We start from the raw sequence: 91,873 nt of genomic DNA on the forward strand, positions 1-91,873 counted from the left end.
AGCCCATAGCCCATAGCCCATAGCCCATAGCCCATAGCCCATAGCCCATAGCCCATAGCCCATAGCCCATAGCCCATTTTCCCTACTATTTTTCTTTTTCAAAAAAAATCTAATTTTCTTTGAACCATTTCATTTTGAGCCAGTCATATATAGTGACATTCACATTAAAGACGCGGTACTTAGATTATTTATCTATTTGATACGCTGCTTTAATTTATGATGCCACTGCTGCTAAACTCCTAATTGTGTATATAGAGCTTTTGCCCACTGAATATCAGTGGGCTTTTTTTTGCCAATCAAAAATAATTTTAAATTTTTTTGAACTAATCGAAAACTCGCCAGTCATATATTACATGATTCAGATTAAAGACGAGGTTCATAAGCAGGTTCTTAATTGCTTTATGACTTAACAGGATGCTCCTGCCCTTCTTTAATTTGTGATGCCACTGCTGCTAACTCCTAATTGTGTATATAGAGCTTTCGCCCACTGAATATCAGTGGGCTTTTTTTATTTTTAAACATGAGCTTAAACCCAAGTTATCTCAAGCTGCCCATTCGGAGCCAACAGCATTCATCACTCAGGGTTATTGTTCAGTAAGTCGGCATGCCGAAGCGTTAACGATAGCCAATTGCATGTTTTCGACGCATCAATGATCTTGCTGTTACGTTCAACAGATTCGACAAATTCTGGCAACGGCAAACCTGCTATATCCGCCATCTGCCGATAGTAGACTTCCCGGCTTGGATGATCCGGCGCTGCTAAGTGCAGCACCTGCTGAGAAGGCCAGTGCTCTATTAACTGCTCAATAGCAGCAATACAGTCTGTTTGATGAATAAGGTTTACCTTATCTTTACCGTGCTCAATCCCTTTGCGACCCGACAAGAATCGAACGGGATGCCTATTTGGGCCAATGAGACCGGACAATCGCAGGATCACTGCCTCACTTCCCCACTCGGCAAGTAGATAACGCTCTAGCTCAAAATGAGCTTGCGCTGACCGAGTGTCTGGCCTTGGCACGGTAAACTCATCAACAACCCCTTGGCACGCACCATAAACCGCGGTAGTACTTATGAATACGATTCGACGACAGCCGACCTGTTTCGCGGTTGCTGAAAGCAGCTTTACTTTAGCCACCAGATCATCCGCAGCACCTTCATATCGACCAGGAGGCACATTGATAACCAGCAAATCGGTATCTAAGAACTGCTTCAGTTCCACAGTCAGCGTCTCAGGCTGAGCTAATGTGTCTGGCAGCGAAAGCGTCACGCCATGGATACCGTGTTCAGCCAACTTACCGGCTTGTTCGGATGACTGCTTGCTGCCCCATGTTTCTATACCTCGTTGCGCAAGATGCCTGGCCAAAGGCAAACCGAGCCAACCGCAACCACATATACTGACCTTGTCGATTTTTCCCTGTTTCATTCCCTTTCACCTCTTACCAATCATCTGAAAGTCATTTTCACATGGCTGCTCAAAACTTCATCTCGATTTATTTCAACCTGTAAATTAATTCCCGCGCACTGAAAATTAGCTACAGAAAAACACGAAATCAGCCTTTCAAACCGTAATTTTGATTAAAAATCTTTTCAGTTCTGAAAGAAAAAATTCGATCCCTGTCAAACTATAATAAAAAGAGAAAGCGATATTCATGGATTTACTAGGAGCAGATCCATGAAAAGTAGTATAGTTTCATCAAAATGGCTTTAAGCACTTTATACGATAAGTAAGCCAGTAACGAAATTCAGTAACGAGCGGTAACCGCCATGAATACCCTAGAGAAAATTCAAAAGAATCTTGATAACTTCAGTAAGTCAGAACGTAAAGTTGCTGAAGTTATCCTAGCATCGCCACAAACAGCCATTCATTCGAGCATTGCAACTCTGGCTAAGATGGCGGATGTGAGTGAACCTACTGTTAACCGCTTCTGTCGTCGCTTGGATACAAAAGGTTTCCCAGATTTTAAACTGCACCTTGCCCAGAGCCTAGCTAACGGTACGCCTTATGTGAACCGCAACGTCGAAGAAGATGACGGCCCTGATGCTTACACCTCTAAAATCTTTGAATCTACCATGGCATGCTTGGACGTAGCGAAAAACAGCCTCGACCCAATGCAGGTGAATCGTTCCGTTGACCTTTTGACCCAAGCTAAGAAAATCTCTTTCTTTGGCCTGGGCGCATCGGCCTCTGTCGCTCACGATGCACAAAATAAATTCTTCCGCTTCAACATTCCAATTGTCTGCTTCGATGACATCGTGATGCAGCGCATGAGTGTGATCAATTGTAGCGACGGTGACGTTGTCGTAATGATCTCACACACAGGTCGCACCAAGAGCTTGGTTGAGGTCGCACGCATGGCCCGTGAAAATGGTGCCACTGTTATCGGCATTACAGCCAAAGACTCACCGCTAGATCGAGAGTGTTCGATCTCCATCTGCTTGGATGTCCCGGAAGATACCGATGTCTACATGCCGATGGCAAGCCGTGTGGTACAGATGACCGTCATCGATGTACTGGCGACAGGCTTCACGCTTCGCCGTGGTGCCGGTTTTCGCGAAAACCTAAAGCGAGTAAAAGAGTCACTGAAAGACTCTCGCTTTACTAAAGAAGGCATTATTTAAGCTTCTTTATACATTGCACCAAGGTTTGATTGATAAGGCATGGCTTCGGGGCCGTGCCTTTTCTTTTCCCTACTCGATTAGCCACTCTAAAGCCCTATCCATCATCTACACTTACCCCAACCAAAAGCAAAGTTCCGCCATTACGAGCAACGTTGCCCATTAAAATTCTGCAATTTTTCTACCGTATGATGAAAAACATGCATGACTAGTCCTACAATATGTTTTTTTCTTACAGTTTGTTGATAAAGAACAGCTTCTTTCTACCGATATGTGTAGTAAAATTTCACGCAATTCAATGAAGCAGATTTCCACAAGCAATCGTTTCATTGGTAACCAATGATACAGATGGAGTTTCCGATGTCTGAAAGGCTAAGACGTACTAAAATCGTTACTACTTTGGGTCCTGCAACCGACCGCGATAACAATCTAGAAAAGATTATCGCAGCGGGTGCTAATGTTGTGCGAATGAACTTCTCCCACGGCAGCCCAGAGGATCACATCCAACGCACCAAGACTGTACGTGAAATCGCCGCAAAACTAGGTAAGCACGTTGCTATCCTAGGCGATCTCCAAGGCCCGAAAATCCGTGTGTCAACTTTCAAAGACGGCAAGATTCAATTGGCGATCGGCGACAAGTTCACCCTAGACAGCGACCTAGCAAAAGGTGAAGGCGATCAGCAAGCTGTTGGTCTTGACTACAAAGAGCTACCTAAAGACGTTGAGACAGGCGACATCCTACTGCTTGACGATGGCCGTGTTCAGCTACAAGTGACTTCTGTTGAAGGCAACAAGGTTCACACCGAAGTGACCGTTGGCGGTCCACTGTCAAACAACAAAGGCATCAACAAGAAAGGCGGTGGCCTTTCTGCTGAAGCCCTAACAGACAAAGATAAAGCAGACATCATCACAGCAGCACAAATGGGTGTTGATTACCTGGCGGTATCTTTCCCACGCAACGGCGAAGACATGAAATATGCACGCCGCCTTGCGATGGAAGCAGGCCTTGAAGCCAAGCTAGTTGCTAAAGTCGAGCGTGCAGAAGCGGTAGCGACTACTGAAGCAATGGATGACATCATCATGGCTTCTGATGCGGTAATGGTTGCTCGTGGTGACCTAGGTGTTGAAATCGGTGACCCAGAGCTAGTGGGCGTTCAGAAGAAACTGATCCGCCGTGCTCGCAGCCTGAACCGCACCGTGATCACGGCTACCCAGATGATGGAAACCATGATCACCAGCCCAATGCCGACGCGTGCTGAAGTGATGGACGTCGCAAACGCCGTACTTGATGGTACTGATGCGGTTATGCTTTCGGCAGAAACAGCAGCCGGTAGCTACCCGGTAGAAACAGTAACAGCGATGGCTGGCGTTTGTATGGGTGCAGAAAAAGAGCCAAGCATCAACGTATCTAACCACCGCCTAGCACGTACTTTCGAGTCAGCGGAAGAAACTATTGCCATGTCGACCATGTATGCTGCCAACCACATGGAAGGTGTCAAAGCGATGATCGCGATGACAGAGTCTGGCCGTACGCCACTGATGATGTCTCGTATTTCATCTGGCAAGCCAATTTTCGCTATGTCTCGCAACGAAAACACGCTAAACCGCGCTGCACTATTCCGTGGTGTTACTCCGGTTTACTTCGATCGCGACAGCGATGCAGGTCTAGAAGCAGCAAAACACGCTGTTGAAAACCTGAAAGAAAAAGGTTTCCTTTCTGTTGGCGACCTAGTGATCGTTACCCAAGGTGACGTGATGGATACTGTTGGTAGCACCAACAACATGCGTATCCTGACTGTAGAGTAATCTATAGCCTGAATACAAAAAGCGTGATGGTGTCAGCCATCACGCTTTTTTTTGTCTTTTTTATATTTGCCACGCTACGGGTACGCTTTATCTACCCTTACTCCATTATCGAAATAGAGTATTCTGACCTTGTCTTTAGGTTGGAACAGCATGGTGGAATCCACATCTTGGATCACATCGATCAGGGTGCCGTCTTCGGCCTTGATCAATAGCTCCACCAAACGGTATTGAACAATCCGCTGCGTCGGCTGGCGCTTATGCGCAATACCCGCACCGGCAACCGCGCCCACCGCCGTGGCGACCTCACGCCCGGTACCGTCACCAAACTGATTCCCAATCAAGCCGCCAATCACGCCTCCCAACAGGGTTTCCCAACCATTTCGCTGCGATTCTATGACTTCTTGGTGGGTGATATAGCGAACACTGTCCACGGCACCGAATACCACTTGTTTCACCGGTCGCGCCTGATTTCTATTGTACGGTGCCGCAGAAAGTGCCAGGGGTAGAACTAACAATAACACTAACCATTTTCTCATCATGTATAATCCTCTTTCCCGGCAACCTGTGCACTTGGGCAAATGCTTTATTCCCAAGCAAAATAAGCTACATTTAGTGTAATTATGGCAATTTATCTTCCGGAGCTTGATCCGGTCAATACTGATTTCCCAGCCCCTGAAACCGCATTAGCAGACCCAAATGGCTTGCTCGCCTTTGGTGGTGACTTGCGACCAGAACGCCTGGTCAGCGCATACCGTCAAGGGATATTCCCGTGGTTTTCAGAAGGTGAGCCCCTACTCTGGTGGAGCCCTGCCCCAAGAGCGGTATTCCTGCCCGATCAATTCCAACCGAGTAAAAGCTTAAGAAAATTCTACCGAAAATCTGGCTACCAAGTCACATTGAATCAAGCTTGCCACGATATTATCGAACTTTGTGCCAGCACCCGTAAAGCAGAAGAAACCTGGATCACCCCTGAAATGATCCAGGCCTATCAACACCTGCATGATCTCGGCTACTGCCATTCGGTGGAAGTATGGCAGCAAGGTAAACTCGTTGGCGGACTATATGGGATCAGTGTCGGCGGCGTGTTCTGTGGCGAGTCGATGTTCTCGCTGGCAGACAATGCTTCCAAGATTGCCCTCTGGCTATTTTGCGAGCATTTCAGTTCTCATGGCGGCCAACTGATTGATTGCCAAATTATGAATGATCACCTTGCCTCCCTCGGCGCAGCCGAGATGGAGAGAGCGCTGTTCACACATTTCCTCCACCAGCAAAGAGATGCCATACTTTGTGATGCGTGTTACCAGAGTCAGGAGTTAACTTTCACACCGTCATGAGCAGTTTAAACAAGCTTCCTTTACGTATTGGTTTGACACCTGAATCGTCGTGCAGCTATCTCCCAGGGCAAAGCGAGCAGCTCGGTGTCGTGATGGACCACCACTGGTTGTCACCGGCTGGCTACAGTGTGTTGTTGGCCTCGGGCTACCGTCGCAGTGGCAGTGCCGTCTACAAACCCATGTGTCAGCAGTGCAGCGCATGCGTACCGCTGAGGGTGGACTGCCCTGCTTTTCGACCATCGAAAAGCCAGAAGCGCCAACTCAACCAGATGGCCAAGTTACGCTGGGAGTTCAAAACGGAGCTGGATCCAGGTTGGTATCCGTTATACGAGCGTTACATCACCCAGCGCCATTCTGATGGCAGTATGTATCCACCGAACAAGGCCCAGTTCTTCGAGTTCTGTACCGCGCCATGGATGGATACCCTTTTCCTTCATGTTTATGAGGAAGAAAGGCTTATCGCTATTGCCATCACCGATGTTTTCGATGATGCCATGAGCGCGGTATACAGCTTCTTTGACCCGGACAGCTCGCTCTCGCTCGGTACGCTGTGTGTGCTCTATCAGATCCAGTATTGCCAACATTCAGGACGGCGTTGGCTCTACCCCGGCTACCAAATCGACCAATGCAAAGCGATGAACTATAAGGTTCGCTTCAAGCCCTACGAAAAACTGACGGCGCATGGATGGCAACATTTTGATGAAAACTAAGCTGCATTTTTCACCGCTGCCTGAGGTAAATACGATAAAATACGTATTAATGCATCAGAGTAGCTGACAAAGCACATTCGCAGATGTAAAATTGCGGCCTAAACTTTACACTCAAACAGTTTCAAGGCATTATCCAGCCCGATCAGAAGAATGGCTGGTAGCCTAAGAGGATTCAATGGCAAAAGAAGACGTAATTGAAATGCAAGGTACTGTGCTAGACACACTACCTAACACTATGTTCCGCGTAGAGCTTGAGAACGGTCACGTTGTTACCGCTCACATTTCTGGCAAAATGCGTAAAAACTACATCCGTATTCTTACTGGTGACAAGGTAACTGTGGAACTGACTCCATACGACCTAACCAAAGGCCGCATCGTCTTCCGCGCCCGTTAATCTTTTACCAAGATTGCAGAATACAAATAAAACCCGGCCTCTCGCCGGGTTTTATTTTTTCTAACGTTAAGAAACCTTGCAATGCCCTCCTTCCCTTTTTGATAAATACTCCTCATCGTCATCGCAAATTTATTTTATTTGCCACCCCCCCCGTTCGGTTGTTTAATCCCCCTGCACCCAAAGGCCAAAAGCGAGTGAGGTGTATGCGAGGGACACGCCCTCACCTTCTTCTGTCATACCGTGAAATCTGTCTGCAGCACGGCCGTTTAGGAATGACAATGAAACCAATCGCAATGCATGATATGCAACTAGAAATCAACCTATTGCACATGTGCGACATCGCAGCCACTATCCACCCGAAAGACCGACCGCTTAGCACGTCGCCACACCTTGAGCGCCGTAAGAAACGCATGTCGCAAAGACGGGCCCAACGAACGCTCGCTGGCTGCGTCTAACCCACTTTGGTTCACCTAGGATGTTGACGGGGCCTATTGCATTCCCATCGCTCCGCACATCTATCTGATGAGTATTAACTAACCTGGTGCTTACAGTCTTAAGGCTGGGCCTTGCCACAGCTGTCGATTGACTGTCAGTACCCAATCACTGCCCGAGGAAAAAGTAATGAGTGATTGGACGACTAAAAATGCGCGTGACGTTTACAACATCCCATATTGGGGACAAGGCTATTTTGATATCAACCCTCAGGGTGAAGTCGTGGCTAGGCCAAACAGCCAAGATCCGTTAAATACCATAGCCCTGTCACAGTTGGCGGATCAGTTAATTGCCAAAGGTGCATCTTTACCGGTTTTGGTTCGTTTTCCTGATATTCTCCACCACCGAGTCGATACCTTGTGCACTGTCTTTAACCAGGCTATCGACCACTACCAATACCAAGGTGAATATCTGGCGGTTTACCCAATCAAGGTGAACCAACAAGAGGCTGTTGTCAGCGAGATCCTGGCCAGCCAATATGCCAAACAACAGCGTCAATTGGGTTTGGAAGCCGGTAGCAAACCTGAGTTGATGGCTGTGCTAGCATTGGCACAGCAAGCAAGCTCGGTGATCGTCTGCAACGGCTACAAAGACAGGGAATACATCCGTCTTGCCCTGATCGGTGAAAAGCTCGGCCACGATGTCTATATCGTGTTGGAAAAACTCTCCGAGCTTAAAACCGTCATGCAAGAAGCTATCGAACTGGGGGTTCGCCCTCGTCTAGGTTTGCGTGCTCGCCTTGCATCCCAAGGTAAAGGAAAGTGGCAAGCCAGCGGTGGCGAGAAGTCCAAATTTGGCCTGTCTGCATCTCAGGTGCTGTCTGTTGTTGAGAAGCTGCGTGACAACGATATGCTCGACTGCCTGCAGTTGCTTCACTTCCACCTTGGCTCGCAGATCGCCAATATCCGCGATGTCCGTAGCGGTGTCGGAGAAGCTGGCCGGGTATATGCCGAACTGAAGAAATTGGGCGCTGGTATCACTACCGTCGATGTCGGTGGCGGTTTGGCTGTTGATTATGAAGGCACCCGCAGCCAGAGCAGCTGTTCCATGAACTACAGCCTGCGCGAGTACGCCAACAATGTGGTCTATACCCTGGGTGATATCTGCAAGGAGTATGATATTCCAATGCCGAGAATTATCTCGGAGTCGGGCCGTAACCTGACCGCGCACCATGCAGTGCTGATCACAGATGTAATTGGTGTAGAACGGTATAAACAAGAATCGGTAAACCCGCCAGAGGTATCTGCCCCGCAGATCCTGCACAATATGTGGCACTCATGGAAGGAGCTGATGACGCTAACCGATTCTCGCTCGCTAATTGAGATTTACCATGACAACCAAAGCGATCTGGCTGAAGTACACACTCAATTTGCCATGGGTATACTGAGCTTTACAGAGCGCGCTTGGGCCGAACAAATCAGCCTGCGGCTATGCTACGAGCTAGAGAAAATGCTGTCGGCGAAAAACCGCGCCCATCGTCCATTGCTGGACGAACTTCATGAGCGCTTGGCTGATAAGTTCTTTGTTAACTTCTCGCTGTTCCAGTCGTTGCCAGATGCCTGGGGGATCGACCAAGTCTTCCCTATATTGCCGCTAAGCAACCTGGACAAGGAGCCGGAGCGACGTGCAGTAATTTTGGATATTACCTGTGACTCAGACGGTGCTATCGAGCAATACGTCGAGGGACAAGGGATCGAGACAACGCTGGCAGTTCCTGCCTGGAGTGATGAATCACCGTATCGCATGGGGTTCTTCCTAGTGGGTGCCTACCAGGAGATCTTGGGGGATTTGCACAACTTGTTTGGTGATACCGATACCGCGATTGTCCGTGCTATGCCGGAAGGCGGCTACGAGATCGAGCGAGTAGACCATGGCGACAGCGTTAAAGATGTCCTGCGCAGTGTCCGCCTTGATTCTGCCAGCTTCCTGGCCCAGTACGAGCAAATGGTCAAGCAACACTTACCTGTTCACGAGCACAGCGCGATCTTGAGCGAGCTCGAAGAAGGGCTTAATGGCTATACCTACTTGGAAGATGTCCAGAGCCAGCGTTAAGGCGTAACAACGCAAATAACAGAACGAGGCCACCAGCATACTGGTGGCCCTTCAACAGTTTTAGATTTCGACAGCTTTAGGAGCCGATTATGGCAACCCTTGCAACTCACCCAGATTATTCGCTAACGGCAAATGCCTTTGGTTTTTTGCGTCAGCCGTTAGAATTTGCACCGCACACCACCGATGCCGATGTCATCATCACCGGTGTCCCGTTCGATATGGCCACAACTGGCCGCTCAGGCAGCCGCATGGGTCCGAATGCAATCCGTCAGGTATCGACCCACCTTGCTTGGGAAGGCAAACGCTGGCCCTGGTCGTTTAAGCTTAAAGACAAGCTGACCATTGCTGACTGCGGTGACCTAGTCTTTGATAGCGGTGATGCTGCGCAAATGTGTGAGCGCTTGGAAAACCATGCGACATCCCTGCTTGAAGCAGGCAAGACGTTGCTGACCTTCGGCGGTGACCACTTTGTCACCCTGCCGCTGCTGCGGGCACATGCAAAGAAATTTGGCAAGATGGCGCTGATCCATTTCGATGCCCATACCGATACCTATGACATGGGTAGTCAGTTTGATCACGGTACCATGTTCTACCATGCACCTAACGAGGGCTTGATTGATCCACTGCACTCAATCCAGATCGGAATACGTACCGATCATGACAACAAGCTAGGCTTCAATGTCCTGGATGCAGGAACAGCCAACGATTGGTCGGTTGAAAAAATTGTCGAAAAGATTAAACACACCGTCGGTGATATGCCTGTGTATCTGACCTTCGACATCGATTGCTTGGATCCAGCGTTCGCACCGGGTACCGGCACACCGGTATGTGGCGGCCTGACATCGGACAAAGCGCTGAAAATCATCCGTGGCTTACAAGGCATCAATCTTGTGGGTATGGACGTGGTAGAAGTGGCCCCGGCTTATGATCACGCTGATATGACCGCTTTGGCCGCGGCGACCATTGCAACTGACTTGCTGCATTTGTACGCGAGTCGGAAGTAGAGCGGGTCCTGGGTCCTGGGTCCTGGGTCCTGGGTCCTGGGTCCTGGGTCCTGGGTCCTGGGTCCTGGGTCCTGGGTCCTGCAGGCAGTATTTGCAATAATGTCAATCACTTCAAGCTTTTGATTTTGACTTTGCTTTTCCAAGGTCCGAGGACCTGCTTTTCCTAGGGCCACTTTAACTATCGCCTCTAGCCCCATAACGAAAAGAACCGCCCGGAGGCGGTTCTTATTTATTAGCAGGATTGTTGCGATTAGTGCGCTGGTTCCAAGTCACTGCTGAACTGGAAGTCCAGTTCATCGTTGACGATATCAACACGCACCGAACCGCCGTTCACCAAGCTACCGAACAGCAGCTCGTTGGCCATTGGTTTTTTCAGGTTGTCCTGAATAACTCGGGCCATCGGACGGGCACCCATCGCCTTGTCATAACCTTTATTGGCCAGCCACTCACGGGCTTTCGACGATACTTCCATTGATACACCACGGGCATCCAGTTGTGCCTGCAGCTCGACAATGAACTTGTCGACCACCTGAGAAATAACATCTTTCTCAAGATGGTTGAACCAGATGATACCGTCAAGACGGTTACGGAATTCAGGCGTGAATACACGCTTGATTTCACCCATTGCATCGTGGCTGTGATCCTGCTGGATCAAACCGATCGACTTGCGGACCGTCTCGGTAACACCGGCGTTAGTGGTCATCACCAATATCACATTACGGAAATCAGCCTTGCGACCATTGTTGTCGGTAAGCGTACCGTTATCCATCACCTGCAGCAGCAAGTTAAAGACATCTGGGTGAGCTTTTTCGATTTCATCAAGCAGTACCACTGCGTGTGGATGCTTGATAACCGCATCGGTCAACAGACCACCCTGATCGTAACCAACATAACCTGGAGGCGCACCGATTAGGCGACTCACTGTATGACGCTCCATGTACTCAGACATATCAAAGCGAAGCAGCTCGATGCCCAATGTGCGTGCAAGCTGTACCGTTACCTCTGTTTTACCTACACCAGTAGGACCGGCAAACAAGAATGAACCCACAGGTTTGTTCTCGGCACCCAAACCAGCACGGCTAAGCTTGATCGCCTCGGTTAGCACATCGATAGCCGGATCCTGACCGAAGACTAGCATCTTCAGCTTGTTATCCAGTTTTTGCAGTACATCGCGATCACTTGAAGAAACCGACTTCTCAGGGATACGCGCCATCTTGGCGATCATTGCCTCGATATCGCTGACATTAACAGTCTTCTTACGACGGCTCGCTGGCGCCAAGCGACAACGCGCACCGGCTTCATCGATAACATCAATCGCTTTATCCGGCAGATGGCGTTCATTGATGTATTTCGCTGACAGCTCAACCGCAGCACGGATAGCCTTGTTGGTAAAGCGAACCTCGTGGTGCGCTTCGTACTTCGGCTTCAGCCCCATCAAAATCTTGGTGGTGTCATCCAGTGAAGGCTCGATAATATCGATTTTCTGGAAACGACGAGATAGCGCACGCTCTTTCTCAAAGATGTTGCTGTATTCCTGGTATGTCGTCGACCCCATGCAACGAAGCTTACCGTTACTGAGCAGCGGCTTGATAAGGTTAGCCGCATCGACCTGTCCACCAGAGGCGGCACCCGCACCGATAATGGTGTGGATTTCATCAATAAACAGGATGGCTTGGTCTTCTTTCTCTAGCTGCTTCAGAATTGCTTTGAAGCGTTTCTCGAAATCACCACGGTACTTGGTACCAGCCAGCAGTGAACCAATATCCAGTGAGTAAATCACACAGTCTTTGATCACATCTGGCACTTGGCCTTCAACAATGCGCCATGCCAAACCTTCCGCAATCGCGGTTTTACCCACACCGGCCTCACCGACCAATAGTGGATTGTTCTTACGGCGACGACACAGCACCTGTACCGTTCGTTCAAGTTCAGTATCACGGCCAATTAATGGATCGACCCCACCCGCACGGGCAAGCTGGTTGAGGTTGGTAGCAAAGTTTTCCAGTTTATCTTCAGAACTCTGCTCCGCACGTGGTTCTTCGCCACCCACATCAGGACCGTTGATATCGTCGTTGTCGCTATCTTTAACCGTGCCATGAGAAATGAAATTAACCACATCCAAACGGCTGATATCGCTCTTCTTAAGCAAATAAGCCGCATGCGATTCCTGCTCGCTAAAGATAGCAACCAGCACATTAGCCCCGGTCACTTCGCTGCGACCGGAAGACTGCACGTGGAATACAGCGCGCTGTAATACACGCTGGAAGCTGAGTGTAGGCTGAGTTTCCCTGCTTTCATCATCCACTGGGATCAGTGGGGTCGTTTGTTCAATAAACGAATCAAGCTCTTTGCGCAGCGTATCCAGATTAGCTCGGCAGGCCACCAAGGCCTCTTGTGCCGCTGGATTCTCCAATAATGCCAACAGCAGATGTTCTACCGTCATAAACTCATGACGTTTCTCTCTCGCCCGCGCAAAGGCAGCATTCAAGCTCGCTTCAAGTTCTTTGTTTAGCATAAGGCACCTCCCCTAAATACCACTCAATTATGGCGTGCCGGAAAAAGACTATGCCTTTTCCATCGTACACAGTAGCGGATGTTCATGCTCCCTCGCATACATCATCACCTGGGCCACCTTGGTCTCGGCTACCTCGGCGGTGAAGGTTCCGCACACCGCTTTCCCCTCGTAATGCACAGTTAGCATCAACTGTGTTGATTTCTCCAGATCCATGGAGAAGAACTTCTGTAACACTTCTATCACAAAATCCATCGGTGTGTAATCATCATTGTTCAAAATTACTTTGTACATCGATGGCGGTTTGGTCTGGACTTCCTCTTCTTCCAATACATCGGAGTCGGGAATAATCCACTCGTATAACTTACTCATAACCTTAACTTACCAGTACGATAGGAATAGTCTACCAAGAAACAATGAGTTATCTCTTCTCCTTGCTTACAAGGCGTGTCCGACCACCGTTTTCCTACCCCTATATTCAGACTAATGCACACATTGTATTCCAGCAAATAAGAGATGACTATGACTAAGCCGACAATCCGGACGAATTACCGCCGTTTCCGGTCAAAGTGGGAGATACCGCCAAAATGCGACAGATTGCATAAAATACGTGCCAGAAAAGCAATTACATGCAGAAAGATGTTAAAAATTTAACACGGCACCACATTTTAATAAAATGTTATATTACCAGCTTGACTGCCTAAGTCTTTTTACTAAAGTGTAACTTGTAGTAGATATTAACTGCATCAAATTAGCATTAGTATGCAGGTCGTGATACAAAGGACATAGCAAACTAATGCAAAATGGAACTTGAATGCACAGAAGGAAGTAAGCATGGCAACAGGTACAGTTAAATGGTTTAATAACGCTAAGGGATTTGGTTTTATCTGCCCTGAAACAGGCGAAGGCGATATTTTCGCCCATTATTCGACTATTCAGATGGATGGTTACCGTACACTCAAAGCTGGTCAGCAGGTCAGTTACACGGTTGAGACTGGGCCAAAAGGGTTCCATGCCAAGGAAATCATTCCCGTTGAAGGTGAGGCTGTAAAATAGCAGATTCGACCTTAACGTTTCTTTCTGAAGACGAGCCAATGCTCGTCTTTTTTATTTCATGTTGCTTTCTCCAATAAGCTTCGCTCGATAAGCGCTCTCTTTAAGACAACAAGAAAGTGAATAAGTCATGCATAACCACCTCCCCACCAACGCCAACAAATTTTAACAACAGAGTTACAATGGTAAATATTTAGCATCGTGAGTGGTATATTTGAAGCACAAAAAAAGCCCAGCACGAGCTGGGCTTTTTTTGCATTTCATCGCAATGATGATACAGAATTACATCTGCTCAATCATGTCGTCCGCAAACTCTGAACACTTACGCAGTGTTGCACCTTCCATTTGGCGCTCGAAATCGTAAGTCACGGTCTTGTTGCTGATAGCCGCTTCCATTGAACTGATAATTAGATCAGCCGCTTCAGTCCAACCTAGGTGGCGAAGCATCATTTCTGCAGACAGGATCAACGAGCCTGGGTTAACTTTATCTTGGCCAGCGTACTTAGGCGCTGTACCGTGTGTTGCTTCGAACAATGCAACACCATCGCCGATGTTCGCACCCGGTGCAATACCGATACCACCAACCTGTGCAGCCAGTGCATCAGACACATAGTCGCCGTTTAGGTTCATGGTTGCAATCACATCGTACTCTGCTGGGCGCAGAAGGATTTGCTGCAGGAACGCATCTGCAATGCTGTCCTTGATGATGATTTCTTTACCCGTATTCGGGTTCTTCAGTGTCATCCATGGGCCGCCGTCAAGCAGCTCAGCACCGAACTCCTGTGCCGCCACTTCGTAACCCCAATCTTTGAAGGCACCTTCGGTGAACTTCATGATGTTACCTTTGTGAACCAGGGTTAGCGAGTCACGGTCATTATCGATAGTGTACTGAATCGCTGCGCGGACTAGGCGCTTAGTGCCTTCTTCGGAAACCGGCTTGATTCCGACACCACACTGCTGTGGGAAGCGGATCTTGGTTGCGCCCATTTCTTCTTGCAGGAACTTGATGACTTTATCTGCTTCCTCAGTGCCAGCCTTGAACTCAACACCCGCATAGATATCTTCCGAGTTCTCGCGGTAGATAACCATGTCAGTCAGCTCAGGTTGCTTAAGTGGGCTTGGTACGCCATCGAAGTAGCGAACAGGGCGGGCACAGATATATAGGTCTAGCTCTTGGCGAAGCGCAACGTTCAATGAACGGATACCGCCACCTACAGGAGTCGTCAGAGGACCTTTGATTGCAACTTTGTAGTCGCGGATAAAATCAAGGGTTTCTTGCGGTAGCCAAGCATCTTCACCATATACTTGCGTTGATTTCTCACCGGTGTAGATTTCCATCCAGGCAATCTTACGGTCACCGCCATAGGCTTTATCAACAGCGGCATCAACGACTTTGATCATCGCAGGGCTTACGTCAACCCCGATACCATCACCTTCAATGTAAGGAATGACAGGGTTGTTAGGAACGACCAGTTTACCTTCAGAATCCAGAGTGATTTTCTGACCTTCAGCTGGTACAACTACTTTACTATCCATTTAAATCTCCTAGCGTCCATTTGTTATCTTTTTGTAAGATGCGCGCAAATCATACTTGAAATTTTATCGATACGCCACTCATTGTATTTTTCGCGTATAATAGGCGTGTCAATTTACTTTTCCCTTGTACAACTCGCTATTTATGAAGCCAAACACCTCTGCACGTCAACCCAAACGTGCCAATAATGAGCGCCGACCATCAAGAATACGAAATAAACCGAGGCGTCCCCGTGGCCCGACAAAAATCATATTATTTAACAAACCTTATAACGTTCTGACCCAATTCACCGGGGAACCGGGGGATAAAACGCTGTCTGATTTCGTCCCGGTAAAAGACATATATCCAGCCGGTCGACTGGATAAAGACAGTGAAGGATTGTTGGTGCTGACCAATGATGGCGTCCTGCAAGCACGCCTGACCCAACCAAAATCCAAGCAACCGAAAACATACTGGGTCCAGGTTGAAGGAGCGCCTAGCGATGAAGAGCTGGAACAGCTACGTCGCGGCGTTACCCTCAAGGACGGTCCGACCCTGCCTGCGGGTGTTGAAATAATCGACAGCCCTAATGTCTGGGAGCGAACCCCGCCGATTCGCGAGCGGAAAAATATTCCGACCACTTGGCTGGCCATCACCTTGAAAGAAGGGCGCAACCGCCAAGTCCGCCGTATGACCGCCCATATCGGCTACCCTACCCTGCGCCTTATCCGCTACAAGATGGCTGATTGGACCGTCAGTGATCTGGCTCCGGGGGAATGGAAGGAAGTCAAACTCGACGCTTCTTAACTCACTTGCCAGCAGTTTTCTACTGCTGGCAAAGCCTTTACATTTTCCTGCTGGCTTTTTACGAATTTAACATTAAAAACACTACACTTTTGCCTCGCCCTCATCTATCATTGCCACCAGAAAGCAAACGTTTGCGCAAATGAAAAAATGACGTTGGTAAAATTATTAAAGTGTGATTCCGCTCTCGCTCTGTTTCGGCCTGATGGTTTCTGTTAGAATCGCGCCCTTAACTTTTATTAACGACTGAAGAGTAAAATGTCAGATAACAGCCAGAAAAAAGTCATTGTCGGCATGTCCGGCGGTGTAGATTCCTCGGTATCCGCGTACCTTCTTCTTCAACAGGGCTACCAAGTTGAAGGCCTGTTTATGAAAAACTGGGAAGAAGACGACAACGATGAGTACTGCTCAGCAGCCGAAGATCTCGCTGACGCACAAGCTGTATGTGACAAACTGGGTATCCACCTGCACACCATCAACTTTGCGGCAGAATACTGGGACAACGTGTTCGAGTACTTCCTAGCTGAGTACAAAGCAGGCCGTACACCAAACCCAGACATTCTTTGTAACAAAGAAATTAAATTCAAAGCGTTTTTGGACTTCGCCGACGAAGTGTTGGAAGCCGATTATATTGCCATGGGCCACTACACCCGTCGCAGCTTCCCTACCGCTGAAGGCGAACTACCGCAAATGCTGCGCGGTGTTGATAACAACAAAGATCAGAGTTACTTCCTGTACACATTGAGCCACGAGCAGATTGCTCGCAGCCTATTCCCTGTGGGTGAGCTAGAGAAGCCCGAAGTACGCCGCATTGCGGAAGAGCAAGGCCTGATCACTGCGAAGAAAAAAGATTCTACCGGTATCTGCTTTATCGGTGAGCGTAAGTTCACGGAATTTTTGAGCAAATACCTGCCGGCACAGCCAGGTAAGATTGAAACCGCCGATGAAGGAAAAGTCATCGGTGAACACCAAGGTCTGATGTACCACACCCTAGGCCAACGTAAGGGCCTACATATTGGTGGCCAGAAAGGTGGCAACGGTAATGAAGAGCCTTGGTTCGTCGTTGATAAAGATGTAGAGCGTAACGTGCTGATTGTTGGCCAGGGTAAAGACCACCCACGCTTGAAGTCAGACGGCTTGGTGGCAGCTCAGCTACACTGGGTTGACCGCCAACCAATTCGCGAACCGTTCAAGTGCACGGTTAAAACACGCTACCGCCAGCAAGATATCCCTTGTACCGTTATCCCGGTTGATGACGAAACCATCAAGGTTATCTTCGACGAGCCGCAAATTGCGGTAACGCCGGGCCAGTCCGCTGTTTTCTACAGCGGTGAAGTATGTCTAGGCGGCGGTATTATTGAAAAGCGTATCTAAGGGAGTTGACGCACGTGGCAAACACTGTTTATGACCGTACTATTGCCTTTGCGGGTATTTGTCAGGCCGTAAAGCTAGTTCAAAAGATTGCCCGAGATGGCCATTGCGACCATGACGCGCTGGAAGCCAGCCTGAACAGCATCATGGCGACCAACCCGTCTAACACCATTGAGATCTTTGGCAACGAAGCCAATCTGAAAATGGGTCTCGAAGCACTGGCAGCAGAAATCGACAATACGCCATCAGGCAATGAGATCACTCGCTACCTAGTCAGTGTCATGGCATTGGAGCGTAAACTGGCTAGCCGCCGCGACAGCATGGCGCAACTGGGTGACCGTATCAGTACGGCCCAGCGCCAGACGGATCATTTCGAGCTACTGGAAGACCAAATGATCAGTAATTTGGCTAGCATTTACCTGGATATCATTAGCCCATTGGGCCCACGTATCCAGGTGACAGGTACACCGGCTCAGCTTCAACAACAAAGTGTGCAGCACAAAGTGCGTGCTCTACTTCTCGCCGCGATTCGCTCCGCGGTGTTATGGCGCCAGGTCGGTGGTAAACGTCGCCATTTGATCTTCGGACGCAAACAGATGGTCGAACAGGCGAAAATCCTGCTAGCCCGCTGCTAACAATATATTTCGTGCCAGCGTTGCTGGCACTTTTTTACCCCCTTACCAAACCTTGGCAAGGGTGAACGTTACACCTTGTTTAAACCTTAATTGATTCAGGAGAGAGCAACATGGAACTGTCAGCATTGACTGCTGTTTCCCCAGTAGATGGCCGCTACGGAAGTAAAACGATTGCACTACGCAGCATTTTCAGTGAATTTGGTCTGCTAAAGTACCGTACAATCGTTGAAATCCGCTGGCTACAGAAACTAGCCGCTACTGATGCTATCGTGGAAGTTCCTGCGTTCAGCGCTGAAGCCAATGCCTTCCTAGACCGCATTGCTGCAGAGTTCAGCGAAGAAGACGCAATGCGCATCAAGACCATTGAGCGCACGACTAACCACGATGTAAAAGCTGTTGAATACTTCCTGAAAGAAAAAGTCGCTGAAGTACCAGAGCTACACGCGGTGAACGAGTTCATTCACTTCGCATGTACATCTGAAGATATCAACAACACTTCTCACGCTTTGATGCTACACGAAGCGCGCGAGCAAGTGATCCTGCCTGAAATCCGCAACGTTATCGATGCGATCAAAGGCCTTGCCAACGAATACCGTGAAGTGCCACTTCTTTCTCGTACTCACGGCCAGCCAGCTTCTCCATCGACCATGGGTAAAGAAATGGCTAACGTTGCATACCGTATGGAACGTCAGTACAAGCAGATCGCTAACGTTGAAATCCTTGCGAAAATCAACGGCGCGGTAGGTAACTACAACGCTCACCTATCTGCTTACCCTGAAGTTGACTGGCACCAGTTCAGCGAAGAGTTCATCACTGAATCTCTTGGCGTAACTTGGAACCCATACACTACTCAGATCGAACCGCACGATTACATCGCTGAGCTATTCGATGCTATCGCTCGCTTCAACACCATTCTTCTCGACTTCGATCGTGACGTTTGGGGCTACATCGCTCTGGGTCACTTCAAGCAGAAGACTATCGCGGGTGAAATCGGCTCTTCAACAATGCCGCACAAAGTTAACCCAATCGACTTTGAAAACTCTGAAGGTAACCTTGGCCTAGCGAACGCTATCTTCGGCCACCTAGCACAGAAACTCCCGGTTTCTCGCTGGCAGCGAGACCTGACTGACTCAACAGTTCTGCGTAACCTAGGTGTAGGTTGTGGCTATGCAATCATTGCATACACTTCAACCCTAAAAGGTATCAGCAAGCTAGAAGTTAACCAGGCGGCTCTTGAAGCTGAACTCGACAAAAACTGGGAAGTACTGGCTGAGCCTGTGCAGACTGTTATGCGTCGCTACGGTATCGAGAAGCCATACGAGAAGCTAAAAGAGCTTACTCGTGGTAAGCGTGTTGACGGTGAAGGCATGCGTAACTTCATCGATGGTCTGGAACTGCCAGAGCACGAGAAAGCACGTCTAAAAGAAATGACTCCAGCGAACTACATCGGTGACGCAGTTAAACTCACTGACAAGCTGTAATCGCAAGGTCATACACTTTATATATCAAGGTCAGCATCATGCTGGCCTTTTTGTTGTTATGAAACCTAGCCCGCTCGGCTGCCATTCGGAATAGAGGTTTCAGGCACAGCTAGGCAAGGTGTTAACTTATCCGCATAGCCAATATCAAACAGCATCCCCTGAGAAATCTCTCCGGCCATTTTTTGCTCTGGCAAATTCACCACGAACAAGGCTTGTTTTCCTTCAATCTCAAAGGGGTCTGCACGCTCTTGCTTTATCCCCGCCAGGATAGTGCGCACATGATCGCCAAAATCTACCGTCAGCTTCATCAGCTTCCTCGACTTTTCAACATCCGCCAAAGCAGTAATCGTACCCACTCGGATATCCAATTTTTCAAAGTCATCAAACGTGATTAAATCTTTAATAGGTGCAGGTTTCATCTTAATGCTCGTATCAACAATTTAGCTGTAAAAGACTGAATTTTATAACCTATCACTTTGCGAGTCCGTAAACGAAGACCCACCTCTCGAAAATGAGTCACTCTGTTTTAACTCAAATCCCCGACAGCACCACAGAGTTATGCTCATATACCCAAGCTACCTCAAGATGCAAGTTCAGCGAGAGTTTATAAGCTTATAGACAAGGCATTGTTTTGAAGTTCTAGTGGTTCTAAATCAAGAAACAATAACGCGGTATATGAGCTTAGAAGACTCGCCCTTCGGGAGGGTGTCAGCGCATTCACTCCTTCGTTGAAGCTTTTTGAAAGGGAATGCCATTCCTGCAAACCTTCGCCTTGTATTAAATGCGCTGACAACCCTCTGAATCCTGCAACTTGAGATAACTTGGGTATAATATCTACATCATTGTCAGCATGAAAAGCAAAGCTATGTACCAACTCACTTTTTCGTTCGAAGCGTTTTTGGCCGAGTTCTGGCAAAAGAAACCAACCATCATCAAACAAGGATTCAAAGACTTTTCCGATCCCATCAGCCCTGACGAGTTGGCTGGGCTTGCCATGGAAGAAGATGTCGATTCTCGCTACATTGCTAAGCATGGTGACGACTGGGAGGTAAAACATGGCCCCCTCTCCTTTGATAACGTCCCAGAAGATAACTGGTCTTTTGTGGTTCAGGCGGCCAACCACTGGCATGAAGGGGCAGCGCGCTTAGTGACACCTTTTCGCCAATTACCTAACTGGTTATTCGATGATCTGATGGTCAGCTATTCAGCACCTGGCGGCGGTGTCGGCGCACATATCGATCAATACGATGTGTTCATTGTTCAGGGATCGGGCAAACGCCGATGGCGAGTCGGGCCAAAGCAAGGCAACTATGAAGAAGAGTTTGGCCATCCAGCACTTCGGCAGATCAAAAGCTTCGAACCTATCATTGATGAAATACTCGAACCCGGTGACATCCTATACATTCCACCGGGCTTCCCACACGACGGCATAGCTATCGAGACGTCGATGAGCTTTTCCATCGGCTTCCGCTCCCCTAAAAAGCAAGAGCTGCTAAGCAGTTTTGCTGATTTTGTCATTGCCAACGAGGTCGGCGATGTTCACTACCACAATCCGGACTTGCCCGCCCGCAACACACCTGGGGCTATTCTGGCCAGTGAGTTCGCTGACATGGAAGCCATGATGCGCAGCCTGCTCGACCACCCTGAGATGATGAAACAGTGGATGGGTGAACACCTCAGTCATAGCCGTCACGAGCTCGATATCATTGCCGCCGAGCCGCCATGGCAAGCTGCCGAGGTCTACCAGTTCCTCGAAAGCGGTGAAGTGCTCAAACGATTAGGAGGTCTGCGTGCTTTCTATTATCCAGAACAACCCAACATTCTCTTTATCAACGGAGAGAGCTATGAGCTACCTGAAGAATGCGGCACTGCGGCGAGCTACCTGTGCGATGCCGAAGCTATCAGCCAGGGCATGCTGGGCAAGCTCATGGACCACCCGGCATTTATCGCCTTGCTGACCCAGCTGGTCAATTACGGATACTGGTATCCCGTTGAGTAAAGGCATTTTATAAAAAAACACCGAGCGTTTGCTCGGTGTTTTGATGGAATGCATTATAGGGTTAGACTCAGACTTTGAACTGGCCCGCTAACGACTGCTGATGCTTAGATAGCTCCGCCAACCGCTCGCCAATGCCTGCAGACTTCTCTGCTTGCTCAAGAATATTTTCACTCAAACCACGGATATTGGAAACATTTCGGTTTACTTCAGCCGATACCGCTTGCTGCTCTTGCGCTGCATGCATGATTTGCTCATTCATCGATTGGATGGATGCCACCGCTTCAGTGATCTGGCCCAAGCTCACAACGGCCTCACCAACTTGAGATGAGGTCTCACCCGCCAACTGGTTACCTTCTTCAATCGCAACAACCACATCACGTGTACCTTGTTGCAGTACTTCAATCACAGTACGGATCTGTCCAACCGAATCATGCGTCCGGCTGGCTAGTTGACGAACCTCATCGGCAACAACGGCAAAACCCCGCCCCTGCTCGCCGGCACGGGCAGCTTCGATCGCAGCATTCAAGGCTAGCAAGTTGGTCTGCTCTGAAATACCTTCAATCACCTGCAGGATCTGATTGATATCTTCACTGTTAGTTTCAAGCTCCTTGGCAACCGGTACGGCATTTTCCATCCTCACCACCAGATTATCCATTGACGTTGCAGATTGCTTGATCACATGATGGCCATCGCGCACTGCGCTATCAGCCTGACCGGCGGCCACAACAGCGGTTTCGGTGTAACCCACCACTTGCTCTGCTGTTTGGGCCAACTCTTCCGACGCGGTTGCGACCATATCCACTTCTCGGAACTGTGCCTGGCTGCCGTCCCGGGTATGGTTGGCAACCTCTGCCGCTTGCATAGATGTCGCCCCCACATCATTCACCGCCACCACGACATCCCCGATAGTGGCTTGGAGCTTATCTAAAAAGCGGTTGAACCAAAGGGCAAGCTGGCCGACTTCATCATTTTGCGCAACATGCAAACGTTGGGTTAAGTCTCCTTCACCGGTTGCGATATCTTCCAACCGCTCAGCAACACGGCGGATCGGGGCAACCAAACGTGAGGAGGCAAGCACAACCACCAGCAAACCAGCGACAGCCACAGCCAAACTGACAATCGATTGTACCCACGCCGACTGATCACGCTGTTGCGAAATATCTGCGTCCAAGACGATTGCCTCTGCCAATACCCGCTCCACCGGCAACTGGATAATAACCCCCCAGCTCATCTGCCCAAGCTGTACAGGCGTGTAGGCATATAGCCACTGCTGATCATCCGTCCAAAGAATTTGCTCTTCGCTTCCTTGCAACCATAGGGTTAGATCCGCAGGCAACCCGTCGGTTTGATTAAAGAGTTGACCGACTCGACCCTGTGACTGATCCCAAGCAACAATGGTACCGTTCTGGCTGATCAAACTGACATTACCCGCACTGTCGAACAATGCTTGGTCTACAGATTGAATTAATGATTGTAATGGAGATAGCTGAATATCAATCCCCATCACCCCAATGACTTCACCGTCAATATCCAGCGGGACAGTGATGGTACTGACAACCGGGGCTTGCTCGCCAAAACCTGCCAACAAAGGATTAGACACACACATCCTTGATTGATTATTGATGCACTGCACCCACACATTCTGGCTAGCGAGTAGTTGTTGCTCTGAGTAGATAAACTGTTCAGCTTCACCGGACGGTGATTTCGCCCAATATGGTGCAAAGCGCCCGTTTTCATTGGCACCCACGTAATCTGCCCCAGCGTAATTACGATCTTCACCGTCGAGAGCATCAGGGTTGAATACCACAAAGGCGCCATGAATATTCTCGAACTCATTCACAGTACGGCGCAATAACTCGCTGATCGAGCCACGTAATTCCGAGCTATTGGTGTAATTCTCTTCCGCATTGAATTTTAGGAACAACACACTTTGGGCCAGCATTTCGGCACGGTGAGTTGCCTCATCAAGATACAGCTGAACTGTGGTGCTTTGCTTTTCTGCTTGGGCCTGAACGACCAGTTGAGACTTTTCCCGGAGAGTGGAGTAAACCTGCTCGCTAACGAGTTGTTGACTTTGAGAGGCGAAATAAAATGACAGGCCTGTTAATACTATTACTGTCGCCAGTAAGGCTAGCCCGGCCATCAGGGCTATTTTCCATTTGACGGATAATGACCGCATACAACAATCCTTGTTACTACTACATCATTTCGATAACGAGCGTCATCTCAATTGCGCCCAGCCTTGGGCTCAATCGCTATATTGTGACATGTAGGTTACACAATCATCAATAGCATAATTAATTAAATTTATTGGATTTTTCACCATTTTATAAACAAAAAAGGCGCGGTTTTCACACCGCGCCCAAAGCCTGTCACAGGCTTGAATTATTGAACGTTCAGGCAAGAAACCGCATGAACATCATCGCCGTTAAGGGCTGGTTTTTTATTGGCACACTCGGCCGTTGCAACCGGACAACGTGTTCGGAACACACAGCCTGAAGGCGGGTTCATCGGTGAAGGCAAATCCCCTTCCAGCAACTCTATATGCTTGGTACGTTCAAGGTCCGGATCCGGAATAGGCACTGCCGACATCAGGGCTTTGGTGTACGGGTGCTTTGGCTCGCTGAATAGTGCATCAGCCTCGCCCATCTCAACCGCATTACCCAAATACATCACCAGCACTCGGTCTGAAATGTGTTTTACCACCGACAAGTCGTGGGCAATGAAGATCAGGCTCAGGCCCATTTCTTTTTGTAGCGATTTAAGCAAGTTAACGACCTGTGCCTGGATCGATACGTCCAACGCTGATACCGGCTCGTCACAAATAATCAGCTTAGGCTTTAGGATCAAGGCACGGGCTATCCCGATACGTTGACACTGGCCGCCCGAAAATTCGTGCGGGTATCGGTTGATCACGTTAGGCAGCAAGCCGACTTTCGCCATCATGGTCTTTACCTGCTGTTTTACATCCTCGGCCGAAAGCTCTGGGAAGTAGGCTTTCAAAGGCTCAGCGATAATTTCACCGACTGTCATACGTGGGTTCAACGATGCCAGCGGATCCTGGAAAATCATCTGGATATCTTTGCGCTTTTCGCGCATCTCTTTATGATCCAGTTTGGTCAGATCCTGACCCAACCAAACCACATTGCCGTCCGTTGCCTCAACCAAGCCGATAACCGCACGGGCGAAGGTTGATTTACCACAACCAGATTCGCCAACCACACCCAGCGTTTCACCTTCGTAGAGACGGATATCAACACCATCAACCGCTTTCAGGCTCAGAGGTTTGGTCCACGGCCACGCTGACTTCTGAGCAATACTGAAGTGAACCTTCAAATCATGAATATCAAGTAATACTTTCTTTTGAGCTTCCATTACCACGTCCCCACATCAGAAAAACACGCGCGTAAGCGACCTTCAGTAAATGCCTTCAATTGAGGCGCTTCTTGCGAACAACGGCTGGATACACGGTGGCATCGTTCCTGGTATGGACAGCCGACAGGCAAACTCAGTAAGTTAGGTGGGTTACCCGGGATCGTTGGCAGCTCTTCGCCCTCGGTATCAAGGCGCGGAATGGCTTTCAACAAACCTTCTGTGTATGGGTGCGATGGCTTGTAGAAGATCTCATCAATCTTGCCGTATTCCATAGTACGGCCAGCGTACATTACCAATACTTTGTCACAGCTACCGGCAACGACACCCAGATCGTGGGTGATCATAATGATCGCTGTATTGAAATCCGTTTTCAGCTCGTTCAACAACTCCATGATCTGCGCCTGTACCGTAACATCCAACGCTGTTGTCGGTTCATCGGCAATCAGTAGTTTCGGACGACACAGTAGTGCCATGGCAATCATTACACGCTGTCGCATACCACCCGAAAATTCGTGCGGGTACATGGTAATACGCTTGCGTGCTTCAGGGATTTTCACCGCTTCCAGCATACGCACACTTTCTTCGAATGCTTCAGCCTTGCCCATCCCCTTGTGCAGCATCAGTACTTCCATCAGCTGATCGCTGACTTTCATGTAAGGGTTCAGTGACGTCATCGGATCCTGGAAAATCATTGCGATTTGTTCCGCACGGATCCGGTTAAGTTCTTTTTCTGGCAGGTTTAGAATTTCACGGCCTTCAAATTTCGCACTGCCGCCAATCATGCCGTTTTTAGCCAGTAGGCCCATAATGGAGAATACTGTCTGGCTCTTACCTGAGCCGGATTCCCCAACGATACCCAGAGTTTCACCCTGGTTGAGCGAAAAGTTTAGATCGTTTACCGCGGTGACAATGCCGTCTTGAGTTTTAAATTCTACGCGTAGATCTTTGACATCTAATAAGCTCATAGTACTTCCTTATAATCTATCTACCCTTGATCTACCGCCAGCTTCGGTGGCAGTAAATCTAGGCCTTCTTGTTATCTGTCTTTTGGATCCAGTGCGTCACGCAAACCGTCACCCACATAGTTAAAGCAGAACAGCGTAACCACCATGAATGCCGCTGGGAACATCAGCTGCCAAATGGCCACTTCCATCGTTTGTGAGCCTTCCTGCAGCAATGCGCCCCAGCTGGTCATTGGCTCCTGAACACCCAAGCCTAGGAAACTTAGGAATGACTCTGTCAGGATCATCGATGGCACTAACAAGGTTGAATAAACCGCTACGATACCCAATACATTCGGTACAATATGGCGGGTAATGATGCGCCACTGGCTCACGCCAGATACACGTGCCGCTTCGATAAACTCCTTGCTGCGCAATGATAAGGTTTGACCACGTACAATACGCGCCATATCCAGCCATGAAATCGCACCAATCGCCACGAAGATCAGCATGATGTTTCGACCGAAGAAAGTAACCAGCACGATCACGAAGAACATGAACGGGATCGAGTACAGGATTTCCAAAATACGCATCATCACGCGGTCGGTACGGCCACCAATAAAGCCAGAGGTTGCCCCGTAAAGCGTACCGATCAAGACCGCGACCAATGCCCCCATGATACCTACCATCAGGGAGATACGGCCACCGATCAGCGTACGGGTGAACAGGTCTCGACCTAGGCTATCAGTACCAAAGAAGTGGCCTTCAGCGCCAAAGCTCGGCGCGGCGTGCAATGCATACCAGTCGGTATCATCGAAGGCATAGTTACTGAACATTGGGCCAAAGATAACCGCCAAGGTGATCAAGCAAAGGATCGTCAAGCTCACCATAGCCGCTTTGTTTCGCATAAAGCGGATACGGGCATCCTGCCACAAACTACGGCCTTCAATTTCCAATTGCTCGGAAAAGTTCTCAACCGCTTCTACGTTTTCTTTTTTAGTCAGCATCATCGGTTGGGCTCCTTAGTAACGGATTTTCGGATCAATGTACGCCAGAACGATGTCGACAATGGCGTTGAAGATAATGGTCAAAGAACCAATCAGGATAGTGATACCCAATACTAGAGAGTAGTCACGGTTAAAGGCGGCGTTAACGAACAGCTTACCGATACCCGGCAGGCCAAAAATAGTTTCGATAACTACCGAACCCGTGATGATACCGACGAAAGCCGGGCCCATGTAGGATACAACAGGCAGCAAAGCAGGCTTCAGGGCGTGCTTGATAATAATATAGCCGTAGCTCAAACCCTTGGCACGCGCGGTACGGATGAAGTTACTGTTTAGCGTTTCAATCATGCTACCGCGGGTGATACGGGCAAACGTTGCCACATATAGCAGTGACATACCCATCATTGGCAGCAGCATGAATTTCAGGCCGCCATCGTTCCAGCCACCAGCAGGTAGCCAGCCCAGGTTAATCGAGAAGATGTAGATCAGTACCGGGGCGAGAATAAACGACGGCATCACCACCCCGGCCATGGCCGTCGACATTATGCAGTAATCTATCCAACTATTCTGCTTCAAGGCGGCAATGGTGCCGACGGTGACCCCCATCACCAATGCAAAAATAAAGGCAAAGAAACCGATTTTCGCCGAAACAGGCAGGGCTTTAGACACCAGCTCATTTACGGTGAAATCTTTATATTTGAAAGAAGGACCAAAATCACCTTGTACAATGTTGCCAAGGTACGTGGTGTATTGCTCGAATACAGGCTTATCTAGGCCATACTTGGCTTCGATGTTCGCCATCACTTCCGGAGGAAGCGGACGCTCGCTGGAAAATGGGTTGCCTGGTGCAAAGCGCATCAGGAAAAAGGAAATTGTGATTAGCACCAACAGGGTTGGGATTGCTTCAAAAATCCGTTTTGCGATGAATTTAATCATAAACTCCACCGTTCTATTTAGTCTGTGACAGTCAAAAATTCACTGGCGTGAAAAACCAGAAAGGGCACTGCTCCCGTCCTGAGAGCAGCGCTTATTATCATGCTTCTTGCTGGTTATTAGTCAGCAATGATGTACATATCTTTGGTGAAAAGCTTGTCTTCTGCATTGTTCGCAGGGTAGCCACCCACTTTCGGGTTAACCAGACGCGCTTTCACGTATTGGTAGATAGGAGCAATTGGCATATCTTCCGCTAGCTGTTTTTCAGCCTGGATGTATAGCTCTTCACGCTCAGCATCTGAAGTAGACTCCAGTGCTTTCGCCATGATTGCATCGTATGCCTTGCTGTTGTAACGAGGGTCGTTAGAACTGTTGTTGCTCTGCATTAGCGACAGGAAGCTTGATGCTTCGTTGTAGTCACCACACCAGCCTGCACGGGTTACATCGAAGTTACCCTGACGACGCGTGTCTAGGTAAGTCTTCCACTCCTGGTTTTCCAGGTTTGCGGTTACGTTCAGGTTCTTCTTCCACATAGAAGCAATCGCTACTGCAATCTTCTTGTGGTTTTCAGAGGTGTTGTACAGCAGGGTAAAGTTCAGCGGGTTACCCGGGCCAAAGCCGGCTTCTTCCAGTAGCTCTTTCGCTTTCGCGTTACGCTCTTTCTGCGTCATCTGACCGTACTCAGGCGTTACTGGGTTGAAGTTTGCAGTGATTTCTGGCGTTAGGAAGTAGCCTGACTTCTGGCCTTGGCCAAGCAGTGCTTTGGTCACTACGTCACGGTCGATAGCGTAAGATAGCGCTTTACGAACACGCACATCGTCAAACGGTGCTTTTTGGTTGTTGAAACCGTAGTAGTAAGAACACAGGTTACCAGAAATTGATACAGAATCAGCGTGCTGCTTCTCAAGACGGCGGAAGTGCTCGTTCGGCAGTTCGTTGGTAATGTCAATTTCACCCGCTAGGAAGCGGTTCATTTCAGCAACTTGGTTTTCGATTGGCAGGAACGTAACCTTGTTGATAACAGTATTGTCGTTATCCCAGTAGTTCTCGTTACGTGTTAGCACGATGCGCTCGTTCACTACCCAGTTGTCTAGGGTGTAAGCACCGTTACCAACGAAGTTCTCTGGCTTAGTCCAGTTGTCACCGAACTTCTCTACAACCTTACGGTTAACAGGCTTAACGGTTGTGTGGCCCATCATCTTAACGAAGTATGGTACTGCCTGCTCTAGCTCGACAACTAGCGTGTAGTCATCTTTTGCAGCTACGCCAAGCGTTTCTTTGTCAGCTTTACCCGCGATGATTTCATCGGCGTTCTTCATGGTCGTCATTTCTAGGTACCATGAGTACGGAGACGCCGTTGCTGGGTCGACAGCACGCTTGAAGCTGTACACAAAGTCGTGTGCAGTCACAGGATCGCCGTTAGACCATTTTGCATCTTTACGCAGGTGGAATGTGAATGTGCGGTTGTCGGTAGTTTCCCAAGACTCTGCAACACCTGGAACAGTGTTACCGTTCTCGTCTTGGTTCACTAGGCCTTCTAGGAGGTCACGGATAACGTGCGACTCTGGCACACCTTCCGTTTTGTGTGGGTCAAGGGAGGCAACTTCAGTGCCGTTACCACGAACTAGTTCTTGCTTAGCCGCAAGTTTTACCCCTTCCGGTACGTCAGCAGCAATAGTGGAGAAAGAAGTGGCTGCTACGGCCATACCTGCACCCAGAAGAATCGCCTGGGTAATTTTATTCTTATACATGCATTAGCTCCAATACATCATTAAATACGTCCTTGCGTTCTCCAGCCGGTGCCATCTCACAATATTTGTATCGTCAATCCTAAACAATACAAAGCAAACCGAAGAATTGGTCAAAACATTATCAGGCATTGAAGTAATTTGCCACATTTTGATTACAAAAACCGACATAATTCTTAATAAGCAATATGCCGCCAGCACAACCAACTAGTCGACATAATTGTTGCAGCCAGATCTATCACAAAACCCAACATCCAGAGAAAAATCCGCCAAATAAGCCAAAAAAAAGTAAAAATTGAATAAATAATTGTAAGATTGAATAAATATACAGCAGAAATATCTTTTATTTTTTACACTTACTCAATATGTCAATAACAAAGATGTAAAAACATGACTTTAAGCCATAAAAAAGCGCCTCTCGGCGCTTATTATTTGTTCTCGCTATCCATGTTGATGTTGGGGGGGACTTCGTTTATTGATTGTTCTTTGCCCTCAACCATAGTGTTATGTTCGTTACTTATCGCTTCGTCGAATAAACCGTCATGATTGATATCTTCTAACATCTGTTTGATTCGGCGATTAGACATTCTTTTATGCTTCATGGAACCCTCCGCTGTTAACCACAGCACTGTTGACCCATAAGTTAAAATGCTTACTGTGCCTCGAGATGGTTTACCGCTGGCAGGCTGATATCACTCTGGCACAAAATTAACTATGGCACAGGATCCTCAATTCTGCCCGGAGTACCACACCAAGCTCGTGTTTATAATAACCAAACCATATATAAAACAAGGTTTATAGATTAAGTTCTCACATCACTGAACTTTTCAACTTTGATACGTTTCTCTCACCTCTTATTAACGCTACTATCATTTTGTAGGTTAAGCCTTTGGTTTAGCCAACGTTCCGTTCCCGTTCCGTTATCCTTGAGAGTAAAGAAAATATGAGACCAGCTGGTTGTTTTTCACGTCCAAGTCCTTCCCGCGTCCGCCACGGCTACGTACCAAAATCACGCAAGCCTAAAGCAGAATAAGCGTATCACTTTGATAGGCAAATCCCCAAAGCCCCTCGGTGAGGGGCTTTCTTTTAGCCCTTCGTTAGCACCTATCCCCCATCAGCTATCATTTATCACCACATGTTAAAAACTTGAGGTATTCATCGTGTTATGAAATGATCCCGGCAGATCAAGGAAGGATCGCAGATAAAGCATTTTACGCCTCAGGGAAGAAATCATGGATATCAACAAGCCAACTGACGCATATACCATTTCCCAGCTCGCCGAGGAGTTTTCGGTGACCCTTCGCAGCATTCGGTTCTATGAGGATCAGGGCTTGCTCACCCCAAAGCGGCAGGGTAAGTCGAGGATCTTTTCTCGACATGACAGAGCAAGGCTCATTCTTATTTTGCGAGGTAAGCGCCTAGGCTTCAGCCTGCAAGAGATACACGAACTGTTCAAGCTCTATGACTCCGGCGCTCAGAGCCACTCTCAAGTACAGCACATGCTGCAAACCATCCAACTACGCCAGCAGAAACTCAAGCAACAGCAAGCCGATATCAATTTATTGATGATGGAGCTCAATGCCGCCGAACGTAAATGCTACCAGCACCTAAAGAAGTTTGATTAGCCCCCCTCCTTTATATACCTTGTAGATATTTCTTATGACCATTCACTTTCTCAGGCACAAAAAAGGCCCGGCGCATGGCCGGGCAAAAATAAATAAGACAATGAACGTTTAGGGTGATTACCAGTAAACGCGGGCACCAACTGCAAATCGGCTCTCACCATCAACATCTTTAGTTACGCCAACAAAACTATCGCTTGCCTTGTTGGTGTAACCCAGCGTTTGGCCATCAGCGTAGCCATACTCAACATAGATTCGTGACCAGCTGTTGAAGTGGTAGTCAGTACCGATGTAGAAGTTTTTACCGTCACCATCGATATCTAGCTGGTCAGAGTTCTGCTCTACATATTCAAAACCAGTATAGGCAGTTGCATTGTCAGCCCAGCTGTAAGTAGCTGCAATGCTGTATGCATCTTCTTTGATTTCTTCGTTACCGCCTTTGTTTTCGATGGTCGAATTATAGTAAGTAAAACCAACTAGTGCAGGACCAAAAGCATATTCAACCGTACCTTCGAAATAGGTATTCTCGAGATCAGCCGTTACATCATCGGTCTTAGTAAATTCAGGAACAGATGGGTTTGGTGTAGTTTCTACAGTACCAATTTTGAATGTTTTATCGCGGTTTACACCACCACCAAGGTGGAAGTTAAAACTGCCAACACTAGATGCAAGATATAGCTCTGACAGTTCTTGGTTAGTATCATCTTCAGGTAAACCATAGTTTGCGGACAGAATGAAACTTTCACCCTCATACACATACTTAATCAACGAGTCATGACGAGCGCCGGAAAGTGTCGCATGACGAAGGCCAGAGCCACCAAAGAAGTAAGAGTAATCTGCGCCCCAAATTTCATCTGAGATTACCCACTGGCGACCAAAAGATAGCTTACCAAAATCTGTGTCTACGCCAGCGAAGTGCAGGCGGTTTTTCATGGCGTAATCTTCAGACGCTGTGTTGTAGTTCAGACCGAACTCAACTTTACCGAAAATATCGACCGAATCTGTGACGGCGTACTGTGCCTGTACACCTGCACGTGAAGAGCCCGCATTCAGAGTGACATCCGTATCCTCTAACTTTTTCACTTCAGTACGAAGGTGGCCATAGAAGTCGACGAATGCTTCGTCGGTTTTCAGGATTTCTACGGCTGATGCGGAATGAGCGAAAAGTACTGCTGGGATTGCTACTGCTAGAAGTGTTTTTTTCATTTTTACTTACCTGTAATAATTTTTTTAATCTTGCTGACTCGTCCTGAGCCGAAATGAAACATATCAACAACAAAAAAATTCATCAATAGAGCAAAAAACTGACATAAAAAAACATCACAGCACTTTTCACCACCTAAAAAAACATAAAGCAAAAACATAAAAAACCATAAAAAGCACCAAATAACCCATTATTATTCAGAAAACACCACAATTAATTAAGCTTTTATTCAGCTAGCAACTAGTCTAAATATCAAACTTATCAATAACAAAATGGAATAAGAAGTTTATAAAATAAAAAATTTGATATAAGAAACCCAATCGATCGGTTGCTTTTTGAGCGATTGCTGATACATCCCGTTAACAAGTAGAACGAATTTATCGGGCAACAGCTGTTCTGCAGGATAAGAAACTAGATTAATAAAAAAGGGGAGCAGCTTGTTAACTGCTCCCCTTTTTCCAATTAATAGGGTGAATAATGCAAGGCCATACTAGTGAAGCGGTATATGAATCATCCAAATATCATGTTGATCTTGGTGATATGCACCTTGCTCAATTATCTTATTCAAATACGCCAATCTATGGTGGCCTTCCAGCAGATTGTAAGGTGCCCTCAGCGACTTACCATTGACCATCGGAATGTCACGTTCATATTTCAAAACGATAGGTGCTTGGGGCCAAGTCCCCTTCTCTTGCATTTGTTGTACGAGCCAACTGCGCTGAAAAATCGGATTGGTCATACGGCGCGATAATTTATCGACCACCTCTTGATGAGGCGTTCTGATCTGTGACTGAATTTGCTCACTGGTCCAGGACTGAAGCTCGAACCGCATTGACTGAAAATCCAGCCAGCCCCAGTTACATACAACCCCTTTCCAGTGCCTATACAGCCACTGTTTCAATACATCGTCAGGAAAGTTAGGCAAAACCTGACTGGCTTTCGGCTGCCACTCTTCCCAAGATTCACAATGGCGGCCGCCAAAACCATCTGGTTCAAGTTCGTAGAGTAGTCGATCGCTCCTGATCATAAGCATACTCCTTCTGTTACCTGCAAAACCATAACCATTCACTTTAAATGGTTATTTATACCCTTAATTTCAAAGTAGCATAGAGACTGGTGAAAAAATAGCTGAATAACAAAGAAAGATTATGCGCGCGAGAGGCGTGAGGCGTGAGGCGTGAGGCGTGAGGCGTGAGGCGTGAGGCGTGAGGCGTGGTAATATTGGCACCTGGTTGATACAGGTGCCAGAATACTTATTTATTTTTGCTGCCAGCGATCGGCTGCAGAGGTATCGGTTTCACGAGCGTCGACCCAGCGAGACTCGTCTGGTGTTTGCTCTTTCTTCCAGAACGGTGCACGGGTTTTCAGGTAGTCCATAATGAACTCACAGGCTTCGAACGCTGCGCCACGGTGGGCACTGGTTACGCCAACGAAGACAATCTGATCACCAAGCGCTAAATCACCCACACGGTGGATCACTCGTGTTTTCAGCAAAGGCCAACGCTCGCGCGCTTGCACGACGATCTCTTCCAGAGACTTTTCGGTCATTCCCGGGTAATGCTCCAGCGACAAGCCAGTGACCGCATCGCCTTGGTTAAAATCACGGACCTTACCGACAAACGTCACCACCGCTCCGGCATCAGCGCCCTGAGAAAGTTGGGCGTATTCTTCTGCAACCGAGAAGTCTTCGAACTGAACAGAAATCATCCTTAGCCTCCTGTTACAGGCGGGAAGAAGGCGACTTCATCACCGTCTTTGATTTCACTCTCAAGCGAGCTTATCGTTTGGTTGATCGCCACCAGCAGTTTGCCTTGCTCCAATGCTAGTTGCCATTTATCGCCTTTTTCAGCAAGGTGCTGGCGCAACGATTCAGCAGTCGCAAAGTCTGCCGCCACTTCAAGGCGGTCTACGCCAACGAGCTCTTTGACCTGAGCGAAGAATAATACGTTAATCATGATTCCACCTTAAAATGCCCAGATTTGCCGCCAGTTTTTTCCAGCAAACGCACCTGTCCAATCACCATGTCTTTCTGGACAGCCTTACACATGTCATAAATGGTCAGTGCAGCCACTGAAGCCGCTGTAAGCGCTTCCATTTCAACACCCGTTTTACCGGCTAGCTTACAGCATGACTCAATACGTACCATGTTTTCGGTTTCAATCGCTTCCAGCTGCACTTCAACTTTGGATAGCAGCAGCGGATGGCAAAGCGGGATCAAGTCCCACGTTTTTTTAGCGGCTTGGATGCCTGCAATACGCGCGGTGGCAAACACATCGCCTTTGTGATGCTGACCTGATACGATCAGCTGAAGAGTTTCAGGCGCCATATGCACAAAAGCTTCAGCGCGTGCTTCTCGAACCGTGTCATTTTTTGCCGACACGTCAACCATGTTCGCTTCACCAGAAGCATTGATATGGGTAAATTGGTTCATCCGTCCGTCCCAAAACAGAAAAAGAAAATGTGAAAAGGTGGCGTTTAACCACCGATAGAGGCTAGGTTTGGTGTCATGCCCGTAATTCCTTCATCGAGGAAATGGCTCACCGCTTTTTCAGCCAAGCCACCTTGAATACGGGCAATGAGCTCGTCACGCTGTTCATCCTGCTGAAGCAGGTCGCGTAAATCCACACCGTGATCGCCGAACAAGCAGAGATGCAGTTTACCCAGAGCAGAAACTCGCAGGCGGTTGCAACTCTTACAGAAATCTTTCTCATAAGGCATGATCAAGCCAATTTCACCCAGGTAGTCAGGATGACAGAAGACTTGTGCTGGACCGTCATTATTGCTTTTCAGCTTCAGTACCCAACCGTTGGCAATGAGATAGTTTCGAATACTGACACCCGATACATGGTGATTATTGAACAGTTCGTCCATTTCACCGGTCTGCATCAGTTCGATAAAGCGCAGCTGTATTGGTCGCGTCTTGATCCAGTTAAGGAACTGCGGCAACTGCTGGGAATTGAGATCTTTGAGCAAGACCGTATTGACCTTCACCTGCTCAAAGCCTGCGTCAAATGCCGCATCGATCCCTTCCATGACCTGGTTGAACATGTTTTCACCCGTGATTTGGTAGAACATTTTAGGGTCAAGGCTATCAACACTCACGTTGATATGGGTAAGCCCGGCTTCACGCCATTCGTGAACATGCTTGGCCATACGATAACCATTTGTCGTTGTAGCGATTTTTCGGATACCGGGTTGCTCGGCAACGGTACGGATGATATCGGTAAAATCACGGCGTAGGCTTGGCTCACCGCCAGTAATGCGCACTTTTGACGTGCCACACTCGGCAAACGCGCCTGTTACACGCTGGATTTCATCAAGCGTCAGGAAGGATGGCTTCTTCTTTTGTTGAGGATGGTAGCCATCGGGTAGGCAATAGGTACATTTAAAATTACAGACGTCTGTAACCGACAAACGCAAGTAATAGAACTTGCGCTGATAATTATCTTCAAATTGTTTCGCCACGGAACACCTTTCCAAGTACGGGAGGCCGATGCATTTCTTTGTCGACCCTGGTGACAAGCTGTCACTGGCTTCAGTCACTTATCCCTTTGCAAAAAGGAACTTAGTGAAAAAAGCTCGGAGCATGGCAATTGTACAGCACAGGATAAAACCAAAATGCGCACAACAGCGTATTACTAATAAAAATATCAGAGGAATTGCAATACAGGCAAACCTCACAGGTTTTTCGTGCTGCATTCTACCTTTCAGCCGATTTCACGACAATACTACTAAAGGGAATACCCGTAAATTTTCTTACTAAAAGTGAGGATATTATGTCCAATATTATTGAATCTGCGACAGTCGATGATATTGCCCTCTACTTACAACGCGAAGAAGGGCTCGATATGGCTAACGCCCGGGAGCAAGCCAAGCTTGTTATTAACAGTTTTATAGATATGCAGGAGAAAGGATTGATCAAAGGCTGGTATTTTGATGAGCAAAGCCACTTGGAGTTGCTACCCAGTGATAGCGCCATGAAAATCATTGCGAATCAAAAATAATTCGCAAAATGCAAATTGCGAACTGGTACTTTTTTGCATTTTACAACGACAAATAGAGTCAAACGCGCTGAAAACTGATTTTATGCGGTATGTAATGTTGGTATTCCATTTGCAATGTCTATTTCATCAGACAACTAGTAACCGGATTAGACTATGAAAACTTACATACCGCTACTATTCCAAAAACGCCACGTCTTACCCGGTGGACGCATTCCTCTTCGCATCGCTCCGGGGCCACAAATGGCAGCATTCAAAGCCGCAATGCGTGAAGGCAACAGTTTTGGTGTTTGTATGTTTGACCAAGACGAGCACGGCCATCACTTCTTTCAAATCGGCACCCGTGTCACGGTTGAAGACTTCGACGTTTCACCTAGCAACGGGTGTTTGATTGTTACCGTTGCTGGGCACGAGAATTTTACTATCGATCATATGGAAGAAACTGATGACGGTTTTTTCTGCGGTGACTGCCAGTACATCCCGCCTTGGCCAGAAACAGAAGTTCGTCAAGATCAACAGATTTTGGCTGAGAAGCTCAAACAAATGTTCAACAAACATCCCGAGCTCGGCGATCTTCATCAGAAAAAGCAATTTGATAATTTGAGCTGGCTTTGTCAGCGCTGGCTGGAGTTACTGCCTGTCCCGGCCAGTGAAAAGCAAATGTTGTTAAGCGCACCTAGTTGTTCAGACACTTATGATTATCTGATTAGCATCATGCAAAAACCGCATTAAACCGTTTTCCTATCACCTGCTCTAATGCTGTACTTGCTTCAACTGCCGTACTAACCATTAGCCCTCAACATGTTGAGGGCGTTTTTTATTCTTTCTACGCCCACAATACGTGATGGATATATCACACCGACGACTTATTTTGTCATCAACCCAGTTAACGCGATACACTGCGAATAATCCACTTAGTTCACACTTTTTAGCCAACGATGACACACACTACAGTAAAAAATATTACAGAAGCCAAAATTGTCGCCATTGGTGGCGGTCATGGCCTAGGCCGTATGCTCTCGGCTCTCTCTGAATATGGCGAGAATGTAACCGGTATTGTCACCACGACTGACAACGGTGGTTCAACAGGTCGTATTCGAGCCTGCCAAGGTGGGATTGCCTGGGGGGATACTCGAAACTGTATTAACCAGCTCATTACTGAACCGTCTGTCGGTTCGATGATCTTTGAATACCGTTTCCGAGGTAATGGTGAATTGAACGGTCATAACCTGGGCAACCTGATGCTAAAAGCGCTGGATAACCTTTCGGTAAGGCCTCTGGAAGCGATCAATTTGATCCGCGATATGCTAAAGGTGAGACCCCATATAATACCTATGACCGAGCACCCTGCAGATCTGTCAGCCATGACAACAGGTGGAGAGGTAATTTGCGGTGAGACCAGCGTCGATGAGTTAGCCGACATCCCACAGCGCCTATATATCGAGCCTGCGGTACCGGCCACAAAAGAAGCCGTTGTTGCCATTCAGCAAGCAGATATCATTCTGTTAGGGCCAGGAAGCTTCCTAACTAGTGTAATGCCGCCTTTGTTGCTTAAAGAAATTGAACAGGCTTTGAAGAAGAGCCAAGCGAGAATCGTCTTTGTGACCAACTTAGACAAAGAGCATGGACCTGCAGGAATGATGAGCTTACCGCAAATGCTCAACTGGTGTGAGCGTTCAATGGGTGGGCGCCAGATAGATACTGTGCTGACTGACAAAAAACGCGAGGAGCTGGATGAAAAATACAACCAGCATATTACCTCACTCGCATCTAACAACCATCAATGGCGTCACGACCGAGAAAAATTAAAACAAGCTATTCACGGGATTATCATGACTCGCTAGACGCTTGTATTGAACCGCCATGCCTTCAACCATCTGTCTGAATTCAGGCAGGTGGTCAACAATCCAGTCATCTTGCCCTTGCTTGACACGCGACTCACACTCTTGGGCCATATCAGCAAGATCATCGGCGCCAAAACTGGCTGCGCTGCTCTTTATAGCGTGACTGATCTCTCTGACCTGCTTAATTGAAGGCTGCTCGGAAAGCTGGCGCTGGTACTGTTCCAATTCATCGCTAAATACATTGAGGAGTAATGTCAATGTTTCCTCGCCGACTTCATCTGCCATGCGTTTGATGGTTTCAGCATTAATTGTCATTGCCATGTATTTCTCTCCCTACAACTAACCTTGCGCTTCCTGCCAGGTCTGTAATTTTCGGTAAATTGTTGACGGGCTAACTTCCAACAAACCCGCAGCTCGTGGAATATTGCCATCACAAGCATCGATAGCAGCTTGGATTGCGCGCTTCTCAACAATCCACAGCGGTTCAACCTGCGATTTATCTATTATTGGTGATGTGCTTGGCTGTAGCAGGGGGGACTCCCCAGTCGTATTTCCAGCAGCAACAGGTTGAGGTGATGCAATTTTAACGCCAGCTTGGTTTATTGGAGGTGGAACCATTTCCAAGGTGACTTCTTCACCAGAATTTAACACAACGATATTGCGAATAACGTTCTGTAGTTCACGAACATTACCTTGCCAGTGATACTGTTCGAACAAAGTTCTGACTTCCGGTGAAAAACGAGTGAAATCTTTACCCTCCTCCACGGACATCAGCGCCAACAGGGCATGGGCTATCTCCATCACATCACCGCCACGTTCTCGCAGTGGTGGCAAGGTCACAGGGATAACATGCAGTCGATAATACAGGTCTTCACGAAACCGTCCTTCTTGAACTTCAAGCCATGGGTTGCGGTTGGTAGCACAGACAAAACGGACATCCACGGTACTGGTTTTTGAAGAGCCCACCTTCTGGTAGGTACCCGTTTGGATAAATCGAAGCAATTTGCTTTGCAAATCCAAATCCATTTCACACAACTCATCAAGGAATAACGTACCATTGTTGGCCAACTCAACCGCTCCATGGCGTTCTGTGGATGCGCCGGTAAAGGCCCCTTTCACATGACCAAATAGTTCACTTTCGATCAGCTCTTTTGGAATTGCGGCACAGTTAAGGGCAACAAAAGGTTTGTCGTTTCGAGGGCTTGCGGCATGAACGGCCTCTGCGCACACTTCTTTACCCGTCCCGCTTTCCCCAGTGATAAATACCGTTGCTTTACTGGATGCTGCCGATTCAATTACCCGGTAGACCGCCTGCATTGGCAAGCTGTTACCAATAAAACCTTGATACTGAGCACCGGACTGTTTGGATGTTGGCTGAGATGTTTCCCCCTTGGCCTTCCTGTCTTCATCCTTCAAGGCATTATTGACAGTGACACGCAGGCGGTCAGCCTCACAAGGTTTAATCAAGAAGTCCTTGGCACCATAGCGCATTGCCTCAACAGCCACATCGATGGATCCATGGGCTGTCATGATCACGACAGGGATGTTGGGGTTATCTCCCTTAACCACTTCCAACACTTGCATGCCTTCCATGTCAGGCAAGCGCAAGTCGAGCAAGATGAGATCGGGAGTGACCTCTTTGACGAATTCCAGCGCTTCAGTCCCCGTACCGACAATGGTCACGGATACACCCAGTGGGTTGAGGTATGACTTATATAACGCTGCGACTGAGGCCGTATCTTCAACCATCAGAATACGGCGTTGGTTTGTTCTGCTTTCCATTGCCCCTCCAAGTCCCATCAATCTTTACTAATTGTAAACAAAAGAAAAAATATAATGTGACTTTTTCTAAGTAATCGCTCAAATATAGCCAAGCTTCGTGATGTTAGCATTATGAATCGCATATTGGTTTGCAAATTGCAAACAAGTCCCTGCACAACGTCCACAAAGAAATACTATAGGTGGCTAATTTTGCTGTTAACCCCCTAAAAAAGTGCAACTAATGAGGACTAAAAAAAGTTGGCACGCATACTGCTTTGTATAATCTGACTCTTCCTGAGAGTCAACCTAGCCAACTGACGTTGTTTGTGGAATTATTTCACTAAAACAATGACGCCAACCGAAACAATTATCGGTTGGCTTTTTTTTGCCTGCAATTTACCTGTTCACCAGCTAGTGCTAACTCAATCAACTATTGGCAATAAATTGCTCTCGCAATGTGTGAATTTTATCCCTAAGCTCCGCTGCTTTTTCGAATTCCAAGTTCTGGGCAGCATCGTACATCTCTTTTTCAAGCTTCAGGATTTCAGTCTCAAGCTCCTGAGGCGACATCGTGGTATACGTCGCTTTCTTCTCTGCCACTTTATGAAGCTGTGCTGCTCGGTTGGCTTTATTACCTTTACCCGGCGCACCCAGCTCCATAATATCCGAGACTTTGGTCTCGAGCGCTTTAGGCACTATGCCATTCTTTTCGTTGTGGGCTATCTGCTTGTCACGGCGGCGATTGGTTTCATTCATCGCCCGCTCCATTGAACCTGTGATCCTATCTGCATATAGGATCGCCCTACCTTCCAAATTTCGAGCAGCACGGCCTATGGTCTGGATCAGCGAACGTTCTGAGCGCAAGAAGCCTTCTTTATCCGCATCTAGGATCGCCACCAACGAGACTTCTGGCATATCCAAGCCCTCACGCAACAAGTTGATCCCGACCAGTACGTCGAATTCCCCCAACCGCAGATCGCGAATGATCTCAACCCTCTCAACCGTATCGACATCGGAATGCAGGTAACGCACTCTCACGCCATGTTCGGTTAAATATTCAGTAAGATCCTCCGCCATTCGCTTGGTCAGGGTCGTTACCAACACTCTTTCTTGCTTAGCCTCACGGATCCTGATCTCCGAGAGTAGATCATCCACCTGAGTCGCAACGGGACGAACTTCTATTTGCGGATCCAACAAGCCTGTCGGCCTTACTACCTGTTCTGCAATATCCCCACCAGATTTCTCGATCTCATACTTGCCGGGCGTTGCCGAGATATACAGTGTTTGCGGTGCCAAAGCCTCAAACTCTTCAAACTTGAGCGGCCTGTTATCCAATGCAGAAGGAAGGCGGAAACCATATTCCACCAAGTTTTCCTTCCGCGAGCGATCCCCACGATACATAGCACCAATTTGTGAAACGGTAACATGGGACTCATCAATGATCAGCAAACCATCTGGTGGCAAATAGTCAAACAAGGTTGGTGGCGGCTCGCCTTCGGCTCGGCCACTGAGGTAGCGGGAGTAGTTTTCGATCCCCGAGCAAAAGCCCAGCTCCATCATCATCTCGATATCGAACTGGGTCCGTTGGCTGATCCTCTGTTCTTCAACCAGCTTGTTGTTTTCCAGCAGCTGTTTCTTGCGCACTTCAAGCTCGTCTTTGATGCCATCTATGGCTTCAAGCACCCGCTCTCTTGGGGTTACGTAGTGGGTTTTAGGGTAAATAGTGCACCGGGGCAAATCACGCTGCAGGATAGCGCCTGTCAGCGGATCAAACATGCTGATGCAATCTACCTCATCATCAAACAGCTCGATCCTGACTGCCTCTTTTTCAGATTCGGCCGGGAAGATATCTATCACCTCTCCCCTTACCCGGAAATTACCGCGCTCGAAGGCTACATCATTGCGGGTATATTGCAGTTCGGCCAAACGACGCAACACATCACGTTGATCCAAAATATCGCCGCGACGCACATGCAACATCATCTTGAGATAAGAATCAGGATCACCCAGACCATAGATCGCCGATACCGACGCCACAATGACCACATCTCGGCGCTCCATCAAAGCCTTAGTCGCAGAGAGTCGCATCTGCTCGATGTGAGCATTCACTGACGCATCTTTTTCGATGAAAGTATCCGTCGTGGGTACATACGCTTCAGGCTGATAGTAATCGTAATAGGAGACAAAATACTCGACCGCGTTATCCGGAAAGAACTCTTTCATTTCACCGTATAGCTGTGCAGCCAACGTCTTGTTCGGCGCCAGGATCAGGGTTGGCCTGTCCGCCTCGGCAATGACATTAGCCACGGTGAACGTTTTACCGGTTCCTGTCGCGCCCAATAGCGTCTGATGAGCAAGCCCGGAATCCAAACCTTCAAGTAACTGATTGATAGCCGTTGGCTGGTCACCGGAAGGAGAATAGCGAGAAGAAAGTTTGAACGTCTTACTTGAAGGTTTTTCCATAATATAAAACCGTACTGGCTGGATGATCAGTATTGCTGACCATTTTCCTACGACTGAAAGTTATGTCAATAACCCTCACTGGAAATCACAAACAGGAATGCCCTTTATCATAATAATAAATCTTGACCACTGCTGACTAGCCGCGTATTATCACCGCCCACGCAGCAATTCTATGTTGTTTACCTTTCGGTCAGCCTGACCTTATATCACCTTCTTCAAAATATGCTTTTGAGGAAACTTTCCACAACTTATCCAAGATTTGATTTATATCAATTCACAGCATGATTGCGTCTAAAACAGTTCTAAAGTAATCACTCTATCTTTATCTCCCAGCACATTTTTCTCCACTAACATCCCCCCTATTACAGTAGTTTATTGCATATCCGATCATGGTCACATTTTGACCGCAACGGCATAGAGATGAACGAGAACCCTAGTTTCCAAACATCCATCAACATAGTTATCCACAGTTTCCGTGGATAAGTGAGCTAAACCCTTGTGCTGTCTGGGCTGGCGGAAATCAAGCATTTTTTCAGTCGTAAATTAGCTCTTGAAGGAATTTTCTGCGTTCTAAAACCCGAATGGTCACAAAACAACCAGCGGATACAGAAAATGAAATTTCAATCTGCAATACCTTACATTCCTGCCTAGATATACTGGCTAAAATATCAATCAAGAACATGGATAAAGCCACCAACTGAGTGGGTACATAATTGTTAATGACAGATTAAGTTGCATTAACTTTGCAGCAATGAATGGTGAAAAGGTCGCCGAAGAAGAAAAACCCTGCTCTTGGGGAGTTGTTATAGGTGCAACAAAGGAAGATAATATAAGGATCTTTTGCAAATAGTATTACGGCGGTATGACTGAATACCTACTCCTCCTCGTAGGTACAGTGTTGGTCAACAACTTTGTACTGGTTAAATTTTTAGGACTTTGTCCCTTCATGGGGGTTTCCAAAAAACTGGAAACAGCCATTGGGATGGGGCTTGCGACCACCTTTGTGCTTACACTGGCGTCAGTGTGTGCTTACTTAGTCGAAACCTATATTCTTGTGCCTCTGGGCATCCAATACCTCAGAACGCTAAGTTTTATCTTGGTCATTGCGGTAGTTGTACAGTTCACTGAGATGGTGGTACACAAAACAAGCCCGACCCTATACCGCTTGCTGGGTATCTTCCTGCCTCTGATCACTTCAAACTGTGCGGTGCTAGGTGTGGCTCTACTCAACATCAACGAGCGCCACGACTTCATTGAATCGGTCATTTATGGTTTCGGTGCCGCTGCTGGTTTCTCTTTGGTTCTCATTCTCTTCGCTTCCATGCGAGAGCGTATTGCTGCTGCAGATGTACCCGCTCCATTTAAAGGCGCATCCATTGCGATGATCACCGCAGGTCTAATGTCACTTGCCTTCATGGGCTTTACTGGATTGGTGAAACTGTAACATGAGTGGATTAATCATTGCTGTGATTGCCATTGCAGCTCTAGCCGCAATTTTCGGCTTGATTTTGGGCTTTGCATCGATCCGTTTTAAGGTCGAAGCCGATCCTATCGTCGAGCAGATTGACGCTATCTTGCCCCAAACCCAGTGTGGCCAATGTGGTTACCCGGGCTGTCGCCCCTATGCAGAAGCCATCGCTAACGGCGATGACATCAACAAATGCCCTCCGGGTGGCCAGCAGGCTATCGAAAAGCTTGCCGATTTAATGGGTGTAGAGGTTCAGGAATCAGCCCATGATGCAGAAAAAAGCATCAAGAAGGTCGCCTTTATCCATGAAGATATGTGTATCGGCTGTACCAAATGTATTCAGGCTTGCCCTGTTGACGCGATTGTTGGAGGCACGAAAGCCCTGCATACCGTCATCAAGGACGAGTGTACCGGTTGTGACCTCTGCGTGGCACCTTGCCCAACCGACTGTATTGAAATGATCCCGGTAGAAACAACGCCTGAGAGCTGGCAGTGGGACTTAAACCAAATCCCAGTCGTCAATATCCCAGCCGATAACAATGAAAGCACGGTGAAGTAACATGCTGTCTATTATTGAACAAATCAAACAAGGCCAGCTGTGGGACTTCCCGGGTGGTATCCACCCTGCCGAGAATAAGACCCTGTCGAACCGAACTGAGATCACCCATGCAGGGATCCCCGACGAATTGGTGCTTCCGCTCAAGCAGCATATCGGTACCAAAGGTGAGATATTGGTCACTGTTGGCGATAAAGTGCTAAAAGGCCAACCACTGACCAAAAGTGACATGAGCATGTGTGTGCCGGTTCACGCACCGACCTCAGGGACTGTCACAGCCATTGAACAACGAACCACAGCCCACCCTTCAGGCTTGAGCGACCTCAGTATTGTTATCAAAAGTGACGGCGAAGATCAGTGGGGCTCCCAACACAAGATTGCTGATTACGAATCGCTTGAACCAGCTGAGCTAATCGATGCGATCCGCCTAAGCGGTATTGCCGGTCTTGGTGGTGCGGGCTTCCCAACGGGCCGTAAGCTACAAGGTAGCCTGGGCTTGGCCGATATCCTGATCATCAACGCCGCTGAGTGTGAGCCTTACATTACTGCCGACGATCGCCTGATGCAGGACTATGCCGAGGAAGTGATCGAAGGGATCAGGATCCTACGCCATATCGTCAAACCGAAACTCACCCTGATCGGTATTGAAGACAACAAGCCTGAGGCCATCAAGGCATTGGAAAAATGTGTGTCTGCGGAAGATAACATTATCATTCGCGTAATACCGACCAAATACCCTTCAGGTAGCTCCAAGCAATTGGTAAAAATCCTGACAGGCCGTGAAGTACCGAGCCAATCCCGCTCTTCTGCTGTTGGTGTTGTGGTTCAGAATGTCGGTACCGCCTTTGCGGTCAAGCGCGCCATTATTGATGGTGAACCGCTGATTGAACGTGTCGTGACACTAACGGGCGAAGCTTTCAAGCAGCGTGGCAACGTATTTGCCCGCTTAGGAACCCCTATTTCCTATCTGCTGGATAGCTACGGTTACAAGCCTGACCGCAAATACCCGCGCGTGATTATCGGTGGCTCATTGATGGGGTTCACCCTGCCACACGCCAATGTGCCGATCACCAAGATAACCAACTGTATCCTGACGCCAAAACGCCGTGAGTTGCCGCTGTATACCCATGAAATGGCGTGTATCCGTTGTAGTGCCTGTGCCGACGCCTGCCCAAGCTCGCTACTGCCGCAACAATTACAGTGGTATGCCAAGGACAAAGACTACGACAAATGTGAAGAGTACAACCTGTTCGACTGTATCGAATGTGGTGCCTGTGCCTATGTTTGCCCGAGCGAAATCCCGCTGGTTAACTACTACCGCAAGGCTAAAGCCGAAATTTGGGCTAACCAGCAAGAAGCGGCAAATGCCGAGCGTGCTAAACAGCGCTTTGAAGCTAAACAAGCCCGCTTCGAGCGCGATAAAGCCGCACGGGAAAACCGCTTCAAGAAAGCGGCAGAAGACCGTCGCAAAGATATGGCAGCGAAAGGCGGTGATGATGCCGTTGCTGCAGCCATTGCCCGCGTCAAAGCAAAACAAGCTGCTGCGACATCAGAAACCGCTGACAAAAAGCCAGCGGTTGCCGCTGCTATTGCCCGTGCTAAAGCCAAGCAAGCAGAGGCGGCCAATGCAGATAACACAGCACCTAAGATCACCAGCGCAGTGCCTGATAACAGTGAAATGGCAAAACTGCGTGAAGAGCGCAAGCGCCAAGCCCGAGAGCGCAAGGCTGCGAAGTTAGCAGAAGAAGCTGAACAAGCGAGCCCAGCATCAGAGCAAAGCACCGACAGCAAGAAAGATGCGGTTGCCGCTGCGATTGCCCGCGCCAAGGCACGCAAGGCAGCTCAGCAAGCTGATGCACAGCCGGAATCAACGAAAGAGCAACCAGCCAACGCTGAGTCCGATCCGAAGAAAGCTGCGGTTGCTGCCGCTATAGCTCGCGCCAAAGCACGTAAAGCCGCACAAGAATCAGGCGGTGAACCTGAGCAACCAGCAGAAACAACACAAGCTGACGCAGATCCGAAGAAAGCCGCTGTAGCTGCTGCCGTAGCTCGAGCTAAAGCGCGAAAGGCTGCCCAGCAAGCACAAGCTGAAGCATCAGTGCAGGAAACTAAGCCAGATCAAGCAGACGAAGCTGAAGTCGATCCAAAGAAAGCCGCTGTGGCTGCTGCCGTCGCTCGTGCCAAAGCTCGTAAAGCTGCTCAGCAAGCGCAGGCTGAAACACCAGCTGTAGAAACTGAACCAGAGCAAGCAGACGAAGCTGAAGTTGATCCGAAGAAAGCTGCTATAGCTGCTGCCGTCGCTCGTGCCAAAGCTCGTAAAGCTGCTCAGCAGGCGCAGGCTGAAACACCAGCTGTAGAAACTGAACCAGAGCAAGCAGACGAAGCTGAAGTCGATCCGAAGAAAGCCGCTGTGGCTGCTGCCGTCGCTCGTGCCAAAGCTCGTAAAGCTGCTCAGCAAGCGCAGGCCGAAGCGTCAGTGCAAGAAGCTATTTCAGAGCAGCCAGCCGACGCTGAAATTGATCCGAAGAAAGCCGCTGTCGCAGCAGCTGTTGCCCGCGCTAAGGCACGTAAAGCTGCGAAAGAAGCACAAGAAAAAAATGAGGAAAACTAACTGTGGCTTTTAATATTGCTAGCTCACCCCATGCCCACAGTCGCCGAAGCACCAGTAGCTTGATGCGTACTGTTATCCTTTGTACAACATTGGGCGTTGCCGCCCAATGGTACTTCTTTGGTTGGGGCGTATTGCTCCAAATCGCATTGGCCGCATCCTTGTGTGTTGCTACAGAAGCCGTGATACTGAAGCTGCGTCAGCGTCCTTTGATACCATACCTTCGTGATAACAGCGCACTGCTAACAGGTGTGTTGATTGGCCTCTCTATTCCACCTCTAGCACCTTGGTGGATCAGTGTTATCGGTTGCCTATTTGCAATTGTTATTGCTAAACACCTGTATGGTGGATTGGGACAAAACCTGTTCAATCCAGCCATGGTGGCCTATGTGGTTCTGCTGATCTCATTCCCGCTGCAGATGACAACTTGGCTACCACCGCAGTCATTGGCGGCTGAGCCAGTCAGCTTGATTGATAGTGTGACTGCTATCCTGACAGGCTTCACTCCTGATGGATTCAGCGTCCACCAGCTTCGTATGTCGGTCGATGGTGTAACAATGGCCACGCCGCTCGATACGCTGAAAACATCACTGACCACAGGTCATACCGCAACTGAGATCCTATCAGGCCCAGTTTTTGGCCTGATTGGCGGAATCGGCTGGGAGTGGGTTAACCTCGGCTTTTTGCTTGGTGGTTTGATCATGCTGAAGATGCGCGTGATCCAGTGGCACATCCCAGCGGGCATGCTAGGTTCACTGTTTGTCATCAGCACTATCGCGTTTATGATCAGCCCGGACAACACGGCTTCGCCGCTGTTCCACCTGTTCTCCGGTGCAACCATGCTCGGAGCCTTCTTCATTGCGACCGATCCCGTATCAGCCTCGACCACAGTTAAAGGCCGCTTGATCTTCGGTGCATTGATCGGTGTGCTGGTCTTTTTGATCCGTACCTTCGGTGGTTTCCCGGACGGTGTTGCCTTCAGCGTACTGCTTGCCAACATGTGTGTACCGCTGATTGACTACTACACCCGACCACGCACGTTCGGCCACTAAGGAAGCAACCATGATCAATGCAATGAAAAAAAATGGTGGCATCTTGGCTATTTTTGCCATTCTAGCCACCAGCCTAGTCTCGGTAACCAACATGCTGACGGCTGGACGAATCGAGCAACAACAGCAACAAGAACTATTGAAGGTACTCAATCAAGTTATCCCAGCTGAAAGCCATGATAATGAGTTATATAAGAGCTGTACCTTGATCACGAGCGAACAATACTTGGGTACCAACAGCCCGATGCCTGCCTATATCGCCGAGAAAGAAGGCCAGAAAGTGGGGATGGCTATCGAAGCCATTGCTCCTGATGGCTATAGCGGTGCCATTCAGCTGATCGTCGGTCTAGATCTTGAAGGCACAGTAACTGGTGTTCGTATCTTGAGCCATAACGAAACTCCGGGGCTAGGTGACAAGATTGAAACCCGTATCAGTGACTGGATTTACAGCTTTACCGGCAAGCGCATAGACGGGGATAAAGATACCCGCTGGGCGGTACGCAAAGATGGCGGAGAGTTCGACCAATTTACTGGTGCCACGATTACCCCACGTGCCGTCGTGGGCGCAGTGAAAAACGTATCGCTGTATTATCAGGCAAACCAGCAACGCCTATTCGAACAGCCACTGAACTGTCAGGGTGAGTCAAGATGATAAATAAAGAACTGATGAAAAATGGCTTGTGGAACAACAACCCGGCAATTGTTCAATTGCTCGGGCTGTGTCCGCTGCTTGCCGTTTCTGCAACGGTGACCAATGCCCTTGGCCTTGGTTTGGCAACCACCGCCGTATTAGTTGGCTCGAACCTGATTGTTTCGCTGGTCAGGCAGTGGGTACCGTCGGAGATCCGTATTCCGGTTTTCGTGATGATCATTGCCTCCCTGGTAACTTGCGTACAATTGCTGATGAATGCCTTCACTTATGGCCTATATCAGTCTCTGGGTATCTTTATCCCGTTGATCGTTACCAACTGTATCATCATCGGCCGTGCCGAAGCCTTTGCTTCTAAAAATGATCCTGTCCCAGCCCTACTAGACGGATTGTGGATGGGTATGGGCATGACAGCAGCCTTAGTCGTGCTTGGCGCGATGCGAGAAATTCTGGGCAACGGGACACTGTTTGACGGTGCTGACCGCCTACTCGGAGACTGGGCAGCCTCACTGCGTATTGAAATCTTCAGCTTCGACAGCAGCTTCCTGCTGGCAATCTTGCCTCCGGGTGCCTTTATCGGTGTTGGCTTTATGATTGCCCTGAAAAATGCTATTGATAGTAAACGTGAACAGAAAGCCGCCAAGTCGCAGGACAAGCCTGCCATTGAGCGAGCCCGTGTCACGACCACCAATTAAGACAATGATCGAAACTGCTGGTGAGGGATCGCCAGCAGAACATAAAATTATAATGACACCTACTCATACATCACCAAACGACCACCTCCTGCTTGGTGTTGTTGAGTAGACAACGCCGGAAGTTAGTATGAATAATCAAAAACGCGTCCAGATCCTGGAACGTTTACGTGCGGAGAACCCCCATCCCGAAACCGAGCTAAACTGGAGTTCGCCCTTCGAACTGTTAATCGCTGTACTGCTCTCAGCGCAGGCCACCGATGTCAGTGTCAACAAAGCCACAGATAAGCTCTACCCTGTGGCCAATACACCTCAAGCCATGTTTGATCTCGGTGTGGACGGCGTCAAGGAGTACATCAAAACCATCGGCCTGTTCAATTCGAAAGCCGAGAACGTCATTAAAACCTGTAAGATCCTGCTTGAGAAACACGGCGGCGAAGTCCCTGAAAGCCGTGAAGCACTAGAAGCATTGCCAGGAGTTGGCCGCAAAACCGCGAATGTGGTTCTCAACACCGCTTTTGGTTGGCCTACTATTGCCGTCGATACCCATATCTTCCGCGTCTCGAACCGCACCAAATTTGCGATGGGGAAAAATGTCGATCAGGTGGAAGAGAAACTGCTCAAGGTTGTCCCTAAAGAGTTCAAGGTCGATGTCCACCACTGGCTGATCCTACATGGACGCTATACCTGTGTGGCTCGCAAGCCACGCTGCGGAAGCTGCATTATCGAAGATTTGTGTGAGTACAAAGAAAAGACTGAGGTATAAACGACCTCACGAGTAACACAACCTATCTAAGCGATCATCATTATAAAAGAGACGCCCAATTGGCGTCTCTTTTCAGTTCTGTTGATTAACTTCAGACAGCATCAAGGCTATATCAAGCACTTAAAATGTTGAGCTATTCAACTTTACCGAAGTACTCCGTGACGGTCGCAACATAGCTCTCGTTGTCACTGGTTGGGTCATTGTACTCGATTGAGTAATACGGCATGATGCTGTCTTTGAGCTTCTCTGCAATCTGCATTTCCAGATTTTCCACACTCACCGTGCTCGTTACCTCATAGGTTTCGGCACGATTGAGGCCCATCTCTTCGGCTTGCTCGGCAGTGATCAGCTCCGCTTTCACCTCGGAAGCCAGCTCACTTTTAATTTCCGTCACATCACTATCCACAACAACATCATTGGACGCAAATACCGCGCTGGTACCAAAGAGCATTATCCAAAGTACGTACTTCATAGCCACCACCTTGCTTAGTTATTATTCCCATTAAATTTAGTCTGCTGACTGCTGGCTGCTATATCCAAAATTGAGACAAGCCGCAATCATCAAACCAGCATTAACACGGCAGGCTGCTAACTATTTTCCTAGATAATGGTGCGACCAAGGGAAATAACCACCCGGCGGTTCTTATTGCGTCCAATGGGAGTGGTGTTGTCAGCCACTGGGCGGCGCTCACCATAGGCTTCAACCTGAATACGATCTTCCGGTAACCCCATCGCCATGAAATATTCTTCAAGGCGCTCTGCACGGCGCTCAGACAGAGCCTGGTTAGCCGTTTTTCCGCCCCTACCATCGGTATAGGTCGCGACTAGTACCAAGTCCACATCATCACTGTAACGAACAAAATCAGAGATTTGGGCCAAACGCTGCTGCGAGGCCTTGTTGAGCTGATCACTGCCTTGATCATAGTGGAGAACCGTAAAGGCAATATCCTCAAAGCTATATGGCAATAAGTTACTCAGGCACTGGCTGAACTGATCATAAGCCGGCTGGAATGCAACTGAAGACAAAGCGACATCAATACGTTTGTTCTGTTGCTGCCAATTCTGGTAACTGAAGGTCGGGTAACGCCCTGTTTCTAATTCAGACAGCATCACCCAGGCTGTTTGTCCGCCGACATAGCCATCGAATTGCTTGAAAAACGTTAGGTTCGTGATACGCTGCGCCGCATCCCCCGGCATCCAGCGCGGAGGCATAGAGACTAAATTAACATTGCGGGTTTCGCCCATTGGACGACGCATCTTCAACTCGAAATCGAGGTTAATCTTCTTACTCGCCTTGGAGGTAAACTGAGCCTCACCATAATTGGGAATAGTATGGATCATCCGGCACTCGAGAGGAGTATCGACCGCCACCTTCCACGATGACTGCGACGGTTGGGCGACATAAACAGGCGCAGCGCTTGCAGCACTGGCCATCACCATGCCAAGCATTGATGCTAGTGCGCAAAAATGAATATTCGAAATTGCCATGGTTCCACCCGTTGTTGCAGTCCTGCCCTTCACACTGCCTACCAGTGCGTGAGAAATGTGGGGCTCGATATTGTATCGGAAATCGCCAGAAAAACTTTAATTGGTCCTTTCTGTTGCACGATTTTACTACAGAACAGGGAAAGGTTTAGCTCATCAATCGAATCTGACATAATGGCCGACTATTTTACATTGATTTGCCGTTTTATGAGCCAAGATAACGAACTAAATACATTGAAAAGTCGCTTTCGCGGCTACTTTCCAGTCGTCATTGACGTAGAAACTGCCGGCTTCAATGCCAAGACGGATGCATTGCTGGAAATCTGTGCAGTAACCCTACAAATGGATGAAGAAGGCTGGCTGAAACCGGCGACGACGCTACATTTCCATGTAACCCCGTTCGAAGGGGCAGTGATCCATAAAGAAGCGCTGGAATTCAACGGCATCCGCGACCCGTTCAGTCCATTGCGTGGTGCGGTATCTGAAGAGAGTGCACTTAAAGAAATCTACAAGCAGATCCGCAAAGAGCAAAAAGCTGCAGGTTGCTCCCGTGCCATCATGGTGGCCCATAACGCCAACTTCGATCACAGTTTTGTTATGGCAGCCTCTGAGCGAGCAAAATTAAAGCGCAACCCGTTCCACCCATTTGCTACTTTCGACACCGCAGCACTGAGTGGTTTGGCATTTGGTCAAACCGTGTTAGCTAAAGCCTGTGCCACTGCAGGGATCGCATTTGACAACAAAGAAGCCCATTCTGCGCTTTACGACACGGAAAGAACCGCAGAACTATTTTGTGAGATTGTTAACAAATGGAAGAAATTGGGTGGTTGGCCACTGCTAGAAAATCAAACAGAAGCCAGCACCTCCGCTGAATAATTCAAACAAAACAAACTCATCAGACCTCTGACCAAGCCCTTGAAATACGGGCTTGGTCACACTTCCATTCAAACAAGCACTTAAAATTTTACGATTGTTTTAAACGCAATCTAATTAAACAATGCTCAATTAGACATGTTTTTCAAAAACAATGCGTTACACTAGGTTAACAATTCTAAATTCCGCTCGTATACTGCTCTAGCTGTTTCATATTGTTTCAAGTGGTGTCACCGCATTAACGATAACCCATGGCTATTTATCGTTAATACGCTTCCTTCGTGTGAACAAATATGCTGTTCCCCTGTCGTCAAGGGCCCCTTCCGAAACCTCGTGGCTCAGTAATACCTTTTTGCGTTTTTCATTCATGGATCGAAGAACAAGAAGTAACCAATACTAAAAGGCACGCATAATAATGACTAAGAAAATAACTCTGACGGCACTCGCCGTATCCGCAGCGCTACTCAGTATCAATGCTCATTCCGCTGGTTTCCAAGTTAATGAGCATTCCGCCTCCGGCCTTGGCCGTGCTTTCGCCGGGGAGGCCGCCATCGCAGACAATGCATCGGTACTTGCCCGTAACCCAGCGGCGATGACGATGTTCGACCGGATGCAGTTTTCCGGTGCAATCTCTTACATTGACCCACAGATCGATATCACTGCGCAATCAAGCGGTGAAAAGGCCACGGATGTCGCCCCCACTGCCGTCGTTCCTGCTGGCTACTTCATCCAGCCAATTAACGACCAGTTTGCATGGGGTCTGGCAATGTTTACCAACTACGGTTTTGCCACCGAGTACCCTACTGATTTCACTTATGGCACCGATGCAGGTAAGACCGACCTTTTAACCCTGAACCTTAACCCAAATATTGCTTACCGGATCAATGACAATTTCAGTATTGGTGCAGGGGTTAACCTGGTTTATGCCGATGCCGAATTGCTTCGCCACTACGGTGGCCTGCAACCCTCTAACCCAAGCGCCGATTTCCTAAAACTAGAGGGAGATACTTGGGAGTGGGGATGGAATATCGGTTTCCTTTATGAAGTGAACAAAGACAACCGATTCGGCCTGAGCTACCGCTCGGAAGTTGAACTGAAATTTGATGGTGATTTCACCGACTACACAGGTGCATTCCTGAAAGATGGTAACGCTGGCGATACCGTACCGGGTAAATTGAACGTGATCACCCCGGCCATCGCTGAGTTTGGTGGCTTCCACCAGCTAAACAGCCAGTGGGCGGTTCACTATGGTGTGCAGTGGATCCAATGGAGCAAATTCGAAGAATTGCGTGCCACCAGCGACCAGTGCGTGGACAACACTTGCCTGCTTAAGGACGAAGACTTCGACGACAACTTCCGCTACTCCATTGGTGCTACCTACAACTTAAATCCTGACTGGATCCTACGTGCCGGCTTTGCTTTCGATGAGCAAGCAGGCAAGTCTACATTGAGTATCCCTGATACTGACCGTTACTGGTACTCGGCTGGCTTTACCTACAACTACAGCAGCCAGATGACGTTCGACTTTGGCTTTACCTACCTCTATGGCAAGAGCAATAGCTTCGAAGAGAGCGGCGAGATCTTCGACGCCAAAAATGATGCGTACCTAACCTCTGCGCAGATTAATTACATCTTCTGATCCGCTAGGTAGACATAAATTCAGTTAAGGGAACACCATAATGAAAAAAAATATTTTAGCTCTGAGCATTGCAGCCTCATTGGCACTGGCAGGTTGTGGTAACGACGCCAAAGTCGAAAATAAAGTCAGCTACGAAGACCACATCGTCAAGAGCCTTCAGGCCGATACCAAAATTAAATTTGATGTATTGACCGCCCCAATCCTGCCAACGTTTTTGGCTATGGACAGCACTGACGGGACACTCTCGACTGAAGGGAGCGTGGGTGACGAGAACTACAGCACTGATTTGTCGGATCCCGCTGTTGCTTTGGGTAAAACCGACGGCTGGAGTGTGTCGCAGCCGATCGTCATGCCATTCGATGGCGACCTGAATATGATGAGTGCGCAAGGGGCCTTCCATCTCATTGAAACCACCAGCCCGCTTTCTGGTGATCTGCAAGTTAAGGACATCCTAGTCAAAGATGAAGACTTCACCGTTGTGACGCTGAATGGCAACCTAACCGTTTTCCCGAAAAAGCCATTGAATCCAAAGTCTGAATACATGTTCGCGGTTACCGATACCTTGGTTGATGGAGAAGGCGAGCCGGTAGGTATGTCCGAATCATACGCGGTACTGAAATCCACCGTTAAGCCACCAAGCAGCAGCCTGATTGATGCCCAAAAAGTCACCCATGCCATTGAAGCCACTATTGCAGCAGCTAAAAGCATCGATGCCAAGTCAATCATCTACTCTAGCTGGTTTACAACGGCTTCTGTCGGTGATGTGCTTGACACCACCAAGGCCATCATTGCCCAGACCATCGGCACTGTTCAAGCAGGCGGGAAAGCTGAAGATGTCCTAAAGGGTGAAGCCAACCCGAACAATGTGGATTTGTCGAGCTTGTACCAGATGGATATCAGTGAAGTCACGGATATTAGTGACTTCTTCAATAACAACACAACATTAAGGGCACTTGTCGGCAATGACCAAGCCACGATTGATGCTTTAGTTGCTGGCTACACTGGTAGCGCCATCAAGATATACACCGGCACCGTCAGCCTGCCGAACTTCCTCAACAGCAACACCGAAGGTGAAGCTTGGAAGAAAACCCCTTGGAAGAGCGCAGTACCTAGCCTTGCCAAAATCAGCAATGTCATGGCCAACGGCTCAGATGCCGACAAGGCGGCGGTTCAGGCTTCTTTGGACGGGATAGATATTGCAAAATTGCTGACTGGGGACAGTGCCGAGTTCATCAAGCTGATTGGCCTGAAAGTCACGCTGGCCGATGGCTCGCAGCTTGACGAAGAACGCCTGGTGACCCAGTACAGCCCTCTACCGCAAATCCAATCTGTCGATCAGGTACCGGTGCTGATGATTGTTCCACCAGCCGCTCTTGCTCCAACACCTGGCGTTACGATCTACCAGCACGGGATCACCTCGGTGAAGGAAACGGCTTACCTGTTCGGTGCCCAGCATATCGGTGCCGCAGCAGGTGCATCGGCAGTCCCGAAAGCCATTGTCGCTATCGACCACCCACTCCACGGCGAACGTGCGCTAGCCGATGGCACGGTAACGACCGGTGAAACCGCTGATGTGTACATGAACCTCGAATACCTCAATGTTGCCCGTGACAATATCCGCCAGAGCATCATTGACGCCTTAGGGGTTCGTACTTCACTTGCCGTGATGAAAAGTACGGGAGCAGATATTATCAAAGACCTAAACGTACTAGATATCCCAGACGTTATTGCGTCAGATGTCAGCTTCTTCGGCCACTCCATGGGGGCGATTACCGGTATCGGTACCTACCGCTTGGCTAATGATAAACTGGGGATTCCGGCGGCCGATGCCATGTTTAACTTTACTTCAGGGGCATTTGCCAACCCAGGCGGCGGTATTCCATCGCTGCTGCTTGCATCGGCGACGTTCGGCCCGACCATCAAGCACTCACTACTTATGGGTGCCGATGAAGCGGCGTATGTGGCAGCCTGCGGCAGTGCCGACAATGGCGGTGCGTGCTTCACCACCTTCTACGAAAGCCTGGATGCGACTTCCAAAGCCAAGATTGACAGTACTTTCACCTCGTTTGCCTACGCCGCCCAGACGGTATTGGACACGGTTGACCCTTACAACCTGGCTAGCGGTGTAAACGGTCCGGTGTATGTGATGCAGGCAGACGGAGATACCGTCGTACCGAATGATACCGGCATGTTTGGTATTGGCGGTACTGAGCCGCTGGTGAAACAGTTTGGGACCGATGGACTATCACCGCTAACCGGAAGTGTTATTGGTGAAGTGAGGCACATCGCCCGTTTCAATGCTGACTCTAAAGCCGAGCACAGTACGGTAATCGCCCAGCAATCTGCTGACAGTGGCCCAGCAACAACAGAAGCTCAGCTACAAGTGGCTACCTTCTCAGCAAATGCAGGACAAGGCATTGTTGTCGCTAATGAAGCACTGATTGCAGAGTAAGCTTACAAGCACATAAATCAAAAAGGCTAGCCACGCGGCTAGCCTTCTTTTTACTTCAACCCACTACCAAACCTTTCAGCAGTGAGCAATAACAAAAAACCTTATAGGTCGTCAGTGTGCTCTGACAAATACGCAGCAACACCTTGTGGTGATGCATCCATACCTTCTTTACCTTTTTCCCACTGCGCTGGGCAAACTTCACCGTGTTCTTCATGGAACTGAAGTGCGTCAACCATACGTAGCATTTCGTCGATGTTACGGCCTAGCGGTAGGTCATTGACTACCTGGTGGCGAACTACACCTTCTTTATCAATCAGGAATGAACCACGGAAAGCAACACCGGCTTCTGGGTGCTCCACATCATAGGCCTGGCAGATTTCATGCTTGGTATCCGCAATCAGCGGGTACTGAACAGGACCAATACCACCGTCTTCAACCGCTGTGTTACGCCACGCATTGTGCGAAAACTGGGAATCGATAGATACCCCGATCACTTCAACACCCTTGGCTTGGAAATCAGCGAAACGCTTGTCAAAGGCGATCAGTTCCGATGGGCATACGAAGGTGAAATCGAGTGGATAGAAGAACAGCACCGCAGGCTTGCCTGCAATATGGCTGTGTAGGTTGAAGGCATCAACAATTTCACCGTTGCCAAGCACTGCAGCAGCAGTAAAGTCCGGGGCCGGACGGCCAACTAGAACACTCATAACAAACTCCATGTTGTTGGTTGGGCTTTCTGTTATCAAGAAATCCTCATCCAAGATAAGATCATACAGCAATACCTATGTACTACTGCCGAATATTCATACCAAAATGGCGAAAACCAGTATAGACAGGGTTATGTGACAAGGCTTAGACATGCAGCACAATAAAAGAAAATTCCTTCACTACATGAATTTTTATTCTACATGTTGTAAATTGATTTCCTTTGAGCAAAGCAGCCAAAACAAATAAGAAACATTGCACATAAGGTGCATGCTTCAAGCAATTCACGACATAACACAATGGACGGATCTTAAGTTTATGAACCCAGTAGTTATATCGGTATGCGTTATGCTTTTACTCGCATTATTACGAGTAAACGTTGTAGTAGCGCTTACCTTCAGTGCCATTCTTGGTGGCCTGATTGGCGGGATGCCACTTTCGGAAACCATTTCAGCTTTCGAAGGCGGTTTAGGTGGCGGTGCCACCACGGCATTGAGCTATGCCATGCTAGGTACATTTGCCGTTGCGATTTCGCGCTCTGGTATTACCGATGTCCTGGCGCAAAAAGTGATCAAGCGTATCAGTGGCCATGACAATGCAGCGGCTGCCACGGGCGTAAAGTATTCTGTTTTAATCATTCTTGTGCTTCTAGCCATTTCTTCTCAGAATGCGATCCCGGTTCACATTGCCTTTATCCCAATTGTGATCCCGCCCCTGCTTCACGTATTCGCCAAGCTAAAAATTGACCGCCGTCTGATTGCCTGTGTGCTGACATTCGGTCTGGTAACGCCATACATGGTACTGCCTGTTGGCTTCGGTGGTATTTTCCTCAACAATATTCTGTTGAAGAACTTGCACGATAACGGCCTTGATGTCACCGCGGGCCAAGTACCGTTTGCGATGATGCTACCTGCACTAGGCATGATTTTCGGCTTGCTGGTTGCCACCTTCTTTACCTACCGCAAACCTCGCGAGTATTCAGAGGAACAAATCCTGGCAGCAGAGCCTGAGCACAAAGAAATCAACATGCAGCACGTCTACATTGCTGTGGGTGCGATTGTGGCGGCACTGGGTGCACAGCTATACAGCGGCTCGATGATTGTCGGTGGTCTGGTTGGCTTTATGGTGTTCACCTTCGGCGGCGTGATCAAGTGGAAGGAAACTCACGATGTGTTCACCAAAGGTGTTCACATGATGGCGATGATCGGCTTTATCATGATTGCGGCAGCGGGTTTTGCGTCAGTCATGAAAGCAACGGGTGGCGTTGAAACACTGGTTAGCTCGCTGGCTGATATCATCGGCGACAACAAACCACTGGCTTCACTGTTGATGCTGGTTGTTGGCCTGCTAGTGACCATGGGTATCGGCTCCTCGTTCTCGACAATCCCTATCCTGGCGACCATTTACGTACCATTGTGCCTAACCTTCGGCTTCTCGCCACTTGCTACAGTTGCACTTGTCGGTACTGCAGCAGCACTGGGTGATGCGGGCTCACCGGCCTCTGACTCAACATTGGGCCCAACTGCGGGCTTGAATGCAGACGGTCAGCACGAACACGTATGGGATTCTGTGGTCCCGACGTTTATCCACTACAACCTGCCGCTGATCGCCTTTGGCTGGATCGCTTCTATGGTGCTGTAATACGCGAAGTCATTTAGGGTTTTCACCTAAATCCTGCACAGGCCAGCCGGTTTCCGGCTGGCTTTTTTTCGCCTGGAAATTTCAACTTGATTAAATGGTTATTTAGACACTTACTGTTCTATAGTTTATTCAGGTACTCTTACATCAAGGACGACGTATGGAGAGAATTTCCCAGTCCACTTTACTGATCATCGATGACGCAGCGACCTGAAAAGCTGGCGGGTTGATGGCGCTTGGAGCCTTTTGTGCAAGGATCCGAAAAGCAGGCTGCGGGGAAAAGGGCCTCAGAAAGCGCTATTGGCGATCCAGGCTCTTCTCAATGAAGACCCGGACAAGGCAAGGCAAGGCAAGGCAAGGCAAGGCAAGGCACATTCTTGCTTTAATTGAGGATAAAGAAATTGTTGATTTAGAGACTATTTTCTTGATTTTCTGGGCATTTAGCCAGCTAGAAGATGAAGAAAAGTTGACTCGTTACCAGCAGCTTAGCCTGAAAACTCAGGCGCCGAGCAATGAGAGTCTTGCCAATCTGCAAGCGATCGCCTTGCAAGGCTTATTCAAGGCCAACCAGGACCAGGTGAGCACAGATCAGAACAGTACTGAAAGCCCTAAAGAAGCGGTAGCGCTCGACGAAGCCAATTAGATAAACCATACCCCTGAAACAAAAACACCCCGAGAAACTTCCTTTCCCGGGGTGCAATGCGAAAACAGCCAGCAATGCGTGGTGTTTAGCCAGTCTACCGGCCTGTTATTCGTTCAACAGATTATTCTGCTGCTTCACCGTCACGACGCTCAGCCGCTTCTTTGATCAATGGCTGAAGTTCGCCTTTCTGGAACATCTCGATGATGATGTCACAGCCACCGATTAGCTCACCTTCAATCCATAGCTGAGGGAAAGTCGGCCATTGCGCGTAGGCTGGAAGCTCAGCGCGGATATCAGGGTTTTGCAGAATATCGACATAAGCAAACTTTTCACCACATGCCATTAGTGCTTGTGCTGCCTGAGAAGAAAAACCACAGCTTGGCAGTTTTGGTGAGCCTTTCATGTACAACAGAATTGCGTTTTCAGAAATCTGCTGTTTAATTTTGTCGATGGTTTCCATAGCTTCCTCTTACGACTTTGCTTTATAAGTTGACTATCACAGACAGCATTCTACTTGGTCACGCGCAGGAAAAAAATGCCTAAAGAAAGTAAGGATATTATTTTTCACCTCTTTTTGCCCTTCAGATCTTTTAATAAAGAAAAAACTTGCTAAAATGATTTCACCGTCACAATTTAGACCCATACCTCGCGGTATAGTCATTCAGTGACAATAGTCAGTTTCAAATAATAAGTTGGCCCTAGCCGACTGGAAGCAATGTCAAGGGAAACGCCCCTTAACCAAAATGGAGAATCGAGCAATGGCATTCGAACTACCAGCTCTACCTTACGAAAAAAATGCTCTTGAGCCACACATCTCTCAGGAAACTCTTGAGTACCACCACGGCAAACACCACAACACATACGTGGTTAAGCTAAACGGTCTTATCGAAGGTACTGAGCTAGAAGAAAAATCACTAGAAGAAATCGTTAAGACTTCAACTGGTGGCGTATTCAACAATGCAGCTCAGATCTGGAACCACACTTTCTACTGGCACTGCCTAGCTCCAAACGCGGGTGGCGAGCCAACAGGTGAAGTTGCTGAAGCAATCAACGCTGCTTTCGGTTCTTTCGACGCGTTCAAAGCGAAGTTCACTGATTCTGCAATCAACAACTTCGGTTCTTCTTGGACTTGGCTTGTTAAGAAAGCTGACGGCTCTCTAGACATCGTTAACACGTCTAACGCTGGCACTCCACTAACAGAAGAAGGTGTTACTCCTCTTCTAACTGTTGACCTGTGGGAACACGCTTACTACATCGATTACCGTAACCTACGTCCAGACTACATGAACGGTTTCTGGGCACTGGTTAACTGGGACTTCGTTGCGAAGAACCTAGCTGCTTAATCGGGCTTGGGTTCTCCCCTCTATTTCAGCAACTGATGTTGTTGAAATAGAAATGAAACGTCTGCTTTGGCAGGCGTTTTTTTTCGCCTCTATCTTTCTCTATCAAGTTTTCTCTGCCCTTCTGAGTCATTCTAAAAAGCCATAAAAAACATAAAATATAGTTATTTCATAGACTTGATTGACTATTTCCTGACAATTCCCTGAATAGATGAAAGTAAAAATGCGGGAGGATTCAGCAAGAAGATACTCCTATGACCAGATATTCAGCCTACAAAACGATTGCCACTTCTTTCCTTTGCCTAGCCCCTGCGATGGTGATGGCCAATAATGTTGAGCCCTCAGCGATTCCGGTTACCGTGGAGCCAGTGTCCACTCGAAACATCGCTCAAAAGATAGAGGAAGTAGGCAAGATCACCGCGCTTGATAATGCCAACCTGACCTTTAGTGCCGGAGCAAAGATTGAAAAAATCTCCTTCAACGATGGTGATGCTGTAAAAAAAGGTGACGTCATCGCTGAGCTCGACAGCACCAAAGCCAAAGCGGATCTGGACAAAGCGCGCAGCACCCTCAATTTGGCCAAAACCAAATTACAGCGTACCCGTGACCTGTTGGCCAAACAGCCTGACGCGCTATCACCTCAGGATATGGATGAGCTTCAGGAAGAAGTGAATTTAGCCGCCGCCGACTTCCGCCAGCAAGAAGCGACCTTGAAAGACTACACCATAATCGCGCCTTTCGATGGCCGGTTGACGACCTTTACCCATTCCATCGGTAGTCATATTGATGCATCAACAGCATTGGTCAGCCTATACAAATTAGACCCGGTCAATGTCACCTATGCCATTAGCCAGGAAGATCTTGGCATGGCGCAGATCGGCCAAACGGTAGCCGTTACTGTCTCTGCGTTTCCAGAACAAACCTTTACGGGCGAGGTAAACTACATTGCCCCGGCTGTCGATGAGAGCTCAGGCCGAGTTGAAGTCCATGCCACCATCGAGAACCAAGAGCTGGTGCTTGCGCCGGGTATGTTTGCCAATGTCAGCCAGCAATTGCAAAGCGGGAAGGCACAATTGGTTGTGCCGCAGAATGCTGTTCTCGCCAACAATGAGCAACGCTACCTCTGGGTTGTAGAAGGCGACCAACCCCAGCGTCGTCGGGTTGAGCTGGGCGCCAACACCAATGATGGCTATGTCATTATTAAGCAAGGCCTGAAAAAAGGTGAACAGGTAGTGATCACCGGCCAGCAAAAGCTCACAGATGAGAGCTCTGTTAATGTGCTCTCCTCCCAGCAGCCAGAGAAAAACCTGTCAAAATCGGTAAATAATGCCGGAAATGGTACCAACAAGGAGGCCGGATAATGCGCTTGCCTGAAGTTTGTATCCGCCATCCGGTTTTTGCTTCTGTACTGAGTATCGCCGTCGTACTCTTGGGGATCTTGTCATTCCAGAAGCTGGCCATCCAATACTTCCCGGAGCATCAAACCTCGACCGCGACCGTCAGTGCCAATATCACCGGTGCCAGTGCCGAGTTCATGTCTCGTAACGTCGCCGATAAACTGATTGATGCCGCAACAGGCCTCGACAGTGTCGATACCATGACCACCGACTGTGTCGAAGGTAGCTGTACCCTGAAAATCAACTTCAGCGATGATGTCGATGATGTTGAATACACCAACCTGATGAACAAGTTGCGCAGCAGTGTCGAGGCGATTGGTGATTTTCCACCGAGTATGACCGACAAGCCAACGGTAACGGATAATTCGTCAGATACCAGCACAACCAGTAACGTCATTACTTTCGTCAACACCGGTGGCCTCGAGCAGCAGGAGATGTATGACTACATCAGCCAGCAGCTTGTGCCGCAATTCCGCCACATCCAAGGAGTGGGCAGTGTGTGGGGGCCATATGGGGGCTCTTCGAAAGCCGTAAGAGTGTGGCTCAAGCCGGAGCGCATGAAAGCGCTTAACATCAAAACCGCCGATGTCGTCGGCACACTGAGTACCTACAACAGTACTTTCACTGCCGGTACCATCAAAGGTGAAGCGCGAGACTTCTCGATTAACCCGGTGAGCCAGGTCACTTCGCTGCAAGATGTGCAAGAGCTCGTCATCCGGGTTGATAATGGTCAAATCATCCGGGTCAAAGACATTGCCGATGTTGTCATGGGCGAAGAAAGCCTGAGCCCGAGCTTGCTCACGGTGAATGGCAATCAAGCCATGTCGCTGCAGGTTCTGCCACTAAAAACAGAAAACCCTGTCGTCGTCGCCGAGCGGGTCAGGGCTGCTATCGAATCGATGCAGGGCAAGCTTCCTGACGGGATCGAAATGAAGATGGTTTACAACCAAGCCGATTTCATCGAATCTGCTATTGATGAAGGCTTTGCTACCTTGATCGAAGCGGTTGTCTTGGTCTCTATCGTTGTCATGTTGTTTCTCGGCTCGTTTCGCGTTGCCTCGGTGCCGATCATTACCATCCCTGTATGCGTGATCGGTGTGTTTTCCGTGATGGCAATGCTTGGGTTTAGCATCAACGTCCTGACTATCCTAGCCATTATCCTCGCTATCGGTTTGGTGGTCGATGATGCCATTGTGGTGGTAGAAAACTGCTACCGCCATATCGAACAAGGGGAAACGCCATTCAATGCCGCCTTGAAAGGCAGCAAGGAAATCATCTTCCCGGTGATTGCCATGACACTCACCCTGGCCGTGGTCTATCTGCCTATCGGGCTAATGTCTGGCTTAACGGCGGATCTCTTTCGTCAGTTTGCTTTTACCCTCGCAGCGGCAGTGATCATCTCCGGCATGGTGGCCCTCACCTTGTCACCAATGATGAGTGCATATCTGATCAAGCCAGTGAATCAGCACCCGAAATGGTTTGCCCGTATCGACCACCTGCTTAATCGCTTGGCAGACAGTTACACGCTTGAGCTTGAAAAGTGGTTTAACCGCAAGGCGGTCATGGCAGGGTTGTCATGCCTTCTGTTAGTGGTGTCTGGGTTTGCCTTCATCAAAATGCCGCAGGTACTGCTGCCGACGGAAGACTCCGGTTTCATCGAAGTCACCTCAACCGCTCCGACCGGTGTGGGTCGCCAGTATCATCTTTCGCATAATGATGAGCTCAACAGTGCCTTGGCAGGCCAGCCAGCTATCGAATCCAACTTGTCATACATTGAAGGTACGCCAACCAACCATATATTACTCAAACCTTGGGGGGAGCGCCAGCAGACAGCGGATGAAGTCATCGCCCGCCTAACAGACAAGGCTAACCGTACGGTTTCAGCCTACGACATGTCATTTGCTGTGCGCTCAGCGGATAACCTTGGCATCGCAACGAATCTGATATTGGAGCTGACAACGGTCGATCGTGATACTGAGACCTTGGCGAAAACAGCAGAGAAAGTCACCAAGCTGCTAGAGCAGTATCCGGGGGTGACTAACGTGAAGAACTCAACCCTTCGTGATCAGTTAACCTATGATCTGGAAATTGATCGTAACGCGATTATTTTGTCGGGGGTGAGTTACAGCGATGTCACCAATGCCCTATCGACCTTCCTCGGTTCGGTTAAAGCGGCAGACTTGCAAGCCGACGATGGTTTCACCTACCCTATCCAGGTACAGGTAAACCGCCAGGATCTAGGAAGTTTTAACGTACTCGATAAGCTCTACGTAAGCTCTGACTCAGGCCAGAGCCTGCCGCTGTCACAGTTTGTCACTATCAAGCAGACTACGGCAGAATCAAGCTTCAAAACTTATATGGGTAAAGACAGTGCTGAAATCACGGCAGACCTTATACCGGGCTATACCGCCAGTGATATCAAAGCTTACATTGATCAAGAGGTTCCGCCACTACTTAACAGTGCCCAAGGCTACGACTTCAATGGTACGGTCAAACTGTTGGATGATTCCCAAGCCGGTACCCAGTTACTCTTCCTGCTGGCCCTGATCTTTGTTTACTTGATCCTGGCTGCACAATTCGAGAGTTTCATCGACCCGCTGGTCATCATGCTGACGGTACCTTTATGCATTGTCGGTGCACTGTTGACCTTGGCAATGTTTGAGCAGAGCTTGAATATCTACTCAAAGATCGGGTTACTGACATTGGTTGGCCTAGTAACCAAGCACGGCATCTTGCTGGTTGAATTTGCCAACGAGCAGCGCCGTCAGGGTGCCACCGCCATCAAAGCAGCGTTGGAGAGTGCCCGTTCCCGTCTGCGACCAATTTTGATGACCTCGCTCACCATGATCCTCGGCTCGCTGCCACTGGCCTTTGCCGACGGCCCTGGCTCTCTGGGTCGGGTGAATATCGGTCTGGTGCTGGTAGGAGGCTTGGTCACAGGTACTTTCTTCTCACTATTCGTGGTGCCTTTAGCCTATGTGGCAATGTCTAAATTGAAAGAGAAAGATGTTCTCGCGATTTGGCGCCGTCAAAGACAGGCCCCAGCAAACTAACGATCCCACCAACAAAAAAGGCCTGTATCAGGCAGGCCTAAGACCAATATAAGCTATCAAAAAATCGAATCAGCACAGTAGATTGAGATTTCAAAACCTACCCGCCAGGGAAGGCGGGTTGGAGCGACATGGATGTCATCTGCGTTTTTGAAATTTCATTCTGCTGTGTTGGACACATCCCAAAGAAAGCAGAAACACTCACCATATAAACTGAAAAAGGCCTGCATCATGCAGGCCTTTTTTCATATAAATCCAATTCTTATTGCTTTTCAGCCAAGATAATACGCAGTGTACGACGCAGTGGCTCTGCCGCACCCCACAATAACTGATCACCAACAGTAAACGCATTGAGGTAATCATCACCCATCGCCAGTTTACGCAGGCGGCCAACAGGAATCGACAGCGTGCCCGTTACTTTGGTAGGGCTAAGCTCTTGGACAGTGATATCACGGTCGTTCGGGATCACTTTAACCCAATCGTTGTGTGATGCGATGATCTCTTCCACTTCATCCATCGGCACGGCTTTCTTCAGTTTCATTGTCAGTGCCTGGCTATGACAACGCATTGCCCCGATACGCACACAGGTTCCATCGATTGGAATTGGGTTATTATCCAAGCCAAGGATCTTGTTGGTTTCTACCGAGCCTTTCCACTCTTCCTTGCTCTGGCCATTTTCACGCTTCACATCAATCCATGGGATCAATGAACCCGCCAATGGCGCACCAAACTCAGAAGCTGGGAAATTTTCGGAGCGCATGGTTTCCGCTACTTTACGGTCGATATCCAAAATGGACGTAGATGGATCAGCCAGTTCACTAGAGACTGCATCGTTGATCACACCCATCTGGCTGATCAGCTCACGCATGTTTTTCGCACCAGCACCAGAAGCGGCCTGGTAAGTTTGCGATGTCATCCACTCAACCAAACCCGCCTGGTACAAGCCACCCACAGCCATCAGCATCAAGCTAACCGTACAGTTACCGCCCGCAAACGTGCTCACACCATTGTGCAGGCCCTGTTTCATTTGATCGTAGTTGACCGGATCAAGGGCAATGATCGACTCTTCCTTCATTCTCAGGGTAGAAGCCGCATCAATCCAATACCCTTTCCAGCCTGCTTGGCGTAGTGCTGGGTACACTTTCTCGGTATAGCCACCGCCTTGGCAGGTGACAATCGCATCCAACTGTTTCAAGCGCTCGATATCAAACGCATCGTGAAGGACACCGGCATCCTTACCAAAATTCGGAGCTGGGATCCCCACTTGGGACGTAGAGAAGAAAACAGGCTCAATCACATTGAAGTCACCCTCTTCTACCATACGTTGCATCAGGACAGAGCCCACCATGCCTCGCCAACCCACTAATCCTACTTTCATCATGTGCACTACACTCCCTGATCATTGTTCTATCGGTATAACTATCGCATCTAATATGGCATCTAATATGGCCACTACTGGTAAGACCTAAACCCAACTAACCCACGATAGTTATAGCGACAGGCAGACCCCCATCTATAGTAATTTCAGCAGCGAAACTCAAGCATAAGTTGCAAAAAACCTGTAAAAAAAAACACCACCCTGTAAACAAAACCAGCAAGAATTATTAAACGTTACGCGCTGCATTGATAAATCCCCACATTATTTCTGGTGAAAAATCGGGCTAGAACACAACCAAAAACCGAACAAAGAGCATACAGAAGCCAATAAAATGCTCAAAAACAAGACCAAAAGATAAAAAATCACTTAAGTCTTAGCAAACCTCCAGCATCACTTTTTTTGATCATTTCACCACACATTGATAACCTACCAAAACTCGCAAGCACAACGCTTAATTCTACAATACCACCATAATTGCGGTGATATCACCTATCTATTAATGGAATTACACACATGGAAACAATATGAAAGAACAGTCAAAAAACAAACAAAACACAAATTAAGCACGCGAAATTAACAATAATTCAAAAAACAAACATGCTTTTTTAAAGGGTTACTGGTTCATTTTGTATGAGATCACATCTAGAGACATTTTCTATCGTGACCTCGAAAGCTATCCGCTAGAGTAGCGGCGAATCAATGCTAGTACCCTTTAGCAGACCGATTAGGTCATCAAAACTATTAGAAAATAATCCCTTGGGACCGATATTTCCTGTCCTGAGGCTATTCACAATCTACAGGCTCGAACTTACAAGGTTGGAAGTATGAACAAACAGACTGTAAAACTACCGTCGCTGACTCAGGTCTTTATCGCTCTCGGTATTTTTCTTGCGCTGGCTTTCTCTTTTACTGCGAAACTCGATTTACCTATCCAGCTAGCGCTTTACATCGGCTGGTTCGTGATCATCGCACTGGGCATCAAGCTTGGTCATGATTACAAGTCGCTGGAAACAGCGGCGACCAAAGGTATCGCCAACGGCTTGGGTGCCGTTTTGATCCTATTGGCAGTCGGTGCCCTCGTCGGTACCTGGATTGCCGGTGGTATTGTGCCAACCATCATTTATTACGGTCTCAAGGCTATCCACCCATCTATCTTCCTGCTGGCGACGATGCTGATCTGTTCGATGACAGCGCTGGCAACCGGTACCTCTTGGGGGGCGGCAGGTACTGCCGGTATCGCAATGATGGGGATTGGTCAGGGTCTCGGTATACCCGCGCCAATGACAGCCGGTGCTGTCCTGTCTGGCTGTTACTTCGGTGACAAGATGTCTCCGCTGTCTGACTCGGTGATTTTGGCCTCTTCGATGTCAAACGTAGAAATCGTTGAACACATCAAAGGCATGCTGCCGATTGCCCTGATCAGCTACATCATTACCGGTATCTTGTTTACCGCAGTGGGTATCCACTACGCAGGCAATGTCGACATGTCGCAGGTTGAATCTGTCATCGCTGCCATGGATCAGCAATTTGTGATCTCTCCGTTCTCATTCGTACCGGTGATCATTGTGCTTGCCCTACTGGCTTTGCGTCTGCCTTCTTTCCCTGTGATCTCGCTAGGCTCACTGCTAGGTATCATTTGGGCGGTCATGGTTCAGGATATGGATCCGCTGGTTGCCTTCAATACCGCTTGGGCACCGTTTTCAATCGACTCGGGTGTCGACTTCATCGATGCCATCCTCAATCGTGGCGGCATGTCATCTATGCTGGGCTCGGTAGCGGTCATCGTATTCGGCCTTGGCTTCGGTGGCCTACTGGATAAAGTGGGTGTGCTGCAGACTATCGCCAAGATCTTCGAAAAACGCGTCAACTCAGCAGGAAGCCTATCGGTATCGACCATTGCCACTGCCTTCCTGGGCAACGTATTCGGCTCAGCCATGTATGTGTCATTGATCCTGACACCGAAAATCTGTGCCAAGAACTACGATCGTCTTGGCTACCAGCGTAAGAATCTGTCACGTAATGCGGAGTTCGGCGGTACCCTGACTTCCGGTATGGTGCCGTGGAGTGACAACGGTATCTACATGGCGAGCATCTTAGGCGTAGCGACCTTCTCCTATGCACCCTTCATGTGGTTGAGCTTCGTGTGTATCATCGTCACCATTGTCTCATCTTACATGGGTTGGTTCGTTGACCGCTGTCCACCAACAGCAACAAGCGAAGAGGCTGAGGTAACAGCTGGACAATCCACCCAAGGACAGCAACAGACCGCATAATTTGTATAACTGTCACTTATGATGAATGAAAAGAGCGCCCCAGGGCGCTCTTTTTTATTATTTAGTCAACAATATAGTTGTAAGCAAACATTAATTAAACTTATACTAACCAAGGCCTCTTAATACCCACATTTATCATTCCATAATGCCCAAAAACACACCTTAAAAACACTAAACCCACAAAATGGAAATGATTAATTAATAATAAAAAAACAACTAATCATGCTTAAAAACATCCATGCGTGGTATTAAATGTTGTGAATAGGATATTAATGTAGATCACGATCACAAATACTAGCCATTAGCCCATTTGGATTAGCATTCAGTGGCACATATTGACCCCCATCAATTATTTCCCACATAAATCAGGGACAATGACCTCGTTTCTTATTTTGAGGGCTCTGTTAAAGCTCAATTTGCAGTGAAAAGCTGTGAAGATTTGTTACAGATTCCTTATTTTGGCCAATCGGCTTTTTGATTCCTAAGAGGTTACATATGAGCAATCCAGCAGAGAAAAACCAAAAGGTAACGATAGGTGCATACATTGCCCTAGCGTTCGCTTTTGTGTTCTTTTCAGGTCTACTACAAACCAACGAGTGGTACGGTGTATTTGATTTCAACACCCTGAACGGTTCTTTCGGTACGATGGCGAACACGGTAACTGCTGCAGCAGACGGTGCCATCGAAGTAACAAAAACGACTATGCGCGGTACTGGCGGTAGCGGTGCACGTGACGGCTTCCTATTTGCCCTAACACTGGTACCGACTGTTATGTTCGCCCTGGGTATGATCAACGTTCTTGAGCATTACGGTGCCCTTGACGCAGCGCGCAAACTACTGACTCCACTATTACGTCCGCTAGTTGGCCTACCAGGCGATACCGGTCTGGCGCTAATCGCTTCTCTGCAGAACACTGACTCAGGCGCATCAATGACCCGCCAGCTTCAGGAAGGCGGCCACATCACCCAGCGTGAAACCGATGTATTCGCGATGTTCCAGTTCTCTGCCGGTGCAACCATTGTTAACTTCTTCTCTTCAGGTGCGGTGCTATTCACCCTAACCTACGCTGACGGCAGCAACGCAGTAACCTCTTCAATCGGCTTGGCAGTCGTCATCATGTTCGTGATGAAGATTGTTGGCGCGAACATCTTCCGCCTATACCTAAAAGCCACTGACAAGAAAAACAACGTTTCTACTGAGAAGGAGACCGCATAATGTCTCAAGCTACTAAAAAACCAATGGTTACTGACATCTTCGTAGAAGGCGCGAAGAAAGGCTGGGCAATCTCTACCAGCTCAACGATTCCAAACGTACTGATGGCATTCGTGATCATCAAAGTACTTTCGCTAACCGGTGCACTAGACGCAATGGGTGTTCTGTTCTCACCTATCATGGGCATTTTCGGCCTACCGGGTGAAGCAGCAGCCGTACTGATCGGTGCTTGGATGTCTATGGGTGGCGCGGTGGGTGTGGTAATCACCCTGTTTGACGCTGGTATCCTTGACGGTAACCACATCGCTATCCTAGCCCCAGCTATCTACCTAATGGGCTCTCAGGTTCAGTACCTTGGCCGTATCCTAGGTGTTATCGGCACAGAAGGCCGCCACATCCCAGTGATGGTTGCAATCTCTGTTCTGAATGCATTCGTTGCTATGTTCGTGATGAACATCCTAGTGTAAATCACTACCTTTAAGGGGGTGTATTGCCCCCTTTTTCCTGTCGCTATTCATACCCTACAGGGTTTCTCTCAGGAGCTAATATGAGTTTCTCACTGCAAGATTACTTGGAAGAACTACGCCCGCTGATCGATGTTGACTGCGGTACGCTAACCAAAGAAGGCATTGAAGTTATTGCCAACCAGATGGAACAAAAATACGTTGATCTGGGCTGGAACGTTAAGCGCATTGACTGCGGTATTGCCGGTACAGGTCTTGAAGTCCGCAACAAGCCTGAAGCAAAGCAAATTGACGTGATGCTAATCGGCCACATGGATACGGTCTTCCCTGTTGGCACTGTTGCTGCTCGCCCAATGACGTTTGATGACAAGCGTGCCTACGGCCCTGGCGTTTCTGACATGAAATCTGGCCTGCTGAACGTTGTTTACGCCCTGCGTGAAATGGACAAGGAAACCCTGGATAAACTGTCTATCTGTGTATGCATGAACCCAGATGAAGAAATCGGTTCGCTACACTCAGAAAAATGGCTAAAGAGCGTTGCGGTTAACGCGAAAAATGTACTGGTAGCAGAAGCTGCCCGTGCAGACGGCTCTTTGGTAAAAGCCCGTAAGGGTATGGCTCGCTACCGCCTGACCTTCGCTGGTAAAGCGGCACACGCAGGTAACGAACCACAAAACGGCCGCAGTGCTATCACTGAAATGGCCAACTGGATCCTGGCGATTAACGAGCTGACTAACTTCGAAAGCGGCACGACCCTGAACGTCGGTGTCGTTAAAGGTGGCGCAGGTGCCAACATCGTTCCAGACCACGCTGAAGCTGTGGTTGACGTTCGCTTCTGGGATAACGACGAATACGCTGCTGCCGATGCGAAGATCCGCGCGATGGCAGAAACGCCATTCGTTGACGGTGTCGCGATCACTATTGACCGCGAAGCGCACAAACCATCTATGGTCCCGTCTGAGAAAACAGAAGCGCTGATGGCGCTGGTTGAAGAATCAGGCAAAGAGCTGGGTATCGACATTACTTGGCAAGAAGTAGGTGGCGGTTCTGACGCTAACCTTACTGCGGTACTTGGTATCCCGACACTAGACGGCCTTGGCCCTGCCGGTGCAGGTTTCCACAGTGCTGATGAGTACCTTGAGCTTGAAACTATCGAGCCTCGTATCCAGCTACTGAAGAAGGTACTGGCTAAAATCGCGGGTTAATCTAAACTAACTCACCATTTTAGACATAAGGGCGCACGGCGCCCTTTTTCATTCTGACCTATTTGCATTCAGGCCATTTCCCTCCAGCTTATCCCTTCGGGCACGTCCGGTTCTTTTCATTTGCTTGGTAAGCTTCTAGGTATTTCTTCCGCACCTTGGCTAAGTGCGCTTGGGCAAGTTGTGCCTTTACTTTCATAGAGCTAACAAATCCATATCGCCGAGCGAAATGCGATAGGCTACAGACATACAAAACACCGTTCAATAGCACAAACTCAATCAATACAATTCAATACAATAATCCTATCTACTCCACATAAGTGGTATTTTATATGGATGTTTTTAGCAAAACTGATCTTGATCAATGACGTTACTGCGCATTGCCTCTATCCTCGCGCCATAAGTTGCAATATAAATACACCTTTAAAGGAATGCAATAATGTCGAACTTAGCAATGTTCTGTCACCAATGCTCTATGGCCCAGACTGGCGGCTGTGGTAGCACGGGAAAAACCCAAGGCACTTGTGGTAAAGACGAAAACCTTTCCCGCCTGCAAGATATTATGATTTTCGGCCTGAAGGGCCTTTCTGCCTACCGTACTCATGCCGATGATCTGGGTGCAGACACCAAATCAGTCGATGACGTGATTGCCGAAACCCTATACTTCACGCTGACTAACGTTAACTTCAGCTTCGAGCAGCATATCGCCCAGCTGATGAAAATTGGTGGTGCCGGTAGCGAGATGATGTCTCGCCTTGGTGAAGCCCACCATGGCCGCTTAGGGATCCCTACTCCTGTATGTGTGCCGCAAAACAAAGCTGAAGGTAAAGGTATCCTGGTTACCGGTCACGACCTTGAGCTACTAGAGCGCTTGCTGATTGCCACCGAGGGCAAAGGCATTAATATCTATACCCACTCAGAAATGCTACCTGCCCACGGCTATCCTGAGCTGCGTAAGTACAGCCACCTGAAGGGTAATATCGGTAAAGCTTGGTTCGACCAAAAGCAACTATTCCAGAAGTGGAACGGTACTATCATCGTTACCACCAACTGTATTGTACCGCCAACAGGCCGTGCTGATTATGCAGACCGCCTATACAGCTACGGCATTGTAGGTATAGATAACTGCCGCCAGCTTGAAGATGATTTCGGTCCATTGATCGAGCAGACCCTAAGCCTGCCGGACATCGAAGGCTTCGAGAGCGAAGAAACCCTGATGACAGGCCACAACTACAAGACCATTCTTGGTTTGGCTCCGCAGATCCTTGAAGCGGTTAACGAAGGCAAGATCAAACAGTTCTTCGTTGTTGCCGGCTGTGACAAGCCTGGTAAACCTAATGATTACTTCCGCGAGTTGGCCCTGTCGATCCCGGACGATTGCATTATCCTGACCTCTTCGTGCGGTAAGTTCCGCTTCAACGACCATGACTTCGGTACCGTTCCGGGCACAGAGATCCCGCGTTACCTAGACCTTGGCCAGTGTAACGACAGCTACGGTGCGGTGATGATCGCGCTAGCCTTGAGCGATGCGATGGGTGTACCTGTTAACGATCTTCCTGTGAACATCGTGCTGTCTTGGATGGAGCAAAAAGCGGTATTGATCCTGCTGGCACTGTTCAACCTGGGTATCCAGAACATCTACCTCGGCCCTAACCCGCCAGAATTTGTTAACGAAGATATCTTTGCCTTCCTGCAGCAGCAGTTCAACCTGCAGCTGACTGGCAATGCCAAAGAGGATTTGGCTCGCATGCTGAACCCTCAGCCACAGCTAGACGTGGTTGAAGTGTAAAACGGCAATCATGCCCTCGGGCCGGCCCTCTGCTACCCACTAGGGGTCGGCCCACCCTTTATTAAAACAATAACACAGCAACATGTTTGCCTGTGTCGATTACCTGCACCTGTTAAACAGGGCTTGCCCATTGGAGCCAGTCATGTCTACTCATCAACAAAGCCAATCGCAGTTTGTCACCATGGACGGCAATGAAGCCGCCGCATCAGTCGCTTACCGCTGTAATGAAGTGATCGGTATCTACCCTATCACCCCGTCTTCGCCGATGTCGGAAGCGTGCGAGACATGGGAATCGCAGCAAAAGGAAAATATCTGGGGCCAGGTCCCTCGCGTTATTGAAATGCAATCCGAAGGCGGTGCTGCCGGTGCCGTGCATGGCGCACTGATGGCTGGCGCGATGTCGACCACCTTTACTTCATCGCAAGGGTTATTGCTCAAAATCCCTAACATGTACAAAATCGCCGGCGAGCTCACCCCGTTCGTCATGCATGTTGCCGCCCGTACCCTTGCCACCCATGCTTTGTCCATTTTCGGTGATCACTCAGATGTGATGGCGGTGCGCCAGACAGGTTTTGCCATGCTGGCAGCTGGCAGTGTGCAGCAAGCCCATGACTTTGCGCTTATCAGTCAGGCCGCAACATTGGAAAGCCGCGTCCCCTTCGTGCACTTCTTCGACGGCTTCAGAACCTCGCACGAAATCAACAAGATCAAGCTGATTGATAACGAGACACTCCATACCATGGTAGACAGTGAGCAGGTCAATGCTTTCCGTGAGCGTGGCCTGACTCCAGATGCCCCGAGCATCCGCGGCACCGCCCAAAACCCGGATACCTTTTTCCAGGCGCGCGAGGCTTCAAACCTGTTCTATCAGGCCTGTCCTGATATCGTCGCCGCGAAAATGGCCCAGTTTGCCGAACTGACGGGTCGTGAATATCGCCCGTTTGACTACTACGGCCACCCACAAGCTGATGATGTGATTGTCGTGATGGGCTCGGCCTCATCGACTGTAAAGCAAGCCGTTGACCACCAGCTAGCCCTCGGCCAAAAAGTCGGTGTCATTACTGTTCACTTGTACCGTCCGTTCTCGCTATCTCACCTGATTGCGGTATTACCGACGTCGGTGGCACGTATCGCTGTGCTGGATCGCACCAAAGAGCCGGGCGCCTTGGGCGAGCCGCTTTACTTGGATGTTATGGCTGCCTTGCAGCTGGCCGTCGCCAATAAGCAGTTCCCGCACATGCCTGCGATTGTCGGTGGTCGCTATGGCCTGTCTTCCAAAGAATTTACCCCATCGCATGCGGCTGGCATTTTCAACGCCATGCTGGAAAATCAGATCAAGCATCCGTTTACCGTGGGGATCGTCGATGACATCACCCACTTATCGCTCCCCCAGCCAACAGCTATCGACATTGAGCCTGCGGGACGACTGCGTGCACTGTTTTATGGCTTGGGAGCCGACGGGACGGTCAGTGCCAACAAGAACACCATCAAGATCCTCGGTGAAAACACCCCGCTGCACACGCAGGGTTATTTTGTCTACGATTCGAAAAAATCTGGCGGGATCACCACCTCGCACCTGCGCATTGACCCACAAGCCGTGGAAGCACCCTACCTGATTGAGCAGGCTGATTTTATTGCCTGCCATCAGTTCCAGTTCATCAACAAACTGGAAATGTTCGAGAAAGCAGCGCCTAAAGCAACCTTGCTCATCAACAGCCCCCATGATGCCGACAGTGTCTGGCAACACCTGCCACGGGAAGTGCAGCAGGTGATCATTGGCCGCCAATTGAAACTGTATGTGATTGATGCCGTCAAACTTGCCCGTGAACTTGGGCTGAAAAACCGTATCAACACCATTATGCAGGCCGGTTTCTTTGCCCTCAGCAACTTGATGCCTCTTGAAGACGCACTCGCTCAGCTCAAAACCGCCATTGAGAAAAGCTATAGCAAACGCGGGCCGGCGATTGTTAAAGCCAACCATGCCGCGGTGGATGCCGCCGTTGCCCATCTGCAGGCAGTAGCTATTCCGGATGAAGTCACCAGTATTTTCCGCCGTCCACCAGTAGTCAGTGAAAATGCGCCGGATTTGGTCAAGCGTGTCAGCGCCATGATGATGGCAGACAAGGGTGACCAACTGCCAGTCAGTGCTTTCCCGGTTGATGGCTGCTGGCCGACAGCAACGACCCAGTGGGAAAAGCGTAACATTGCCCAGGAAGTCCCGGTCTGGGAAGAAGATCTCTGTACCCAGTGTAATATCTGTACCTTAGTGTGCCCGCATGCGGCCATCCGCGCCAAGACGGTTGCGCCAGGTGAGTTGGTTGATGCCCCGGAGGGTTTCAAACATACCGATTACAAGCAGCGTGACTTCAAGGGCCAAGCGTATACCCTGCAAGTGTCACCAATGGACTGCACCGGCTGTAACTTGTGTACCACGGCATGCCCTGCCAGTGACAAAGACAACCCTGCCCGCAAGGCCATCAATATGGTGCCGAAGCAGGATGTGATTGAGCGGCAAAGCGCAAACTATGAGTACTTCCTGCAACTACCAGAAGTGGAGCGCATTGGCATCAAGCGTATCGATGCTCGTACCAGCCAGCTTCTGCAGCCATTGTTTGAATATTCTGGCGCCTGCTCGGGTTGCGGCGAGACTTCCTATGTCAAATTGCTTACCCAGCTTTTCGGTGATCGCTTACTGATCGCCAATGCAACTGGCTGCTCATCTATTTATGGCGGTAACTTACCGACCACACCGTATGCTGTTAACAGTGACGGCCGTGGTCCGGCTTGGGCTAACTCGCTATTCGAAGACAACGCCGAATTTGGCTTGGGTATGCGCTTGGCACTGGACAGTAAGCGCAACAATGCTCTGTCATTGCTTGATACCGCGCGCGATATTATTCCGTCAGAGTTGATTGAGCAGATCCGCGAGGATGCCTTCGATAGCAGCGAAGCCGCTGTTGTCCGCCAACGTGGCAACCTTACCCGCTTACGTGCCGCACTGCCTTACTCTATGCGCCAGCTAGATGCTTGTGCCGACGACTTGGTAGCGAAAAGCAACTGGATTGTTGGTGGTGACGGCTGGGCCTATGACATCGGTTATGGCGGCTTGGATCATGTCCTTGCCGGCGGCGATAACGTCAATGTATTGGTTATGGATACCCAAGGCTATTCCAATACCGGTGGCCAGCAGTCAAAAGCAACCCCAACCGGCGCGGTCGCCAAATTCGCCACCCAGGGCAAAACCAGCCAAGGCAAAGACTTGGCGCTTAACATGATGATGCATGGCAATGTCTACATCGCCAAGATCGCTTTGGGTGCCAACATGAACCAGACCATCAAAGCCCTGCAAGAAGCAGAAGCTTACCCAGGACCGTCTTTGGTGATTGCTTACTCACCTTGCATTACCCATGGCTTTGACATGGCAGAAGGTGTCGAGCATCAGCAACTCTTGGTGGATTCTGGCCTATGGCCGCTGTTCCGCTTTGACCCGCGCAGGATTGCCAAAGGCCGTGCCGCGCTGCAGATAGACTCAAAGCCAGCCAAAAAAGATATCGAAGAGCTGATTGGCCGTGAAGCACGCTTCACCCAAATCAAGCGCAAAGATCCGCAGCGCTACGAGCAGAACCTCGACCGCCTTCGCCAGCAGGTTCGCCACAAACACCAGCTGCTTGAACAGCTTGCACAGTGGAAACCGGCGAAAGACACAGACAATTAATCCAGTTTTATATCAACCCGCATTACAAATGCGGCTGGTCTAAGTCCCCCGGCGGCCAGCCCACGAAAATAGTTAGGAGAATACAATATGGCTAACATCGGCATTTTCTTCGGTAGCGATACCGGCAACACAGAAAAAGTAGCAGAAAAGATCGCAACCAAGCTGTCTTTGGACGCGCAGGATATCGCGGGCAACAGCAGTGATATCTTTGATGACTACGATTTGCTGATCCTCGGTACACCTAGCGCCAACTACGGCGAGATGCAGCCTGACTGGGATTACTTTGTTCCTGAACTGGAAGATGCCGATCTCAATGGCAAAAAGGTGGCTCTGTTTGGCCTTGGCGACCAGGTTGATTACCCAGACAGCTTCCTGGATGCGATGGGTGAGTTGGCTGAAATGGTAGAAGAAGCAGGTGGTGAGCTAATCGGCGAATGGCCAACAGATGGTTACGAGTTCAATGACTCACGTGCAGTCAAAGACGGGAAGTTTGTCGGCCTTGCGCTGGATGAAGACCGCCAGCCTGAACTAACCGATGACCGTATCGCAACGTGGCTAGTCTCTCTGGGTCTCTAACCGCTATATACGCTACTTAGATAGAACAAAGGCTGCATCATAGATATGCAGCCTTTTTTGAACTGAGTTTCTGCGCCTAGACGTCAGCTAGCGAGATGGTTACTGTTGCAATGAAGAAGAGGAAGTATCGACACACTCACCGCGGCGCATGCAGTCAAATTTAAATTTTAGGGTTTGCAAAGGACGCCGCCATACCAGTTTCGGCATAGCCCATCGCAGCACATGGTTAAAGTGCAGGCGTTTGGCTGGCTGATAACAGTGGTTCTTGCACTGGATACAGTTAGGCTTTTCATTACCAAGGCGGCATTTTTGTACGCGGCTTTCGACATACTCAATGAGCCCTTCACACTCAGGGCACATAATGGCACCACGGTGCAGCGTTTTGCAGTATAGGCGAATCATCGCCTTTGCGGTATCCAACTCACGCTGCTGACGAGCTGGACCAGAAGTTTGAACGATCATAGTGGCGCTATTATCCACTCAAGCAGCCGCATTTATATGATCTCGATCAAACCCGGCAGGCGAACAAACGAATCGCTCAACGAAATTGCGAGGTACTAAAATAAAATTCTGCTTTCAATCTTCACGTTTTTTCCCTCATTACCTCAAAAGCATTATGCCCCTACCGCAGACTTAGACAGGTAAGCCTGCGCACTTGCGATAGTCTGGTTCAAGGTCTGCTCTATTTCTCGGCACTCTTCAATCGATACCGACTCATTTTGCTTAAATTTGGCTTCGGCCACATCACAGCATTCACGCAGAGGCCTAGCACTGAGGTTTACCGCAACCCCCTTCAACGCATGGACAATATTAAGCGCATGCTCTTGCTGGCCGGGCTCCGAGGCCGCAGCAAGCAAAACCTGCCCCTTCCCCGCATTGTCTTCGATAAAAATCTCCAGCAGCATACAGACGGTTTCCTCATCACCATCCATCGCATCTCGCAAGGCATCCACATCGAGCCATGGCGAAGGAGCTGTTGTTTCAGTACTTTCATCTATGCGGGATGGCTCTACGGCCATCACACTTGAGTTGTCTGGATTAGAGTCTGTAACTTCGAGATAAATACCCTCTTTGTGGCCTATTTCCTCTGCTCGCTCACTCTGTGGGTTATTTTCCTGTGTCGATTCTCGAGACTTAATGTCCGCACTTTCATCAAGAAAAGCTTGAATCGCTAACGCCGCTGGGGTGAAGACCATCTTCAACAGTTCACAGAGATTTTCAAGTTTTTCACTATAAGCTTGTTTTTTTACTTCACGCTCAACCTGCTCGGCCAATGCATGGATTTGCTCAGTACCCAAACTGGCGGATACACCTTTCAAACTGTGCGAAATCATCTGTACCTGATCGAAATCGCCGGCCTGAAGCGCCTTCACAATCTTATGACCATCATCAAGGTGCTCGTCAACAAATACCTCCAGTAGCATTGTGACCATATCACGGTCGCCATCCATGGTATCAAGTAGGTAGTCGCTATCAAAAATCACCATAGCTTCCACGTCAGCAGACAAGCTTAACGGCTCAGATACCGGCTCAATAGTTGGGTTCATCTCGATTGCCGATCCAGATAAGGCCTCCGCGTCCAATAGCGTTTCACCTTTGTTCTTCACCAGTAGGTTATACCCAATCCCCAAAGCAGCCACCAGCGCCATCACAGAAAGGGCTATCAATGAATACCCAACAACACCGGGCATGGTGGCTCCGAGATAGAGGCTCGGCAACGCAACGACAATCAATCCAATGCCAATGCCAATGCCAATGAAACTTACTGTTGAATGACGAGAGGGCTTGGGGGAAGCAGAACCTTTGCCGGAAGCGTTTTTCATGGTCACTCCTGTCCATTATTACCAATGGATAATACCTCAGCCTTGGTATGTAAAATTAATCATATGAGTATAAAAAGCCATACAGAAACTGTAGGCAAAAAAAATAGAGAGGTACAACCAAAATAGGGACTCGAACCAAAAAATATGCAATCAGGCTCTTAGTAAAAAAGGGCAACTCTGAGAGTTGCCCTTTTTTCATTATGTTAGCTGTCGCTATTGATTCGACGCAGCAGCTGATCTTTTAAGTTTGGCGGGGTACCTTTCAAGGTTAAGGTATCCGTATCGGCATCATAAAAAATACGCTCGCCAAGCAGCATGCCATCAAAGTTGATGGTTACCCCACCACCGGAGCCAACAAACTTGGTCAACTTACGCATTGCGGTTCGGTCGGCAGGAAAACTTTCTTCCAGCTCATAACCTTGTTGTGATGTGAACTGGTAGAAGTCTGTACCGTCCTCCGATTCCGGAAGCTCGGCAGCCAGCTCTTTAACAGTGACTTCATCACCGGCCTGTAGCTGGCTATTACAGTAGTCATACACCTGCTTGCGGTATTCCTGCTTCTCTTCCTTATCCATGCGAGAGTCGGCACAGAAGTCTTCCACAGCTTGCATCAGAACTTGGTTTTGCTCTTTGACATCCAAACCCACTTCCGCCTGGAGGAAATCAAGGAAGAAATCGGCAATCTTGCGGCCAACGCGCCCTTTGATATAAGTCAGGTAGCGGTTCGAGTCTGCATCTGTCTCCCATGAAGACAAATCGATACGGGCAACAATATCCATCTTAGAGACATCCAGATAGTCAGTCGCACTGATATCTAGCTGCTCTGTCACCTTCATGCTGTGGCAAGTCGGCAGCAGACCGATAAATAGGTAGTCAGTGGCCAGCGATTGGTATTCGGCAATCACCAGCGTACCGGTTTCGGCAAACGGGTATTTCGCCAGTTCCGCCTGCAGGCGCTGGGCTGATTGGTTAGAAAATGTAAGAAAATCCAACTCACCACGACGAGCCTGTTTCAGCCAGTGGCCAAATTCGCTATCGTCTGAGAAGTGACCGAATCCTTTGGCCCCTTTGCTGCTGTATACACGGTGGAGCTCGGAAACCAGCTCCTCAGTTGCCGTGTTATTTTCAAGGGATTGTTTTCGAAGATGAATTTCCAGTTCATCGTTTTCATTCTTAACCAGTTGGTGAAGAATGACATTGGAAAGCGTGAGACTCATAATGGAAAAATTTCAGTAATTCTAATGTGTAGGTTATTATAAGTCGCTTTCCTTAACATTAAACAAGATTAAACAAGACTTCCTATGCCAATTACTTCAAAATACACCAATAAAAAAGTTGAACAAATCATTGAAGATATGTTCGATGTATTAGAGAAGCATGATGCTTCTGCAGAACTTGCACTGATGATCGTGGGTAACATCGCCACTAACATCATCAATGCTGATGTTCCTGCATCGCAAAGGAAGGCTATTGCAGACAAATTCGCACACGCTCTGCAATCTTCCATTAAAGAAGATTAATCTTGTTTGCTTGTGATACAGCTATATAGGACTGGGAAACACTGACATCTATGGTCTCCAGCGGTAACAATTACAAAGAGAAAGTCTCTCAGCTTATCAGCTGGGGACACTGGTTCAGTTTTTTCAATATTATCGCCGCCATGCTTTTGGGTACGCGGTATATTGCCCATTCTGAGTGGCCGGCGTCCCTGCTTGGCCAACTCTACCTGCTGTTCAGCTGGGTTGGCCATTTTGGCTTCCTCGTATTCGGGTTTTATATCCTAATCCTGTTCCCAGCCAGTTTTCTGATCCCATCACAACGCCTGATGCGGCTGTTTGCCGTGTTAGTTGCCACTATTGGCCTGACCGGATTACTGCTCGATACCCATGCGTATGAGTCCCTTGAACTCCATTTGAGTCCTTTGGTGTGGGATCTCCTGCTCAGCGGCGAGCGCACCGAGCTCAATGCCCGCTGGCAATATCTGTTTATCACTGTTCCGGTGATTTTCCTGCTTCAGTTAGTACTCTCCGAATGGTTATGGCGCAAACTGAGGAAACTGACCCGCAAACATGTTGGGGTCCCTATCGCCACCGTGTTTGGGATCTGCTTTATCAGCAGCCACTTGATGTACATCTGGGCAGACGCCAACTTGTACCGTCCAATCACGGCTCAGCGATCAAATTTCCCGCTGTCATATCCTATGACGGCGAAGACTTTCATGGAAAAGCATGGCTTGCTTGACCGTGAAGAATATACCGAGCGCCTTAACGCCCAGGGGATAGAAAGCAGCGAACACCTGCGTTATCCACTGGAAAAAATGGCTTTCGATGATCCTGGCACGGGCAAAAACCTGCTGGTTATCATGATTGATGGCCTGAGGAGCGATATGGTTGAGGCTGAAACCATGCCTTACCTATCGGCGTTTGCCAGCCAGAATTTATCTTTCGAGAACCATTACAGCAGCAGCAACGAAAATACTGCCGGTATTTTTGGCTTGTTCTACGGTTTGCCGAGCAGCTACATCAACAGTGCGCGCTCCAGCAACACCAAGCCTCTGGTGGTCAGTACGCTTGAGAAACGTGGCTATCAATTCGGCTTATTCGGCGGCGACAACATCAGCCAAGATCCGATTTATTCCGAGGCGATCTTCAGCGGGCTGCCGCTCGAAGAGATGGCCGGCACAGATCAAGATGCCGAAGCGGTAGACAACTGGGCCACATGGCTTGAGACCCAAGACAGCGACAAACCTTGGTTTAGCTATATTGAACTGACCTCGGTACAGAACTTCGAAGAAGGCGGCGATTACTCACCAAAATTCGAACCGTCACTGGGCTCGAACAATGTATCAGGGCAAAATACCACCCTGATCCTGAAGAACAGTTACCGGAATGCGGCTTACTTTATTGATGAGCAGCTAATCCAGATCTTTGACCAGCTGGTAAGCCAAAACGTGATGGATGATACGATCGTTATCATTACGGCGAACCATGGTACCGAGTTCAACGAAACAGGCAGCAACAGCTGGGGTGCAAACAGCAATTACAGCCAATACCAGCTGAAAGTGCCTTTGGTGATCCATTGGCCGGGCAGTGTTTCTTCTGTCAGCGACAGGCTGACAAGCCACCTTGATATTGCACCAACATTGATGGAAGCGCTATTCAATACCACTACACCGGCAACGGCCTACAGTAGTGGCAGCAGCTTGTTCACCAACTCGACCAAGCGCCGTTGGATTTTGGCCGGTAACGAAAGAGACATTGTGATGATCCAGCCGACATCAACCACAGTAATTGATAAATATGGCAATTACTTGGTCTATGACCAAGACTACAAGCGATTAGACTCTGCCAAACCTAAGCTTTCTACCCTGATGCAGGCCATGCACGAGATGAAGCGCTTCTATAAAGCAGATTAATCTATTTACTCGCCTAAATACTGAAAGAGGGCAGCCAAGTGGCTGCCCTTTTTGTTTTTTGCGATATGCGGGAATGAACGCTATCAGAGGTAATCCTTGTTGTCGGCGTAGCATTGGTCGTAGCCGTCATTCCAGCCATAAGCATATTTATTATCCGCTTCCATTCTTTCCGGATCTTGGCGAAACCCCTCCAGGTGAGTGGCTGGTTCATTCTTGCGGCTAAAGCAGCCATCTTGGTAACCATCCAGATAAGGACGGGTAAAACCCAATTCTGACAGGGTCTCATGGCGGGTCTCGGCGCAGCCCAAAAATATGGCGGCGAAAAACGATATCCCCACAGCCTTCAATAAGTCAGTCATAAACATCCTGTATATGAATATAAACACCTAAAATGTAGCGGAGTACACTTCATTCACCTGTCTTAGTTTCAATACTTCCGCTATCTTATAGCTCAAAGTGACTTGGGTTTATAAGGATCAAAAATGAACAAGACTGTCTTAATTACCGGTGCAAACCGTGGCGTAGGGCTGGCATTGGCCGTGGCTTACCTGGAAGCTGGCTGGCAAGTCTTTGCAACCTGCCGGGATATTGCTAGCGCCGATGGGTTAACCCGCAGACAAGATGTCTTTCCAAACCTGACAATTGCAGAGCTCGATGTCACTGATCATCAAGCCGTCATGCATCTTGCCCAATCCATGGAAATGGTAAACCTCGATTTGCTTATCAATAATGCCGGTTACTATGGTCCCAAGGACTATGGGTTTGGCAATACCGACGCCCAAGAGTGGCGTAAGGTGTTTGAAATCAACACCATTGCGCCGCTCAAAATTGCCGAGGCCTTTTACCCCCAACTCAAGCAAGGCACACCGGGAGTCCTTGCCTGCTTGTCTTCCAAGGTCGGCAGTATGGCTGAAAACACCAGTGGTGGCGGCTATATCTACCGCTCTTCCAAAGCCGCACTGAACTCAGTGGTCAAGAGCCTATCCAATGACTTGTTACCCGAAGGCATCATTTCGATTGCCCTTCACCCTGGCTGGGTACAAACTGAAATGGGCGGGCCGGATGCACTTATCGACAGCCAAACGTCTGCCCTTGGATTGAAAAAGGTTATCGACAACCTAACGCCTGCCGATTCGGGTTTGTTCATGGATTACCAGGGGAATTACCTACCTTGGTAACCGTATTTCGCTGACCAGTAGCTCTAAGTGCATCCCGAATCCAAGCGAACCGTGATTTTGCTTCCAAGCAAATAATTACTGGCTGAGCAATCAGCCAGTTACAACCCTCTGTGTTATGCGTCGCATTTTTGCCAACTTACCAACAAAAATACGCTAATTTGCTGTATCCATTGGCCTTTCATCGTAAAAAATCCGCAACAATAATATGAAATAGCCCTCGGATACGGTTTCTCGCCCAGTTACCGAACACAGACTTCCGCCGATAACCAACAAGGATGGAAGTGATTCGTACTACGCAATATTCTATTTTCTGGAAGGTCATTTGGCTCAGAGTACGCACATTCAAGACTTCTACGATCGGGTACTTACCTTAACCGGCAAGTCGCACGGCTTACGAACCACCTGCGAACAAATATGTAGGAATCTCCTGCTGAGCTTTGCGGTGGAGAACGCCACCCTGGTCGTCGCTTACAAATCGCACTGGAAGACGTTGCTGAATGTTGGAGACAAGGGAATAGAGTACCTTTTCCCACCTGTTGAATATCAAGAAAACGAGACATTTCCGTTTTACCAGATCACCAAGGCGATCAGATTAAAAAAAACCACCTTAACGGACCTAGAAGGTGTACGCCGGCTATCGCTTCCCCTTGAGAGGCGCTCACAGATTATTGGCTGCCTCATTGCTGATTTTCCCAAAACCGATCTCACTGAGCAGCTTGATGCCAAAGACTTTAGCTATCTGGGTGCCCTGCTCGCTTCTGAGCTTAATGCCTCAATGATAGATGCCATCATTCAGGACGAACACAGCGGCCGGCGTATCGCTGAGCGCGAACTGCAAATTCGCCAACATGAGCAGCACAGTCTGCAGAAGCAGCTGCAGGCCCTGCACGATATCTCCTTTAAGCTATGGCGTGCCCACTCAATCGACAATATGTTGTTTATTGCTGTCGACGAAGCCAAAAAACAGCTCAATATCGACCGAATGGCTATCTTTTTGTTTAAACCGGGCAACCGAATGCAGGGGACCTACGGCACAGATATCCATGGTAATACCGTCAGCGAACATTATTTCGAGTCTGAAATACCTGACTTGTGGTTTGCATCCCATTTCCTACAACAAAAAGGTGAGTATTTAGCCATAGAAGAAAACACAGCGCTTTACCATAACCTGAAAGTGGTCGGTTTCGGGTGGAGTGTGTATATCTCTTTGTGGGATGAAGATACACCGATTGGTTGGATCGCCTGTGATAACCTGCTGAGCGGCATGCCTCTTCCCGCCCACTTACACCAGTTGTTGAAACAATTTGGTTTCATCATTTCCCAGCACCTAGTCAGACGCCAAGCCGAAGAAAAGCTCATCCAGCTCAATACCGAGCTCGAGCAGAGGGTTGCGGAGCGCACCCAAGCCCTCCAGCAGGCCAAGGATAAACTTGAAAAAGTATCACTTGAAGATCCGCTCACCCAGGTGGCTAACCGCCGCCTGTTTGACGAGCGCTTTTCAGATGAATGGCGCCGGGCCGAGCGCCATTCGCTGCCACTTTCTTTACTGATTATCGATGTCGACCACTTCAAAAAGTACAATGACAGCTTCGGTCATATCGCAGGGGATGATTGTCTCAAAACCATTGCCACCACCCTGGCACCGATAGAGCGAAGAGCGGGAGCACTCTTTGCCCGATATGGTGGTGAAGAGTTTGTTTTACTGCTGCCGGGGCAAGATCACAACGCTGCGCAGTACGCTGCTGAGCGTTCACTGGAAGCTATTCGGGCGCTGGCCATACCGAGTGCTGCAGATAGTGAAGGCCAGTCGAATATCGTAACGATCAGCATCGGCGGCTGCACGATTACGCCTTCAACCAATAGCTCTGCTGATACGTTCTTCAAACTGGCCGACACCGCCCTGTATGAAGCGAAATCAAGCGGGAGAAACCAACTGTTTTTGATCAGTGATGCTGGCTAATCGGCTTTCTTCGATGTACGACGGCGAGGTGAGCGCGATTTTCCAGCAGAAGGCGATGAGCCAGTACTTGATGATTTACGCCCGCCTTTGCTGCCCCCTTTACCACCACCTTTACTGTAGCGTCGTTTTTTAAACGGTTCAGGCGATTTCAAATCACGAAGGCTTTGCGGCACCTCGCTGGTTTTCACCTTTTCCATCAGCTGGGCCACCTGCACTTCCAGCGCATCCATGAAAGGTTTGTAGGCACATTTTTTATCTGCCATATCCTGTAGCTGGTGCTCCCAGTGGGCAGTCATATCCGGATAGGTCGCCTCATCCGGCAGGGCATAAACAAGCCCTTTTCCGGCCTCAGTGGCATGGATACTTTTGCCTTGGCGCATCAGCAGCTGTCGCTTGAACAATATATCGAGGATCCCGGCTCGGGTTGCTTCTGTGCCCAAACCATCAGTGTCTCGTAAGATCTTTTTCAACGAACTGTCTGAGACAAAGCGGGCAATCCCGGTCATCGCCTGTAGCAACGTCGCCTCGGTAAATGGCTTAGGTGGCTCGGTCATCTTATCGAGGATCTCGCCATCACGGCAGGTCAGCACTGTACCTTTCTCCAGCGGCGGTACTTTGTCGGCCAGATCAACGTCCTTGTCTGCCGGTTCATCGCGGCCAAGCAAGGTGCGCCATCCCGAAGACATCAATTGGCGTCCCCGAGCCACGAAAAGCCCGCCCGCAATAGTGAACTCCAGCTTGGCTTCACTGTATATTGCCGCCGGGTAAAACTGCATCAGATACTGTCTGGCGATCAGCTGATACACCTTCTGCTCGCTGCCACTCAGGCTCGCGGCATTGACCGCCTTGGGAGTGGGAATAATCGCATGGTGGGCATCGACTTTTTTGTCGTTCCACGCTTTCGATTTGAGGCTAGTATCTGCCCCATCCACAGCTTTACCCAGCTGGCTATCCGTATTGGCAATCGCCTGGCATACGTCGCCGGCCTGCCGGTAATGATCCATCGGCAAATAGCGGCAATCCGAACGCGGATAGGTGATCACCTTATGTTTCTCATACAACGACTGACAAGTGGCCAGAACATCGGCTGCACTCATGCCGAAACGCTTGGCGGCATCAATCTGCAGGGCTGACAGCGAGTAAGGCAGTGGCGGTGCCTGCTTGGTTTCTTTACGCTCTGATGCGGTCACTTCAGCAGGCTGGCCCTTGATGCGGCTGACAACGTTCTCGCACAGTTTGCGGTTCATTATCCGGCCATCTTCATCCTGCCAAGGTTTGCAGGCTTCACTCGGCTTCCATCTGGCGCGGATCTCCTGTTGTTGATAAGGAATAAGCGCAAACAACTCATAAAATGGCTTAGGAACAAAATTGGTAATTTCATCATCACGACGGGTCACCAATCCCAATACCGGCGTCTGCACCCGGCCTACCGACAATACCCCCCGGTAACCCCCTTTCTGACCCAGCAAGGTGTAAGCCCGGGTCATATTCATGCCATACAGCCAATCGGCACGTGAGCGTGCCAATGCCGAGACCGACAGCGGAATAAAATCACGGTTGCTGCGCAGCTTGCCGAGCGCCCGCTTGACTGCCGACGGGTTAAGGTCGGAAATAAGCAACCGCTGCATGGCCGCTTTTTTGCCTTGGGCAAGATTAACGTAGTCTATGACCTCATCCACCAGCAGCTGACCTTCCCTGTCTGGGTCTCCGGCGTGGATCACTTCACCAGCCTGCTTGCACAGTTTGCGTACCACGCCCAACTGCTTCTTGGCAGATTTACGCGGTGCCAACTGCCACTGCTGCGGCACAATCGGCAAGTCGGCCATATTCCATTTCTTGTACTTCTCGTCATAGGCATCCGGCTCAACCTGTTCGAGTAAATGACCGATACACCAGGTGACGATATCACCGTTGCCCGCCTCAATATAACCGTCATGGTTCTTGTGAGGACGCGGCAATACAGCGGCTATCGCGCGCCCAAGGCTAGGTTTTTCTGCAATATATAGACGAGACATGGTTGATATTCAGTTGGATCGCATAGGGAACTCTTGGCTGAACTATAAGAAAAAAGTGCGGAGAGAACAAGCAAATACTGGATATAGATACAGTTCCTGTTTTTACACTTCGTGCCATAACAAAAAGGCCCAGCTCAGTAGAGCCAGGCCTTTATTATTTTTCGGTGTAAACCGCTGTTAAACCATAAATAGCATTAAGCGCAATTGTCTGCCAACCACGCCTTCACATCGGCATACTCACCACGAAAGACGATACGATCGGCCTTCTTGCCAAGCTGGTAGGTGTACATGGGGTCGTAGTATTGCTCCAGCAACAAACTCAGCCAATCATAGTGGCCTGACAACTCGCCATTTGCTTGCATCGCTTTTACTGCCTGCTGCTGCACCAGTAGCAACTCTTCATAGCGCTGGAAGCCCAAGCGTTTGCGAATGCTGAACATGCCTCGCTCTAGGTACGCGGCGAACCGATCCCAGCCTTGTTGTTCACCGTACTCGGCACAGAAATCACGCTGCATCCGCACAACATAGTCATCAAGCAAGCGCTCTAAACGTACATCGAGCGGATCATCAACAATGGCAATCGGTGCTTGCTGCATCGCATGATTAATTGCCAAGGGAACACTGACCGAGCCAATGATCTTACCTTCATCTTCGTAGACGAAGTGCGATACCCCAGCGGCCTGCTTCTTGAGCATGGCGATCGCCAGCACATTTTCGAAGTTGATTTGAGTACGCTGCGCCGTTACATAACGGCCAAACGACGATCCGCGATGATTGGCGGCACCCTCTAAATCAATACCGTTGGCAATTTCATTGACCATGATGGTCTTGCCGCACCCCGTATTACCGCCGATCAGTGTCATTGGCTTAGTCGCCACCTCATCGATGGTATCAATCAAAAAGCGACGCAGTGCCTTGTAGCCACCTTCGACAAACGGGTAATCAACGCCTGCCTCTTTCAGCCACTGCTGGGTAATACGCGAGCGCAGTCCACCACGAAAACAGTACAAATAGCCGTTTGGGTTAGCTTCACAGAAGGCTTTCCACTGGGCAACTCGCTCGGCTTTGATTTCGCCATGAACCAGCTCGTGGCCCAGCGCAATTGCAGCTTCCTGACCATGCTTTTTATAGCAAGTACCCACCGCCTGACGCTCCTCATCAAGCATCAAAGGTCGATTGATAGACGTCGGGAAGGCACCCTGTTCAAATTCTACTGGCGCTCGCATGTCCATCAACGGCGTGTCATTGATAAACAACTGACGGAAATCTTGGCAATTTCGACGTGACATATTTAGCTAATCTCAATCAGTACAGTTTCATCGGCTGCGGCTGCAACCAATTCACCAATCGCATTGAGTTCGATACCGTGTTGCTGAGCCAAAGCTTTCACTTCATGCTCGGCATCTGGTGTCACTGCCAACAACAAACCACCTGACGTCTGCGGATCGCACAGCAGAGCTTTTTGCTGGTCTGTCAGGGCACCCAGGCGGTGGCCATAGCTGGCAAAGTTACGCTCGGTGCCACCCGGTACACAACCTTGCCCGATGTAGTCAAAAACACCTGGCAGATGCGGTACTTGGGAGAAGTCGATGTTTGCTTTCAGGCCGCTGCCTTCGCAGATTTCGTTTAAATGGCCCATCAAGCCAAAACCGGTCACGTCAGTCATGGCTTTCACGCCCGCAACGTTGGCAAAATCAGCACCCGGCTTATTCAACTGGCACATCCAGTCACGGGCCAGACCACGATGCTCATCCAGTAGCTTGGTTTTCTTCTCTGCGGTAGTCAGCACGCCAATACCCAATGGTTTGGTCAGAAATAGTTTACAACCCGCTTCAGCCTGATTGTTGCGCTTAACACGGTCGGTATCGACAATACCCGTCACGGCAAGGCCGAAAATAGGCTCTGGCGCATCAATCGAGTGACCGCCTGCCAAAGAGATACCGGCTTCGCGGCATACTGCACGGCCGCCTTCAATCACCTGCTGGGCGATTTCTGGTGCCAATACGTTTACCGGCCAGCCCAGGATTGCAATCGCCATAATCGGCTTGCCACCCATCGCGTAGATGTCACTGATGGCGTTGGTTGCTGCGATACGACCAAAATCATACGGATCATCGACAATCGGCATGAAGAAGTCAGTAGTACTTACCACTGCGGTACCGTTACCAAGATCATAAACCGCCGCATCATCTTTACTTTCGTTACCTACAAGCAGGTTAGGATCGGCAAACGGAGCGAGCTGCGTTCGAAGAATAGTATCAAGAACTTGGGGGGAGATTTTACAACCACATCCTGCTCCGTGGCTGTATTGGGTAAGGCGAACATTTTCCATGGCACGCTCCGTTAAATTTACAAGAGCGGTGGATTCTACTCCTGCAACCAAATCCTGTCATCCACCTGGATCAAAAAGGAGAGCCAATTGGCTCTCCTCTGATTTAACGATTCGAAGTCAAACGACTTCGACATGGGGCTACAGGTACTCTACAAATTGCGCCAAATCCCGCTCCGGTGCTTTAGCATCCCGACAACCGGGCGAGCCGAGATACAAGAAGCCGACGATCATATCATCCCCTTCCACTCCCAAAGCCTGGCGCACAACCGGATGGTAGGCCCATTTGCCGGTGCGCCAAAAGCCCGCATACCCTTGGGCAACTGCTGCCAATTGCATCGCCTGTACGGCACAGCCTGCTGAGAGGTGCTGTTCTATCACCGGCACCTTGTCATGCTCAGATACCTTGGCCACAACCGTTATCACCATCGGTGCTCTGAATGGTGACTTGCCCGCTTTCTCGATAATCGCTTCATCGGCGCCATCACTGTTGGCCGCCTCAACCAAAATATCGGCGAGTTTCTGTCTACCATCCCCTTCAGCGCCATCCTCCTGAGAAACAATAAACCGCCACGGAGTCAGACCCGCATGGTCCGGCGCACGCAAGCCGGCCCGAAGAATCGCCTCCAGCGCTGCTCCCTGCGGTGCCGGTGAGACCATTTTTGGCAACGACCTGCGGTTGAGCAATAAGGTAAGTGCGTCCATAACAACCTCGTAAGAATCTATCCTTATTACGACGATAGCATAGTTTTGATATGGTAAATCCATGGGAAAAGAGTGGGCTATTGGCTATTGGCTATTGGCTATTGGCTATTGGCTATTGGCTATTGGCTATTGGCTATTGGCTATTGGCTATTGG

At 49.0% G+C, this 91,873-nt stretch carries 79 protein-coding genes and 1 riboswitch; of the genes, 44 read left to right on the plus strand and 35 right to left on the minus strand.

Annotated features, from left to right (window positions below; genetic code table 11):
- Window positions 1-574: 574 nt before the first annotated feature.
- The gene (locus R2X38_RS15695) at window positions 575-1,423 is read right to left on the minus strand and encodes an SDR family oxidoreductase (protein ID WP_317523270.1); all 849 of its coding nucleotides are present in this window, start codon (window positions 1,421-1,423) and stop codon (window positions 575-577) included.
- A gap of 341 nt (window positions 1,424-1,764) precedes the next feature.
- Here R2X38_RS15695 and R2X38_RS15700 point away from each other — a divergent pair, with 341 nt between their 5' ends.
- Together R2X38_RS15700 and pyk are read left to right on the plus strand one after the other, a co-directional pair.
- Window positions 1,765-2,619 carry a MurR/RpiR family transcriptional regulator gene (locus tag R2X38_RS15700; protein WP_107297457.1) on the plus strand — a complete coding sequence of 285 codons (855 nt, stop codon included), beginning with the start codon at window positions 1,765-1,767 and terminating at the stop codon, window positions 2,617-2,619.
- Between the two features lie 357 nt (window positions 2,620-2,976).
- Window positions 2,977-4,422: a pyruvate kinase gene (gene pyk, locus R2X38_RS15705; protein WP_317523271.1), complete on the plus strand. Its 1,446-nt coding sequence runs from the start codon at window positions 2,977-2,979 to the stop codon at window positions 4,420-4,422.
- Window positions 4,423-4,496: 74 nt separating this feature from the next.
- Here pyk and R2X38_RS15710 read toward each other — a convergent pair whose 3' ends face one another.
- The gene (locus tag R2X38_RS15710) at window positions 4,497-4,958 is read right to left on the minus strand and encodes a glycine zipper 2TM domain-containing protein (RefSeq protein ID WP_317523272.1); all 462 of its coding nucleotides are present in this window, start codon (window positions 4,956-4,958) and stop codon (window positions 4,497-4,499) included.
- An 84-nt stretch (window positions 4,959-5,042) separates the two neighbouring features.
- On the opposite strand from R2X38_RS15710, the gene aat reads away from it, so the two are divergent.
- The 6 genes from aat (at window position 5,043) to speB (ending at window position 10,408) form a co-directional block, all read left to right on the plus strand.
- Window positions 5,043-5,756, plus strand: a complete 714-nt coding sequence (gene aat / locus R2X38_RS15715; protein WP_317523273.1) for a leucyl/phenylalanyl-tRNA--protein transferase — start codon at window positions 5,043-5,045, stop codon at window positions 5,754-5,756.
- The gene (locus R2X38_RS15720; RefSeq protein ID WP_317523274.1) at window positions 5,753-6,466 is read left to right on the plus strand and encodes an arginyltransferase; all 714 of its coding nucleotides are present in this window, start codon (window positions 5,753-5,755) and stop codon (window positions 6,464-6,466) included. The genes aat and R2X38_RS15720 overlap by 4 nt, the downstream gene beginning before the upstream one ends.
- A 175-nt stretch (window positions 6,467-6,641) precedes the next feature.
- The gene (infA, locus tag R2X38_RS15725; protein WP_005298441.1) at window positions 6,642-6,860 is read left to right on the plus strand and encodes a translation initiation factor IF-1; all 219 of its coding nucleotides are present in this window, start codon (window positions 6,642-6,644) and stop codon (window positions 6,858-6,860) included.
- A gap of 278 nt (window positions 6,861-7,138) precedes the next feature.
- On the plus strand, window positions 7,139-7,315 hold the full coding sequence (locus tag R2X38_RS15730) for a hypothetical protein (protein ID WP_317523279.1): 177 nt from the start codon (window positions 7,139-7,141) through the stop codon (window positions 7,313-7,315).
- Window positions 7,316-7,481: 166 nt separating this feature from the next.
- On the plus strand, window positions 7,482-9,404 hold the full coding sequence (gene speA / locus R2X38_RS15735) for a biosynthetic arginine decarboxylase (RefSeq protein WP_317523280.1): 1,923 nt from the start codon (window positions 7,482-7,484) through the stop codon (window positions 9,402-9,404).
- A gap of 89 nt (window positions 9,405-9,493) precedes the next feature.
- On the plus strand, window positions 9,494-10,408 hold the full coding sequence (speB, locus tag R2X38_RS15740) for an agmatinase (protein ID WP_317523281.1): 915 nt from the start codon (window positions 9,494-9,496) through the stop codon (window positions 10,406-10,408).
- 250 nt (window positions 10,409-10,658) lie between these two features.
- Here the strand turns inward: speB and clpA are convergent, their stop codons facing one another.
- Window positions 10,659-12,923, minus strand: a complete 2,265-nt coding sequence (gene clpA, locus R2X38_RS15745; protein WP_317523282.1) for an ATP-dependent Clp protease ATP-binding subunit ClpA — start codon at window positions 12,921-12,923, stop codon at window positions 10,659-10,661.
- Window positions 12,924-12,971: 48 nt separating this feature from the next.
- Entirely contained in the window at window positions 12,972-13,292 is a 321-nt protein-coding gene (gene clpS, locus R2X38_RS15750; RefSeq protein ID WP_107298674.1) for an ATP-dependent Clp protease adapter ClpS, read from the minus strand.
- Between the two features lie 462 nt (window positions 13,293-13,754).
- Here clpS and cspD point away from each other — a divergent pair, with 462 nt between their 5' ends.
- Window positions 13,755-13,976 carry a cold shock domain-containing protein CspD gene (gene cspD, locus R2X38_RS15755; protein WP_187463223.1) on the plus strand — a complete coding sequence of 74 codons (222 nt, stop codon included), beginning with the start codon at window positions 13,755-13,757 and terminating at the stop codon, window positions 13,974-13,976.
- 279 nt (window positions 13,977-14,255) lie between these two features.
- Here the strand turns inward: cspD and icd are convergent, their stop codons facing one another.
- Window positions 14,256-15,509, minus strand: coding sequence for an NADP-dependent isocitrate dehydrogenase (icd, locus tag R2X38_RS15760; RefSeq protein WP_317523284.1), 1,254 nt, complete (start codon window positions 15,507-15,509; stop codon window positions 14,256-14,258).
- A 142-nt stretch (window positions 15,510-15,651) separates the two neighbouring features.
- Here icd and rluE point away from each other — a divergent pair, with 142 nt between their 5' ends.
- The 4 genes from rluE to purB all read left to right on the plus strand — a co-directional run bounded on the left by rluE (window position 15,652) and on the right by purB (window position 19,777).
- Entirely contained in the window at window positions 15,652-16,293 is a 642-nt protein-coding gene (gene rluE / locus R2X38_RS15765; RefSeq protein ID WP_317523285.1) for a 23S rRNA pseudouridine(2457) synthase RluE, read from the plus strand.
- A gap of 255 nt (window positions 16,294-16,548) precedes the next feature.
- A complete protein-coding gene (gene mnmA / locus R2X38_RS15770; RefSeq protein ID WP_317523286.1) occupies window positions 16,549-17,664 on the plus strand; it encodes a tRNA 2-thiouridine(34) synthase MnmA in 1,116 nt (371 codons plus the stop codon).
- Between the two features lie 14 nt (window positions 17,665-17,678).
- On the plus strand, window positions 17,679-18,296 hold the full coding sequence (hflD, locus tag R2X38_RS15775; RefSeq protein WP_107298669.1) for a high frequency lysogenization protein HflD: 618 nt from the start codon (window positions 17,679-17,681) through the stop codon (window positions 18,294-18,296).
- A 110-nt stretch (window positions 18,297-18,406) separates the two neighbouring features.
- Window positions 18,407-19,777 (plus strand): adenylosuccinate lyase, encoded by a 1,371-nt coding sequence (gene purB, locus R2X38_RS15780; protein ID WP_039459843.1) that lies wholly within the window; start codon window positions 18,407-18,409, stop codon window positions 19,775-19,777.
- Window positions 19,778-19,842: 65 nt separating this feature from the next.
- On the opposite strand, the gene R2X38_RS15785 is transcribed toward purB, so the two are convergent.
- Window positions 19,843-20,196 carry a tRNA-binding protein gene (locus R2X38_RS15785; RefSeq protein ID WP_317523287.1) on the minus strand — a complete coding sequence of 118 codons (354 nt, stop codon included), beginning with the start codon at window positions 20,194-20,196 and terminating at the stop codon, window positions 19,843-19,845.
- Between the two features lie 446 nt (window positions 20,197-20,642).
- On the opposite strand from R2X38_RS15785, the gene R2X38_RS15790 reads away from it, so the two are divergent.
- Window positions 20,643-21,776, plus strand: coding sequence for a cupin domain-containing protein (locus R2X38_RS15790; RefSeq protein WP_317523288.1), 1,134 nt, complete (start codon window positions 20,643-20,645; stop codon window positions 21,774-21,776).
- Window positions 21,777-21,843: 67 nt separating this feature from the next.
- Here R2X38_RS15790 and R2X38_RS15795 read toward each other — a convergent pair whose 3' ends face one another.
- The 7 genes from R2X38_RS15795 to R2X38_RS15825 all read right to left on the minus strand — a co-directional run bounded on the left by R2X38_RS15795 (window position 21,844) and on the right by R2X38_RS15825 (window position 30,367).
- Window positions 21,844-23,955, minus strand: coding sequence for a methyl-accepting chemotaxis protein (locus tag R2X38_RS15795; RefSeq protein WP_317523290.1), 2,112 nt, complete (start codon window positions 23,953-23,955; stop codon window positions 21,844-21,846).
- 206 nt (window positions 23,956-24,161) lie between these two features.
- Window positions 24,162-25,151, minus strand: coding sequence for a murein tripeptide/oligopeptide ABC transporter ATP binding protein OppF (oppF, locus tag R2X38_RS15800; RefSeq protein ID WP_317523291.1), 990 nt, complete (start codon window positions 25,149-25,151; stop codon window positions 24,162-24,164).
- Window positions 25,151-26,116 (minus strand): ABC transporter ATP-binding protein, encoded by a 966-nt coding sequence (locus tag R2X38_RS15805; RefSeq protein WP_317523292.1) that lies wholly within the window; start codon window positions 26,114-26,116, stop codon window positions 25,151-25,153. Before R2X38_RS15805 ends, oppF begins: the two co-directional genes overlap by 1 nt.
- A 71-nt stretch (window positions 26,117-26,187) precedes the next feature.
- A complete protein-coding gene (oppC, locus tag R2X38_RS15810) occupies window positions 26,188-27,099 on the minus strand; it encodes an oligopeptide ABC transporter permease OppC (protein WP_317523469.1) in 912 nt (303 codons plus the stop codon).
- A gap of 15 nt (window positions 27,100-27,114) precedes the next feature.
- Window positions 27,115-28,035: an oligopeptide ABC transporter permease OppB gene (oppB, locus tag R2X38_RS15815; protein ID WP_039463976.1), complete on the minus strand. Its 921-nt coding sequence runs from the start codon at window positions 28,033-28,035 to the stop codon at window positions 27,115-27,117.
- A 116-nt stretch (window positions 28,036-28,151) separates the two neighbouring features.
- Window positions 28,152-29,783: an ABC transporter substrate-binding protein gene (locus R2X38_RS15820; RefSeq protein WP_317523294.1), complete on the minus strand. Its 1,632-nt coding sequence runs from the start codon at window positions 29,781-29,783 to the stop codon at window positions 28,152-28,154.
- Window positions 29,784-30,208: 425 nt separating this feature from the next.
- Window positions 30,209-30,367 (minus strand): hypothetical protein, encoded by a 159-nt coding sequence (locus R2X38_RS15825; protein WP_317523295.1) that lies wholly within the window; start codon window positions 30,365-30,367, stop codon window positions 30,209-30,211.
- Window positions 30,368-31,012: 645 nt separating this feature from the next.
- On the opposite strand from R2X38_RS15825, the gene R2X38_RS15830 reads away from it, so the two are divergent.
- Complete coding sequence (locus R2X38_RS15830) at window positions 31,013-31,405, plus strand: MerR family DNA-binding transcriptional regulator (RefSeq protein ID WP_317523296.1); 393 nt, start codon at window positions 31,013-31,015, stop codon at window positions 31,403-31,405.
- A 117-nt stretch (window positions 31,406-31,522) separates the two neighbouring features.
- Here the strand turns inward: R2X38_RS15830 and R2X38_RS15835 are convergent, their stop codons facing one another.
- From R2X38_RS15835 to moaA, 6 genes are all read right to left on the minus strand, one after another.
- Window positions 31,523-32,608, minus strand: a complete 1,086-nt coding sequence (locus tag R2X38_RS15835) for a porin (protein WP_317523297.1) — start codon at window positions 32,606-32,608, stop codon at window positions 31,523-31,525.
- 488 nt (window positions 32,609-33,096) lie between these two features.
- Complete coding sequence (locus R2X38_RS15840; RefSeq protein WP_317523298.1) at window positions 33,097-33,633, minus strand: hypothetical protein; 537 nt, start codon at window positions 33,631-33,633, stop codon at window positions 33,097-33,099.
- Between the two features lie 230 nt (window positions 33,634-33,863).
- Window positions 33,864-34,313: a molybdopterin synthase catalytic subunit MoaE gene (gene moaE / locus R2X38_RS15845; protein ID WP_317523299.1), complete on the minus strand. Its 450-nt coding sequence runs from the start codon at window positions 34,311-34,313 to the stop codon at window positions 33,864-33,866.
- Window positions 34,314-34,315: 2 nt separating this feature from the next.
- A complete protein-coding gene (gene moaD, locus R2X38_RS15850) occupies window positions 34,316-34,561 on the minus strand; it encodes a molybdopterin synthase sulfur carrier subunit (RefSeq protein ID WP_317523300.1) in 246 nt (81 codons plus the stop codon).
- Window positions 34,558-35,037: a cyclic pyranopterin monophosphate synthase MoaC gene (gene moaC, locus R2X38_RS15855; RefSeq protein ID WP_317523301.1), complete on the minus strand. Its 480-nt coding sequence runs from the start codon at window positions 35,035-35,037 to the stop codon at window positions 34,558-34,560. The genes moaD and moaC overlap by 4 nt, the downstream gene beginning before the upstream one ends.
- Before the next feature lie 44 nt (window positions 35,038-35,081).
- Complete coding sequence (gene moaA, locus R2X38_RS15860) at window positions 35,082-36,071, minus strand: GTP 3',8-cyclase MoaA (protein ID WP_317523303.1); 990 nt, start codon at window positions 36,069-36,071, stop codon at window positions 35,082-35,084.
- A riboswitch (molybdenum cofactor riboswitch) is annotated at window positions 36,060-36,203 on the minus strand. Its footprint overlaps the gene before it by 12 nt.
- Before the next feature lie 179 nt (window positions 36,204-36,382).
- Between moaA and R2X38_RS15865 the strand changes: the two genes are divergently transcribed.
- The 3 genes from R2X38_RS15865 (at window position 36,383) to yvcK (ending at window position 38,451) form a co-directional block, all read left to right on the plus strand.
- Window positions 36,383-36,610 (plus strand): hypothetical protein, encoded by a 228-nt coding sequence (locus R2X38_RS15865; RefSeq protein WP_317523304.1) that lies wholly within the window; start codon window positions 36,383-36,385, stop codon window positions 36,608-36,610.
- A gap of 153 nt (window positions 36,611-36,763) precedes the next feature.
- The gene (locus R2X38_RS15870) at window positions 36,764-37,339 is read left to right on the plus strand and encodes an LON peptidase substrate-binding domain-containing protein (protein WP_317523306.1); all 576 of its coding nucleotides are present in this window, start codon (window positions 36,764-36,766) and stop codon (window positions 37,337-37,339) included.
- Window positions 37,340-37,545: 206 nt separating this feature from the next.
- Window positions 37,546-38,451, plus strand: coding sequence for a uridine diphosphate-N-acetylglucosamine-binding protein YvcK (yvcK, locus tag R2X38_RS15875; RefSeq protein WP_317523307.1), 906 nt, complete (start codon window positions 37,546-37,548; stop codon window positions 38,449-38,451).
- Here yvcK and R2X38_RS15880 read toward each other — a convergent pair.
- From R2X38_RS15880 to uvrB, 3 genes are all read right to left on the minus strand, one after another.
- Complete coding sequence (locus tag R2X38_RS15880; RefSeq protein WP_317523308.1) at window positions 38,413-38,772, minus strand: Hpt domain-containing protein; 360 nt, start codon at window positions 38,770-38,772, stop codon at window positions 38,413-38,415. The genes yvcK and R2X38_RS15880 overlap by 39 nt on opposite strands.
- A gap of 18 nt (window positions 38,773-38,790) precedes the next feature.
- Window positions 38,791-40,233: a quorum-sensing sigma-54 dependent transcriptional regulator LuxO gene (gene luxO / locus R2X38_RS15885; RefSeq protein ID WP_317523309.1), complete on the minus strand. Its 1,443-nt coding sequence runs from the start codon at window positions 40,231-40,233 to the stop codon at window positions 38,791-38,793.
- 405 nt (window positions 40,234-40,638) lie between these two features.
- Window positions 40,639-42,675, minus strand: coding sequence for an excinuclease ABC subunit UvrB (gene uvrB / locus R2X38_RS15890; protein ID WP_317523310.1), 2,037 nt, complete (start codon window positions 42,673-42,675; stop codon window positions 40,639-40,641).
- An 862-nt stretch (window positions 42,676-43,537) separates the two neighbouring features.
- Between uvrB and rsxA the strand changes: the two genes are divergently transcribed.
- From rsxA to nth, 7 genes are all read left to right on the plus strand, one after another.
- On the plus strand, window positions 43,538-44,119 hold the full coding sequence (gene rsxA / locus R2X38_RS15895) for an electron transport complex subunit RsxA (RefSeq protein ID WP_317523311.1): 582 nt from the start codon (window positions 43,538-43,540) through the stop codon (window positions 44,117-44,119).
- Window position 44,120: 1 nt separating this feature from the next.
- Window positions 44,121-44,702, plus strand: coding sequence for an electron transport complex subunit RsxB (rsxB, locus tag R2X38_RS15900; RefSeq protein WP_317523312.1), 582 nt, complete (start codon window positions 44,121-44,123; stop codon window positions 44,700-44,702).
- Window position 44,703: 1 nt separating this feature from the next.
- Window positions 44,704-47,310: an electron transport complex subunit RsxC gene (gene rsxC, locus R2X38_RS15905; protein WP_317523313.1), complete on the plus strand. Its 2,607-nt coding sequence runs from the start codon at window positions 44,704-44,706 to the stop codon at window positions 47,308-47,310.
- Window positions 47,311-47,312: 2 nt separating this feature from the next.
- Complete coding sequence (gene rsxD, locus R2X38_RS15910) at window positions 47,313-48,359, plus strand: electron transport complex subunit RsxD (protein ID WP_317523314.1); 1,047 nt, start codon at window positions 47,313-47,315, stop codon at window positions 48,357-48,359.
- A gap of 10 nt (window positions 48,360-48,369) precedes the next feature.
- Window positions 48,370-49,008: an electron transport complex subunit RsxG gene (gene rsxG / locus R2X38_RS15915; protein ID WP_317523315.1), complete on the plus strand. Its 639-nt coding sequence runs from the start codon at window positions 48,370-48,372 to the stop codon at window positions 49,006-49,008.
- Window positions 49,005-49,700, plus strand: coding sequence for an electron transport complex subunit E (locus R2X38_RS15920; RefSeq protein WP_317523316.1), 696 nt, complete (start codon window positions 49,005-49,007; stop codon window positions 49,698-49,700). The genes rsxG and R2X38_RS15920 overlap by 4 nt, the downstream gene beginning before the upstream one ends.
- 127 nt (window positions 49,701-49,827) lie before the next feature.
- Complete coding sequence (gene nth / locus R2X38_RS15925) at window positions 49,828-50,463, plus strand: endonuclease III (protein WP_317523317.1); 636 nt, start codon at window positions 49,828-49,830, stop codon at window positions 50,461-50,463.
- Between the two features lie 133 nt (window positions 50,464-50,596).
- Here nth and R2X38_RS15930 read toward each other — a convergent pair whose 3' ends face one another.
- Both R2X38_RS15930 and motY read right to left on the minus strand, forming a co-directional pair.
- Window positions 50,597-50,935: a hypothetical protein gene (locus R2X38_RS15930; RefSeq protein ID WP_317523318.1), complete on the minus strand. Its 339-nt coding sequence runs from the start codon at window positions 50,933-50,935 to the stop codon at window positions 50,597-50,599.
- Window positions 50,936-51,063: 128 nt separating this feature from the next.
- Complete coding sequence (motY, locus tag R2X38_RS15935) at window positions 51,064-51,912, minus strand: flagellar protein MotY (protein WP_317523470.1); 849 nt, start codon at window positions 51,910-51,912, stop codon at window positions 51,064-51,066.
- A 243-nt stretch (window positions 51,913-52,155) separates the two neighbouring features.
- On the opposite strand from motY, the gene rnt reads away from it, so the two are divergent.
- The 3 genes from rnt (at window position 52,156) to R2X38_RS15950 (ending at window position 56,912) form a co-directional block, all read left to right on the plus strand.
- Window positions 52,156-52,824: a ribonuclease T gene (gene rnt, locus R2X38_RS15940; RefSeq protein ID WP_317523319.1), complete on the plus strand. Its 669-nt coding sequence runs from the start codon at window positions 52,156-52,158 to the stop codon at window positions 52,822-52,824.
- 412 nt (window positions 52,825-53,236) lie between these two features.
- Entirely contained in the window at window positions 53,237-54,460 is a 1,224-nt protein-coding gene (locus R2X38_RS15945; RefSeq protein WP_317523320.1) for an outer membrane protein transport protein, read from the plus strand.
- 40 nt (window positions 54,461-54,500) lie between these two features.
- Complete coding sequence (locus R2X38_RS15950) at window positions 54,501-56,912, plus strand: VolA/Pla-1 family phospholipase (protein ID WP_317523321.1); 2,412 nt, start codon at window positions 54,501-54,503, stop codon at window positions 56,910-56,912.
- Window positions 56,913-57,013: 101 nt separating this feature from the next.
- Here R2X38_RS15950 and R2X38_RS15955 read toward each other — a convergent pair whose 3' ends face one another.
- Entirely contained in the window at window positions 57,014-57,619 is a 606-nt protein-coding gene (locus R2X38_RS15955) for a peroxiredoxin C (protein WP_317523322.1), read from the minus strand.
- A 316-nt stretch (window positions 57,620-57,935) separates the two neighbouring features.
- On the opposite strand from R2X38_RS15955, the gene R2X38_RS15960 reads away from it, so the two are divergent.
- A complete protein-coding gene (locus R2X38_RS15960; protein ID WP_317523323.1) occupies window positions 57,936-59,258 on the plus strand; it encodes a Na+/H+ antiporter family protein in 1,323 nt (440 codons plus the stop codon).
- 319 nt (window positions 59,259-59,577) lie between these two features.
- Window positions 59,578-59,898, plus strand: a complete 321-nt coding sequence (locus tag R2X38_RS15965; RefSeq protein ID WP_317523324.1) for a hypothetical protein — start codon at window positions 59,578-59,580, stop codon at window positions 59,896-59,898.
- A gap of 121 nt (window positions 59,899-60,019) precedes the next feature.
- Here the strand turns inward: R2X38_RS15965 and R2X38_RS15970 are convergent, their stop codons facing one another.
- Complete coding sequence (locus R2X38_RS15970; RefSeq protein ID WP_107298629.1) at window positions 60,020-60,358, minus strand: Grx4 family monothiol glutaredoxin; 339 nt, start codon at window positions 60,356-60,358, stop codon at window positions 60,020-60,022.
- A 298-nt stretch (window positions 60,359-60,656) separates the two neighbouring features.
- Here R2X38_RS15970 and sodB point away from each other — a divergent pair, with 298 nt between their 5' ends.
- From sodB to R2X38_RS15985, 3 genes are all read left to right on the plus strand, one after another.
- Window positions 60,657-61,241: a superoxide dismutase [Fe] gene (sodB, locus tag R2X38_RS15975; protein ID WP_317523325.1), complete on the plus strand. Its 585-nt coding sequence runs from the start codon at window positions 60,657-60,659 to the stop codon at window positions 61,239-61,241.
- 251 nt (window positions 61,242-61,492) lie between these two features.
- Entirely contained in the window at window positions 61,493-62,599 is a 1,107-nt protein-coding gene (locus tag R2X38_RS15980; RefSeq protein ID WP_317523326.1) for an efflux RND transporter periplasmic adaptor subunit, read from the plus strand.
- Window positions 62,599-65,688, plus strand: a complete 3,090-nt coding sequence (locus tag R2X38_RS15985; protein WP_317523327.1) for an efflux RND transporter permease subunit — start codon at window positions 62,599-62,601, stop codon at window positions 65,686-65,688. Before R2X38_RS15980 ends, R2X38_RS15985 begins: the two co-directional genes overlap by 1 nt.
- Window positions 65,689-65,947: 259 nt before the next feature.
- On the opposite strand, the gene asd is transcribed toward R2X38_RS15985, so the two are convergent.
- Window positions 65,948-67,066 (minus strand): aspartate-semialdehyde dehydrogenase, encoded by a 1,119-nt coding sequence (asd, locus tag R2X38_RS15990; protein WP_317523328.1) that lies wholly within the window; start codon window positions 67,064-67,066, stop codon window positions 65,948-65,950.
- A gap of 821 nt (window positions 67,067-67,887) precedes the next feature.
- Between asd and nhaC the strand changes: the two genes are divergently transcribed.
- The 7 genes from nhaC to fldA all read left to right on the plus strand — a co-directional run bounded on the left by nhaC (window position 67,888) and on the right by fldA (window position 78,294).
- Entirely contained in the window at window positions 67,888-69,336 is a 1,449-nt protein-coding gene (nhaC, locus tag R2X38_RS15995; protein ID WP_317523329.1) for a Na+/H+ antiporter NhaC, read from the plus strand.
- Window positions 69,337-69,831: 495 nt separating this feature from the next.
- The gene (locus tag R2X38_RS16000) at window positions 69,832-70,551 is read left to right on the plus strand and encodes a nucleoside recognition domain-containing protein (RefSeq protein ID WP_317523330.1); all 720 of its coding nucleotides are present in this window, start codon (window positions 69,832-69,834) and stop codon (window positions 70,549-70,551) included.
- Window positions 70,551-71,015 carry a YjiG family protein gene (locus tag R2X38_RS16005; RefSeq protein WP_107298624.1) on the plus strand — a complete coding sequence of 155 codons (465 nt, stop codon included), beginning with the start codon at window positions 70,551-70,553 and terminating at the stop codon, window positions 71,013-71,015. The genes R2X38_RS16000 and R2X38_RS16005 overlap by 1 nt, the downstream gene beginning before the upstream one ends.
- Before the next feature lie 80 nt (window positions 71,016-71,095).
- Entirely contained in the window at window positions 71,096-72,217 is a 1,122-nt protein-coding gene (locus R2X38_RS16010) for a M20 family metallopeptidase (RefSeq protein WP_317523331.1), read from the plus strand.
- A 436-nt stretch (window positions 72,218-72,653) separates the two neighbouring features.
- On the plus strand, window positions 72,654-74,003 hold the full coding sequence (gene hcp, locus R2X38_RS16015; RefSeq protein ID WP_317523332.1) for a hydroxylamine reductase: 1,350 nt from the start codon (window positions 72,654-72,656) through the stop codon (window positions 74,001-74,003).
- A 142-nt stretch (window positions 74,004-74,145) separates the two neighbouring features.
- Window positions 74,146-77,718, plus strand: a complete 3,573-nt coding sequence (nifJ, locus tag R2X38_RS16020) for a pyruvate:ferredoxin (flavodoxin) oxidoreductase (protein WP_317523333.1) — start codon at window positions 74,146-74,148, stop codon at window positions 77,716-77,718.
- 87 nt (window positions 77,719-77,805) lie between these two features.
- Window positions 77,806-78,294, plus strand: coding sequence for a flavodoxin FldA (fldA, locus tag R2X38_RS16025; protein WP_317523334.1), 489 nt, complete (start codon window positions 77,806-77,808; stop codon window positions 78,292-78,294).
- A gap of 99 nt (window positions 78,295-78,393) precedes the next feature.
- Here fldA and R2X38_RS16030 read toward each other — a convergent pair whose 3' ends face one another.
- The 3 genes from R2X38_RS16030 to yejK all read right to left on the minus strand — a co-directional run bounded on the left by R2X38_RS16030 (window position 78,394) and on the right by yejK (window position 81,334).
- Window positions 78,394-78,756, minus strand: a complete 363-nt coding sequence (locus tag R2X38_RS16030) for a nitrous oxide-stimulated promoter family protein (RefSeq protein WP_317523335.1) — start codon at window positions 78,754-78,756, stop codon at window positions 78,394-78,396.
- Window positions 78,757-78,908: 152 nt separating this feature from the next.
- Entirely contained in the window at window positions 78,909-80,117 is a 1,209-nt protein-coding gene (locus R2X38_RS16035; protein WP_317523336.1) for an Hpt domain-containing protein, read from the minus strand.
- A 203-nt stretch (window positions 80,118-80,320) separates the two neighbouring features.
- Complete coding sequence (yejK, locus tag R2X38_RS16040) at window positions 80,321-81,334, minus strand: nucleoid-associated protein YejK (RefSeq protein WP_317523337.1); 1,014 nt, start codon at window positions 81,332-81,334, stop codon at window positions 80,321-80,323.
- Between the two features lie 84 nt (window positions 81,335-81,418).
- On the opposite strand from yejK, the gene R2X38_RS16045 reads away from it, so the two are divergent.
- The gene (locus R2X38_RS16045) at window positions 81,419-81,637 is read left to right on the plus strand and encodes a YejL family protein (RefSeq protein WP_107298617.1); all 219 of its coding nucleotides are present in this window, start codon (window positions 81,419-81,421) and stop codon (window positions 81,635-81,637) included.
- A 50-nt stretch (window positions 81,638-81,687) separates the two neighbouring features.
- Window positions 81,688-83,532: a DUF3413 domain-containing protein gene (locus tag R2X38_RS16050; RefSeq protein ID WP_317523338.1), complete on the plus strand. Its 1,845-nt coding sequence runs from the start codon at window positions 81,688-81,690 to the stop codon at window positions 83,530-83,532.
- A gap of 83 nt (window positions 83,533-83,615) precedes the next feature.
- On the opposite strand, the gene R2X38_RS16055 is transcribed toward R2X38_RS16050, so the two are convergent.
- The gene (locus R2X38_RS16055) at window positions 83,616-83,891 is read right to left on the minus strand and encodes a hypothetical protein (protein ID WP_317523339.1); all 276 of its coding nucleotides are present in this window, start codon (window positions 83,889-83,891) and stop codon (window positions 83,616-83,618) included.
- A gap of 123 nt (window positions 83,892-84,014) precedes the next feature.
- On the opposite strand from R2X38_RS16055, the gene R2X38_RS16060 reads away from it, so the two are divergent.
- Entirely contained in the window at window positions 84,015-84,710 is a 696-nt protein-coding gene (locus R2X38_RS16060; RefSeq protein WP_317523341.1) for an SDR family oxidoreductase, read from the plus strand.
- Between the two features lie 322 nt (window positions 84,711-85,032).
- Window positions 85,033-86,670 (plus strand): GGDEF domain-containing protein, encoded by a 1,638-nt coding sequence (locus R2X38_RS16065; RefSeq protein ID WP_317523342.1) that lies wholly within the window; start codon window positions 85,033-85,035, stop codon window positions 86,668-86,670.
- On the opposite strand, the gene R2X38_RS16070 is transcribed toward R2X38_RS16065, so the two are convergent.
- The 4 genes from R2X38_RS16070 to R2X38_RS16085 all read right to left on the minus strand — a co-directional run bounded on the left by R2X38_RS16070 (window position 86,667) and on the right by R2X38_RS16085 (window position 91,719).
- Window positions 86,667-88,685, minus strand: a complete 2,019-nt coding sequence (locus R2X38_RS16070; protein WP_317523343.1) for a DNA topoisomerase III — start codon at window positions 88,683-88,685, stop codon at window positions 86,667-86,669. The genes R2X38_RS16065 and R2X38_RS16070 overlap by 4 nt on opposite strands.
- A 194-nt stretch (window positions 88,686-88,879) precedes the next feature.
- Complete coding sequence (gene mnmH, locus R2X38_RS16075; protein ID WP_317523344.1) at window positions 88,880-89,974, minus strand: tRNA 2-selenouridine(34) synthase MnmH; 1,095 nt, start codon at window positions 89,972-89,974, stop codon at window positions 88,880-88,882.
- A 2-nt stretch (window positions 89,975-89,976) separates the two neighbouring features.
- Window positions 89,977-91,017 (minus strand): selenide, water dikinase SelD, encoded by a 1,041-nt coding sequence (gene selD, locus R2X38_RS16080; protein WP_317523345.1) that lies wholly within the window; start codon window positions 91,015-91,017, stop codon window positions 89,977-89,979.
- A 138-nt stretch (window positions 91,018-91,155) separates the two neighbouring features.
- Window positions 91,156-91,719, minus strand: coding sequence for an NAD(P)H nitroreductase (locus tag R2X38_RS16085; protein ID WP_317523346.1), 564 nt, complete (start codon window positions 91,717-91,719; stop codon window positions 91,156-91,158).
- Between the last annotated feature and the right edge of the window lie 154 nt (window positions 91,720-91,873).

The organism is Photobacterium rosenbergii (assembly GCF_033022775.1).
GTDB classification, from domain to species: domain Bacteria; phylum Pseudomonadota; class Gammaproteobacteria; order Enterobacterales; family Vibrionaceae; genus Photobacterium; species Photobacterium rosenbergii_A.

Bases quoted from the DNA above. Each gene is read 5' to 3' on its own strand.
- R2X38_RS15695 (WP_317523270.1), bottom strand. From the start codon at position 1,423: ATGAAACAGGGAAAAATCGACAAGGTCAGTATATGTGGTTGCGGTTGG.
- R2X38_RS15700 (WP_107297457.1), top strand. From the start codon at position 1,765: ATGAATACCCTAGAGAAAATTCAAAAGAATCTTGATAACTTCAGTAAG.
- pyk (WP_317523271.1), top strand. From the start codon at position 2,977: ATGTCTGAAAGGCTAAGACGTACTAAAATCGTTACTACTTTGGGTCCT.
- R2X38_RS15710 (WP_317523272.1), bottom strand. From the start codon at position 4,958: ATGAGAAAATGGTTAGTGTTATTGTTAGTTCTACCCCTGGCACTTTCT.
- aat (WP_317523273.1), top strand. From the start codon at position 5,043: ATGGCAATTTATCTTCCGGAGCTTGATCCGGTCAATACTGATTTCCCA.
- R2X38_RS15720 (WP_317523274.1), top strand. From the start codon at position 5,753: ATGAGCAGTTTAAACAAGCTTCCTTTACGTATTGGTTTGACACCTGAA.
- infA (WP_005298441.1), top strand. From the start codon at position 6,642: ATGGCAAAAGAAGACGTAATTGAAATGCAAGGTACTGTGCTAGACACA.
- R2X38_RS15730 (WP_317523279.1), top strand. From the start codon at position 7,139: ATGAAACCAATCGCAATGCATGATATGCAACTAGAAATCAACCTATTG.
- speA (WP_317523280.1), top strand. From the start codon at position 7,482: ATGAGTGATTGGACGACTAAAAATGCGCGTGACGTTTACAACATCCCA.
- speB (WP_317523281.1), top strand. From the start codon at position 9,494: ATGGCAACCCTTGCAACTCACCCAGATTATTCGCTAACGGCAAATGCC.
- clpA (WP_317523282.1), bottom strand. From the start codon at position 12,923: ATGCTAAACAAAGAACTTGAAGCGAGCTTGAATGCTGCCTTTGCGCGG.
- clpS (WP_107298674.1), bottom strand. From the start codon at position 13,292: ATGAGTAAGTTATACGAGTGGATTATTCCCGACTCCGATGTATTGGAA.
- cspD (WP_187463223.1), top strand. From the start codon at position 13,755: ATGGCAACAGGTACAGTTAAATGGTTTAATAACGCTAAGGGATTTGGT.
- icd (WP_317523284.1), bottom strand. From the start codon at position 15,509: ATGGATAGTAAAGTAGTTGTACCAGCTGAAGGTCAGAAAATCACTCTG.
- rluE (WP_317523285.1), top strand. From the start codon at position 15,652: ATGAAGCCAAACACCTCTGCACGTCAACCCAAACGTGCCAATAATGAG.
- mnmA (WP_317523286.1), top strand. From the start codon at position 16,549: ATGTCAGATAACAGCCAGAAAAAAGTCATTGTCGGCATGTCCGGCGGT.
- purB (WP_039459843.1), top strand. From the start codon at position 18,407: ATGGAACTGTCAGCATTGACTGCTGTTTCCCCAGTAGATGGCCGCTAC.
- R2X38_RS15785 (WP_317523287.1), bottom strand. From the start codon at position 20,196: ATGAAACCTGCACCTATTAAAGATTTAATCACGTTTGATGACTTTGAA.
- R2X38_RS15790 (WP_317523288.1), top strand. From the start codon at position 20,643: ATGTACCAACTCACTTTTTCGTTCGAAGCGTTTTTGGCCGAGTTCTGG.
- R2X38_RS15795 (WP_317523290.1), bottom strand. From the start codon at position 23,955: ATGCGGTCATTATCCGTCAAATGGAAAATAGCCCTGATGGCCGGGCTA.
- oppF (WP_317523291.1), bottom strand. From the start codon at position 25,151: ATGGAAGCTCAAAAGAAAGTATTACTTGATATTCATGATTTGAAGGTT.
- R2X38_RS15805 (WP_317523292.1), bottom strand. From the start codon at position 26,116: ATGAGCTTATTAGATGTCAAAGATCTACGCGTAGAATTTAAAACTCAA.
- oppC (WP_317523469.1), bottom strand. From the start codon at position 27,099: ATGCTGACTAAAAAAGAAAACGTAGAAGCGGTTGAGAACTTTTCCGAG.
- oppB (WP_039463976.1), bottom strand. From the start codon at position 28,035: ATGATTAAATTCATCGCAAAACGGATTTTTGAAGCAATCCCAACCCTG.
- R2X38_RS15820 (WP_317523294.1), bottom strand. From the start codon at position 29,783: ATGTATAAGAATAAAATTACCCAGGCGATTCTTCTGGGTGCAGGTATG.
- R2X38_RS15825 (WP_317523295.1), bottom strand. From the start codon at position 30,367: ATGTCTAATCGCCGAATCAAACAGATGTTAGAAGATATCAATCATGAC.
- R2X38_RS15830 (WP_317523296.1), top strand. From the start codon at position 31,013: ATGGATATCAACAAGCCAACTGACGCATATACCATTTCCCAGCTCGCC.
- R2X38_RS15835 (WP_317523297.1), bottom strand. From the start codon at position 32,608: ATGAAAAAAACACTTCTAGCAGTAGCAATCCCAGCAGTACTTTTCGCT.
- R2X38_RS15840 (WP_317523298.1), bottom strand. From the start codon at position 33,633: ATGATCAGGAGCGATCGACTACTCTACGAACTTGAACCAGATGGTTTT.
- moaE (WP_317523299.1), bottom strand. From the start codon at position 34,313: ATGATTTCTGTTCAGTTCGAAGACTTCTCGGTTGCAGAAGAATACGCC.
- moaD (WP_317523300.1), bottom strand. From the start codon at position 34,561: ATGATTAACGTATTATTCTTCGCTCAGGTCAAAGAGCTCGTTGGCGTA.
- moaC (WP_317523301.1), bottom strand. From the start codon at position 35,037: ATGAACCAATTTACCCATATCAATGCTTCTGGTGAAGCGAACATGGTT.
- R2X38_RS15865 (WP_317523304.1), top strand. From the start codon at position 36,383: ATGTCCAATATTATTGAATCTGCGACAGTCGATGATATTGCCCTCTAC.
- R2X38_RS15870 (WP_317523306.1), top strand. From the start codon at position 36,764: ATGAAAACTTACATACCGCTACTATTCCAAAAACGCCACGTCTTACCC.
- yvcK (WP_317523307.1), top strand. From the start codon at position 37,546: ATGACACACACTACAGTAAAAAATATTACAGAAGCCAAAATTGTCGCC.
- R2X38_RS15880 (WP_317523308.1), bottom strand. From the start codon at position 38,772: ATGGCAATGACAATTAATGCTGAAACCATCAAACGCATGGCAGATGAA.
- luxO (WP_317523309.1), bottom strand. From the start codon at position 40,233: ATGGAAAGCAGAACAAACCAACGCCGTATTCTGATGGTTGAAGATACG.
- uvrB (WP_317523310.1), bottom strand. From the start codon at position 42,675: ATGGAAAAACCTTCAAGTAAGACGTTCAAACTTTCTTCTCGCTATTCT.
- rsxA (WP_317523311.1), top strand. From the start codon at position 43,538: ATGACTGAATACCTACTCCTCCTCGTAGGTACAGTGTTGGTCAACAAC.
- rsxB (WP_317523312.1), top strand. From the start codon at position 44,121: ATGAGTGGATTAATCATTGCTGTGATTGCCATTGCAGCTCTAGCCGCA.
- rsxC (WP_317523313.1), top strand. From the start codon at position 44,704: ATGCTGTCTATTATTGAACAAATCAAACAAGGCCAGCTGTGGGACTTC.
- rsxG (WP_317523315.1), top strand. From the start codon at position 48,370: ATGATCAATGCAATGAAAAAAAATGGTGGCATCTTGGCTATTTTTGCC.
- R2X38_RS15920 (WP_317523316.1), top strand. From the start codon at position 49,005: ATGATAAATAAAGAACTGATGAAAAATGGCTTGTGGAACAACAACCCG.
- nth (WP_317523317.1), top strand. From the start codon at position 49,828: ATGAATAATCAAAAACGCGTCCAGATCCTGGAACGTTTACGTGCGGAG.
- R2X38_RS15930 (WP_317523318.1), bottom strand. From the start codon at position 50,935: ATGAAGTACGTACTTTGGATAATGCTCTTTGGTACCAGCGCGGTATTT.
- motY (WP_317523470.1), bottom strand. From the start codon at position 51,912: ATGCTTGGCATGGTGATGGCCAGTGCTGCAAGCGCTGCGCCTGTTTAT.
- rnt (WP_317523319.1), top strand. From the start codon at position 52,156: ATGAGCCAAGATAACGAACTAAATACATTGAAAAGTCGCTTTCGCGGC.
- R2X38_RS15945 (WP_317523320.1), top strand. From the start codon at position 53,237: ATGACTAAGAAAATAACTCTGACGGCACTCGCCGTATCCGCAGCGCTA.
- R2X38_RS15950 (WP_317523321.1), top strand. From the start codon at position 54,501: ATGAAAAAAAATATTTTAGCTCTGAGCATTGCAGCCTCATTGGCACTG.
- R2X38_RS15955 (WP_317523322.1), bottom strand. From the start codon at position 57,619: ATGAGTGTTCTAGTTGGCCGTCCGGCCCCGGACTTTACTGCTGCTGCA.
- R2X38_RS15960 (WP_317523323.1), top strand. From the start codon at position 57,936: ATGAACCCAGTAGTTATATCGGTATGCGTTATGCTTTTACTCGCATTA.
- R2X38_RS15965 (WP_317523324.1), top strand. From the start codon at position 59,578: ATGAAGACCCGGACAAGGCAAGGCAAGGCAAGGCAAGGCAAGGCAAGG.
- R2X38_RS15970 (WP_107298629.1), bottom strand. From the start codon at position 60,358: ATGGAAACCATCGACAAAATTAAACAGCAGATTTCTGAAAACGCAATT.
- sodB (WP_317523325.1), top strand. From the start codon at position 60,657: ATGGCATTCGAACTACCAGCTCTACCTTACGAAAAAAATGCTCTTGAG.
- R2X38_RS15980 (WP_317523326.1), top strand. From the start codon at position 61,493: ATGACCAGATATTCAGCCTACAAAACGATTGCCACTTCTTTCCTTTGC.
- R2X38_RS15985 (WP_317523327.1), top strand. From the start codon at position 62,599: ATGCGCTTGCCTGAAGTTTGTATCCGCCATCCGGTTTTTGCTTCTGTA.
- asd (WP_317523328.1), bottom strand. From the start codon at position 67,066: ATGATGAAAGTAGGATTAGTGGGTTGGCGAGGCATGGTGGGCTCTGTC.
- nhaC (WP_317523329.1), top strand. From the start codon at position 67,888: ATGAACAAACAGACTGTAAAACTACCGTCGCTGACTCAGGTCTTTATC.
- R2X38_RS16000 (WP_317523330.1), top strand. From the start codon at position 69,832: ATGAGCAATCCAGCAGAGAAAAACCAAAAGGTAACGATAGGTGCATAC.
- R2X38_RS16005 (WP_107298624.1), top strand. From the start codon at position 70,551: ATGTCTCAAGCTACTAAAAAACCAATGGTTACTGACATCTTCGTAGAA.
- R2X38_RS16010 (WP_317523331.1), top strand. From the start codon at position 71,096: ATGAGTTTCTCACTGCAAGATTACTTGGAAGAACTACGCCCGCTGATC.
- hcp (WP_317523332.1), top strand. From the start codon at position 72,654: ATGTCGAACTTAGCAATGTTCTGTCACCAATGCTCTATGGCCCAGACT.
- nifJ (WP_317523333.1), top strand. From the start codon at position 74,146: ATGTCTACTCATCAACAAAGCCAATCGCAGTTTGTCACCATGGACGGC.
- fldA (WP_317523334.1), top strand. From the start codon at position 77,806: ATGGCTAACATCGGCATTTTCTTCGGTAGCGATACCGGCAACACAGAA.
- R2X38_RS16030 (WP_317523335.1), bottom strand. From the start codon at position 78,756: ATGATCGTTCAAACTTCTGGTCCAGCTCGTCAGCAGCGTGAGTTGGAT.
- R2X38_RS16035 (WP_317523336.1), bottom strand. From the start codon at position 80,117: ATGAAAAACGCTTCCGGCAAAGGTTCTGCTTCCCCCAAGCCCTCTCGT.
- yejK (WP_317523337.1), bottom strand. From the start codon at position 81,334: ATGAGTCTCACGCTTTCCAATGTCATTCTTCACCAACTGGTTAAGAAT.
- R2X38_RS16045 (WP_107298617.1), top strand. From the start codon at position 81,419: ATGCCAATTACTTCAAAATACACCAATAAAAAAGTTGAACAAATCATT.
- R2X38_RS16050 (WP_317523338.1), top strand. From the start codon at position 81,688: ATGGTCTCCAGCGGTAACAATTACAAAGAGAAAGTCTCTCAGCTTATC.
- R2X38_RS16055 (WP_317523339.1), bottom strand. From the start codon at position 83,891: ATGACTGACTTATTGAAGGCTGTGGGGATATCGTTTTTCGCCGCCATA.
- R2X38_RS16060 (WP_317523341.1), top strand. From the start codon at position 84,015: ATGAACAAGACTGTCTTAATTACCGGTGCAAACCGTGGCGTAGGGCTG.
- R2X38_RS16070 (WP_317523343.1), bottom strand. From the start codon at position 88,685: ATGTCTCGTCTATATATTGCAGAAAAACCTAGCCTTGGGCGCGCGATA.
- mnmH (WP_317523344.1), bottom strand. From the start codon at position 89,974: ATGTCACGTCGAAATTGCCAAGATTTCCGTCAGTTGTTTATCAATGAC.
- selD (WP_317523345.1), bottom strand. From the start codon at position 91,017: ATGGAAAATGTTCGCCTTACCCAATACAGCCACGGAGCAGGATGTGGT.
- R2X38_RS16085 (WP_317523346.1), bottom strand. From the start codon at position 91,719: ATGGACGCACTTACCTTATTGCTCAACCGCAGGTCGTTGCCAAAAATG.